This window comes from Armatimonadota bacterium (assembly GCA_018268395.1).
Classification (GTDB): Bacteria; Armatimonadota; Fimbriimonadia; order Fimbriimonadales; family Fimbriimonadaceae; genus JAEURO01.
Genome location: JAFDWQ010000004.1, coordinates 1 through 115,343, shown reverse-complemented (window position 1 = coordinate 115,343; position 115,343 = coordinate 1). Strand labels below are relative to the sequence as shown.

Below are 115,343 nucleotides of genomic sequence, written 5' to 3'. Positions count from 1 at the left end.
CGCGCAAGTCGAGCGCCATGAACGGCATGTTGAAGATGTGGCAGCCCATGTCGCCGAGCGCACCGGTCCCGAAATCCCACCAGCCGCGCCATGAAAACGGGTGATAGCCTTCGGCGAAGGGGCGGTCGGGCCGGGGACCGAGCCAGAGGTCGAAGTTCAAGGTCTTCGGGGCGGTGCCGGGCGCGGGGCGGTCGACGCCTTGTTTCCACCAGCCGGAGGCGCGGTCGGTCCAGAGGTAGACCTCTTTGACTTTGCCGAACGTGCCCTTGCGGATGAGGGCGGCCGTCTTGCGCATCGGGGTGCTCGCCGTGCTCTGGTTGCCCATTTGCGTCGCGACCTTTTTCTCGCGCGCGATCCTTTGCAGCTGTCTCGCTTCCCAGATCGTGCGGGTCAGCGGCTTTTCGCAATAGACGTGCATGCCCGCTTTCATCGCGAGGGCGGAAGCGGGGGCGTGGTGATGGTCGGGCGTGCTGACCACGACACAGTCGACCTTGCCTTTCATTGCCGCGATCATCTCGCGATAGTCTTCGAACGTGCTCGCGCGCGGGTGCGCCAAGAGCGCCTTGGAACGGTCGTTGACGTCGGTGTCGCAGAGCGCGACGATCTCGCCGAACTCGGCCGCTTGTTCCGTGCCGCTCCAACCCTTACCTCCACAACCGATGATGCCGACGCGGAGCTTCTCTCCCATCCGGCGCTGTCCTTCACCGCTTTCGGTGGGGCCGACGACCGAAGCCGATGCCGGCACCCTTCCGACCGCTAGGCCGACGGCGGCGACCGCCGTGCCCCTCAGAACGTCCCTTCGCGTCATGTCCTTTGCCATGTCTTGCCTGCGGACGCCAGTTTAACCTCGCGACGCTTGGCCGTGCGCGGGTCAAGAGAGCGCGTTGAACAGGATCTTATAAGCGCCGTCCGACTGCGCCCGGAAGTTGACCTCCGGCCCGATCAAGACGACCCGCCCCTTGCCGATCGGCAGGTCGATGACGGCATCGGCGTCCTTCAGCTTCTTCTGACCCCAGGCCCAACCGGACCTCAACGGCGTTTCGGTATCGAACCATGCGGCCCGTCCGGTGTCTCCCTTCAGCCGGAACGCGGGGCTTTCGTCGAACATGACGTCGAGCTGCTCCGGGAGCCCTTTGCACAAGGGGCTGGCCGGGTCGAGTCGGATCCTCAGCACGGAACCGGGAACGAAGAAGTCGGCGTCTCGGACGCCTTCCAACGCGTTTTCGACGGGAAGCCCAAGATGCTTCGCCAAAGGCAGTGCCGACGAGCCCATCGCGACGATGGTGCCCCCGTCTCTCGCGAACGACTTCAGGGCATCGAGCCCCTGCTGAGACATCGTCCCGATCAGGTTCTTCCATTCCTGCGGCACGGTCGGATCGTCGAGGAGCGGATTGGCCGTCGCTGTCCGCACGGTCGAAGGGACAGCGCCTGAGGGGAACACGACCGTGTCGAACTTCGCCGACAGCGAGCCGCCGTTGATCTCCGGTGCGAAGAGCAGTCGGAAGTCGAAGCGGAACTTCTCGAGCGTGTAGCGCAACCACCCGGAGTCCATGGATCCGCCGTAGGTGTCCCAAAGCCCGATGCGCTTCCTCTTATAAGGCGAGGTGTCTGCGACGGCGTCCGTCGGTTCGAACCGTCCCCAGTCCAATGTCGCGACGACCCGGCGCGCTTCCGCATTGTCCGGGACCGCGAACGCGCCGTTCACGGCTCGTGCGACCGGGACGTGCGCGGCGTCCATGGCGTTCGCAAAGGTGAACGCGTCGTTCTGCGACGCGGACGCGGTCAACCATCGCCCGGAGCCGGCTATAGGGACGCTGCCTTTGACGGTCGGCCCGACGGGCTCGGTCTTGAGTTCCACCGCATCGGTCAACCGTTCGAACCGGACGCCCATTTGAAAGGCGAGCGTGTAGCCCGCGTTGTCGTAAGGTCGGACGGGCGGACCCCCCGGATATTGGAGGTCGTTCGGATGGTCTTGTGGTTCGAACATGTCCAGGACGTGCGGCCGGAACGCCTGAGCTGTCCGGACGACGAACGACCCGACGGGAGCGCCCGGACGGGCTTCGGTCACGCGTTCCACTTTGATCCCCGTCATCAAGAGCCGTTCCACAAACTTCGTCGCTGTCGCGAAGTCCGGTTGGTCGCTCGGAACGACATACGCCCGGGCGTCCCGGAACTTCGGGTCGGACAGGGCCTTGGCACCTTCCGATGCGATGCGGGAGGGGTACCGCGTCCATGTGTCCTTCGACCCGCGTTCGATACTGTTCCGCCCGGCGCGGTAGATGTTCATCAAGAGCGTCTGGCGCTGGCGGCTCGCGTAGTCGAGGACGGCCAGGTTCGCGGTGATCTCGTACTCGAGCGACTGACGCGCGTGCCACAAGCCCGGCGTCACGGGAAGCGGGAGGTCGCTCGTCGGGACTTGACGCTCGGGCCGGAACGGCACCTGGGCGGGGTTCGGCGACCCCCAAAGCTCGGTGAGGATGCCGACCATGTTGTGGAAATACGTCGTCGTGCGAAGGCCCCCGTTCCACCACGCGCTGTAGTTCGCGCCGCTGCGCATCACGGAACCAGGTTTGCCCTCGGCGATCAGTCGCTGGTGGATGGCGGTCCCGACGAGGTCGGTGCTGATCTGGGTGAGCGCATCGACGTTGTGGTTGAACGGGCTGCGGAAGGGCGGGACGAACATCATCGTGCCGGCGGGCGCGCTCTGATGGTGGTTGTAGACGATCTGCGGGAACCACTCGCGATAAAGCACGCGGTTGATGTTCCGCGTCTCGGCGAGGTTGCTCGCGTAGAAGTCGCGGTTGTTGTCGTGGCCAGCGTACTTTTGATAGAGCCGCGGGACACCGATCAAGGACCGTTCTTCCGGTTTCGCCCGGCGCATGTACCACTTGCTGACCAAATCCATGCCGTCCGGGTTCGCATGGACGAGCAGCACGATACAGTCGCGCAGGATCCGCTTCGTCTCGTCGTCTTGAGCGCTCACGAGCCGATAGGCGGTCTCGATCAGGGACTGCGTCGAGATCGTCTCGGTGGCGTGGAGCCCGCCGTCGATCCAGACCACGGCTTTGGCCTTCTTCGCCACGGCTTCGGCTTCAGCGTCGGACTTGAACCCCTCGGCAAGGGCGAGCCGCGCGCTCGCCCTCCGGTGCGACTCGAGGTGGCGCGCGTTCATCGGGTCGGTGATGACCGCCATGAGCTGGTCGCGGCCTTCTTCCGTCTTGCCGATCGAAACGAGGCGGATGCGGTCGGACTCATTGGTCAACTGCTTCCAATACGCGCTGAGCTGACCATAGTCGGCGAGCATATAGTCCGCGCACACGTCGAATCCGAGAAAGGCCTTGGGGGACGTGACGTCGGCCCAGGCGGCCAACGACGAAAGAAGTGCGATCGAAGCCGCGAGAGGTCGGGCGAACACGCGGCATTCTGGCACGGGAGGGACGACGTTGGTCCTTCTAGAGTCGCCAAAGTCCACGGGACCGGAGTGTATGATCGGCCTCCGGCGTAAGGAATAGGAACATGTCGATCCGTCCGGTCCGATCCGTGTCACGAGCCGTCCCCACGATCGAGGGGGCCGGCGTCCACCTCCACCGAGCCTTCGGGTTCGGCGACACCGAGGCCTTCGACCCGTTCCTGTTGTTCGACGATTTCCGGAACGACCTTCCCGAAGAGTTCCTCGCCGGCTTCCCGTGGCACCCTCACCGAGGGATCGAAACGGTCACCTACGTGTTGGCAGGCACGGTCGACCATGGCGACAGCATGGGTAACCGTGGAACGATCTCGGCCGGAGACGTCCAGTGGATGACGGCCGGACGCGGGATCGTCCACCAGGAAATGCCTCAGGGTGACGAGCACGGGCGAATGCACGGCTTCCAGCTTTGGGCCAACCTGCCGTCGTCGCAGAAAATGTCGGCCCCCCACTACCAAGAGATCAAATCCGAAGAGATCCCCGAAGCGGTCGACGACGACGGTACGCGGATCCGGGTCGTGGCGGGAGAGTATTGGGGCAAGCGGGGCCCCGTCGACGGGATTGCGGCCGAGCCCGTTTACCTGGACGTCTCGGTCGCTCCCGGTCGGCGCAAAACCTTGCCGATCGATACCCGGCGACAAGCGTTCGCCTACGTTTTCGCAGGGGCGGCTTCGTTCCGCGACGCTTCCGAAGCCCAGCCTGTCCCTACGGACGATATCGGCGAGTTCGGTCTGACCGGTCACGCTTCGGTCTCCTCGGGCGGCCCTGACGCCGATAACAGGTCGCTCGTCCTGTTCGGGTCCGGTGACGAGGTGACCTTCGAGGCGGGCGACGAAGGCGTCCGGTTCCTCCTGGTCTCCGGTAGACCGTTGCGGGAACCGGTCGCTTGGCGCGGTCCGATCGTCATGAACACGCAGGCCGAACTGCAGCAGGCGTACAGGGAACTTCACGACGGCACGTTCCTGCGCAGCGGTGCGTGACCCGATGCAGGCGACGGACGTCTGGGACCTGCCCGTCGACGGGGCGCTTGCCGTTCGGACGTTGCGGGCGGTTTCGGCCGACGCTCCCGTCTTGCTCGTTTTCTTGCGGCACTTCGGGTGAATGTTCTGCCGCGAAACGGTCTCGGACCTGGCCAAGCTCCGTCCGAAGATCGATGCGGTCGGGACGCAGTTGGCGTTCGTCCATCAAGGGAGCGAGGCAGAGGCAGCGGCGTTTTTCCGCCCATTTGGATTGGGCGACGTGCTTCTGTTCTCGGATCCGGAGCGCGAGCTCTATGCCGCGTTCGGCTTGGGCACGTACCGCTTTCGGGACGTCTTGTCCTGGGAATCGGTGACGGGCGGTGTCCGGGCGGCGTGGAAGGGGCACCGTCAAGGCGTGGTCCAGGGTGACCCGCTCCAGTCGTCCGGAGCGTTCCTGATCGTGGCGGGCCGTGTCGTCCGCAGCGCCCGGTCACGCGGTCCGTCGTTCCGGCCCGGTTTTCTCGCTTTCGCCGTTCCTCCCGGCCATCCCTGAACATTCGCTGGGTCGGGTCGCCGGTCTTGGGTCTCCAGGCGTCGGCAGTTGGGCGTCATTGGTATGACCGACGCCAAAGTTCACAGAAAGCTCCGGGTGGGGGTTCCAGCCTCGTCGGACGCCGGTCATGCCGGAAACCGGCTGATAAGATCGGTCTAAGCATGACCCTCACGAGACGACCGGCGCTGAGCGTGCGCGAGCGACAACTCTTGAAGTGTGCCGCCGCAGGTTTGACCGACAGCGCCATTGCAGTCCGACTCGGCATCAGCGAAGCGACCGTCAAGACGTACTGGCGGCGGATCCGGGCGAAGCTCGGCCGGAACAGCCGCACGGAACTGGTCGCGACCGTCCTGAAACAGGAGATCGCGCACACCAACGGCGACCGGTCGCGGTTCGCGCCCTTGGCGGGCTCCCAAGAAGACCGCTTCTACCGCTTGCTCCTCGAGCAGGCTCCGGACGCCATCATGGTCGTCCGGTCCGACGGCATCATCCAGATGGTCAACGAATCGGCCGCGGACCTGTTCGGTTGGGAAGTCGACGATTTGACGGGCCGACCCGTGTCGGACCTCGTCCCGAACGCCTTCCGGTCGGCGCACGACTCTCACTTTAACAGCTATATGGAGAGTCCGAGCCGTAGGGCCATGGGAGACCATATCGCTACGATCGGCCTCCACCGGAGCGGGATCGAGATGCCGATCGCCGCCAACCTTTCTGCGATCGGCGACGGGGACGACGTGTCCGTGGTCTGCATCGTCCGAAGCCTGCACCTTCCGAAATAAGGGACATGAACGCCCTCGCCCCAAATCACCGAGACTTCCGGCTTACCGGATGTCGTCCTTTCGGAGGACAGCTTGCCGTTTTTCTCCTGTTTCACCTGAAAACAGGAGAACAGTTTCGCTATATTCCGAATGGCGGCCACCGAGCCTCGGGGGCATCAGGAAAGACCGCCAAGTCAGGGAGGAAAGGCCAGTGAAGTTTCAAGCGTTGCTCTTTGCGATAGGGGTCGCGATGCTGTCTTTCGGCTTCACCGGGACAGCCCAGCAGAAGGGTGCCTCGCAAGCCGAGAAGCTCTTCGCGCGCGCTACGCCGGACGACTATATGAACGAGGAGGCGTGCGCCGAATGCCACGGAAAGATCGTGGCGAACTTCCCGGCCTCGCCGCACTCGGCTCTCGTTTCCGACGATAGCCTGCCGCCGGACAAGCACGGTTGTCAGGGATGTCACGGTCCAGGACGCATCCATCAGGCCGAAGAGAACCCGGAAGTCATCTCGTACACGAAGATGACCCCCAAGGAGTCCTCGGCCGCTTGCATGCGCTGCCATGAAAAGACCATGTCGGCCAGCCATTGGAAGCGGACGGAACACGCGCGCGCCGACCTGTCGTGCGTGTCGTGCCACCAGATCCATACCGACACGGATTCAGGACTCGGCCACGGCGCCTTGAAGAAAGACCCGAGGGCGCCCGTCTTCGCCGCCAAAGTCGAGCCGAAGCTCATGCTGAAGGCGGACGAGGCCACGTTGTGCGGATCCTGCCACCCGTCGGCGAACGCGGAGTTCCGCGGCGCGAGCCACCATCCGGTCCCGGAAGGGAGGATGGCCTGTAGCGACTGCCACTCGCCGCACGCGAACAAGAACGCCAAAGTCAACCACGACGCCTACAAGGGGAAGTGCGTGACCTGTCACACCGAAAAGGCGGGACCGTTCCTCTACGAGCACGACCCGGTCGCCGGGTTCACCGGCGACGGTTGTCAGGAATGCCACAAACCGCACGGTACGAACAATCCGAAGATGTTGAACTCCGTGACGCGAGGCCTTTGCGCCCAGTGCCACACCGACAAAATGGCCGTCCACTACCCTGGCCAGAACTGCTGGAACGCCGGTTGCCACGTCGCATCGCACGGAAGCAACAGCGATCCACGATTCCTGAAACCCTGAAGGAGGAGAACCGATGAAACGACAATCATGGCTTTCGACGGCGACGCTAGCGGTCTTGGCACTGACAGCGATCGGGGCCAGGGCGCAGGACACGGCTCCGACCGAAGGGTCGGAAGCGCAAGAAACGGAAAAGGCGCCCGAACGTGAAAAGTTGAACGAGGTTTCGATCGGTTACACGGGTTTCCGGTCGAACACGGCCCTCAGCTACGGAGCCCGGGTCCCTGAGGGGTTGGCGCTGCACTATCTGCGGCTGGTCCATCCCGGCGACGCGTCGTTCCCTTACGCCCGGTTCGCGATGAGCGGTATGCCGAAGCAGGACAACACGCTCGGCGCCTTCATCGCCTTCAACAAAGGGCACACGGTCTTCCGTGGGCACCGCTCCGAGTTCGGCTATTACGTCGACGACTGGCGGACGTTCGAACCGAGCACGGACAACGAGTCCCAGTTCTCGCTCGAACACTCGTTCACGCCGGGCTTCGGCGCCTTCGTCACCTATAGGGCCGACAAGCGCAACGCCCAATATCCGGCTCCGAAAGAGAACGAGAACGTGTCCTCACGGCTCATTGCGGGCGGCGTCGGCGGCACGGTCTTCGGCGGCCACCTGGACGTGTCGGCCGCCGAACGGAAGACCACCGACGACAACGGCGTGCGGCCCGATTCCCTCCAACGGACGATCGGGGCCTCGTACGGCCGGGACTTCGGCGATACGTTCAGCCTGGACGGCCAACTCGCTTACTCCAGGATCATGCAGGCCGGCTTGGACGACAGCACGGTCAAGACGTACGCTTTGGGCGGCGCCTGGGACATGGGCCCGGACACCACCCTGCAGTTCCGCTTCGGCCGCCAAGACCTCGACCTTCCGAACGTCCGCAACGCGTTCGTCCAGAAGCGCCTGGTCTCAGGGGCGAAGCTGTTACACCGCTTCCCGGGCTGGTCCCTCCAAGTGGGCTTCCAGCACAAGGAATCGGAGCGGATGCGCACCGACCACACGTTCGTGGACGTTCCGAAGTCGAACCTCTACGACGCCCGGCTCTCCGGCCGCCTCGGCCCGGCCCGCGTCACGTTCCGTGGATCCTGGGAGGACTTCCGCGAAACGGCCGTGATGAACACGACCGACACGCGGCAGCTCCTTTGGGACGACAGGGCCATGTTCCAGGCCAAGGCGGACTGGGGCAATGAAACCGTTTCGGCCTACGGCGCTTACACGTACCGCATGAACAAGAATTCCCAGCGCGACGTCGAAGTCGGCTGGAACAACGTCGTGTTCGGTGGAAGCTACGTGGTCAACCCGGCCGTCAACCTTTACGCCGAGTTCTCGGCTGACGACTTCCGCGTCACGGGCGGCGATCCGGCCGGCGGCGACCTCGACTTCTATTTCCCGAACTCCCGCACGTACGCCGTCGGGCTGAACTGGTCGCAAGACCCGTCGCTCTCGGCTTCTGCGAACCTGGACCATTACGAATCCGGTGACGTCCGCGGCACCCGGTTGACGCTCAGCGTCCGCCGCCGCCTCTCGCCGGCCCACGACCTGGAACTGGTGGTCGCTCCTTGGCAAAAGGACGACCGCCTCTACGACCTGACGGGCTATCGGACGACCATCGTCTCGGCCCGCTTTTCGGTGCGGTTCTAGCCGCGCCCATGAGGAGAAAGAGATAACCACGTTTAGCGGAGGAACAAGATGAAGAACCGATGGTTCATGTCCTTATTCGCGTGCATTCCCATCGTGGCCGCGGCGCTGGCGCTCCAGAGCTGTGGCGGCGTGGGCGGATCGACCGCTGGGGGCGGCGGTGGCGGCGGAGGCGGTAACACGTCCGAACAGTTCCTGGCCTTGCTCAGCGACGAGCAGAAGGCCTCGAAGTCGATCGGCGCCGACGCATGCGCGGCCTGCCACGGCGGAAAGAGCCCGGACGACCCGATCTACCGTCATTGGAAAGACACCACGCACTTCACCAAAGGGGTCACCTGCGAAAGTTGCCACGGCCCGGGCGGAGCCCACAAGGCTAATCCGACCAAAGAGAACATCCTGACGTTCCCGAAGGCCGGATCGCCTGTCGTGTGCGCCCAGTGCCACGGCCCGATCGCCGACGAATTCAGCTTCTCGCAACACAGCAAGCTGCTGGCCGACCCGGTGGAAGAAGCCATCCAGGACCCGAACCGCTACGGTCGGACGTCCCGGTGCATCTCCTGCCACAGCGGGCTCGTCAGGGCCGTCTATAACGAAGGCGGCAAAGACCTGGCCGAGGCGACGGACGACGAGATCCGTGAGATCGCGGAAGCGACCTTGACCGTCGCGCCTCACTCGGCGGACTGTGTGACGTGCCATGACCCGCACGCCAACACGGAGAACCTGAGTGCCGACGGCAAACAGGTGCAGTTGCGCCGCAAGGTGTTCAACACCGACACGACCGACATCGGCGCCGGCAAGACGGCCGACGTCTTTACGAACTACGACCATATCTGTGCGCAGTGCCACAACGGCCGCGGCACGAACCCGAGCGACACTCGGTTGAACGCCAGCACCACCCGCCCGAGCATGCACGACAGCAACCAGATGCAGATGCTGATGGGCTTCGGCGGTGTCGAGGGCAACGGTGCGGTGGAACGGAACACGGCCCACGCGCAGGCTCCCGGCCAGTGCACGAAGTGCCACATGCCCGATTCGCGGCACACCTTCACGGTGAGCTTCGACAAGGGGTGCGCCCCGTGCCACACCGCGTCTGACGCGGCGGCCCGGTCCGACACGATCAAGACCGAGATCCTCGCGAGCCTCGTGGCCCTGAGGACGAGAATGGAGACTTGGGCCCAGTCCGAGTTCGGCAACTCCCTCTACTGGGAGTACACGAGCACGATCACGGGCGAAGGCGGAACCCCGCCCGACCAAGCGCTCGTTCCGATCGAGATCAAACGCGCTCGCTACAACTACTACTTCGTCATCCGGTCCGGCGATTACGGCGTCCACAACGCCCCGTACGCCAAGCACCTGTTGACGGTGGCCAACACCAACATGGACGGACTGAACGTCACGAAGCCTGGCAAGTCCAAGCTGACGCGTGACCAGCAGTACCAGTTGATCGAATCCGACCGGGCGCGTGCCGCCCGTGCGGAGATGGGCCTGAAGTGACCCTGACGGTCCGGGGCCGGTAACGGCCCCGGACTCCGATCCCGACTCCGACCTCCGAACATGAACGAACTGAACCTGACCGACCTCGTCCAACCCCCGTCATGGTCGTTGGCATTGGGCGCGGCCGGTCGGTTCTTCATCATTGGCGCGGCGGCGCTCTTCGCCCTGTCGGTCCTCGCTTGGATGCTCTCCAAGCGATTTCCGCGTTTGGCCAAAGCCGGTTCCATGGCGTTCGTGGCCGCTTGTGCGGCGGTCCTCGGATCCTTCGGGGCCCTCGCCGTTCTCTTCGCGGACAACCGCTTTGAATTCGCCTACGTCTATGGACACGCCGACACGAAGAACGCGCTCGGCTATAGGATCGCAGGGATCTGGTCCGGACAGGAGGGCAGTTTTCTCCTCTGGGCCGCGTGTTCGGCCCTTTTCGCATTGCTCACGGTCGGGAAGACAGGATCGTACAAACGCTGGTATACGACCGCGTTCGCGTTCTTTCTCGGCTGTATCTCAGCGATCCTCGCTTTCGAGTCGCCGTTCAAATTGAACGAAATCGCCGGCCGTCCGTTCGTCCCTGCCGAGGGACTGGGACTGGCGCCGTCGCTGCAGAACTACTGGGTGATCATCCATCCGCCGACGATCTTCCTTGGCTTCGGTTCGCTGACGGCCCTGTTCGCTCTGGCCTTCGCCGCGCTTTGCGAGCGCGACTTCGAAGGGTGGGTGCCGATCGTCCGGCCATGGGCGATCGTGTCCGCCACTCTCGTCGGTGTCGGGCTCTGTATGGGCGGGTTCTGGGCCTATGAGACGCTCGGTTGGGGCGGCTTCTGGATGTGGGACCCCGTCGAAAACGTGAGCTTCGTGCCCTGGTGCATGGCGCTCGCCCTGATCCACGGGATCATCGTCCAAGTCACGAAGCGCAAATGGCAGATGACGAACCTCCTCCTTGGGGGCCTGCCCTTCATCGTCTTCGTCTACGGCACCTTCTTGACGCGGTCGGGACTCTTGAGCGACGCCAGCGTCCACAGCTTCGCCGAGATGGACCGGTCGGCTTTGAAACTCCTCGTCACGGTCATGGGCGTCAGTACCGTCGGGTTCGTCGGTTTGTGGGGCTTCCGGGCGGTCCAGAACCGAAAGGCCGCCGTCGAAGAGGCACCGGTCAAGGGGGCCGCTCGCGAGCACTACTACATGCTCGGCGTCACGACCTTGATCGTCATGGGCGCCGCGACCTTGATCGGGATGAGCGTCCCGCTCGTCATGGCGCTGAAAGGGGAAAAGCCCAGGGTGGTCGAGGAAGCCATGTACCATCAGGTCCTCCCGTGGGTGTTCGTCCCCCTCATGGTGCTCATGGCGGTGACACCGTTCGTGTCCTGGAGGACCGGGCAGGGGAAGGACTTGCTCAACAAAGTGTATACGGTGGTCTGCGTCACCGTCGGGCTGGCCGGACTCGCACTCTTCGCGACGGTCGTCTCCCCGTTCAAACAGTCGATCAACCTCTCGCCCTCGATCCAAATGTTCGGCCGTGAGGCCGACCCCAAGGTCGCGCTGGCCTGGATGATGGTCCTTTTCGGGACTTGTGTCTTGGTTTTGGTCGCGAACCTGATCCGGGTCGTCCAAACCTTTAGGAGAAGCAAAATGGGCGTCGCATCGTTCATGTCCCACTTCGGGGTGGCGGTGCTCATGGCGGGGCTGATCGTGTCCCGCGGATTCGAGCAAAAGGGAAGGTCGGTCTTGATGTCCGACCATCCGGCGCGCATTCTGGACTACCAGGTCGTTTACAAGGGGATGACGTCGGACGAGCACGACCGGGACAACAAACTGAAGTTGGACGTCTACGGCTCGAAGGACAAGGCCAAGCCCTTGTTCACGGCCGAACCCGGGCTCTACAAAGTCATGATGGGGGACGGACAAGAGACCGCCATGGTCTGGCCGTACATCCACCGCGGCGTCCTGATGGACACGTACGTTTCGCTCGGACAGCCGCAGACCAACGTGAGCGAGGACGCCACCCTGGCCGTCGGTGAGAAGACCCGCTTTGGCGGCCTCACGTTCACCTATGAAAAGATGACCCGCGAAGGGGAGGCGGGCATGGACGGGACGACGTTCGGGGCCGTCATCAAGGTCGAAGGAGGCGGGCCGACCCAAACGGTGACGCCGAAGTTCGAGATCGGCGGCGGAGAGCCCAAGTTCCACCCGGCGCAGCTCGACGACAACATGGAGCTCGCTATGGTCGGCATGAACGCGGCCGACAAGTCCGTCACCTTAAGGGTCCAATTGAAGACCCCGATGTACCCCCTCGAGATCTATCACAAGCCGATGACCCTTTTGGTCTGGATCGGCACCGGCATCATGACGATCGCCGGGTTCTTCGCCGCTTTCTATAGGAGGCCTGTCCGGGTCGCCCGGGCCGAGGTGCAAGAAGCGCCCCGCCGGATCCCCCAGGCCGCCGACTTGATCACAACCGCACTCGGAGATACACGATGAAAAGACTACTGATCACCTGCACCGTCATGGGCTTTGCCGTTTTGGCCATGGCCCTCTCGTCCTACACCAAAGTCTTCAGCGACAAGTACGGCGTGAAGGACACGTCCGCCTTGGGCAAAGCCAAATGTGCCGTCTGCCACGCCGGCGCGAAGGGCGGCAAGCTCAACGCCTATGGCAAAGACCTTGACGCGGCGATGAAGGCCGCCGGTGCCAAGAAGCTCACCGGAGCGGTCCTTTCCAAGGTCGAAGGCCTGGACTCGGACAAAGACGGCAAGAAGAACATCGACGAGATCAAAGCCGACAAGAACCCCGGCGCGTAACCGTCGACGACCGCCCCTTGGACAGGGGCCACGACCACAACCAGGATAGCGGACGGAACAACGGATGGGAACAAGGACGAAAGCACCGAGAAAATGGACTGCAGCGTTGCGAAGGACACTTCCCCTCCTCCTGGCCCTTGTCCCGTTCGCCCTGGTCGGGGTCTTCGCACAACAGGCTCCGCCGACCGACGAACCTCCCGTTGAGACCAAAGTCAGCGAGGCCAACCAGGCCTGTCTTGACTGCCACGATCCGGCCGCAGAGAGCGGTCCGGCCGTCCATGTCGCCTCGCTTCAGAAGTCTCCTCACAAGGAGGCCGACTGTACCGACTGTCACTCGAGCTTCACTCCCGACGCGCCTCACACGAAGGCGATGCTCGAATCCAAAGTGTCCTGCGGCGATTGCCACAGCGAAGCCGTAGAAGCCCTTGCCGCCAGCGTCCATGGAGACGCGGCGAGGAACAAGGGCGACGTACCGACGTGCGTGACGTGTCACGCCGGTGCCGATCCTCACGCCGTCTCGAACCCGAAAGGAGGCGCCAGGAAAGACCTGGTGAAGGTCTGCTCCACGTGCCACGGCGACGAGGAGAAAATGGCCCGGAACCATGTGGACGTCGAAGCCGTGTCGTCCTATGAAGCCAGCTTCCACGGTAAGGCCCTGCTCCGATTCGACAAGCAGGACACGGCGGTCTGCATGGACTGCCATACCGCCCACGGAGTCAAGAAATCGAGCGATCCCGCCTCGACGGTCAATGTGGCCAACGTGGCCAAGACTTGCGGGCAAGCCGGGTGCCACGTCGGCGCCACCCAGAATTTCGCGAACTCTGGCTTCAGCCACCTTCACCTTGCGGTCAAGGAAGACCCGATCCTCGGGGCGACCGAACTCTTCTTCAAAGTCCTGACGTTCGGCGTCCTCGCCATCCTCTTGCTCGGGATCGCGTTCGATATGCGCGTCGCACTTTTCGGGCCCAAGAAGACCGAAGTGTCGCCGACCGTGGCGGTCTTCATCGCGCTCAGCTTCCTGTCGATCGTCGCTTCGATCACGCTCGCGGTCTTGAACAAGCCCGTCGGGTTGACGACGACCGTCGCAGCCGTCGTGTTCGCCGTGATCGGCGTCGGTGCGCATCTCGCGACAAAAGGGAAGAGGCCGAAGGCCGAAGCCGGGAAGCTGTACCCGAGGTTCACGGCGTCCCAGCGGATCCAGCACTTCACGATGATCATCAGCTTCACGGCGCTCGTCGTGACCGGCATGCCGATCCGCTATCCGAAGAACGACGTCTTGCGTGGCATCTACATGGCCATGGGCGGCATGGACACGATGCGCCTGGCCCACAGGATCGCTGCGGTCGTCCTGATCGTTCTCTGGATCTACCATACGATCGAACTGTTCGTTCGATGGAAACGTGCAGGTTTCTCCTTTGAATCATGGACAATGTGGCCGAGAAAGCGTGACTTGTCCGACGTTGCGTCGACGGTGAAGTACCACCTCGGGATGCAGAAGGAGCCACCGTCGTTCGACAGGTTCCAGTTCCGTGAGAAGTTCGACTACTTCGCGGTGTACTGGGGTATGCCGATCATGGTCTTCTCGGGCCTGATCCTTTGGTTCCCGGTGTACTTCGGGGCCTTCTTGCCGAAACTGGGCATCCCGTTGGCCTACATCGCCCATGCGGACGAAGCCGTCCTTGCGTTCTTGACGATCGTCACGTGGCACATCTATAACACCCACTTCAAACCGGGCAACTTCCCGATGAACCCCGTTTTCATCACGGGGACGTTGCCCGAGAGCGTGATGGAGGAGGAACACGGCGACGAGTTGGCAAGGCTCAAGGCTCAGGAAGCAGGGAGTGCGGATACGGGACCGGCCGAGACCGGTCCGGAACCGACGTCAGAGCCTCAGTCGTCCGAATCCGACGAACCGTCCGAGTCGGTCGAAACACCGACAGACGATAAGCCTCAAAGCGGAGGTGCGGACGATCCGAAGGAGACTCCTTAGCGCGTACAATCTGGACAGGACATTATGAAAATCGGAGCCATCGTCGCCGTCGGTCTGGCCGTCGCAGGTACGGCCGCCTTGACGGCGGCATTCGTCAACAACTCCTCGCCCTACGTGACGATCAAGGAGTCTCAAGACAGAGGCGCGACCGTCCACGTCGCCGGCCAGATCGTGCCGAAGACCCTGAAGCGGAACATCATGGCGCAAGAAGTCCGGTTCGACCTGAAGGACGAATCGGGATCGATGCCGGTCGTCTATACGGGTCCGCCCCAGTCGAACTTGGAGACGGCGACACAGGTCGTCGTCATCGGCACCCACAAAGACGGGGTTTTCCACGCCAAACAGATGCTGGTCAAGTGCCCGTCAAAATACGAAAGCGACGACAAGAAGAGCGCCTGACCGGCGGTGTCGCCAGAGGCGGCGGCTAGCCGGCTTGAACTTGTAAGATAAGACATGTTCACTGTTCTGGCGGCCGCCGTCGCACTTCCTCCTCCCCGTCCTAACATCGTTTACGTCATGGCCGACGATCTCGGCTATGGCGAACTCGGATGCTATGGGCAATCGAAGATCCCTACTCCCCACCTCGACGGACTGGCCCGAAGCGGCGTCAGGCTCACGCGATTCTATGCCGCCAGTACCGTCTGCGCTCCGACGCGGACGTCGTTGCTGACAGGCATGCACCAAGGCCACGCTGCAATCCGAGGGAACCGCGAACAGGGCGGATTCGGACCGAACGATCCCGAGGGCCAAGAGCCGCTGCCGGCTTCCGAAACGACCGTCGCGGAGGTGTTCAAGAAGGCGGGATATCGGACGGCGTTAGTCGGGAAATGGGGTCTAGGAGGAACGTCGGCGGGCCAGAGCCCGCTCGACCACGGCTTTGACCGCTTCTATGGTTTCCTGTGCCAGCGCCGGGCGCACAACCACTACCCGGCCTACCTATGGAGCGACCGGCAACCGGACCTGCTCGGAAACCCGGTTTTCGACGTACACCAAAGGATCTCGGTGCCCCTCGCTGACGAGGGCGAATACCGCCGGCGGTACACGGGTCCGGTCTTTGCGGGCGAGAAACTAGCGGCCGCTTGCCTGGACTTCATCGACACATCGGCCGGCCGTCCCTTCTTCCTGTACTACGCGCCGACCCTCCCCCATGCGGCCCTTCAGGCACCGGCGGAATGGGTCGACCGCTTTCCCAAGGAATGGGACACGGCGGCCTACTTGGGCGACCAGGGCTATGCCCCTTGTGCCCGGCCGCGTGCGACATATGCCGCGATGATCGCGTTCCTCGACGACACCGTCGGCCGGATCATTGACAAGCTGAAGGCGAAAGGTCTCGAACGCGAGACGCTCGTGATCTTCACTTCGGATAACGGTGCGACTTTCAACGGTGGCGTCGACCGGGAGTTCTTCCGCTCCAACGGGTCCTTGAGAAGCGGAAAGACGACGTTGTACGAAGGCGGGATCCGCGTACCGTTCCTCGCGAGTTGGCCGGGCCGGATCCCTTCCGGGCGGACCAGTGGACGCATCGCCGCTGCTTATGACAGTCTGGTCAGCCTCGCCGATGCGGCGGGCCTCAAAGCGCCAAGGTGCGACGGATCGAGCTATTGGCCCGACTTGACGGGGCGGGAATCGCGACCGCACCGTTCTCTGTACTTCGAATATCCGGAGTCGACTTCGATGCAAGCAGCCGTCTGGGGCCGGTTCAAAGCCGTCCGCCCAAACATCCGTTCGAAACCCCAGAGGATCGAGGTCTACGACCTCGAAGCCGACCCGGGCGAGAGCCACGACCTCGCTCAAGACCGGCCCGACCTCGTCGAAAGGGCCGTCGCCCTGTTCGCAAAGGAGCACCGTCCGAACGCCGTGTTCCCCTTGCCTGGAGTGGACGTCGTACCCGTAAAGGACCGCTGAACCGATGTTGACGACGATAGCCGCCGTGACCCTGGCCTGTGCGCAAGACGACCCTCCGTTGGTCTACACGGGCCGCAGCGGCCTGGCCAAAGGAAAAAGGATCGTCCTTCTCGCCGGCGACGAGGAATATCGCTCGGAAGAAGCGCTGCCCCAGTTGGCGAAGATCCTTGCGAACCGGTTCGGCGCGACCTGTACGGTCTTGTTCTCCATCGGCAAGGACGGCACGATCGATCCTGACCGTCACGGCCATCAGCCGGGACTTGAAGCCCTCGACCGCGCCGACGCTTGCGTGATGCTGCTCCGCTTCCGCGAATGGCCCGACGAGCAAATGAAACACTTCGTCGACTACTTGCGCCGCGGGAAGCCGATCGTCGCCTTACGGACGAGCACGCACGCCTTCGACTACGCCGACGGATCGACCAGCGCTTACAAGAGGTTCGGATGGAAGAGCAAGGAATGGCCCGGCGGGTTCGGCGGGCAGGTCCTCGGCGAGAACTGGGTCAGCCATTGGGGCGACCATGGCCGTCAAGCGACCCTCGGCCTACCCGAACCGGGAAAGTCGTCCCATCCTGTGCTCAAGGGGGTCACATCGGTGTTCGGAGACACGGACGTCTATGAAGCCCGACCTCCCTCCGACGCCGAGGTCTTGCTACGGGGCCAAGTCCTGTCCGGGATGGACCGCACGGATCCGCCCGCGAAGGGAAGGAAGAAAGACGCGAGCGGCCAAGAGCGCGACTTGAACTCGCCGATGATGCCGGTCGCATGGATCCGGAACGTCGCCAACGAATGGGGGACGTCGAACCGGGTCATCGTCACGACGATGGGAGCGGCTACGGACTTGCAGGACGAGGGATTTCGGAGGTTTTCGGTCAATGCCGTCTTCTGGGCGCTGGGTCTGGACCGGAAGTTGACGGGCAAAGAAGACGTCGGCACCGTCGGTGACTACCGTCCGAGCCGTTTTGGCTTCGGCGGGTACGTCAAGGGCATCCGTCCGAGAGACTTGAAGCCGTGACGTTCCTTAGAGAGCCCTTGGCGAAGAAGGGTGCCGTCGCGTGTCCTGGGCTGGCATAATGACAATGGCGGAAAGAGCCGGGCCCGAAAGGGCGTTCTTTTGGCCGGCCCAACCCTAAAGGCGCGACAATGAGCAGCGAGCAGAGCAAGCCTACGACCAGGCGACGTTTTCTTCAGACGACGGGAGGCCTGGCCGCGGCCAGCGTCCTGCCCGGATTCAAGTTCCCCAACGTCCATCCCGGAGGCAGCGACGAGATCCGGGTCGCGCTCGTCGGATGCGGCGGACGTGGCAGCGGGGCCGCTGTCAACGCGCTTTCGACGAAATCGGGCCCGATCAAGCTGGTCGCGATGGGCGACGCGTTCGGCGACCGCCTGAACGGCAGCTATGAAAACCTGAACAAGAGCGTCGGCGCCCTTATGGACGTTCCTCCGGACCGGCGGTTTGTCGGGTTCGACGCGTACCAGAAAGCCATGGACTGCCTGCGTCCGGGCGACGTGGTCATCCTGACGACCCCGCCGGCGTTCCGCTGGGTGCACTTCCGGTACGCCATCGACAAGAAGCTCAATGTTTTCATGGAGAAGCCGGTGACTGTCGATGGGCCGACGAGCGTGCGTATGCTGAAGCTGGCCGAAGAAGCCGGTGCAGCAGGCCTAAAGGTCGGCGTCGGCCTGATGTCGCGGCACGCCCCGTGGTTGATCGAACTGCGGGACCGCATCTTGAACGGAGAACTGGGCGAGATCATCATGATGCGCGGTTACCGGATGCACGGGCCTGCGGGTTACTTCGAGTCCACGCCCAAGCCCGAGGGCATCACCGACCTCGACTACCAGATCCGACGGTTCCACAGCTTCCTCTGGGCTAGCGGCGGATGCTACAGCGACTTCTACATCCACATCGTCGACCACCTGTCATGGATGAAGGGCGCGCTGCCCGTTAGCGCTCAAGCCGTGGGCGGGCGGCACTACAAGCAGTCGGTCGAAGGTCAACCGTTCGTCGATCAGAACCTGGACACGTACGCCGTCGAGTACACATATCCCGACGGGACGAAGATGTTCTTCGACGGTCGTTGCGTCGAAGGAGCGATGGGTCGGTACTCGAGCTTCATCCACGGCACGAAGGGGTCGGCGGTCGCATCCCGGGCTAACGACTGCGGCGGACCGTCCGCCATCTATAAGGGTCAGCTGGTTTCGGAGGACGCCGTCACGTGGCAGTCGACCGATCAGACCAACCCGTACCAGAACGAGTGGGACACGCTGATCGAGGCGATCCGGAACGATAAGCCTTACAACGAGGTCAGGTACGGGGTCGAGGCGAGCTTGATTTCGAGCATGGGGCGCATGGCTGCGCACACGGGTCAAGAGATCACGTACGACGCGATGCTGAACTGCGAGCACGAGTTCGCACCCGGACTCGACACCTTGACGGCAGACTCGCCCGCACCGCTCCAACCCGACGAGAAGGGCATGTATCCGATTCCTCGACCGGGCCTCAATCCGACCCGCGAGTATTAAGGCCGCCCTTCAAGACGCGCGCGTACCCTCTCGTCGAAGGGTACGCGCGCAAGACCTTCTTCCAGTCCTTTTCTTCAAGGATCGTCAGGAGTTTGGACAGCGGGTCCGACGTCAGCCCGTCGCGCGCTATGACCGTACCTTGGGCCCGGTTCGTCAAGGCCGTTCCCGTCCGAGGGTCGACGACGTGGGAGTATTGGACACCGTCGATGACCACGAACTGTTCTGTGTCTCCCGAAGAAGAAACGGCGACGTTCGCCAGAGTCATGTCGACCGGTCCGTGGTCGTCGCCTGCGTTCGGCACTCGGATCGTCCACCCTTTCTTTCCGGGTGGCGGGCCGCTGAGGACGATGTCGCCGCCCATTTCCACGAGGGCGCGTCCGATGCCGTTCGCTTTCAAGGTCTTTTGAGCCTCGTCCGCCGCGTAACCTTTCGCGATCCCGCCGAGATCAAGACGCATTCCCGGCGAGAGGAGTTTGACCTTACGGAGGCTCGGGAACAGCCGGACTTTTTGCCAGCCGACGAGCTTGCGGGCGGCCGCGATCGCGCCGGGGTCAGGTAGCTCCGAGGTCTTGCGCGCCTTGCGCCAAAGGGCGACCAACGGTCCGACCGTGACGTCGAAGGCACCGTGCGACCGGCGCGAAACTTCGGACGCCCGCGTCAGGACGACGAACAAGTCCCGTGAGACCTTGACGGGCGCCTGTCCGGCCCTGTCGCACAGCCTCATGAGTTCGCTGTCCTTGCGATAATCGCTCATGACCGAATCGAGTTCGGCGATCCGGGCGAACGCGGCGGTGCAGGCCTTGACGGCCTTGGCTTCGTCCGGGGCGTAGACCACGAGCCGGGCGTCGATCCCCATGTGGTATTCGGTAAAAGTAAACCGTGCGAGATCACCAGTCCCGGACCCTGAAAACGGGAAGGCGGCCCCGGACGTCAAAATGCAAGCGATCATGAAAGACCGGACCCGTGTTCGGGCGATCCGCGCCGCCGTCGCCGTATCCGCCGCAACCTTTGCCGTGACTCTCGTGGTCGATCCTGTGTCCATGGCCCATGCCCGGTCCCGCGGTGCCGAAAACACCCGGCAAGCGCTGGAACCCTATGTCGAGACCCTACCTAAGTCGGTCGTCAAGATCGACATGATCCCGGTCCCTGGAGGGACCGTCAAGATCGGGGACAAGGCGGTCGAGGTCAAGCCGTTCTTCATCGCCAAGACCGAAACGACCTGGGAAGCGTTCGACGTTTTCATCGCCAGTGGACCGGCGTCCAAGGCCTACGATCAGACCGCGTTCGCGCCGGACGCGATCGCACGGCCCAGCAAGAGCTACATCCTTCCGGATCTGGGATGGGGTCACAACGGCTATCCCGCGATCAATCTGAGTTCGACGACGGTCGAGATGTTCTGCCGCTGGCTTTCCGCCGAGACCAAGAAAAAGTACCGCCTGCCGACCGAAGCCGAATGGGAAGTGGCGTGCCGGGGCGGCGAAGGCACCGCATGGTCCGTCAGTGCCGACGACTTGCCGAAGACGGCCTGGTACCTTGGGAACAGCAAGCGCATGACGCACCCGGTCGGCAAAACGGTGCCGAACAAGCTCGGCTTGTACGACATGATCGGGAACACGGGCGAGTGGGCCGTCAGTGCTGACGGAACGGCCCTCGTTTGCGGAGGGACGTTCCTGGATCCGGCGGACAAGCAGTCGCCCCTGACACGAAGACGGTTCGACCCGTCGTGGCAGGAAACCGATCCTCAGATCCCGAAGAGCCGTTGGTGGCTGTCCGACGCTCCATTCGCAGGTTTCCGGATCGTCTGCGAACCCTGAGTCCTAACGGAACCGCTCCCGGGCGGCCCTGTCCAGCTCCTCTTGATGGTCCGGATGGGCGATCGCGATGAGGGCCTCGGCGCGTTGTCGCAAGTTCTTTCCGTAGAGGTCGGCGACTCCATATTCGGTCACCACGAAGTGCACGTGGGCGCGGGTCGTCACGACGCCGGCTCCAGGTTTCAGCATGCCGACGATGCGGGACTCTCCTTTGTTCGTCACGCTCGGCAGGGCGATGATCGGTTTGCCTCCTTCGGAGTACATCGCGCCTCGGATGAAATCCATCTGACCTCCGACCCCGGAATACATCCGGCAGCCGATCGAGTCCGCACAGACCTGACCGGTGACGTCGACTTCGATGGCGGAGTTGATCGCGGTGACCCTTCGGTTGCGACGGATGACGGCCGTGTCGTTGACGTATGCGGCGTCGAGCATGGCGACCAGCGGGTTATCGTCAAGGAAGTCGTAGACGCGCTGCGAGCCGAGGACGAACGTCGCCACGATCTTGCCGGGATGGACGCGTTTCTGCGATCCCGTGACGACGCCCTTCTCGACGAGGTCGACGAGCCCGTCCGAGAACATTTCGGTATGCACGCCAAGGTCCTTGTGGCCGGCCAACGAGGCGATGACCGCGTCGGGAATGGCTCCGATCCCCATTTGCAGCGTGGCCCCGTCTTCGATCAAGCCGGCACAGTGCCGCCCGATCGCGGCTTCGGTCTCACCGGCGGGTTTGCCGAGGACTTCGGGCAACGGCTGGTCGTGTTCCACGATCGATGTCAACGTGTCGACGTGGATCAGACCGTCTCCGTGACTTCGCGGCATGTGGCGGTTCACTTGTGCGATGACACGCTTTGCGGTCTGGACGGCTGCCCGGGTCGCCTCGATCGAGATTCCGAGCGAACAGAACCCGTGCTTGTCCGGAGGGGACACTTGGATCAATGCGGTGTCGATCGGCAAGATGCGGTTTCGGAAGAGCGCGGGCACCTCGCTCAGGAAGACCGGAATGTAGTCGGCCCGGCCCTCGTCGACGGCCTTGCGGGTGTTCGCCCCGACGAAGAGGGCGTTCACGCGGAAGCTCTCCTCCATACCGGGCTCGGCGTACGGAGCCGGGCCCTCGGTGTGCAACTGGACGATCTCGACGCCCCGGAGTTCCGGGGCCCGGTCGCTCATCGCCTTGACAAGTTGTTGGGGCGGCGCGGCCATCCCGTGGATGTAGATCCGTTCTCCGCTGGCGATCGCTTTGACGGCTTGGTCGGCTGAAACGGCTCTTGGGATCGGCACGAAGGAGTGTTACCTTGCGCGCGCCTGCGCGCGAGGGCGGTCTCCAGGACTCGGACGCAAACGACAGGTCTAAATAACCCCGTATTCTTGCGGGCAACTCCCTCAAAGGGCCAAGTGCTACACTGGAAACGGCTGGTTGCTGAAACGATTCAGCAATCCGGTCGAGCTCAAAGGCTGAGCCCAGATTCACTGGAGAATGACGGAGATGAGAACCCTCTTTATCGCCCTTGGAGTCCTGACGGCGGCCGTGTCCTCGGCACAGCTTTCCACGATCAATTCGACGCAGGCCGTCCCGCGCTTTTGGAACGACATTCCGGCCAGCAACCTGACGTTCACGAACGTTTGGCCCGGCGTCGTGATCGACGACCAGAACGTTTCCCGATCGGACGGCGGTTATGCCAACCGCCACGCTTGGTTCCTGTCCAACGACGGTGGGGCGAACCCGTACTTGTTCAACACCTCCTTCACCTACGGGTTCAAAGTGAAGCTCGAAGTCGTCGGCGGCGAGAACAAAGAAGCCGGCGTGATGCTTCTGAACGACCTGAACTACGACCACATCTTCCTGATCAAGACGGGGAACAACGGAGAGGTCGCCGCCTTCGCGGGCGGGTTCCCGTTCTATTCCTTCACGGCACAGTGGGGTGACCACTACGTCACGGGTTCGACCGTCGACATGAGCATCACGTACTTCCTGGATCCGGTCGACAACGTCAACAAAGTGATCTACCGGTTCAACAACCACTTCTCGGGCGCTCTTCCGTGGGCCAACAACGAGGGCTTCATGGGTCCGGACACCAAGGTGGGCGGCTACCTCCAAGTGGTCAACGATCCGAACAACCCGAACAACGCGGGCAAGAGCACTTTCAGCGACATCTACGTGTGCGACGCGAACAAGGTCTTGTCTTCGGCCGTCACCGTCAAACTCGGCAAGAACACCGCGGGTAACAACCGGAGCCTCTTCAAGACCGACGGCGACATGTTCCGCATGTGCCGCTTCGTCGTCCCGAACCAGAACGCGCACCCCGTCAACATCGAAGTCGAAGGCACCTGCAACTACTCGACGCTGTCGGCCCTCGCGTTCCACGTGAACTCGCGCATGGCGAACAGCGGACAGTTCGGTCAGACGCTGGACCTTTACGATTGGAGCATCAGCAACTTCAGCACCACGGACGTCCGCACCGACGCGATCAATACGACCTTGACCGTGCGGGACCTCGCAGCGACCGGCTCGCTGAGCCGCTATCTGAGCCCGGACCAGGTGCTCAAGGCCCGCATCCGCATCAAACCGACCGGCGTCGTTTCCACCCAGAACTGGTGCATGGAAGTCGACGAAGCCAACTTCACGGTCACACCGTGAAGCGACAAGGCTCCCCTAGGGCCTCCTAGGGGAGTCCCCACCGGAGACAGACTCCGATCATGACACTCGTCCCGCTCGCTCTCGCATCGATCACTCTCCCGGTGCAGGGCGAGCCCTTGCTCGACGAGCTCGCCCACAAAGCCTTCGACTATTTTTGGGAGCAGTCGCACCCTTCGACAGGCTTCACGAAAGACCGCGCCGCAAACTTCGTTTCGAGCGATTCGTACACGACGGCCAGCGTCGCGTCCACAGGCTTCGCCTTGTCCGCTTATGCCCTGGGCTCCGAGCGGGGATGGACCGACCGGGCTTCGGCGCTCGCCCGGACACAGGCGACCCTTTATGCGCTCAGGACCGTCTGGCAGAAGAGCCACGGGTGGTACTACCACTTCGTCGATTGGCGGACGGGACAACGCGTTTGGAGTTCGGAAGTGTCATCGATCGATACGGCGATCCTCCTCATGGGGGCCCTCACGGCCGAACGTTACTTCCAGGATCCGGCCGTGACGTCGCACGTCGACGCGATGCTCGCGGCCGTCGACTGGTCGTGGATGCTCACGGACGGAGGTTCGAAGCCCGCTTCCCAGACGTTCTGCATGGGTTGGAAACCCGAATCGGGCTTCTTGCCATATCGCTGGGACACGTACTCCGAACTGATGGGCCTCTACCTCTTGGCCCTTGGCCATTGGCCCTCCATGCCCGCCAATTGCTGGACGGCCTGGACGCGTCCTCAAGTGTCGTACGACGGCTACCACATGCTCGTCGGCGGACCCCTCTTCATGCACCAGATGTCGCACGTGTTCTTCAGCTTTCAGAACACGCGGGACGGCCTGGGTTACGACTATTGGGGAGAGGGTCGGCAAGCGACCTTGGCGAACCGGAAATACTGCATCAACAACCCGAAGCACTATGCGGGGTTCTCCGACGTGTTCTGGGGCTTGTCGGCGGGCGATACGCCTGACGGCTACATGGCGCTCGGGGCACCAGGCAACATCGTCGACAATGGGACGGTCGTCCCGACGAGCGCCGTCGCCAGCGTCATGTTCACTCCGCTCGAGAGCCAAGCCGCCGCGGCGCACTTCAAGTCGGCCTATCCATCGGCCTACGGAAAGTACGGCTTTGCGAACGGGATCAACCCCGGACGGAACTGGCGCAGTCCCGACGTGATCGGCATCGATCTCGGAATGATGATGCTCGGCATCGCCGACTTCCAAGACCACTTCGCGCACCGATGGTTCATGTCCCATCCCGTGCCGAGGACGGGGATGGCGAGGGTCGGGTTTAAGGCTTACAAGCCGCTCGGAAGTTCCGGCCCGAAGAGCGGTGGCTAGCCCAGGGAAGCCCCGTTCGTCGCGATGACTTCGGAGAACCATCGGGCCGAGTCTTTCACCGTCCGTTTTTGAGTCGCGTAGTCGACGTGGACGAGGCCGAACCGTTGCCGATATCCGTCCGCCCACTCGAAATTGTCGAGAAGCGACCAGTGGAGGTATCCGAGGACGTCGGAACCGTCGCCGATGGCCCGTCGGGCCTGGCGCAAGTACCGTCTCAAGAACTCGGTCCGTTGCGGATCGTGGACGGCACCGTCTTCGGACACCCAGTCCATGTTCGATAGCCCGTTTTCCGTGACCATCATCGGAAGCCCGTACCTCTCGGTGTGGAAGCGCAACGTCCAGTAGAGGCCTTCGGGGCGGACCGGCCAATCGAACAGCGTGCGAGGCATTCCGGGCGGGTCGGGCACCGTCTCGGGACGGCCGTCGGCGCCTGCACGGACCAGTTCGCCGGAATAGTAGTTCAACCCCAGATAGTCCAGGGGTCGGTGCATCGTGTCGAGGTCTTCGGCGGTGACGCCGACGGACCGATGGGAGAGCGCCGACTCGATGTCTTCTGGCCACTCTCCTTTCAGAACGGGGTCGAGGAGCAGTCTTTGCTGCCAAAACTTGCGACCGTTGTTCGAGTCTCCGAACGTATAGGACCTTGCGGCTTCGACGTCGGCCGGGTCTTCGGTCGCAGGAACGCCGACGACGCAGTGGGGCGCGTAGCTCACGCGACAGTCCGGTCCGCTGGCGGCCCGGACCGCTTGGACCCCTAAGCCATGAGCGAGCAACGCCTGTTTGAGGGCGAGGAAGAACTCGTACGCCGAGCCCCTTACTCCTGGCGCGTGCGAGCCCTCGACGTGCCCTAAGACAAGGAAGATGCCGGGTTCGTTCAGAGTGAACCAATCCTGGACACGGTCGGCCAGCCTTCGGGCGACGACCGACGCGTATTCTGCGAACCAGCGGGGCGAATCCGGGTTCCACCACCCTCCTTCCAGGAACAACGAATACGGATAGTCCCAATGGAACAGGGTCGCGTAGGGCCGGATGCCGGCCTCGAGCAGTTCGTCGACGAGCTTGTCGTAGAACTCCAGTCCTCGAACATTGACGGTTCCGCGGCCTTCGGGAACGACGCGGGGCCAGGATACGGAGAAGCGATAGCCTTGAAGTCCAAGGCCCCGCATCAAGGCGACGTCGTCACGGAAGCGGTGGACATGGTCGCACGCCTGATCGCCGGTGTGCCCTTGGAACACGGCGCCTGGTCGCCTGCAGAACTCGTCCCAGACGCTTGGGCCTTTCCCATCGGCGTCATGGGAGCCCTCGATCTGGTACGCCGCCGTCGCCGCTCCCCAGACGAAGTCGTTCGGAAACCCGCTCACTTCAAACCCGTCATCGCGATGCCTTTCACGAAATAGCGTTGTCCGACGAAGAAGATCAGCACCAGTGGGACGGTCACCAGCACGCTTCCCGCCATGATGAGGTGCCACGGCGACGTGGTCTGCATCGAGTTGTACGTGTTCAGCCCTAACTCCAACGTTTGCTTCTGGGGATCGTTAAGATAGATGAGCGGCCCCATGAAGTCGCGCCACGCGCCGATGAACGTGAAGATCCCGACCGTCGCGAGCGCCGGCCCGCACAGCGGCATCAGGACGCGGGAGTAGATCGTCCAATGCCCGGCTCCGTCCATCTTGGCCGCCTCGTCCAGTTCTTTCGGGACGCCCAACAGGTATTGGCGCAGCAGGAAGACGTTGAAGGCGCCGCCTCCCAGGAACGCAGGCACGGTGAGGGGCAAGAACGTGTCGACCCATCGCAGTTCCTTCAACATGACGTAGGTCGGGATCATCGTGACGACTCCCGGCAGCATCATCGTGCTCAGTAGCACCATAAAGAGGCGGTCACGGCCGACGAAGCGCAACCTGGCGAAAGCGTACGCCACAAGCGACGCACTGAAGACTGTCCCCACTGTGGCCACTGTCGCGATGAAAAGCGTGTTCCGGAACAGTGTGAAAAAACTGAGGTTCGGGTTGACGAGCACCGTCCGGAAATTGTCCAAAGTCGGAGCCGCCGGCGGAGCGAACGGTGGCGTCGTCGAGAGCTCGGCGGGTGTTTTCGCCGCCATGAAGACGGAGACAAGGAACGGCATCAGAAAGAGGGCGCTTCCGACCGCCAAGAGGACGGAGACGAGCACCTTGACGGCCCTTTCTGACATCACTTGTCACCCTCGTAGTACACGAACTTGTTGAGCCGCCATTGAAGCAGAGTGAACACGAGAATGACGGCGAAGAGGATCCAGGCCAGGGCCGAGGCGTAGCCCATTCTGAGGTTCTCAAAGGCCTGCGAGTACAGGTGCAGGATGTAAAAACGGGTCGCGTCTCCGGGACCGCCGCCCGTCATGACGAACGCCTGCGTGAACGTCTGGAAGCTGCCGATGACTCCCGTAATGAGGCAGAAAAAGAGGGACGGAGCCAACATCGGCACCGTGACGGCCAAGAAGCGTCGCCATGGTCCGGCACCATCGAGCGTCGCCGCCTCGTGATAGTGCTGTGGGATCCCTTGAAGCCCGGCCAGGAGGATCACCATGGCCCCACCGGCCGTCCACAACGACATGAGGATCAGCGAGGGCAAGGCGAGCGTCTCGTCTCCCAACCAGTTGGCCGGGCCAGGCTTGTGGGTCCAGGTCGTGAGCAGACTGCCGATCCCGAACAGGTCGCCTCGACCGTCCGGGCCATAGATCGCGGCGTTCAACAGTCCACCGTCGGCCTGAAAGACCTTCTTGTAGACGAGGCACGTCGCGACCGTGCTGGCCAAGGCCGGAAGGTAGAAACACGTCCGGAACAAGGGGACGCCCCGGACCTTGACGTTAAGTAAGAGCGCCATTGCGAGGGAGACGACGAGCCCGAGAGGGACGGACAAGGCCGTATACACGACGCTGACTTTGAGCGAGTTCCAAAACCGCGGGTCCTGAGTGAACGCTTCGGCGAAATTCCCGCCGCCCCGCCATTTCGCTGCCGTCACGATGTCCCAGTCGGTCGTACTCAGCAAGAGCGAGAACAGCATCGGGCCTGCACAGAACGCGACCATGCCGACGATCCACGGAGACACGAACGCATAGGCCGCACGGTTTTCCGCACGTTCGCTTCGCGTCCGCCGCCCGCGCGAAGAGGGCAGGTAGACCCACGCGACGAGCAAGCCCGCGACGATCAGGCCCGCCCCCAGTCCGGAACGCCAGTCGAAGAGCGGAAGCCGCTCCTGCTTCAGGATCTGTGACAAGCGCGAGTTCGCTTGCCCTTGTCCTTCGTCGATCGCGGCCTGAGCACTCTTCGAGCCGCTCATGATCGAGTCGACTTTGGACTCGACGAACGTGTTGATTTCGGCGTAGCACTCGGCCGTCGGGTCGACGACGACGTAAGGGACGGCCTGGTCCGTCACCTTGCGGCTCGGGGGATACCGCTGCTCTTCAGGCGTGTTCGGGCCCGGAACCCACGGCTCTTCCAAGGCCAACTTGCGGATCGCAGGCTGGGCGAGTCCGGCTTGGGCCATGAGGCGCATTGCGGGGGGTCCCGCCATCCACGTGGTGAGCAACCAGGCCTCCTTCGGGTGCCGGGTCGAAGCCATGACCGCATACCCGGAGCCGCCCGTGGGCGCAGCACGGACGACCCGGCCCGTCGCCTGGTCGATGTGGCCGGGGGCGAGCGTGACGTCCCACTCGAAAAACTCTTTCGTACCCGGTTTGAGGACTTGTCGGAATCCGGGCACCGACCACATTCCGCCTTGGAACATCGCCGCACGTTGTTGAAGGAACAACTGGTCCGAACTCGTTTGGAGGACCGACGTGATCTCGGTCGACGCCGGAATCCAATGCTTCTTCAATCCCAAGTCGGCGACCCATTGATAGGCGCGGACGACGCGCGGGTCGTCCCAGGTCCACCGGGTCGGGTCGACAGGGTCGTCGACATAGCGCGCTCCCTGGGAATACACGACCGTGTCCGCGAACGCACGCGTCCAGGCCGGAACGAAACCCCATTGGACGACTTTGCCTTTGGCGTCGAACTTGGTCAGCTTTTGCATGACCCATGTGAAGTCCTTGTCCCTAAGTTCAGGGCGAGGCTCCCAATCCCACGTCCACGTCCCGTCCGGATCGGGGATCCCGGCTTCTCGGAAAAGCCGCTTGTTGTAGAACACGATCCCGATCGGAGCGATGTCCCGGGGAAGGACGTACAGCCGGCCCTGGTAACGCATGGCGTCGACGATCGGCCTGTAATACTCCTCGATCTTGACGTCAGGCGTTTGCGCAAAGAAGGGATCGAGGGGGAGCAAGCCGCCTCGCTTGGCGAAGCGTTGGAAGCCCTTGGGCTCCATCATGGCGACGTCCGGCGCGGCGTTGGCGGCGTACCCCGCCAAGAGCTTCTGGGCGAACGCGCCATAGGGGACGTTTTCGAGCTTGACCTTGATGTCGGGATGCGCCCGTTCGAACCCCCTGACGGCTTCCCGGATGACGCCAAGCCCGGCGTCTCCGTCCCATACGGCGAAGCGCACGGTCACGGTCGCACGGGACGCCGCGCTCGCGAGGAGGGCGCTACCGAGGCACCACGCGAAGCGGACGCCTCGTCGCATCCCCCTCCTTTGTGGCGCGCAAACCGATCCTCGCGACCCCCTTCTTGACCAAGGGGTGGGACATGAACCACTTATGGACGATGTCGTCCTTCGCGTTCTGGACCGCCAGGAGCATTTGACCAAGGTCGATGCCGATAACGTCCGGCGATTGCCAATCTTTGGTCGGATTGAACGCGATCGTAAAGCCGTACCGTCCCAAAGTCCGAGGATAGGCCGCACGGATCGCAGACGCACCCTCGTAGGCTTGGTCTGGAGCGAACATCACGCACGCGACCGTGCTCGAAGGGGCCAGTGTCCCGTCGTCGTCGATCCAGCCGGGCGCTCCGTAGGCCCGATAACCCTCCGGGCCGTCGCTCGCCGAGAGGCCCCAGACTTTCGACGAGTAGCCCTTCATGCCCTTGGGGTTGTCCGAACAGTAGTCCCGGTTCGCTAGGACAGCGTTCCGGCTGGATACCCAATAGTCGAACCCTTCCGGATCGCGCAGACCTTTGAAATCGACGAAAACGTGCGACATCACGTGAAGGAAGATCGAGCCGCCCACGAAGAATTCGCGGTCGCGGTACGTCACGATCGGCTTCTTGATCTTGGCCCACGAGTCTTGCGGCATGTCCGGATAGCCGCCGTAGGCGAGGACATAGAGCAGGGGAAGTTCGCAGTATCCGGCCCAACGAGACTCGAGGAACCCGGTTTCGGGCTTCCATCCGTGTCCGATGAATCGTTCGGCCGGTCGCGCACCGCCGTCCGTGAGGGCCCACTTCCATTCGACGGCCTTAAGGATCTGCCCCGACCGCGCGGTGACCTCTTTGTCCCTGAGCGCCTGCTCCGCCACGATCATGCCGCACAGGAAGATGCCCGTGTCGATCGTCGACACTTCGCTCTGCCACTGCCTTTCACCCGTTTTCCAGTCCAGCCAGTGGTAGTACCAACCGTGTTCCTTCGGAGCCCGCTCTTGGACCGATCTGAGGGTCGTCCGCACCCTGGAAACGGCCTCTTTGCGGGTCATCCAACCCCGCTCGGCGGCAATGGCGTATGCCGACAGCGCGAACCCCGTCGAGGCGATGCTGGCGACGTTATAACCGCCGGACTCGCCGTTTTGGTTCCGCTCGCGGTCGAGCGTGAAGCCGGTCTGTGGACCGGACTGTTCGCAGAAATAACGGACCGCCTTCTTCGACAGGTCGTCGAAGAAGGCGGCGTCCAAAGCCCTCGCGTCAGGGCGGGCCGAGATCGCAGCGGCAGCGACGAGGAGCGACATGCCTTCTGTCCTCAGTACGGAAGGGTCTTACAGAACGTGTCGATCCAAGAGATGTCGGCCGTACCGTTGCCGATGCGGTAGTTCCGATAGTCGGCGCCACGATCGTAGCTCCACATGTTCAAGGAACCCGGCTGACCGCACGTCGAACGCATCGTCGTCATCTTGGCGTGCGAGTCGAGGAAGATCACGATCATCGCCTTGTCGTCACGCTTTCCGCCTCCCCAGTTGGGGACTTTCCACTTGTAGTTTCCACCCGGGCAACCGCTCGGTTGATGGGTCTCGTCGCACCAGGGCATCCACGGCCCATAGTCGCGGTACTTGTCCTTGTTCTCGCCGATCACCAGAGAGTTCGCCGGCTGCTCGTAGGCGCCGAAAGCCAGGTCGGACTGGTCTTGCCAGTTGTAGGTCAAGTGGAACGGCCTGTAGTAGAAGTAGCCGCGGGGAAAGACCGGCTTGACCGGGTTCGGCCCTTCGCCGTACTCGTCCGGGAACGCGGCGAACGGATTGACCGGATCCTTGAAAATGTCCTGGTTCTTGATGTACGGGACGAGCGCGTGCTTCCAGCTCTTCGCCCGGTCCTCCATGTACGCCGTCTTGAACATGATGTCGTCGTTATCGCTCAAGTACATATGGATGGCCGTGCCGATCTGCTTGGTGTTCGAGACACCGACGATGATCTTGGCCGACTCTTTGGCCTTGGCGAAGACAGGGAAGAGGATGGCTGCGAGAATGGCGATAATGGCGATCACCACCAGGAGCTCGATAAGTGTGAAGGCACGGTTGCGTTTCATGGTCGTTTCTCGATAGGCGCCGGGCCCGCGCGACGTCGGGCGGTTCATGTCAGGTCTCCCTTTGCACTTTCGGAAGGGGGAAGCGTCGAAGCGCGGACGTCGAGCGTCGGCGCGAAAAGGATCTGACGGCGACGGAGCGTCTGGTGCCGCACGATCCGGGACAACATTTCAGTGGCTTCGACCGCCATTTCAAGGACGGGCTGACGGACGCTCGTCAACGCCGGGTGGATCCTTTCACAGGCGTCCGACGAGTCGTATCCGACGACCGAGACGTCCCGGGGGACGCTCAGACCGGCTTCACCGAGCCAACGGACGACCGAGAACGCCACATCGTCCGACCAGACGAACAGGGCCGTCGGTCGACCAGGGCCGGACATCATCCGGTTCAGACCTTCGGGCGAGGCCTGGGGGTTCTCCATGCAGACGACGTGGTCGGGGTCGACCGTCAGGCCTGCGCCTTCGAGAGCGTCCCGATAGCCGTTGTAGCGGTCGTTCGAACTCACGGACTGCGCTGGGCCACGCACCATTCCGATCCGACGGTGACCGAGCTCGATGAGGTGTCGGGCACCGAGACGCCCGCCACTGTAGTTGTCGGCGTCCACATATGGCGTCTCGGGGTCCGAAGCGCGCGTGAAAAACAAGACGCACGGGAACCGCCGCGCCTGGATCTCGGCCAGCGTCGGGTCGTCGAGGTCACGAAGCATCAAGAGCCCGTCGACACGGCCGTCCGTCAGCATGTCGGCTTCATGGGCCCCGGGATCGGCGTGCCTAGTATGAAGAAGGACGTCCAGTTCGAGGTCGACGCACGCCGAAGTCACGCCGCGCATCACCTCGGAAATGAACGACGACGCCGCCGTGAAATATTCGGCATACTGGAACGCGATGGCGATCGTGTCCGTCCGCTGACTGAGCAGCATCCTGGCCAAAGCGTTCGGGCGGTACTGCAGGTCGCGGGCCGCTTCGATCACGCGAGAGGACGTCTCCTCGCTGATCCGGGCTGCGGACCCTCGTCCGTTCAAGACGTAGCTGACCGTGACCTTGCTGACACCGGCCTTCTTCGCGACGTCGTCGATCGTGATCCTTCGCACCATTGCTGAACCGATTCACCAACATTATGCCCACGATTCGTCCAAGGACGCAACTCGCCGGTGAAAATCTCGGGAAATTCCTTGCGGGCTCGGGTAAAGTCCGGTCTGGACCAGGTTGAAGAAACGGTTCAGCAACCAGCGAGGAACAGCGTGAAGAAGGAACTGCCCATGGCCGCCATCGTCGGGATCATCGTGGCCGCGATCGCCGTGGTCGGCGTGATCCTGTTCATGATGGTCAATCCGCCGGCGCCCAAGTCGCCCGAGGCCGCAGGGGGCGGCGGGCCCGTCCAATCCGGCCCCGGAGCCCAGGCACCGTACGGGGACAATCCGAGGAATCCTGGCGACCAGCCAAAGGACAAGTGAGACCCCTTAGCGGCGGGTGACGACGCGAAGGGACCGGGCCTGGCCCGAGGTCCGGACCTCGATCGGCGTACCTTCCCATGGCCCCCCGTCGAGCATGGCGCCCGGCTTGTCGCCTCTTTGGACTTCGACGACGACCGTCCCCCCACGGAACGGCCTGTGCATGCGGAAGCCTTGGAGCGTCGAGGGAAGGTCCGGATCGACGACCAGTCCGTCGTACGTCGGACGTACGCCGAACACCCAATGGGCCAAAACGCGCCGCATCCAAGCCGCCGAGCCCGTGTACCAGGTCCAACCGGCCCGGCTCGTATGCGGCGAATCCGGCCCGTCGGTGTTGCCCGGCATCACGTACGGTTCGGCCGCGTAAAGGTCGGCGTCCTCGTGCGCTCGAAGCGGTGGGCACATCCCTCGCCAAAGGGCATAGGCCTCGTCGGCCCGTCCCGCCATCGCCAAAGCTTGGACCGCCCACGTCGAAGCGTGGCTGTAGACCCCACCGTTCTCGCGGAGGCCAGGGGCGTACCTCGTGATGTATCCGATATACGGGTCGACGTCCTGGTAGGCCGGAGCCAGCAACAGCGCGCCGTAGGGTTTGACGAGTTCCGCCAGCGCAGTTTCCATGGCCTTTCGGGCGCGGTCTGGCGCGGCGATCCCGGAGATGACGCTCCACGTCTGCGGATTGAGGAAGAGGCTTCCTTCCCGGTTCTCTTTGCTGCCGAACGGGCGGCCCTCGTCGTTCGTCCCCGCGATGTAGCGGTCGCCTTCCCACGCGTGGCCCTCGACCGCCGTCCTTAGGTCTTCGGCTTCTTGCCGGTAGCGGACGGCGGTCGTGGACTCGCCCCTCCGATCGAGCGCCGTTGCCATGCGGCCAAGAATCTGGTACAGGAACATCGCGAGCCAGACGCTTTCGCCCTTTCCGTCAAGGCCGGCATGGCTGAGGCCGTCGTTCCAATCGCCGGCCAGGATCAACGGGAGCCCCCGCGGCGAGCGGAGTTCGAGCGATCGGTCGATCCCCCTCAGGCAGTGCTCAAGGACGGTCCCCTTGGAGCCGACCGCCTGCGTTGTCCGGTCGAGAAAACCTGCCTCGAGATCGAGGAGGGAAGGCTCGCCCGCCTCGTCCAAAGCGTCAAGGGTCGCGTGGGCGAGCCATAGACAGGTGTCGCTGTGCCGACTTTCGGCAAAGATCGGTGATCCCGGATGCCACCAGTGCCGGACGCCGCCGTCAGCGTACATCGCTTCGGCGTGGAGCAAGATCTGGTCGACCGCCCGCTTCGGCTCTTGGTCGAGGAAGGCGAGGCTGTCCTGCAACTGGTCCCTGAACCCATAAGCACCGCCTTGTTGGTAATACGCGCACCTCGCTCGGATCCTCCCGACGAGGGTCTGGAATGGGAGCCAGGCGTTCGCCATGAGCTCCACGACAGGGTCGTCGCATTCGATCTGCAAGGCTCCGCAGACCGAGTCGTGAAACGCAAGGGTTTCGGCGAACGAAGCAGAGGCGCGTCCTGGTTCGAACGTCTGCAACGCGGTTTCGGCCTTACCGGGGTCGGATTCTGTCCCCAAGACCATGACGATCTGTCTCCGCTCGCCAGGAGCCAAGCGAACGTCGGCCGTGAACGCGGCGACCGGGTCGTCCCACCGTCCGGTCGACGCCGGGACGGCGTCCTCCCTCATCGACAGCGGCGAGGCCGGGTCGGCCGACGGCCCGTACCAGGACGCCTTGTCCGTCGTCCACCGGACAGGGCCGGCTCCGAAGCACCCGAAGTAGACGGCGGGCTGTTGAGGGGCAGGCTCTCGCGTGTTCTCTTCCAACCGGGCGCGCTTCCATGCGACGGTCCCGTTCTCGACGATCTTCGTCGTGACGAACAAGCGATGGAACTCGCGGTGCCACTCTCCGTGAGACCCGATGTGCCAGTCCAGCGATGCACCGGTCCGCAGGCACCTAGTCGTTTCCGATAGGTTTTCGATCTCCAACATCCACACTTCGTGCGTCGTCCCTTCCGGTACGAAGACGGTGTGGACGGTCCGGACCCCGTGGACTTCTCGTGTGAAGACGGTATGGCCGAGACCGTGTCGCACCTCTTCGAAATCGGCTTCGACGTGGGTCGGGGCGTACGTCGTCGACCAGACTTCGCCGGACGAAAGGTCGGAGAGGTAAACGAACCTCCCGTAAGCATCGGTCGCGAGGTCTTGCTCCCAGCGCGTCAAGCGGAACAACTGGCAGTTGTCGAGCCAGGAAAACCCGCCGCCCGCTTGGCTCAAGATGAGGCCGTACCGACCGTTGGAAAGGACGTTGACCCACGGACGCGGCGTTTTCACGTCCCGGATCACGAAGTCGGTCCCGTCGAAGTAGCCGTACCGGTTCGCGAACGCCGGCACCGTCCCCGCCACGGTCGCGCTGACGGCTGCCGTCGATGATCCGCTCCTCAGTTCTACTTCCATGATCTTCGGCCGTTTGCGCCGGACCGGCCGCCGGACGTGGGCGATGGGTCGGGCCGACGCGGGGACTGCTGAATACTACCTCTCGATAGTCCGGTTCTGCTGAACGCTTTCAGCACTTTTGTCCCGACACCGACCGGTAACGTCCTCCGAGCGCTCGAAGAGTCGGCCCGTCGACCGGTGCGGCCATCGGCCGGAGGCCTCCGGCGGTACACTGACCGTCGCGTGGGGGCTTAGCTCAGCGGCGAGAGCACCTGCTTTGCAAGCAGGGGGTCAGGGGTTCGAATCCCCTAGCCTCCACCAGCCTCGCACTCGATCTTGGCTGGCGACGGCGTCGTGGACCTGCACCGGAACCTGTTCCTAACCCGCTCGTCGTGCCCGCAAACGCCTTGCGACGCCGGTTCCATCTCTGAACCGAGACCTGTCATGATGGTCCGACGACGCTATGCGCTTCTTCCTTGCCTTGACCCTGATCGCCGGTTCTCTGGCCGCACACGCCGACGAAGACCCTGGACATTCCAAGCACGGCTCGGCTTTCGACTCGGGCATGAGGACGCGGCCGTGGGCCATGAAAGGCATCGGGGAGGCACCGTTTCCGGTCACCTCGAAGAACCCCGAGGTTCAAATGTGGTTCGACCAAGGCAACGCCTTGCTCCACTCGTTCTGGTTCGAAGAAGCGGAGCGGTCTTTTCGGTGGTGTCTCAAGCTGGATCCGGATTGTGCCATGGCTTATTGGAGCCTGGCCCGATGCGGTTTCAATTGGTTCACGATCGGCGGTCCGGACTACGACGACAAGGAGTTCGGCCGCTACAAGACCTTCCTCCGAGAGGCCGTCCGCAGGAAAGACAAGGTCTCCGACCGAGAGCGCCGGTACATCGAAGCCTGGGAGAAGGCCGTCGCACCCGGAGTCAAAGAGGGCGACAAAGTCCTCGTCGGGCAGCTTCAAGACATCGTGATCAGGTACCCCGACGACGTCAAGGCCAAGGCGCTCTTGTCGCTGTTCAACATCGGAAAGGGTAGCGCGTTCGCGAACCAGATGTTGATCGATCAAGTCCTGTCCAAGAATCCGATGCATCCTGGCGCACACCATGCCGCGATCCATAACTGGGACGGGGTCGCTTCCGAGCAAGGGATCCGGAGTTGCGAGCAATACGGCAAAGCCGCACCAGGGATCGGTCATTCGCTCCACATGCCTGGACACATCTATTCGAAAATCGGCATGTGGCACGAGGGCGCGATCGCGATGGACTCGGCGACGCGCATCGAACTGAGCTACATGAACGACCGCCTCGCGCTGCCGTTCGAGACTTGGAACTATCCTCATAACCGGAACTACCTGTGCTACATCCAAGAGCAACTCGGGATGGCGGAGACCGCCCTTCAAGGGGCACGGGACATGATCGCCGCGCCCCGTGATCCCGAAGCGAACTCGGACGAGGCAGGCCGCGTCGCGATGGAAGGCCGCATCGCGCTCGTCCGCAACCTGATCAAGTTTGAAAAATGGGACCAGATCATGACCCCAGGGGTCATTGTCTGGAACGACCAGAACGACTTCGCGAAGTCCGAGCGCTTGTTCGTCGAGACGTTGGCCCTCAATGGCCTCGGCAAGGTTCAAGACGCCAAGGAGAGGCTGCAAGACTTCAAGGCACTGGAAGCCAAAACAGCGGCCGATCCGAAGGCGCCGAAAGACGAATTCTCGTTCAACTCATTGCTCCTGAACGTCTGCGAGGGAATCGTCGCCCTTTCCGAAGGGCGCGTCCTGGAAGGTCGTAAAGCCCTCCTCGACGCGGCAGCGATCGACGCCAAATTCTTAGGCGGCGACCCACCCTTCACAGCGTGGCGGGTCATCCGGTTACTGGGAGACGACTACCGGAAGCGAGGCGAAGTCAGGTCGGCCATCGAGTGCTACGAAAGGGCCCTCAAAGAGGAACCGAACGACGGTTTCACTCTGTCGGGACTTGCCTTGGCCCACCATGCAGCGGGCGACAAGGACCGTGCGGCGTACTATGCCGGACGCCTCGAATACGTGTGGTCGCAGGCGGACGCCGGCCTCAAATGGCTTGAGGACGTCAGAAAACTCGGGCTGGACGTGAAGCCGATCGCGGAGACTCCCAGGCCGGAACGTGTGTACCGACCGAGAGATTTGGACAAGATCGGTCCGATGAACTGGCAGCCCTTTGCGGCACCTGCCCTACAGGTCAGGGACGTGGAAGGGAAGCCGGTCCGGCTCGAAGACTTTGCCGGAAAGAACGTCTTGCTCGTCTTCTTCCTTGGCGACGCGTGCGTCCATTGTGTCGGCCAACTGAAATCCATCAACGACCGCATGTCCGACTTCGAGGGCCAAGACACGGTCGTGCTCGCCGTATGCAGCTCGACTTCAGAGGAACTCAAAGCGTCGACGACGCTGTCCAAGGTCAACATCAAGTTCCTTTCTGACAAGGCCCACGAGAATGCCCGGAGGTTCTCCTCCTTCGACGACTTTGAGGAGATGGAACTGCATTCGACGATCCTGATCGACCGGAAAGGACGGGTGCGATGGAAGCGCACCGGGGGCGATCCCTTCATGAACATGGACTTCCTTCTCACGGAACTGAAACGGATCAACGCCTCGAAAGAGGGCCGCTGATCGCAGAAGCCGCAGAAGTCGGTGCCGAAGGTGGACCATCGGTGCGCGCGGGGGCGGGAGACTCCCTGGGAAACGACCGGCTCCCAGCGCCCGTGCGGCATACTGTCGCACGACCATGAGCCGAATCTTTCCGTCTTCGGAATCCTTCCGCCGTCGGTCGGCGGGGCGTCTCTTGCACCTTGTGGCAGCGATGAGTGCCTTCGTCGGTCCGGCATACGCCACGAACGACCTTAAAGCGTTCGACGGCGAATGGATCTTCGTCGATGATCAGACCGAAGGCCGGAGCCTCGAGCAGTTCAATCCTCCGATGAGTTCGAAGTTCACCCTTCGGACCGAAGACGGGGCCGTCGTTTTGGTCGAGGGTCACGGCTCAGGGCACCAGGACGTGCGCATCGCTTTCGACGGAACGCCGACGGAAGTTCCAGGGTCAAAGGCCGGCGCTTTTTCACGGTACAAGGCCTCATGGAAGGACGGCGTCCTGTCCTACGACGTCGTCTTCGTCCGAGAGGCGGGCGGTTCTCCGGAAGGACTGATCCAGCGAGAGTTCAGGATGACGAAGGACGGTATGACCGTCCGCTCGAACCTGATGTTGACGGCCGGGATCTGGTCGGTCGGGCTCTACCGGCATCCGCTCGACGTACCCATGCCCGCTCCTGCTAAAGCGCAGATCGGAGACGTGGCATGGCTGGCGGGTGCCTGGGTCGGATCGAGAGGAACGAACGGCGCCGTTTCCATCGAAGAGCGGTGGAGCCCGGTCAAAGGCGGGGCCATGCTGGCGACGTCGAGAACGGTTTCGCGCGAGCGGATGTCGGCGTTCGAGTTCCTTCGGATCGTTGAGAGGGACGGAAGCCTCGTCTATATCGCTCAGCCCAACGGCGCACAGCCGACCGAATTCGTCTTGACCGAACTTGGTGCGACACGGGCCGTGTTCGAAAACCCACGTCACGATTATCCTAAGCGGATCGAGTACGACCTTGCGGCCGATGGCGTGTTACGCGTTGCGATCGGACACCTCAAAGGCGGTACGCCAAGGCGCTTCGAATTCAAACGTGAGTCCGGCCAGGGCTGACCGACCGTGCTCCGGACATCTGTTTCAAGTCCGGCCCGTCACTTCACAGGATCTTGACGGACCGCGACCGGGACGTATCCGACTTCCAGACCTTTCGGCGGCTGAACGAGGACGGCCGTGTCCAAGGCGGCCAAACGGCCCTGCTTCGGCGGCGCCATGTACGTCTTGTTCGTCGTCCATTCCCGGTGGATTTTCTCGACCAAGGCCTGGAGCCGATCCTTCTCGGCTACGCTCAGACCGCAGTTCTGAAGGGAGGGTTGATCGATGAAGCGGTACCAATAGTACGTGACGACGCTCTTGTCCGCCAACTTGGCCTTGAACGGCCCGGACCGAGGGCCAGGAGTTTTCCAAACGCCTTCGCCGTTTTCCGAGGGTACGTAGGACTGGGTCGTGTCGGGCGATGGGAAAGAGGCCGACTTCAGACCTGAGCCGATCGGGACGTCGGCTTCGGCCACGGCCTTGACCTTTCCTCCGTCGTGACGGAAATAGGACGGGAACCGGGCCGTCCCGAACCCCCGCCGACCTGGTGTCACTTTCGACTTGTCCCATTCGAGACCGAACGTGTACTCGTCCGGCGAAACCGTCTTCACCCAATCGCCGATCCCTTCGGCCTGTGTCTTGCCGCCCTGCTCGACAAGAAGCGGGTTGGCGGTCAGCTTTTGCCGGAAAGCCCCCTTCGGATCGAAACGGCCCGACGGCGCGGGGCCGCCTTGGGCCCAGTCCGCAACGTCGTTCCAAATCGCTTCCTTCGAATAGGCGGTCATGTCGCGGAACAGGACGGTCCGGCCCTCAGGGTCGACGGGGAACTGGAGTTCAGGGATCTTGTGGTACCGGACGCCGTTGTCGTCAGGCCCGACCCATTGGGGCACGCCTCCGATCTCGATGGCTCCGCTGCTGGCCAGGCCGGGAAGGGCGTCGAGCCCTCGTCCGACGGCCGGGGCAAAACCTTGGGACATCTTCGACCAGATCGACGGCAGATAAAAGGCGACGGGCCCGCGGAAATTCGCGGCATTGAGGAATGCCGTCCAGCACTGTCCGCCCGTTTTCACCGGTGTTTCCTTCGGAGCGATGAGCGGAAGCGCCATCCAGGCATAACCCAGGACCTGGCCGTTCGTACCGGCCGCCAACGTGATCCCGTCCGGAGGGACGAGAACGCGCGGGCTGAGTTGGGCGATCCCCATGTACTCGCCGGGCAAAGGTCGACCGTAAAAGTCCCATCCGGGCGAAGAGACCTCGTGGTTGTAACCGTCGATGCTGCCGTTCATCCTAAATTTGGCCGTCGGCGCGAAATAGCGGTTGCTCGTCCAGAACCCGAGTCCGCCCTCGATGGTCTGGAACACGGTCCAAAAACTTGGGCCGCGTTCGGGCATCGAGTCGCGGGCGACTGTTCCGTGCGGGACGAGCGGTTCTTTTACCGAACGGTTGTCAGGAAGGATCCAGGTCGACGCCAGGCCGATCTGGAAGCCCGCCACAGGCTTCTTCAGGAGAGGCCAAGCCGACGAGTAAAGGCTGACTCCGAAGCCGTAGCCCGAGGGTGGGTCTTGGACACGGGCGTTGATGTAACCGTGAAGACCGTCGGAACGAAGCTCGGGACCCGACTGCAGGGCCGCGGCAGAGAGCAAGAACGGGATCATGACCCATGATAGCCGGCTTGGGGCTCCCTGGTACCCTCGCGCCGTGGACGGCCTGGACCGACGGGAAGCGACGACGCTCCGGGTCTATTCGGCCGTCACCGTCCTGGCGACGGCCCTTTGGTGGGCAGGCTTGGCCGCGTCGGACACGGTCAGGCGCGTCACGATCGGCTCCGCCATCGGCCCGGACGGATTCGGCGTGTTGCTCTTGGCCGACGTGCTCTCGGCCGGCGTCTTGCCCGTCATGGTCCTCTTCGCCCGAAGCAAAGCGCTGCTGTCCTTCCTGTTGGCGGCGCACTTCGGCGGACAGGCCTATGCATGGCTCGTCAGCATTGGATGCGCGGTCCACGATCCGGCTGCTTATCCAGGCTTGGTCGCCATGACGCTTTCAGCCGGCGCTGCGTTCGCGTTCGCACTCCGGACCAGCGGCGTCTCTGTCCTTTGGGGGCCGTTCCGTTTCGGTACGGCTGCCTCGTCCGACCCAGGAACGAATTGGAGGCGGACGGTCGCCCAGACCGCCGGAATGTGGGCCGTGTTCCTCGTCGCCGTGCCAGGCGCGGTCGTCGTCCTCGAGTCCGTGTTCCGATGGCGCCAGCCTTGGAGCCCGGCTCCGGCCGTCGACGTCTTGGCAGGCCTCGCTTTCATCGCCGCCGGCGCGACCGGCCTTTGGGCAGGGAAGAGGTTTTGCGTTGACGGCGACGGGACGCCGTTGCCTTCGGACGGGACAAGGCGGCTGGTGGTCTCCGGGCCGTACCGCTATATCCGGAACCCGATGGCGCTCTTCGGAATCCTCCAAGGAGTCTGCATCGGCGTCGTATTGCGGTCGCCGCTCGTCGTCACCTATGCCGTCGTCGGAGGGGTCTGGTGGGACGTTCTGGCCCGACCCTTGGAGGAGCGGTACCTGGCCGACACGTTCGGAGACGATTACGGCGAATACCGCGACAGGGTCCGCTGTTGGATACCGCACCTGTCGGCCCTTCGCGCCCGAAGCCTTCGCGAAGGGCCGAAGTGCGGTCGCTAAGGGTTACCGGCCCTCGAGGGCGCGTTCGTACCCGCTCCGTCCCCCGACGATCGGCAGAGTGACCGACGTCGCCTGCAAGTCGACCGAAAGCCTCGTCCCCGCCTTGGGCCAAAGAGTGAAGTCATGGTCGCTCGACAGCACCATGAGGCCGATTCGCTTGCCCGCCGGGACGATCTGATCGTCCGGTTGCAGGTCGAACGTCAACGTGACGAACGAACCCGGTTTGAGCGGGACGCCACGTTCCTTCGAGTGATAGTCGCCACCCTTCTTGAGCGACGATGCGTTCTGCGGGTCGGCCCAGCCGCGCGTGATCAGGTTCGACGTGCCGATCGGTCCTTCCGTCCAAGGGAGTTGGACGAGGTAGACGGACAGGTTGGCGGCCGGGGCGCTCGAGGCGAGCCGGACGGTGACCGTCGCCGTTCCCGAAAGGTGCACGGGAGTTTTAAGTTCGGGCGTCACGTACAGCAACCGGTTCGGCGAATCGGCGGCTTTGGCCAAGGACGGGGCATCGAACGCGACGTCGTCGACGAGTTCCTCGACCGTGTTCGAATCCTGCTTCTTCAGCACGAGGGCGCCGGACGTGCGACCGCCTGCGGCGAGGTAAAACGGCACCGGCGCGGCGGCCGGGTTCGGATAGTCCGCATAGGTCGCTAGTTCGGCCGCCGTTCCGCGAGGGGAACCTGGTGCCCGTTCTCGGACGATGTACGCCTTCGGCCCGTCTTCGACCCCGTTCTTCACCCCGTAGAGGAACCGAGTGAACCACTTGTTGGTCAGCTCGAACGGCGGGTCTCCTCCGTGACCGCCCTGATGGAAGTACTGCACGAGCGGCACCTTGCCCTTGATGGCACGACTGATCCGTACACTGTGCTCCGGGACGACGTTCCAATCGTTGAACGCGTGCGCCATGAGAACCGCGCATTTGATGTTCTTCACATAGGGGAGCAGGTCTCGTTCGGCCCAGAAAGCGTTGTAGTCCCCCGTCGCACGGTCGCGGCCCTTGACGAACTCACCGTCCCGGTAGAGCGCGTTGCTACGGTCCCGGTTCTGGGGATCTCCGCTATTGATGAAGTCGTACAGCGAGTCGATGTCCTCGCCGAGCCAACCGCCAGGATGTCGGACGAGTCCGTTCGACCGGTAGTAGTGGTAGTACGAGGTGTTCGGAGCGACCGGAACGATCGCCTCCAGACCCTTGACGCCGGTCGTGGCGGCCGCGACCGGGATCGTTCCGTTGTACGACGTCCCGATCATGCCGACCTTCCCCGTGCACCAATCCGCTTTGATTTCCGATCCGCCTGTTCGGGCCGAATACCCCTTGGCCCGACCGTTCAACCAGTCGATGACCGCCTTCGGGGCGAGACGTTCGGGAGGCCCGCCCACGGTCGGACTGCCGTCGGAGAGTCCGGTACCTGGAGCTTCGGAGTGGACGACCGCGAACCCTCTCGGCACCCAGGTCGCGACGAGAGAGTTCGAGACGTTCTTCCGGTCCGGAGCGTACGGGATGTTCGGGTGCTTCGTCCTGGCGGGAGGCTCGGAGCCGAGTTCTTGCCTGACGTCCCAGAGGATCGAGCCTCCGTCCGCCGTACCCGCGAAGTACGGGGAGGACTCGTAAACGACGGGCACCTTTAGACCCTCGGTCTGCGTCTGCCGTTGGCGCGTCACGTCCACGTGGACGCGGTCCTTCTTCCCGTCCGCATCGGAATCGAACGGCGTCTCCACCCATAGGGTTTCACGGATCCAGTCTTTGGACTCGGAGAACTCCGGCACCTTTTGAGCCTGACCGTCCAGGAAAACGGGCTTCGTCCCCCCGGTCTGGGCGTGGACGGCAAGTCCGAAGAGGGTCGACGCGAGGATCCCGCAGATCCGAGAGACCCGTCGAGCACGGCGTTCCGACGTCATCGTCGCCGGATTATGAAGGATCGGCGGCCGTCAATGGATGGCCGCCATCTGTTCGTAAAGGGCCCAGCGCTTTCGGATCGCCTCTTCCGCCATCGCCATGAGCCTGTCGGCGTTCTCTGGATTGGTCTGCCTCAAAGCGCGATAACGGAGCTCGTTGTCCGCATACTCTGTGAACGGTTTTGAGGCCCGCGCCGAATCGAGCAAGAACGGAGCGTGACCTTGATCCCGGAGTACGGGGTTGTAGCGCATCAACGGCCAATAGCCGGACTGGACCGCCAAGTGCTGCTGTGACAGCCCCTGCTCCATGTCGATGCCGTGCGCGATGCAATGGCAGTACGCGATGACGAGCGACGTCCCTGGGTAGGCGTCCGCCTCTCGCAGAGCCTGGAGCGTCTGCTGCGGGTTCGCCCCCATCGCGATCCGGGCGACGTAAACGTTCCCGTAAGCGACGGCCTGCAAGGCGATGTCCTTCTTCGCCACGGGCTTGCCACTGTTCGCGAACTTCGCGACCGCCGCCAGAGGCGTCGCCTTTGAGGCCTGTCCGCCCGTGTTCGAATAGACCTCCGTGTCCATCACGAGGATGTTCACGTCGCGCCCCGACGCCAAGACGTGGTCGAGCCCCGCCGAGCCGATGTCGTAAGCCCATCCGTCCCCGCCGACGATCCAGACGCTCCGGCGTGTCAGGTGGTCGGCCACGGCCCTCAATCGTCTCGCAGACGGTGAGTCGGTCTGACCGAGCTTCTCATAGAGTTCGGTGACGCGCGACCGTTGCCGACGGATGTCGCTCTCGAGGACTTGCGGCTCCTCGATCAGGTCGCGGACCAGCGTTTCGCCCAACTGGTCCTTCAGTTCGACCAAGAGCGACCGGGCCTCCGCCAAGTGCCTGTCGGCCGCAAGGCGCATGCCCAATCCGAACTCTGCATTGTCTTCGAAGAGCGAGTTCGCCCATGCCGGCCCCCGACCGTCGTGGTCCGTGGCCCAAGGCGTCGTCGGCAGGTTGCCGCCGTAGATCGACGAGCATCCCGTCGCGTTCGCGACGATCATTCGGTCGCCGAACAACTGCGACAAGAGCTTCAGATACGGCGTCTCTCCGCACCCGGCGCACGCGCCGGAGAACTCAAAGGTCGGTTCAAGGAACTGGGCGCCCCGCACCGTCGAAAAGTCGACGGAGGCCCGGTCGTTCACGGGTAGGGTCTCGAAGAAGGGGACGAACGGGCGAGAGAGGTCGAGGCCTTCGTCGTGCGGGGCCATGTTGATCGCACGCCGGTCGCCGTCGCGCTTGACGGGACAGGTCTGGACGCACAAACCGCAGCCTGTGCAGTCCTCTCCGTAGACCTGAAGGACGTACCGGGTCTCTGGGAAACCACGGGCGTCGATCGGAGCCGAACGGAACCCCTCCGGCGCACCGTCCAGAAGGGACTCGTGCACGAGCCGGGCCCGGATCGCGGCATGGGGGCAAACAAAGCTGCACGACCCACACTGGACGCACGCCTCTGCGTCCCAGACCGGTATCGAGTCGGCGATGTTCCGTTTCTCCCAGCGCGACGTCGCGCTCGGATAGGCGCCGTCGACGGGCACGGCGCTGACGGGCAAGAGGTCGCCTTCCCCTGAAAGCAAGCGGGCGACGAACCGTTCCGCGAACGGCGTGGCGCCGGGTGCGACCGCCGGCCGCATCGGGATCTGGCTTGTCGCCACGTCAGGAACGAGGACTTCTTCCAGACGGTCCAACGTCGCGTCGACCGCCTCCCAGTTCTTGCGGACGACGTCCTCTCCCTTACGGGAGTACGTCTTGCGGATCGCCGACTTGATCTTCTCGATGGCACGGTCGCGCGGTAAGACCCCTGAAATGCCGAAGAAGCACGTCTGCATGATCGTGTTGGTCCGGCCCGCCATATCGGTCTCTCGGGCGACGCGGTTCGCGTCGATCACATAGAACTTGAGGCGCTTCGAGAGGATCTGCTCTTGGACGGTGCGCGGCAGCTTGTCCCAAACTTCGCCGGCGCCATACGGACTGTTCAACAGGAACGTCGCACCTGGCGCGGCAAGCTTCAGCACGTCGATCCGGTCGATGAATCCGAACTGGTGACACCCGACGAACCGGGCTTCCCGGATCAAGTACGGCGAGTCGATCGGTCGCGGCCCGAACCGGACGTGGGAGACGGTCGTCGATCCTGACTTCTTCGAGTCGTAGACGAAATAGCCTTGCGCGTAGACGCCCGGCTCTTCACCGATGATCTTGATCGTGTTCTTGTTCGCACCGACGGTCCCGTCCGAACCCAGACCGTAGAACACGGCCCGGAACACGTCGTCGGGTTCGGCGCCGAACGACTCGTCGACGTCGAGGCTTAGGCCCGTGACGTCGTCCGTGATCCCGACCGTGAACCGACGCATGGGGGAATCGGAAGCCAAGTGTCCGAAGACGGCCGCGGCCATGGCCGGCGTGAATTCTTTGGACGAAAGTCCGTACCGCCCTCCGAAGACCTTGATCGGAGCCCTGTCGGATTGGCTTAAGGCGAGCGCGACGTCTGAGAAGAGCGGTTCTCCCAGGCTGCCGGGTTCCTTGGTCCGGTCAAGGACGGCGACGGAGCGGACGGATTCAGGTAGGGCCTCGCAGAACCGTCGGGCGTCGAACGGACGGTAGAGGCGCACTTTGACGACTCCGACCCGATGGCCGGAACCGTTGAGCCGGTCGACGGCTTCGCGCACGGTCCCGGCGCCTGAACCCATGACAACGACGACCCTGTCGGCGTCGCGAGCGCCATGGTATTCGAACAACGAGTACCTTCGGCCCGTCGCCTCTCCGAACGCCTCAAGGGCGCCGGCGACCACGTCCGGGCACGCGTCGTAAAAGGGATTGCCCGCCTCTCGCGATTGGAAGTAGGTGTCCGGGTTGCTCGCCGTCCCTCGGACCGACGGGCGGTCCGGGTTCAGCCCCCTTCGCCGGTGCTCAAAGATGGTCTCGTCGTCGATGAGCGTTCGCAACTGCCCGTCCGAGAGCAATTCGAGCTTGTTGACCTCGTGGGACGTGCGGAACCCGTCAAAGAAGTGGAGGAACGGGACCCGGCTCGCCAAGGTCGACGCTTGGGCCACGACCGTCATGTCGTGAGCCTCCTGGACCGTGGAGGACGCGAGCAGGGCGAACCCCGTCTGTCGGACGGCCATCACGTCCTGATGATCGCCGAAGATCGAGAGGGTGTTCGTCGCGAGGGACCTGGCCGCGACATGGAAGACCGTCGGCGTGAGTTCACCCGCGATCTTGAACATGTTCGGGATCATGAGGAGAAGGCCCTGAGAAGCCGTGAACGTGGTCGTCAGCGCTCCGGCTTGGAGAGCCCCGTGAACCGCCCCTGCGGCACCGCCTTCGCTCTGCATCTCGATGACGTCCGGCACTTGACCCCAGAGGTTCGTGCGGCCCTCGCTCGCCCACTGGTCGGCCCACTCCGCCATGGCTGACGACGGCGTGATCGGATAGATCGCGCAGACTTCGTTCAATCGATAAGCGACGGTGGCGACGGCTTCGTTACCGTCCATCGTTGCGCTTTCAGGGAGGAGTCCGGCCGTTTCCGCGCCCGGCAGGAGCGTTCCGCTCGTCATGATGCTTGGGTTCCTTCTGGGATCAGGGAGATCGCATGGACGGGACACTGGTCGTAACAGGTCCCGCATCCGGTGCAACGGCTCAGGTCGACGTCATAGCGTCGACCTGAGCCGAGCTTGAGGATCGCGTCTTCGGGGCACGCCCCGTAGCAACCGTCACATTCGAAGCAGTTGCCGCAAGAGAAGCAGCGCCGGGCCTCGAACAGGGCGTCTTTCGCCGTCAGACCGTGGACCACTTCTTCGAAACTCGACGTCCGGTCGGCGAGCGGGGTCTGGCTTTGGATCCGGGCCGCCGCATCGGCGAAGAACCACAGCCTCAACCGCTCGAGTCGGGCGACGTCCTTCGACGCCGAAGAGGGCAGGGCCCGACCGGACAGGTAAGCGTCCATGCTACGGGCCGCCTTCTTCCCGTGCCCGACCGCGACGGTGACCGTACGTTCGGAAGGGGCCATGTCTCCGCCCGCGAACACCCCAGGGTGTCCCGTCATCATCGTCGCGTCCACGTCGACGACGCCGTCGGCCTGGAACCGGACGCCTTCGAGCGTCCTGAGGAACGACGTATCGGTCTCTTGTCCGAGCGCGAGGATCAGGTCGTCGGCCTCCAGGACTTCGACGACGCCTGTCGGCCGGGGCCGTCCGTCGGCGTCGAGCTCCATGACTTCGACTTCGATCCGACCGGACTCGACCGACTTGATCGTCCGAAGCCAGTGGATCGCGACGCCTTCTTCGAGGGCTTCCGCCGCCTCGAAGTCGTGGGCGGGCATGTGCTCCCGGTCGCGGCGGTAGATGATCAAAGGTTCCGCACCAAGACGCTTGGCGACCCTGGCCGCGTCCATCGCCGTGTTCCCACCGCCGTAGACCGCGACCCTCCGCCCCAACCGGGGCGGATCGCTCGACTCCACGTCGCGGAGGAAGGACACGGCGTCGAGGATCTTGCCGGCGTCGCGGGACGGGATGTCGGTCTTCTTACCGAGACCGGCCCCGACCGCAAGGAAGGCGGCGTCGAACCTCCCTCCGTCCAGTTCCGACTTGAGGTCGTCGACTTTCCGGTTCAACCGGAGCGTGACGCCCATGTCCAAGATCCGCTGGACTTCGGCGTCCAGGACGTTCCGGGGCAGCCGGTACGCCGGAATGCCGAAGTGCATCATGCCGCCCGCCATGGGGCCAGCCTCGTAGATCTCGACCGTATGCCCGGCCCGGGCCAGATGATAGGCGCACGACAGTCCGGCTGGACCCGCACCGACGACCAGGGCCCGTTTTCCTGTCGAGACGGTCGGTATGGGGAACGCCCAACCTTCGGCGATCGCGAGGTCCCCCAGATACCGCTCCACGGCGTGGATGCTGACGGGGCTCTCGAGCCGGCCCCGGTTGCACGCCGTTTCGCAAGGGTGATAGCAGACGCGTCCATGGACGGCGGGCAGCGGGTTGTTCTCGACGAGCGCCTCCCAAGCCCCGCGATCGTCGCCGTCGACCACCTTGGCGAGCCACGCTTGGATGTTCTCGCCGGCCGGGCAGGCTTCGTTGCACGGTGGCAACAGGTCGCGGTATTCGGGCCGTCGGACTCGGACGGGCCCCGCCGCCCGGTCTTGGGTCAGATCGGGCGGAACGGTCAGGTCTCGTGTTTTTGGCGTCATCGGCAACCTTGCCGCCACGCGACGTCGACGCCGGTCAGTCGCGCGGGCAGTCCGACTCGAACTCTCTTTCGAAGTACTCGATCCTGGTCCGGGCTTCCTTGTCGGTCAGCACCCGGAGATGGCTCACGGCCAGGACGTTGACCCAGAACACGGCGTCCGTCCTATGGCCGCCGTCTTGAGCGTCGTACACGAGCTCGAGACAGACCATGTCGGACTCGAGTCCGCGGACGGAATAGACGCAACGGTCGCAAGGCTTCTTCGCGAAGGCGTGGGACGGAGACCATTGGACTTCGACGAGACAGCCGACGAGATCGAGCTTCGGCCGCTCCAGAGAGAGGACGTCGGACTTCATGATCCGAGTATAAGCGTGGCTCGAGCCCACGGAGCCTCGAAGGGGACCGGGCGCGAGCCGTCCTTTTCGGGGACACGGAAAGGAGGCCCGACACCGTCGACGGGACCGTGCCATAATTCCTGCGCTCTCCGAAGACAGCCGGCGGCCCGAACAGGGCCTTAATGCGCACCGGCCGAGGGTGGCGTCGAGAACAGGTTTTCAGGCGGCCGGATTCCGGCCCGCCGGACGATCGGGCTCCCGCTTCCACGACATCGGACGGGGGCCCGATCCCGTTTCCTTAGGGCGACGGGACAGGAGGAACTATGCCGACAGCCCAAAAGGCTAACGTCATCGAGCAGACGAAGCAAAAGTACGACAAGGCCGCAGGGGTGCTCTTCGCCGAGTACCGCGGTCTTAAGGTGCACCAGCTTCAGGACCTTCGAAAACAGCTCAAGGCCAAGGGAGGCGAATTCAGCGTCGTGAAGAACACGCTGTTCAAGATCGCCGCCGGCGACGACGCCGGGAACATGCCCGAAGCCATGACCAGCGGACCCACCGGGATCGCCTTCATCTACGAGAACGAGGCCGAATGCGCCAAGGTCCTTGCGGACTTTGCAAAGACGAACAAGGCCCTCGTCATCAAGGGAGGCTACATCAGCGGTGCGGTGTACGACGACAAACAAGTCGACGCGCTGGCCAAGCTGCCGCCGAGGGAAGTGTTGATCGCCCAGGTCATCGGAGCCGTCGCGGCCCCGTTGTCCAGCCTGGTCGGGACGATCGAAGCCATCTATGCCCAGCCGATCCGCACGGTCTATGCCGTCGTGGACAAACTGGGAGACGGCTCCGCCGCCCCCGCCAAAGAAGAGGCGTCCGCACCTGCCGGTGAAGCCGAAACAACGGAAACCGAAACCGCCTCCGCAGCCCCAGAGGCTGCGGCCGAAGGATCTGAAACACCCGCCGAGGCTCCTGCCGAGGCCCCGACCATGGAGGCGGACGCTCCCAGCGAGCCCGCCGCCGAGGGCGAGGCTGAAGCCTAAGCCCGCCACAGTTAGGAGCAACACGAAATGGCTAACGCAACCATCGACAAGATCGTCGACCAGATCGCCGGTCTGACCGCCATCGAGCTCAGCGAGCTCAAGACGGCCCTCGAAGACAAGTTCGGCGTCACCGCCGCCGCCCCCATGATGGGCATGCCCATGATGATGGGCGGAGGTGGCGGAGAAGCCGCTGCCGCCGAAGAGAAGACCGAGTTCACGGTCGTCCTCGCCGCCGCAGGAGACAACAAGCTGGGCGTCATCAAGGTCGTCCGCGAAGTCACCGGCCTGGGCCTCAAGGAAGCCAAGGACCTCGTCGACGGCGCCCCGCAGCCCGTCAAAGAGAACATCGGCAAGGCCGAAGCCGACGACCTCAAGAAGAAGCTCGAGGAAGCCGGCGGAAAGGTCGAACTCAAGTAACGACCTCGCCGTCCGAACGTTCGCGGGCCACCCTGGACGGGGTGGCCCGCGTCGTTGTCGGCCGGTCTAGGAGAAAGCCGTCGGTACGGTCGTGACGCCTCGAACGGAGAGCGCTTTCAGATAGTCCTCTGCGTCGACCGCCTCCTCGCACGCTCTGCAACCCGGGCCGACGCGTCCCGACAACACGTCGTGGGCGACCACCGCGGTCGAAAAGCCCGTCGTCCGCTGCATCGCTGAAAAGCCCGTGACCGGATCGGCCCGGTCGACAAGGTCGAGTCCCGTCCGGGCGCCGTCTGGGCCATAGGCGACGACACGGGTGACGACCACGTCCCTGGCGACCGGGTCGACCATGTGTCGCTCCATGACGGCCAAGGACACGCGCCGGGGGACCGAGCCGTCGGACAAGGTTTCTTCGGACCACAGCCCCGCGTCCCTCATGAACCGCATCGCCTCCCAATGTCCGGGATACCGGAGCGTCTTGTACTCATATTCGCGCAGGCGCCCCCTCAGGCGGTAGGGGGCCGTCCCAGTCCCGCCTGAAGTCGTCGCCGCCTCCAGACGACCGAATCCGGGAAACTCCAGGAGCTCGACGTCCTCCAAAGGGTGGGAACGGACGATCTCGCCGCCCCTCAACGAGTCGACGTCGTCCACGTACTCGCCGAGAAGGCTGTCGACGCTGAACCCCACCTTGTGCCAGAAGGGAGCCGTGGCTGACTCTGGAAGACCGCCGCAGTACAGGCGGACCGTGTCCGAGGCGGGCGATCGGCCCAGAAGGGCCGAGGCCATGACGTTGACCGTTCCCGGAGCGATCCCGCAGTCGGTGACGATCCGGACGTTCTTGGCCCTGGCCTCGTCGTCGCGCTCGTGGATCAAGAGGGCGTCGTCGGTGTCCACCCCCATGTCGACCACGCTGCACGACACGTCGATCCCCGCATGGGCGACGACCGGGTTCAAGCGGTAGGGCGCGGCAGCGACGGCAAGGTCGAAACCGTACAGGAATTCCTTCATGCCTTCGTGGTCACTCGCGTCCGCTTCTGCGGCGACCACCGCCTTCCGGTCCAGCACCGCGTTGATCCGTGCCGCCGCGTCCTTGGCGACGTCCTTGTCGTAGTCGGCCAGGACGATCCGACCGTAATCGCCGTGAACGGCCAGGTCGTACGCCGCCGCCGGCCCCTGTCGGCCCGCGCCGATCACCGCGACTTTCATCGGGCCGAGTTTACGTCCATGACCGTTACGTCTCGGCCAGCGGCCCGGGCCGTACGAGGGCCCTCCCCAAGGTAAGTTGCCCCCATGACGTCAAGGAGGCGGTTCCTGGCCGGAACCGCAGGTGCCGCTCTTGGGGTCGCCGCTTGGCCCCGCAACCCTCTCCTTGAGCCGATCGTACGTCCTGACGACCTTCGGTTCCTCAAAGGCCTCGCCTTGGACACCGTCAGGTCAGCGACGACGGACCGCTCCCGGTCGGCCATGGGATTCGATGCCGTGACCCCGGGAGGCGACTATCCGTCCCTTTGGATCCGCGACTTTTCGATGGCGGCGGGAAGCGGCCTCATCCCTGCTGGCACGGTACGGGCGCACCTTGTCCAGATCGCCGGATCGCAAAACGGCACCCGCCGGCGAAACCTCCACGAAGGAGCCACCGTGCCTCCGTGGGCCGTCCCCGATCACGTGAACTTCGAGGGCGGGTCCGTCTTCTATCCCGGAACCTATTCGGCGGGTACAGACCAAGGCGGGGAGCCCTTCGGGGTCGTTCCACCCGTCGACGATCACTATGAGTTCGTCCATATCGCGTCCTGCACCGCCCGGTCCTCGAGAGACCTGCGGTTCCTGGACCGAACCATCAAAGGAGTCAGGCTCTACGATCGACTGTCACGGGCCTTGGAGACGCCCAGGTGCGACCCCAAGACCGGGTTGGTCGTCACCGATGCCGTGCGGCGGGCGGTCGGATTCGGTTTCTGCGACACGGTCTATCTGACCGGTAGCATGGCGTTCCCCTCCTTACTTCGGTACCGCGCCCTTGGTGAAATGTCCGAACTGGCCGAACAAACCGGCCAAGGCGCGGACGCCGTGCGGTGGTCGGCGGCAAGGGCCGAGCTGAAAGTCCACCTGGCTCCGGTGCTCCAAGAAGCTTCCGGTTGGCTGTTGGCCGCGACAGGCGTCGGCCGTCAACCCGATGTCTGGGCGACCGCCTTCGCCCTTGACCTTGGCGTCCTCAAGGGCGAGGCCCGCACGAAGGCCCTCCGTGTCCTCGCCGCAGCCTTCCACGAAGGCACGGTCACGTGCGAAGGTGCCGTCCGCCATGTCCCTACGGACCGCGACTTCTCAGAGACCAGCGCTTGGGAAAGGACGGCTGGTGTGCCCCTGGACCGCTACCAGAACGGAGCCTATTGGCACACTCCCTCTGGATGGTTCGCCTCGGCCCTCTCGCAGACCGACAGGTCCGCCGCCCGGCGGTTCATCGGTGATTACATGGCCCACATGCGGCGAGAGGACCATCGTCAAGGCAGGGGGCACGGCGGCCCTTGGGAGTGCGTCCACCCTCGAGGGCCGTACCGTCAGAACCCGGTCTATTTGGCGTCGGTGACCCTGCCGTACGAAGTCTTCCGGCGTCTGCGCTGACTTTAGGCGGCTTTGGCGAGCTGAGTGAACGTCTCTTTGTCGACGGCCCTCATCGCACATTCCTCATAGGACACGTAGCCCATCTTGAAGAGGTCGGCGAGGTGCTTGTCCAACGTTTGCATGCCGATCTGCTTGTTCGTCTCGATGACCGAATACATCTGGTGCGTCTTGGCCTCGCGGATGAGGTTCTTGATCGCAGGGATGCCGATCATGATCTCGAGTGCGGCGACGCGGCCGCCGCCGTGCTTCGGCAGCAGTTGCTGCGAAATGACGCCTTCGAGCGTGTTCGAGAGCAAGACGCGGATCTGTTCCTGCTGGTCGGCAGGGAAGACGTCGACCACACGGTCGATGGTGCTGGGCGCGTTACGGGTGTGCAACGTGCCGAAGACCAAGTGACCCGTTTCAGCCAGCGTCAATGCGGCTTCGATCGTCTCGAGGTCGCGGAGCTCACCGACGAGGATGATGTCCGGGTCTTCGCGCAAGACGGCGCGCAGCGCGTTGTGGAACGAGTACGTGTCGCTGTGCATCTCGCGCTGGTTGACCATGCACTTCTGGTGGTTGTGCAAGTACTCGATCGGGTCCTCGATGGTCAGGATGTGGGCCGATCGCGTCTTATTGATGTCGTCCAACATCGCCGCGATCGTGGTCGACTTACCGGAGCCGGTCGGACCCGTGACCAAAATGAGACCGCTCGACCTCTTCGCGATGTCGCGGATGATCGGAGGAAGGCGGAGGTCTTCGTAGGACGGGATCCGGTTCGGGATCATTCGGAGCGCGGCCGCGGTCGCATGCCGCTGGACATAGACGTTGACACGGAAGCGGGCCATGCCCTTCGCCGTATACGCCATGTCGAGCTCGTGCGTGCTTTCGAACTTCTGGATCTGCTCGTCGGTCATGATGTCCGTCACGAGGCGCCTGGTGTGCTCGGGATTAAGGATCTCGAAGTTCAAGGGGACGAGTTCGCCGTCGACACGGGCCATCGGGGGCAGACCGGCCGTAAAGTGGACGTCGCTCGCCTTACGGTCCAAGCCCTCCCGCAACACCTCGTCGATGTGTAGGTCCTTGATCGGACGGGCGTCTTCGGTCGCCTCGACGGCCTTGGGGGCTTGGAGGTTGGCACCGACGAAGAAGTTCGTGTTCTTTTCGAACTTCTCGGTCTCAGAGACGCTTTTAGGCGCGCTCTTGACCTCGTTCCTCGCCATCGCCTCCTCTTGCTCCTTGACATAGTCGGGCTTGTAGTCGGCGTCATAGGCCGGGTTCGTCTTGACCGGCTCGATAATGTCCTTGGGAAGCGGGGCCACGAGGTACGGATCGACGGTTTTCTCCGGCTCGACGAGGGGAGGCCCGCCGGAAACGGCTTCCAGGTGCGGGTATGTGGGGACCGTCGGGGCCGCAGGCGGCTCTTCGGCCGGCTCGTCCTTGATCGCGCTCAGGATTTCGTCCAGCTCGGCGGGCGACTCGGTCTTGTCCTGGCCGTCGCCGAGGACCTTGTCCCAACTGAAATCGTTCGACATGCTCGTTCCTTGGTCAAAGGGCGTGGCCGGGCGTGGAGTCCACGGCGGCGGCCCCGGTACAAATGACCGTCTTGACCATATTCTCGGAAAGTCCGAGCGAGTCCAATATCCATCCTGGGATCAATTCCATCCCAATATCTTCGGCAGGGTGCCCGGACCGGACGAACCGGACGATCCGGGTTCCCAAGGCCGTACAAGCCCTTAGGCTGTTCTGCGGGTTATGGTCGTGCGCGGGCGTGAAATAGTCGAGCCCGGCCACCAGCAGTTCGGGGAACCCCCATCGGGTCGCCGCACCGAGGGCGACGGCGATATGGTCGCACTGGAAGACGGCACGCTCTGCCAGGACGTCGGGTGCGCCTTGGTCGACCACTTTTTGGACCTTCGAGTACAGGGCAGGGTCGAAGCGGTCCAAAACCGTCTTACCGATCCAGTGGAGCAGGCCGCACGTATAGGCTTCCGCCTCGCCGACCATCGGGATCGATTCCGCCGCGGCACGGCAGAACACGGCCGTGTCGAGCGAATGCCGCCACCAAGCCCTCCGCCGGAGGGACTCTTCGTCCGTCTTGCCGACGAACATGTCGAAGACTCCAACGGTCATCGCGATCCGCCGGATTTCGTCAAGCCCGAGGAACAAGACCGCTTCCCGGATGGACGTGACCTTGTTCGGAAGTGAAAAGTAGGCCGAGTTCGCTTGGGCGATCAGTTTCGCCGAGAAGCCGGGATCGACCTGGATCGTCGACTCGAGCGTCTTGGCGCTCGTCTCGTTGTTGCTCGCCGCCTCGGTCACCTGGCAGACGACCTGGGGCAACACGCTGAGCTCGCCCGCCCGTGACAGGATCTTCTCGACGGGATCGACCGGTATGGCCGGGGCGCCCGCTTCGTTCGTGACGACGTCAAGGCGGGTCCTGTCCGGCAGGCGGCTGTTGGGCGACGGATCGGGCGTCATGAGTAGATCACCCGGACGACCTCTTCCGGGGTCGTCAGTCCCATGAGGATCTTGGCGGTGGCGTCGACCTGTAGGGTCCGCATGCCCGCTGCGACCGCGATGTTCCTGATAATGTGGGAGGGGTTCCGCTTCAAAATCTCGTCGCGGATGTCGTCGTTCATCACGAGGAGCTCGTGAATGCCGCTCCGACCCTTGTAGCCCGTCCCCTTACACGTGTCGCAGCCCCGACCCTTGGCCAGTTTCACGACCCCTCCGTCCGTGTCGGCCAGTCCTTCCGGTACCGGAAGTCCGAGTCGGACGAGCTCTTCGACCCGGCCCTCGTACTCCGTCTTACAGTTCGGACAGATCTGACGGACGAGCCGTTGGGCGAGGACGCCGACGATCGACGACGAGATGAGGAACGGCTCGACTTCCATGTCGATCAACCGTGTCGGGGCGGAAGGCGCGTCGTTGGTGTGGAGCGTGCTGAGGACGAGGTGCCCGGTCAGAGCGGCTTCCATCGCGATGGTCGCCGTCTCGTTGTCGCGCATTTCGCCGACCATGATGACGTCCGGGTCCTGGCGCAACATCGCGCGAAGGCCCGCAGAAAACGTCATACCGGCCCGGACGTTGACGCTGCACTGGTTGATGCCGTCAAGCTCGTACTCGACCGGGTCTTCGATCGTGATGATGTTCTTTTCGCCGTCGTTGGTCTCGTTCAAGAGCGAGTAGAGCGTCGTGGACTTACCCGAGCCGGTCGGCCCCGTGACGAGCACGATGCCAAAGCTCCTCGCCGCCATGTCCTTGAGAAGGCGCAGGTTCTCCGACAGGAAGCCGAGCTTCTCCAGTCCGATACTGATCCCGCCCTTGTCGAGGACGCGCATGACGATCTTCTCACCGTTGACGACGGGCAGGGTGCTAACCCGGAAGTCGAACTCACGGTTGTTGATCGTCGCCGAAATGCGGTTGTCCTGAGGGGCGCGCTTCTCGGCGATGTCCATGTTCGAGACGATCTTGAAGCGGCTGGTGAGCGGGGCGATGACCTTCTTCGGCAGCCGCATCACCTCGTTCATCACGCCGTCGATGCGGTACCGGACGACCATCTCCTCCTTTCGGGGTTCGATGTGGATGTCGCTGGCCTTGTCCATGACCGCTTGCGTGACGATCAGGTTGGCCAACCGGATGATCGGGGCGTCTTCGCTGGCCTCGATGGCCTCGCGGTCGTCTTCGGTCGTGTCTTCTTGACCGAAGTCCTTCATCACGCCCAGGAGCTCGTCATTGACCGCGCCGCCGCCGTAAAGGGCGGTGATCGCGTTCACGACGTCCTCTTCGACGGCGATCAGAGGCTCGATCTCTCGGCCCGTCAGCGTCCGCAGCTCGTCGATGACGAACACGTCCAGCGGGTTCGCCATGGCGACCAAGAGCCGGTTGCCTTGAGCGTCGAGGGGAAGGGATTTGAACTTGCGGGACGCAGCCGGCGTCAGCAGGTCCAGGATCTCGTCTTTGGGGCGGAAATCACGGACGTCGAAGAACGGGATGCTCCAGACCTTGCCCAGACACCGGACACGGTCGCGTTCCGTGATGAGGCCCATCTCGACAAGCACCTTGGCGATCGGGTCGCCACCGCCCTGTTCAAGTTGGCGCGTGACGGCCGATTGAAGCTGGTCGGCCGTGACCAAGCCTTCCTCGACGAAAATGTCGCCCGTCAGCATCCCACTTCATCGTTCCACGGGAGGGACGGGCGCGGGCCGGTCGGAATACGGGCTCGTTCAACCTTTGCCGAAGCGGCCCTTGAGCTGCTCGTCGAAAATCGTCCCCTTATAGTCGATTCTCGCGGACTTCCTCATGTTCGCCATCATCGACGCGACGTCGTTCCGGATCCGGCCCCGTTCGAGCATCAGCGTGCGGCGGACCTTGTCCTTCAAATCCGGGTCGAGCGGCACGACCTTCTGCTCCAGGACGTCTTCGACCAAGAACTTCACGGACAGGCTGTTGTTCGTCAGCCAGTCGGTGGTCGCCCCCTTCTTGGTCGCCTTGATCGCCGCTGCCGAAGCGTTGGCCAGGGAAGCCTCCGGCACTTCGCCCATCTGACCGTCGTTCGCCCGGCTGATGTCGATGCTCAAGTCGTGGGCGACTTTTCCGAACGCGGTGCCGGATCCGAGCGCTTGGTCCACCTTCTTCTTATCATCCTCGGAGCTGACTGCGATGACGCGCAGTTTGTACCGCTTTGGGAGCGTGTACATATACTGATTGTCCTTGTAATGCTTTTCGACCTGCTGATCCGTGATGTTGATTCCCATGACGGTCAGCTTGTATTCGGCGAGTTGTAGCCGAATGTCGTACTTGTAGTCGTCGGACGTGAACCCGATCTTTTCCAGCGACGGCATCAGGTCGGGGTTTTGGGCGCTCCGCTTCTTAAAGAGGTCTTCCACCTCCGCATCGGTCGGAGCTACGCCTTTGTCCTTCGCCAACTGGAGCAGCAGGATCTCGTCGATCAACTTGCTCAGCGCCAGGTATCCCGGAGCGGCGGGCTCGAATTTGTTGTCGATCATCGTGCCGACTTCGGGCAGGACCTCGAGACGCTTGAAATACGTCCTGCCTTCGATCGGTTGGCCGTTGACGACCACCAGGGTCTTGTCGACGGGCGTCTGGGCAAAGCACGCAGGGGCGAGGAGGGCCGTGGCCATGACGAGAAGCCTCATGCTGTCGATTCTGACGGGTCGGAGCTAGCGATGAGTCGCGCTCGCACCGGCGAACGGGACTTTCACGCTTTCAGCCGCGCGACGAGCCAGGCCATCGCCCGGTCGACTTCGGCCTTGATCTTCGCGACCGTCGCTTCGTCCTTGGCGCCGACCCCGTGCCCCATCCCTTCCACGATGACCTTCGTGTGCGGACGGCCCGCCGCTTTCATCGCCGTCTCCAATCGGTCCGCCTGTACGACAGGGACGACTTGATCGGCGGTGCCATGGACGGTGTAGACAGGAGCACTCTTCTGGTCGACATGGTTGACCGGGCTGAACGACTTGACGTCTTCAGGAGCCTCGCTCGCCTTCTTGCCCATGACCTGCAGTCCGACGAAATCAGCAAGTTGTTTATCGAAATCCTTAGAAAGATCGGTCGGTCCGAAGAAGTTCGCGACAGCCTGGACGCGAGTCGACGGGCCGGATCCAGGGCCCCAGCCGTCCGTAAACCCGAGCAAAAGCGCCAGGTGGGCGCCCGCACTGGCTCCGGCTGCCCCTATCCGAGCGGGATCGATGCCCAATTCGGATCCAGAGCCGTGCAGGTACCGGACCGCGTTCTGACAGTCGACGATCATGGCCGGCCACTTGGACTTCGGAGCGAGACGGTAGTCGACGTTGGCCACCGCGACGCCCTTTTCGGCCAAGACCATCGCGAACGGGGTCATGTCGCCCCTGCTGCCCGACATCCAGGTCCCGCCATGGATCATGACGACGACGGGGACCGGCTTCCGGACGGGCTTGTCCGGCATATAGAAGTCCATGAGCAGGGGCTTGCCGTCGGCCTGCCCGTATTCGAGTCCCATCTTGACGTCGGGGCCGAGTGCCATCAGGCTGAGAAGGGTCGCGATCATGTGTAACGATTCTGAACGGTCCGAAGGGCCGTCCGGTTCCGCTCAGGCCCAAACCGGAGGTTCCGGCGCGGCTTGCCGATGGGCTAGAATCGGTACGATGACGGTAGCCATGGAGCCGCCCCAGACCGCTGTCGAACAGGGCCGCATCGACGTCATCGATGTGGACTTCTTCTACGGCTCCTTCCAGGCACTTTCCAAAGTCCGTGTCATCGTCCCTCCCAAGCAGGTGACGGCCTTGATCGGCCCGAGCGGATGCGGCAAGTCGACCTTGTTGCGTTGCCTGAACCGGATGAACGACCTGATCGACGGCTCTCGGGTCGAGGGACGGATCCTGATCGACGGTAAGGACATCTACGCCCCCGACGTCGACCCGGTCGAACTGAGAAGGGTCGTCGGCATGGTCTTCCAGAAACCCAATCCGTTTCCGATGTCGGTCTACGACAACATCGCTTTCGGCCCACGGATCCACGGTGTCAAGAAGAAATCGGAGCTTAACGACATCGTCGAACGCGCGCTCGTCCGGGCCTACCTCTGGGACGAGGTGAAGGACGGCAAGCTTCACAAGAGCGGACTCAACCTCTCCGGCGGTCAGCAACAGCGGCTCTGCATCGCGCGGACCATTGCCGTGAACCCGGAGATCATCCTGATGGACGAGCCGTGTTCGGCGCTCGACCCCGTCGCGACGCAGCGCATCGAGGACCTGATGACCGAGCTGAAACAGCAGTACACGATCGTCATCGTCACCCACAACATGCAGCAGGCCCAGCGGTCGAGCGACAATACGGCGTTCTTTATGAAAGGTGAACTGATCGAGCACCGTCCGACCGTCGACCTCTTCTTGAACCCTCAGAACAAACTGACCGAGGACTACATCTCGGGACGGTTCGGATAGCCAGTATAATTACTGGAAATTGTGAGCGCCGGCGAGACAACCGGCAAGAATTTCCCATATTCTGCTTCCATCGGGACAGCACGACGACGCGAATCGCGTACCATTACGGCTTAGAACAGGATGCAAGACGGCACGAGCGTGTCCGAAGTCGGGCGCAGGCTGAGAAAGGCGGCTGGCGAAGCGGGGTTGACTCTTCGGGAACTGGGCGAACGCATGAACGTGAGCCGACCGACGATCTATGCGTACGCGTCCGGCGCCCTGAAGATGTCCGACGACCGATTGAAACAAGCGGCCGAGATCACGGGCAAGCCGCTCTCGTATTTCGATCCTCAGAACCTGGAGGACTTGGACGGAACGTCGAACGCCTACCATTCGATGAGGCTCGTCGACGCGTTCATGTCGCCAGCGAGTCCGGCCAGGGCGTCGGAAGCCGCCTTGGACGCGATCGGTACCGGGCAGTCGGGCGAGGCGCCCGCGATCCGCGCCGAACTGCTCCGGAAGGCGGGTAACGCGTTGGCCCTTACGGGCGACTACTTGTCCGCAGCACGGCACCTGGAGACCGCGAGCGAGTCGTTCAAAGCCATTGGAGCCTTGGACAAGGTCGGCGCCTGCGCCCAGACGCTCGGCTTCTGCTACATCAGCGTCGGCCACTTGGACAAGGCGAAGGAGTGCTTCGAGACGAGCCGAGAGGCCCTGCCCGAAGATCAGAAGTGGAAGGGCGACATTTCGCTCGCCGCCCTCTCCGAACGCATCGGGGACTTCGACGCCGCGCAAGACCGGTTGAACGGCCTCCTCGACGATCCGCGGCTGAGCGAACCCGCCATGGCCTACGTCCGGGCCAACTACGCGAGCATCGTGTGCGCCCGGGGACGCTGGAAGACGGGCCTGTCCCAAAGCGAGTCCGCGCTCGACGCGGCGTTCTCCGCCGGCCTCCCCGACCAGGCTGCCGAAATGATGGTCCAGTGCGCGATCGCGCTGACCTGTCTGGGCAAGCTCGATCAGGCCACGTTGATGGTCCTGCGCGCCAAAGACGTCACCTTCACGCTGCAAGACGAGGCCCGCTCGACGCTGACAGAGTTGGCCCGCGCGGGGCTGCTGGCTGCCTTCGGCGACGACGATCGCGCTCGGGGACTGCTCGCCGACGCGTATTCTCGGGCTGTTCGGGGCCAGTACCGCAGGAGCGAGTCCTTCGGGTTGCTCCTGGAAGCCGAGTTCGCCCTGAAGCGGGGCGACTTTGCCGCGGCACTGGAATGGGGAATGCTCGCGCGCTCCCACGGTTCCGCCCATCGCTATGTGGCCGCACAATTGACCGGAGGCGTCTTCGAGTCGATGGCGCTGACGGCTCTCGGACGGACTTCGGACTCCCGGACCGCACTCGCAAACGTCGAATCCTGGGTCGAAGTCCTCGGATCGGGTCGGCCGCACGTGCTCTACCTGGAAGCCCTTGGTAGACTTTCTCTCGTTACAGACCGTCGTGAGGAGGCCGACCAAGCCTTCCAAGCCGCTCTGTCCATGTCGGACCGTGAAGGGCTCTCGCCCGACGCGGAACGGCTCATGTCCTATCTTTCGGGCCTCTCCGGAGACCCCCTGACCGCACTTTCAAGCACTATTTCGACCTATGGTCAACCGACAGGGAGTCGGACTTCGTCGGCACATGCCGATGACAAGGACTGGAAACGGTTCCTGGTGTCCGACCTTGGCGGAGATTCTGCAAAAACGTCCCCTCGGAGGGAAAAATGACTCGTTTCCAAGCACTCAATCTGACATTCCTCGTCGCGGTCGCCGCACTTGCGGGCTGCGGCGGATCACAAGTCGCCGAATTCCAACACCTGCCTAAAGGCGAAGGCAACATCCCGATCGGAAAGGCCCAAGGCCTTGACGGTGGCGAGAGCAACGTCCTTGTCGAATATTCCGACGGGCACAAGTCCGAGATCGTCACCAACGACCAGACCGTTTTCTCCTCGCCCATGCCTGAAGGCAAGACCAAAGTGACCGTCTACCCGAGCGGTAAGGGTTACTCGAAAACGACGATCGAATTCGACGCCGGTTCGGAACAGAACTACCAGTTCAACATCCGGCCCTTGCCCGTCTCCGTATCGAGCCGGGACGTCTTGTTCATCTCGAGCATCAGGGACGGACAAGTCTTCAAAATCGGCCAGCAATACGATTTGAACATCAAGATCCTTGGCCCGAACACCCGCAACCTTCGACCCACGGTCTACTTGAGCGGCGGGTTCGGAAGGTTGAGCACGGACGACAAACTGACACCGACGAGGACCGGATCTGGCGACATCGTCGTCCAAGTCAAGGACGTCAAAAAGTCGTTCCACGTCTTCGTGGAGCCCTAGAGTTGGACGGGACGCTGCTCGGGCCGGAATCGTCGCCAGAAGCGTTCCTGGACCAAGACACGAAGGGTCGCTTCATCCTGAACCAACGGGGTGAGGCGATCCTTTTTGACCGGACGGCCCTGGCCCTTGTCGGTGGCGATCCGGAAAAGCTACTCGGCGAGCGGTTCGACCCCGCCGAGGCGGGCCCCCTGCTCCGTGAAGAAGGAAGGACGAGCGACGCCGTGCTGTACCGGGCACGCGACCCTCGCACCTACCGTTCCGCGGAATCTGGGATCCGGAACTTGGAGGACGAGGCGACCCGCCTGTCCCGGGCCGCATCGAAAGCCTCGGCCGCTTCGGAGCGGCTCCGGTCCCTCTTGCACGTCGCAGAAGCGTCCACCGATCAGCGGGCGTTCCTCGGCGCCGCCCATATTGTCGGCCGTGAGCTGTTCCCGCGCGGCGGACGTCTTGTCGCGAAAGCGGGAACCCTATCGTGGGGTTCGGAGTCTGCCCTTGGCGAAGAGACCAATGTCGCCGCAGGCACCACCCTTCGAGTGTCCGATCTGGACGCCTCGCTCGTCGAAGGCGTCCTCGGCGCCTATTGCGCGATCGTCGCGCTCGGCCTCGGGGCTTGAGCCGCCCGCCGGGGTTTCCGACGGGCGGCCACGTTCCCCTACGGGGTCACGGTCCAAAGAACCTGATTGTCCGATACGGTCAGGGCCGAAGGAAGCGGGCCGACCGCTTTGTAGTTCAACTTGACCCGCATCGTCCCCGTTGATGGATCGACGTACCGCGATCGGTCGCCAGACGTGCCGACCGACACGGTGACGTCACCGGTGTCGAGGTTCCGCGTATCAAGGGATTCATAGGCCTGGGTCTGGAAGTTGAACAGCGTGACTTCCTGCTGGACGTTTCCGCTGTTCGCCTTTGCGACCACTTTGACGCTCAGGTCGCTCGGAGCCTGGTTCGGCGACAGAGCCGTGACCGCGAGTTGGACTGGGGCTTCGGTCGCGTTCGCCGTGACGAACGTCCGGCCGACCAAGTAGTTCGCATCGACCGTGAACAGGTCGCTCAGTTGGCCGGAAACCTTCGTCCCCCGAACATACGTGAACGCGTTGGGCTGGACCTCTTGCGGCCCGTTCGGAATGCGCACGAAGTAGATGTCCTGCTCGCCGTTGAAGGTCGCCGGATAGACGATGTTCGCCCCGCCCAGGTCCGACGTCATCGCCATGTAGTCCCCGATCTTGTCCTGTTGAGGCCAACCGATCGTGGAGTTGAAGGCAGGGGACACCTGGACGTTGGGAGCGAACGTCGTTCCGCCGTCCGTCGACGAACAATAGTAGAGTTGGGACGTGGCGTTCGTGGGATCGTTGCGCGAGTCGAGCCAGCACACGTCGATCCGGCCGTTCGGTGCGACGGACAGAGTGCCGAACCAATGGTGCCGAGATTGGTTCTGGGGATCGTCGTTGATCCTCTTCGGCGTGCTCCAAGTGTTGCCACCGTCGGTGCTCCGGATGAACATCACGTCGCACGGGTTCGAGCCGTTTCGGACCACCGAGCACAGCATGTAGATGAAGCCGTTCGTCGCCCCGCCGCTCCGGTCCACGGCGATCCAGCACTGTCCCGATAGGCCGCCCGGATTGACGACCGAGCCGAAGATCATGTCGCCGCCGAGGCTGACGTTTTTGGTCAGGTTGAACGTCGGGGTCGCCGATCCGTTCTTCGCGTTCTGCGACCGGACGAACCAGAACGAGGGCGTCCCCTGGTCGACGCCGCACAGATAGAGGTCTCCGTTCGGCGCCACGTCCAACGTCCCCCAAATCGGCTGGTTCGGGATGTTGATCGGGTTCATCCACGTCGTTCCTCCGTCCGTGCTCCGGCTGAACTGCCGACCGCCATAGTTGTTTCCGGCCGTGCTCCAATACTGGTAGACGAACCCCTTCCCGGTGCTGTTGGTCTGGTCGATCGTCAACCACTGCTTGTCGCCGCCCGTGGCGGGACCCAGCTTCGTCCAATTGTCGCCAAAGTCGTTGGACCGGAACTCGGTCGTGAAGAAGGTCTCCAGGAGGCTGTTGTAGTGGAAGACACCTTCCGCCGTCGTGACCAGGACGGGATCGCTCCGGAAGACGTTGTTCTCGAGGAGCGGGTTCACCGTCCAGTGCGCGCCCCCGTCGACCGTGTACCCGTTACCGCCCTGCCTGAAGTTGCTCGAGATGCTGTTGAACTGCCGCCAGCCGACCGCCATTTTGTTCCGGTCGCTCGGATGCATCGTCATCGACGGTTCGTTCGCAGCGTCCCCCAGAACGTTGTTCCCGTTCCCGTCGACATTGATCTGGACCGAAGTAAAGCCGCCTTGGACGGCGACCATCTGTGGAGACGTGAACTGCAAGACCTTCGGCGCGGGCGGCATGTCCCCTTGTTCGAGCGGTTCGTCCGGTAAGTGCCGGATCTTCTGGGTCTGAGCGACGGCCGGAACCACAAGGGCCAGGGCTGCCAGGAGGTGAATGCTTTTCATCTGAATCGATCCTTAACGGGCGTCTAGCGCGCCCTGGCTCCAGTTTACGAAAAAGGAGCCCAAGGAACGGTGACTTGCCTCAGTTACAGGCAAGATTGCCGGCCCTAGTCGAGCCGGCTTGACCGATGAAGCAGGGCGTGGTCCGCCAAAACCAGCGCGACCATCGCTTCGACCATCGGTACGGCCCGTGGAAGGACGCAGGCGTCGTGTCGGCCCCGGCCCGTGATCGTCGTGTTCTCGTGAGCCACAGTCACCGTGTCCTGCTCGCGCATGATCGTCGCGACGGGCTTGAACGCGACCCGCAAGAGGATTGGCATGCCGTTGCTGATCCCCCCTTGCACGCCGCCGCTCCGGTTCGTCGGAGTCGACACTCGGCCGGCATCGTCCGCTCTGAACGCATCGTTATGTTCGGAGCCGCGAAGGGCCGTGCCTGCGAAGCCCGAACCGATTTCGAATCCCTTGCTCGCCGGAAGGGACAGGAGCGCTTTCGCCAGATCGGCTTCGAGCCTGTCGAAGACCGGAACGCCCCAGCCTGTCGGGACGTTGCGCACGACGCAGGCCACGACGCCACCGACCGAATCGCCTTCCTTCCGAACGGACTCGATCCTCTCCGTCATCTTTTCGGCCGCAACTTTGTCCGGACAGCGGACAGGGACGGCGTCGACGTCCGTCACGGAGACCGTTCCGGAGTCGACCTCGGAGCCGATGTCGGCAACGCGATCGACCCACGCCACGACTTCGACCTCGTTCAAGTGGACGAGGAGCTTCTTCGCAAACGTGCCGGCAGCGACCCTTCCGACGGTCTCCCGCGCCGAGGACCGGCCGCCGCCTTGCCACGCGCGGATTCCGTACTTCTGTTGATATGTATAATCTGCATGGCTAGGTCTGTACTTTTCAGACAGTTCGTCATAGTCGCGCGAACGGGCGTCTTCGTTCCGGACGAGCATGGCGATCGGCGTTCCTAACGTCTGTCCGTCGCACAGCCCGCTCAAGATTTCGACCCGGTCGCCTTCTTTCCGTTGGGTCGTCAGTTTCGACTGGCCAGGGCGTCTCCGGTCCAGGTCGCGTTGGACGTCGTCGACCGTGACCGACAGCCGGGAGGGGCACCCGTCGAGGACGCATCCGACGGCGGGCCCGTGGCTTTCCCCGAACGTCGTGACGCGGAACAGTCGGCCGAACGTGTTTCCCATCCGGATGGATTATGCCGTGATCCTGGAGACAGGGGCACCTAAGAAGTCGCCGCACACCTCCGACAGGCGATGCAACCTCACCTGGGATTCCGCGGCCCAACGACTGCCCCGGACGATGTTCGACAAGATGTTGTCCAACTGACAGCGGACGACCCTTCGACGGAACGCGACATCGGTCGAAACCAGGCGCTCATAGGACGCGACGGTCTCTTCCAGCCATTCAGTCGGTATGCGCGTAAACTCGGAGGCAGGGTCGCCCCACGCCGCATCGCCCCAGTCGATCAACGTCAGCGATCCGTGCGCCGTCCAGAGAAGGTTGTTCTCATGGACGTCGTTGTGAAGGAACACTTCGGAGCACGCCTGTGACGGTGCCGCAATATGTGGACGTACCGAGTCCAGGAATGCGCGTTCAGACGGGGTGAGGAGCAAGAGACTGACCGCTTGTTCGAACCGGTCTTCGAAATGCTCGTCCCCTGGTCCGTCAAGCCAGCCGTTCGGATCGGGGACGTGCCGAACGAGCGTATGGACCTGGGCTAACCGCTGTCCGAGGAGGTCGACGTCAGGACGCACGGGGTCGGACGGGTCGACAGGCGACCCGTGGGCGAGCTCGAGGATCAAGACCGGGACAGGGAAGTCTTCCCGCGACGCGTCGAACGCGATCAGTTTCGGCGTCGGCACTCCGGCGGCGACGACGGCGGGAACCGCGACGGCCTCCGTCAACGTGTCGCAGACCCATTCCGGGTGGTCTCGGGGGATCTTGACGACAGCGTCTCCGACCCTATAGACCGAGTGGACGATGCCCCGGGACGCGATCCTGTGCCACTCTCCGACGAGACCGTGCTTGTGCGAAAACGCTCGCGCCTGGTCCGGTCGGACCTCCGGGAAGGGGACGGTCTCGGCGTTCACACGAGACTGTCGACCAACCGGGCGAGTTCGACGTCGTAAGGCGTGAGACCGTCCGAGTCGTGGGTGACGGTCGAGACGGTGACCTTTCCATAGGAGACCGTCATGTCCGGGTGGTGGTTCAGACGGTCCGCCTCCCAACCGACGGCCGACGCGAAGACGACGCCCTCTTTGTAGTTGGAGAACGTGAACTCGCGCTGGAGCCGACCGTCGGAGACCGTCCATGAAGGGAGCGTTTCAAGAGCCGCGTGGAGCTCCTGTTCGGTCAGTTTGACGTAGCTTAACTTCATGGCACCGTAAGGTTACCGGATGGTCGGCCGGACTCGAAGACTGACCCACAGCGACGGATAAGTGATCGGTAAACTGGACCATCCCGAATCGCCTGAGGATTCAACGATGAGTACCGCAAGCGCCGAATTCGTCAACATCGACCCGTCGTCCGCAAAGGAGGTCTATAGGAACCTCTCCGTGCCCGAATTGATCGAGCACGCGGTCCGCAACGGCGAGGGGGTCCTCGCCTCGAACGGTGCCCTCGTCGCGCATACCGGCAAGTACACAGGCCGGACGCCGAAGGACAAACATACCGTCCGTGACGCCGAAACCGAGGACAAGGTCTGGTGGGACAACAATGCCGCGATGTCGGCGGAGACGTTTGCGATGCTGGCCGACAAAGCGGCCAAGGCGCTCCCGTCGAAGAGGCTCTACGTCGTCGATACGTTCGGCGGTGCCGACCCGGCCCATCGCATCTCCGTCCGGTTTATCGTCGAGAACGCCTACCATGCGCTGTTCGTCCGCTCGCTTCTGATCCGGCCGACCGAAGCCGAACTCCAGGCGTTCCAGCCGGAATGGACGGTCGTCGACTTGTGCCGGGAAACGTGGGAGCGGGACGGCCGGGACGCCGTCATCGCCTTGAGCTTCACCGACAAGACCGTCTTGATCTTCGGCACGCAGTACGCGGGCGAAATGAAGAAGAGCGTGTTCACGATCATGAACTACCTCCTGCCGCTCAAGGGCGTCATGAGCATGCACTGCAGCGCCAACATCGGCACGGACGGGGACACCGCCCTGTTCTTCGGACTGAGCGGTACGGGCAAGACGACGCTTTCGGCCGATCCGAACCGCCGTCTGATCGGCGACGACGAGCACGGCTGGACCGACTCGGGCGTGTTCAACGTCGAAGGCGGCTGCTACGCTAAGTGCATCAAGCTGACCCGGGAAGGCGAGCCGCAGATCTGGGACGCCATCCGGTATGGGAGCGTTTTGGAGAACGTGGTGCTCGACGCGGCGCGAACGCCCGATTACGACGACACGAGCCTGACCGAGAACACGCGTTGCGCCTATCCGGTCGACTACATCGAGGGTGCTGTGATTCCGAGCGTCGGCGGGCACCCGCAGAACATCTGCTTCCTGACCTGCGACGCATACGGCGTCTTGCCGCCCATCAGCCGCCTGACGAAGGAACAGGCCATGTACCACTTCCTGAACGGCTACACGGCCAAGGTCGCCGGGACCGAAGCCGGCGTGACGGAGCCACAGACCACGTTCAGCACCTGCTTCGGCGCGCCGTTCCTTCCGCTCCATCCGAGCGCTTATGCCAAGCTCCTCGGCGAAAAGATCGAGCGCCATGGCAGTCACGTCTGGCTCGTCAACACGGGATGGACCGGCGGCCCTTACGGGGTCGGCAACAGGATGAAGCTGGCCTATACGCGGGCCATGATCGAAGCCGCCTTCCAGGGCCGGCTCCTTGATTGGAAGACCGAGCCCGTCTTCGGCCTCGAGATCCCTGGGTCGTGCCCCGGAGTGCCGTCCGAAGTCCTCGATCCAAGGTCTACTTGGGCGGACAAGGACGCTTACGACGCCAAGGCGAACCAGTTGAAGGCGATGTTCGACGAGAACTTTAAGAAGTTCGCTTGACCCGTCAAGGTTTGTAGAGGTTCGGGTCGGCCCACCACCGGCCCTTCAGCCGGGGCGCGTCTTGTTGGACGGCCGCCCCGGCCGGAGTCAACGACACCAGCCCCTTTTCGACCGTGATCCCGAAGATCTCTTCGGGGTGACGGGTCGTCGACGAGCCCTCGCGATAGCCCGAGGCCGAGTTCCCGAACGCCAGCCGCGTCACGGACTTCGTAGACAAGTCGAAGTCGAGATTGCCGTTGTCCCAGCCGATCAGGAATCCGTCGGGGCGGTCCTTTGCGAACGGTTCCGGATCGTAGCTCCCGTTCGCGCCGCTTTCGGCCGTCTCCGCGACGAGCACGCTGGACCCGCTGTTCGGGATCCGATTGATCGGGACGCACGAAAGGCCACGGTACATCCCGTAGGTGCCAGGGAAGGTGCCGACCCCTTTTTGGAACGAAAAGTTGGGAGACCGTTCTTCGGGCTTGGCGCTCGGGCAGACGAAGTCCGCCCGGCTGTTCAAGTGCGGCTCGATCAAGGACATCCACGTGACGGGCGCGCCGGTTTCCGCCTGGATCACAGGGCCGCCGTCGCTGTCCATGTAGTAGGCGGGCGGCAACACGTCGCTCTCCTGAACGGAGTAGCTTAGCAGGGCGTCGGCGATGTGCTTCAGGTTGCGCCTGCAAATGGTCTTGTCGCGGTTCGGACCCTGGGCTTTGATCATCGAGGCTGCGACGACGACCGTGACGGTCACGACGACAAGGATCCAGAACAGGTCTTTCTTCGACGTGTAGCGGCCCCGTAGGCGCCGTTCTTCCCGGTCTTCTTCGGCGGACTGCGTCGCCAGGAAGATCATCGGACGGCGGTGACCCGGTCCGCCGGATCCGGCGTCATGTGCAGCTCTTCGAGCTTTTCGTCCAACTTGTCTTCGTCCAGTTCCAGCGCGCTTCTCCCCCTCCGTTCGATGACGGGGACCATGTCCATTTTGACGTTGTCCGCCCCCACTTTCCTAGCAAAAAGGGCGAGGGACGCGATCTCTCGGGGGAGCAGCGACCGACCCAGGAGTTCGTAGCTCTCGTCCATGATCTGAGGGGCGACCTGCCATTTCGCCAAGGCCCGGTCCTTCATCGCCATCATCAGGTCTTTCTGGCGGGCCTGACGCTGGAAGTCACTGTCGGAGTGACGGAACCGGACGAACCCGATGGCGTCCTCTCCGCTCAAAATCTGGCGTCCCTGCTTCAAATGGATGTGGAGGCCGCCCGCGAAGTCGTCGTAATCCATGTTCTTCGGGACGTACACTTCGACCCCGCCCAAAAGGTCGACCATCTTGGCGAACGCTCGGAAGTCCAGCACGACGACGCGGTCGATTTTGAGTCCGACAACGCCTTCGGTCGCCTTCTTGGCGTAGTCCTTGCCCATTTCGGGGCCGCCTTTCGTGTAGCCGATCGCGTGAAAACCGTTGATCTTCTGCTTCCGATAACCAGGAAGCTGCCACAACATGTCGCGAGGGATGGAGAGACCTGTGATCCGCTTGTTCGCAAAGTCCAGCTTCGTGACGAGCATCATGTCGCTGCGCGAAGCGTGCCGCGTGATGCCGCCCGGCGTGTCTCTGCGGCCGGCCACGCCTGCGTAATACCGGTCTTCGTCGCATCCGAGGACGAGCAGGGTCACCGAATCCCGCTTGAAGACCTCTTGCGGCGGGACGTTCTTGGCCGTCTGCTCGACCAACTCCTTTCCGACCTTGCTCTGGTTCACCAAGCCGACGACCGTGCCTCCTGCGAGGCAGACGAATGCGAAGGACACCCAAAGAACCCTTGCTATCAGCCTCTTCCACAAAGGCTTTTGTTCGTCGACGGCCATGAAAACGATCCTACAAAGTACCTTAACCACGACCGGTCCCCCTGCGTTCTGGCCCAGGGTTTTACGGGCCGTTCGGCCCTTGACGTCCAGAAGAGCCCAGGAACGAACCGGCCGCGTCCAGCGTATCATGGGGAAAGTGAACGGTCGGAGAGCCTTTACGTTGATCGAGTTGCTGGTCGTGATCGCGATCATCGCGATCTTGGCCGCCTTGATCTTCCCGGTCTTCGCAAGGGCAAAGGCCACGGCGAAGCAGGCCAACTGCGTGAGCAACCTCAAGCAGATCGGGGCGGGGATCGGACTTTACATGTCCGACCACGACGACGTCTTCCCGTACGCCGTCGACGCAGTGGACAAATACCGGCCGGAGATCTGGGCCCATGAACCGGAGTTCCAAGCCCAAATCCCGAACATGCCGCTCCTTTCCGAGGCCCTCCAGCCTTACATCAAGAGCAAGGAACTCTTCCGTTGCCCGTCCGACGACGGGACGGACGTGATCGACGACCAACCGAACATCGAGTTCAAGACTGTACCGACCCTTTACGGGACGTACGGATCAAGCTATTTCTTCCGGACAGAGATCGCTTTCCGGCTCTTTTCGGGCACAGGGTTCAACCTGCCGGCCGACATCAACGTCTTGTTCGACGCGGCCGGACATTGGCACGGCGACGGCGGACGGGTGACGCAGAACGACATCTTCTATCCGGGCAAGCTGCGAGGCTTCCGGTACGTGACCCTGTTCGGAGACCTTCACGTCAAGTCCGTCACCTTTGACCGTCTTCGCCAAGCCTGGGAAACGGAACTCAATTGAGCGTCCTTGACGAACTCTGGCAGATCGTCGCGACGATCCCGCCGGGATCCGTCGCGGCTTATGGCGACGTCGGCAGGGCCTTGTCCCGTCCCGTCAGCGGCGTCTTGGTCGGCAAGTGGATGACGAACTGTCCGCCCGACGTCCCTTGGTGGCGCGTCGTCGGTAAGAAAGGCGACCTGCTGATCGGCGGCCGGGGCCCGACTTTCGCCCTCGACCAGCGGCGGAAGCTCGAAGCGGAAGGCGTCTCGTTCGTCGACGACCGGGTCGCCACCGATCGCTTCATGGTCCCTTAGGCACGCGCGTAACGCGCACTCAGGGACTCCCAACCTCCCGTGGCCACCGCCTCGCGGACCTCTCCCATGAGCCGGGCATAGAAGGCCAGGTTGTGCAGCGTGGCCAAACGGGCGCCGAGCGCTTCTCCTGCGACGAACAGGTGCCGGAGGTACGCCGCCGAATAGCGTTCTGTCGGCGGGAAGACCGATTCCGGATCAAAGGGGCCGTTATGGTCGGCCCACTTTGCGTTGCGGACGTTGGCGCGGCCTTGAAGCGTGTACAGCGTGTGGTGCCGCGCCATGCGGGTCGGGAGGACGCAGTCGAACATGTCCACGCCCGCAGCGACGGCATGCAGGATGTCCTGCGGATGACCGACACCCATCAAGTACCGCGGTTTGTCCTCGGGCAAGAGCGGCGCGGTCATCGAGACGACGGGCCGCTGCATCTCGGTCGGCTCGCCGACGCTGACGCCACCGATCGCGTATCCGTCGAAGGGCAAGGCGGTCAGATTCTTTGCCGACTCCACACGGAGGTCGGCGTGGACCCCGCCTTGAACGATCCCGAAGACGGCCTGCCCTTCCGACCGGGCGTCCAGGTTGCGAGGCGCCCAAAGGTGGGTCCGGCGCATCGCCGCCTCCGCCTCCTGACGCGTGCACGGATAGGGCGGGCACTCGTCGAGCATCATGCTCACGTCGACGCCGAACCTAGCCTGTGTCTCGATGCACGTTTCGGGCGTCAGGAACAGTTCCGAACCGTCGATGTGCGACTGGAACCGGACCCCCTCGTCGGTCAGCTTCCGTCGGTGGGACAACGACATCACCTGGAAACCTCCTGAGTCCGTCAGGATCGCCCCCTTCCAGCTCATCAATCCGTGGAGTCCGCCGAGCTTCTCGATCAAGTCCGGTCCAGGCCTCAAGGACAGGTGGTACGTATTGCTCAAGACCAGGCCGAAGCCCAATGCTTCAAGGTCTTCCGAACCGACACCTTTGACCGTCGCCTGCGTGCCGACGGGCATGAAACAAGGGGTTTCGACGGTGCCGTGCGGCGTGTGCAACCGGCCCCGGCGCGCACGGGTGTGCGGGCACCGGGCGATGACTTCGAACGCGATCGACATGAGAAGAGGGCCGGTCGGCGGTCAGATCCGCCAGGAAAAGAGGTACTGGATGTTGTTCGAGCCCTGGTTGTTGCCGCTCGTCCCGCCGTTCGACATGTGGAAAAAGCGGACGGTGAAGTCGGCTCGCCCTCGACGGACCCCGATCCCGATGGCCGGAGTCGAATTGAGCCTGGAATCCAGGTCGCGCGTCGTGATGCTGTTGTAGACGAGGCCCCAGGAGAGGTCGAAGTGGACTGTCGTGCCCCGGACTTCCTTGACCCGGTATTGGGCCGTCGCCATGGCGCCGTACGAGTGCATGGTGTTGACCGGAATGTCCTCGAACCCGCCGCCCCGGTTGAAGAAATAGTAGCCCTCGATCAAGAGGTCGGCCGACGTGCCTCGAAAGGCCAGCCGCTTCTCCGGCCTCGAGAACCCGAGCGACCAGACGGTCCCCCGGCGCGTGTCTTCGGAGCCGATCGTCGTCTGACCGAACGAAGGCCCGATGCGAAAGTTCCAAGCGGGAGCATCGGACGATTGGCTCCAAGCGCAGACGGGAAGTAAGGTCGTCACAAGGAGCAGTCCGCGCATGAACCGACAATTTACACCCACGGAAAGGTGAGGGATGTGTCCTCTCGCAGGGGTGGGCGGGCTCTCCTAGGTACCCTGGGCCCCATGGCCTTCAGGACTCCCACCATCGTCATCGTCGGAAGGCCGAACGTAGGGAAGAGCACGCTGTTCAACCGGATCGCCGGGAAGCGCATCGCCGTCGTCGAGGACCAACCCGGTGTGACCCGCGACCGGCTGTACGCCGAATTCGACCACAACGGCCGAAGGATGAAGCTCGTCGATACGGGCGGCATCCTTTTCGGGGACGACGATCCGCTCATCGAGCAGATCCGGGTCCAAGCCGAGGTCGCGCTCGCCGAGGCCGACGTGATCCTCTTCATGGTCGACGCGGACGAGGGGCTCAACCCGTCGGACTTCGACCTCGCCTCCCGTCTTCGAGGGGTACGGCAGCCCGTCTACGTCGTCGCGACCAAGGCCGACAATCCCGACCGCGCCACAGGGGCCAACGAGTTCTACGCGCTGGGTTTCGACGAGGTCTTCGCCGTGAGCGGAGTCCATGGAAAGGGCGTGAACGACCTCCTCGACCGCATTTCCGAGGGTTTCCCGAAGAGCGGCGTCGAAGACCTTCCGATCGACGAACTCAAACTCGCGATCATCGGCAGGCCGAACGTAGGGAAGTCCTCCATGGTCAACGCCTTGACCGGAGAGCAACGGGTGATCGTCAGCGACATCCCCGGGACGACCCGTGACGCCGTCGACACGGTCATCGACTGGAAGGGTCAAAAAGTGCGGCTGATCGACACGGCAGGCATCCGTCGCCGAGGCAAGATCCAAGGATCCGTCGAGTACTACATGGTCCACCGGGCCGAGACCGCGATCCAACGCGCCGATTGCGCCGTCCTTATCGTCGACGGGCACGAAGGGCTGACCGACGGGGACAAACGGGTCGCCAAGACCAGTCACGACCTGGGCAAACCGCTCGTCATCGTCGTCAACAAGTGGGACCTTGTGGAACCCCCGCACGGCGATTTGGGCCGGAACACGCCTGTCAAGAAGGACTTCAAACGGGTCCTCCAGGACGAAGTCCCAGAGGTCGGATACGCCATCGTGATGTTCGCGTCCGCCAAGGAATCGGCAGGTATGGAGGGCGTCATGAAAGCGGTCAACAGGGCCGTCGAACACTGGTGCTTCCGTGTGTCGACGGGCCACCTCAACCGTGTCGTCCAAGACGCCGTGTTCGACAAGCCTCTCACTCGCAAAGGCCGACCTCTCAAAGTCTATTACTGCACACAGCCTCAGACAAAGCCCCCGACGTTCGTCCTGTTCTGCAACGACGCCGAACTCGTCCACTTTTCTTACGTCCGGTACATCGAAAACGTCCTGCGAAAGGAGTTCCCGCTCGAAGGGACGCCTGCCCGGGTCGTGCCCCGGTCGAGCAAAGGCAAGTACGACAAGTAGTGGGCCCCAGGAGCCGGCCGCTTGTGGGTCGGCGTTGTAGAATAGGGAACGACCCCACGTGACTTATGGACGGAACGACTGTGCCTGAAACCCAGGCTGAACCCTCTTCCGAGACTTCTGAGAAGGCGGCCGCCGACGCGTCCTCCATCGATCCTCGAGACCAAGCCCTTGCCGACTTGGCCGCGGAACGGGACCGGCTCAAGGATCAGCTTCTCCGCGCCATGGCGGAAGCCCAAAACGTGCAAAGGCGCCTTCGTCAGCAAGCCGAGGAAGACAGGAAGTTCGCGGCCCAACCGCTCGTCGAGCGGCTCTTACCCGTACTGGACAGTTTCGAGAGGTCTTTGGCGGCAGCCGAAAAGGGCTCTAGCTACGAAGCGCTCCTGGACGGCGTCAAGGCCGTCGACCGCATGCTGCGTCAAGTCCTCGAGTCCGGAGCGGTCAAGCGGATCCCCTCCGTCGGCATCCCGTACGATCCCGAGTTCCATGAAGCTCTCCTCACCCAACCGACCGACGAGCACCCGGAAGACACGGTGACGGACGAGATCGAGGCAGGCTACACTCTCCACGGAAGGGTCGTCCGACCCGCCAAAGTGAGGGTGGCTAAGAAACCGTGAGCAAGAGACTGTTCGGGACGGACGGCGTTCGTGGGACGGCGAACGTCAAGGTCGGGCCGGAACTGGCGTTCCGGATCGGAAGGGCGGCGGGGACCTGGCTCCGGGGCCAAGACCTGCCACAGCGGGTCGTTTTGGGCCGCGACACGCGACGGAGCGGCCCCATGCTGGGCGCGGCCTTGTCGAGCGGCTTTTGCTCGGTCGGAGTCGACGTCGTCACGATGGGCGTCGTCCCTACCGGATGCGTCTGCTGTACCGCGATGCTTGGCGAGTTCGGCCTCGGCGCGGTCATTTCGGCCAGTCACAATCCGGCTCCGGACAACGGCATCAAGCTCATCGGCCATGAGGGCCGCAAGGTCGACGAAGACGTCGAACGCTGGATCGAAGACAACCTTGACTTGGTCGTTGCAGAACCGCCGACGGGCGCCGCCGTCGGTACGCTCGAACCAGAGTCCGGATTGAAGAGCGCATACGTGGAATGGCTGGCGTCGCAGGTGCCGGAAGGCCTTGAGGGACTTTCAATCGCCATGGACTGCGGGCACGGTGCGGCTTACGAACTGGCGCCTAAGGTGTTCAAGCAGCTAGGTGCGTCGGTCACTGCCGTCGGAGTACGGCCCGACGGGATGAACATCAACGCCGAAGGTGGCGCGACCAAACCCGAGACCGTCCAAAGGTTGACCCAGGAAACGGGCTGTGACATCGGTGTCGCTTTCGATGGAGACGCCGACCGAGCGGTCTTTTCTGACGATCAGGGCCGCTTGATCAACGGCGACAGGACGATGGCCATTTGGTGCGCCCACTGGCGACACCACGGCGAGCTCGATCCATCGCTCGTCGTCGGGACGGTCATGACGAACGGCGGCTTCGAACGCCACATGCAGAGCGAAGGCATCGTGCTCGAGCGCGCCGACGTCGGAGACAAATATGTCAGCGCCGTACTCCGCGCCAAGGGAGGCAAGATCGGCGGAGAGCAGAGCGGCCACATCATCTTCCCCGACCTTCTTCCGACGGGCGACGGTCTGGTCACCGCCCTTCAAGTCTGCCGCGTCCTTCAACGCGAAGGACGGCGCGCCTCCGACTTCTTCGGCGACTACGAATCGTGGCCCCAAGTTCTCGTCAACGTCTCCGTCGCCGCGAGCGACGGCTGGGACGCCCGCCCGGCCGTCTCGGCCGCCTTGGACGAAGCGAAGAGCGCCCTTGAGGGGCGTGGACGCCTCAACGTTCGGCCAAGCGGAACGCAACCGATGATCCGGGTGATGGTCGAAGCCGACGATCGAGACCTGCGGGACGCCGTCGCTGAAAAGGTCGTCGGAGCGATGGTCTCGGACATGGGCGGAGAAATCTACAGCCGGGTGGACCTCACGCATGCTTTGGGCGATTGACGTCGGGAACACACAGACCGTCGTCGGACTTTGGGACGGCGAATGGAGAGCTGTCTGGCGGTTCTCGACGCGATCGGGCGACACAGAGGACCAGACAGCGGCCAGCCTTGCCCAACTCTGTGCGCTCAAGGGCCTGCCGTTCCAGGCCGACGGCGTCATCGTCGGATCGGTCGTGCCGTCCGTCAACGCCGATTGGCGACGCTTCGGCGAAGAATGGTTGCAGAGCACGCCACTCTTCCTGAAGAACGGCGCCGACGTCGGTCTCGACGTCCTCTACCGCCCTGCCGACGCCGTCGGCGCTGACCGCATCGCGAACGCCCTGGCTGCGATCGAACAGATCGGGACGCCCGTGATCGTGGTGGACTTCGGGACGGCCACGACCTTCGACGTCGTGGACGCCCAGGGCCGCTACGCCGGCGGAGCCATCATGCCCGGCGTTTCGGTCTCGCTCGAAGCGCTGGCGTCACGTGCGGCGAAGTTGCCTTCCGTTTCGTTGGACGCCCCGCGTGTCGCGGTCGGGACGGACACGGTGGACGCTTTACGGTCAGGGACGATGTACGGTTATGCCGGCGCCGTCGACAACGTCGTCCGTAAGATCCGGCTCGAGACAGGGGACGCGCGCGCTGTCGCGACCGGAGGCCTGTCGGACGCGTTCTTGGGCTTGAGCGAGGAGATCGGGTCGGTGTATCCGAACCTGACGATCGACGGCCTTCGCACGGCTTACGCCCGGCTCGCGTCCCGCTAGGCCTCGCCGGACGCCTTGAGGAGTTCGCGGAGCTCTCCTTCGAACTTGGCCGGGTTTTGAACGATCTTCTGACCGAAATAGGTCGTCCCCATGTTGAAGCCGATCCCGCTGACGCCGGCCCGGCGCGTGTACTTGGAGACCTTGCCCGCGACGATCCAATCGGCGGGATCGTCTAGGCCCGGCTCTGGTACGACGAACTTCACCATCAGGCGGAGCCATCGGTCGACGGGCTGGACGAAGATACGGTCCGCAGGCTCGATGTCGTCCTCGACGTCGTACAGCCAGACCATGTCGCGGACGAACGTCGACGCGCTCTTCGGCCCCACGCCTCGGATGTCGACGATCCTCATGTGCCGGTCTTCGAGACGACCGTCGTCCTCGACTCCGTCCACGATCCAGGTCGCGAGCGACAGCTCCGGATCCTGTCGATGGATCTCTTGGGCCAGTTCCAACATGCCCTGGATCGGGCCGCGGTTCTGTTGCTCGCCGCTCTTCTTGTGAGCGTCGGCGCAGACCTGCTCGAACGCGCTCCAGAGCGCCGTTCCGTCCGCTTGACCGAGTACTTCCTCGAAGGGGGTCGACGCGGCCAATCGGCGCAAGGCGTCGGAAGCGAGTTTGGACAAGTCGTCCCGGTCTTTCCCCCTCCTTGCGAACGCGTAGTGCGAATAAAAGACCAGCAGCGATTCGTAAGGCGATTCAAGGCAGTCGGCGGTCGCCTTCTTGTCTCCGGCCGCACTTCCGAGGGACTTCCGGACATGGCCCAGAAGGAACTCCTCGGCATAACGATCGGCGAAGTCGCCGGCCATCTTCTTCATGATGGCGACCGCCCGAGGATCGAGCGGCGGCGCATCGGGGCGCGTCCGCTTGGACTCCATTTCCTTTCCTATGACGACGGAATCAAAAAGAAGCGTTCAAAGGCATGTACTGGACGGCCGGAATCGACGGGACTTGGCCTGTGCCTGTTCCGCCTGCGGCTCCGAATCCGCCCTGCATCGCCTGGAAAACGCTCCAAGAAAACTCGGTGACGGGAATCTTGTTAGACCTGAATTCGGCGAGCGTGTCGACGAACGCCTTCGTGTAGAGGCCGATCGATTTGCCATCGATCGTGGTCGAAAGCACGTTGCCTCCGGGACTGGTGGCTTGCGTCCGTGCGAGCATGCCCGTCAAGCCAGAGTCCATGCCGAAGAACCGGCCGCTTTCGATCGGACGGTTCGCTTGGCAGAACAGGAACACGCGGGCCCCTTTCGACCGGAAGGGTTGGAGCAGGTCGTCTTGGGACACCATTTTGTTCGTGTCGGTCGACATCGCCGCGTCGATCCCGGCGAAATAGTCTTTTCCATCGACGTTCACGCCGATCCCGCTGAAATAGATCATGACGGTGGCGTCGTTCGGGATCCGGTCGGCAAGGGCCTTGGCCGCCGCGAGCATTTGGGACGCGGTGCCTTCCGAGACCATGTCGACGTTCTTCTCGTCGTAGCCGGCGTTGTTCGTAAGACCGTCACGGACAGCCAGTGCGTCCGAAGCCGCGAACGGGACGGAGCCCGACGACATCTGCGTCTGGGTGTTGCCGATAAGGAGGGCGAACTTCGTACTCAAGACCGGGACTTTGCCCGTCAAGGACGTGGTCGGGATACTGACCGTTCCGGTCTTGTCCGTCGGCTTGCTGAAGACGGTCACTTTCGGCCCCGACCCCTTGCTGATCTGGGTCCCGCCCCGTTTGTCGGGGTTCATGGGAGAGAGCGAACCGACCATGCCCGCGTCTTCCGGAGTCATGATCTCGGCGTCCACCGACCACGACATCGCGTTGCCTTGGACTTTCGCGTCGAGGGCGTTCTGCTTGTCGGAAAGTTTCAAGAGGGTGTAGACCTGACCGAGCCAGTACACGGTCGCGGGCGACACTTGACCCTTCTCGACCAAGGTCTCAAAGCCCGACTGGGCTTCCTGCAGGAGGGGAGCCCGATCGGCTTCTTTGAGGGCGACGGCCGCTTTGACGGTCGCATAGGCCGCCCCGAAATTGGGGGAATAGGGAGCTCCTCCGCGCCAGCGGTTCGGCTCCGTCACCGGACCGGGGAGGATCGTCGCTGCGGACTGGTCTTCCGGCCGGGCCGCGACGGCCGCCTTGAACGAGGCCCGTGCGGTTTCCCAGTCTCCGGCCTTGGCGGCCGCCAGACCTTTGTCGTACGCGTCTTTCCACGCCTGGGAAAACGCGAGCGGCGCACAAGCGCACACTGCGACCAGCAAGGCAATCCGGTTCAGTCTCATCCTTGATCCCTTCACTTACCAACCCTGTACGTGACCGACAAGCCCATGTCGTACGCGCCTCCTCCAGAGGGCAGGCCGAAGTTCAGGTCGACGGCCAGGTTGCTGCTTTCCGGACGATACCCGATGCCGAACGTGAAGGTGTTCCGTGCGATGAAGGCGTCGCCTCCCTTCGGCACGAAGGAATATCCGAGGCGTAGCGGGATCCGGGCGTTGTAACGATGAAGGTTGTATTCGACCCCTGCACCGCCCGAGAGGACGTCCTTGCGCTGGAGCGTGCCGTTCTTGTCCGCACCGAAGAACCAGTCGAGTTGGGCACCGTAGACGAGGAAGTCCTTACCGCCGCGCATCGGGTCCGTCCGCGTCGCGACCCCGATGGAAGCCCGCCCCGGCAGCTTGTTCAAGTACGGGTCGGTCTGGGTGTTCTTGCTCAAGCGGATCGGCGTGCGGACGCTGATGCCGACCTGGCTCTTACCGTCGTGACCCGGAGAGAACTGGACGCCGGCGATCGCGCCGATACCGGTCGTGTTCCCGCTGTTCGAAATCGTCACCGATCCGACGTTGTTGTTACCGTCGAACTGGTCGTACCGGCCCTGGTCCGAAATGTACTGGTTCGCGACCACGAGCCCCACGCCCCAGTTGAGGTCTTGCCTGCGGGCGCCGAACGAGAGCGAGAAGAAGTCCGTCTGGGCCTGAAGGACTTCTTGGTAGTTGCGGACCGTCAAGGCCCCGTCAGCGAGGTTGTCGCCCAGGCGGAAGTCCTTGAACGAGCCTCCGACCGTGTACGACAAGCCGACGACGCCGTTCTTGACCGGAAAGGCCGCACCGACGTGGGTCAGGCGGCGGGCGCCCATGCCCCGGCTCGTCGAATAGTCAGGATTGTTGAAATTGCCCGAAATCCGGTTATCGGACTCGGGCAGGTTGCGGACAGCGGCCGCGATGGTTGGAGCCGTGATGAAGGCAAGGCCCGCCGGGTTGTAGTAGCCCGACAGGGTGTTGCTGTCCGTTGCCTGGGTCGCACCGCCCACGCCCATCGCCCGACCGCCCGCATCGAGGGCGTTCAGCAGGTCGGGCACTTGTGCGGAGGCGCACGACGAAGCCAGTGCGGCCCCGACGACGACGAACGATCGCTTCCTTGCAGTCAACTCCAATATTCTCCTTTCAGGTTCTGCCTACTCTTGATGATAGACGACGGCCCGAAACCCCGTCAACGATTCCCGATCTTGACACGGACTTCTTGCTTCTGGCCGGGATTGCCCGCCTTGTCGATCAAGGTCACGACGATCTTGAATTCCTTGGGCAGCCAGCTCGTCCATCGGATCCGACCCGTCCAAACAAGGGTCGTACCGCTGTTGTTGGTCGATTTCCGCGAAACACGACCCAGGAACTGGTTCGAAAGGGTCACGTACTTCACGTCGACGCCGCTGACGGAGACCGAATCGGCGAACTGGTCGCGCACGTTCAAGACCACGCTGATGTCCGTGTTCGGCGGCAGGCTCGTGTTCGGGCGGGGCGTGACGACCTCGCCGCTCGGAGCCTTACGGTCGAGCGTCACCTTGACCTGCTTGGTCGCCGAGTTCTTCGCCCTGTCGTCGACCTTGATGTCGATCGTTTGCTGACCGTCTTTTTGGATCAGGTTCGTGTCGTACTGCACGTTCACGTTCTTCGTCGAACCGCTGTTGTTCGCGAAGTCGCCCGAGTTCATCTGGACCTTCCACTGGTCGACCAGCGTCTCTTGGATCCCCGCCGAGATCGTGATTTTGCCCTTCACGTACTGGTTGTTGATGGGGTTGACGTTGAGGAACTTCGGTGCGACGATGTCCACGAAGACCTGGATGGGCGGCACCGTGTTGTACTGGCCGCTCAGATCGTTCCCGCCGCCGTCCTTTTCGGTCGGCGTGACTTTGATCGACCACTTGTTCGTCCCCGAGGGGTCCGTGAAGTCGCCGAAGTTCAAGGCGACGCTGTCCGTGATCTTGTTGTCGGCCGCGGGCGTAAAGTCCTTCTCGACCGTAAAGGTCTGGGTCGGGTCGGCTTCGAGGGTCGCCTTGACCTTCAACGTGACCTTGAACTGGGCGCCCGTGATCGCGAACTTCAGGGAGTTCGTCTTACCCAGGTAGTCGTTCTTGACGGGAGATGTCACCGTGATCGTCCGCTGAGCCGAAGCGGCTACGGATGCGGCAAACAGGGAAAGTGCGAGAAAAATTCGGCTCCAGCGTGCCATACCAGCATTATAGACTGTTCGGGGCAGGAGAAGGGTTCGTACCGGCCGGAAACGGCCTGACGGCAAGTCCGGCCCGTACGTGAGGTTCGCGGCCTTTCCGACCGATCATGGACAGAGAGGGTTTTCGATGGAAGAGCTGCGAGCCGCCGATCAAGAGGCGCAACGAGAACTACAGACCGTCGTGTTCCGTCTGGGGGACGAATACTACGGCATCGACATTTTCCGGGTGAACGAGATCATCCGGATGCGCGACATCACGCCGGTCCCGAGGACCGAGCCGCACATCTTGGGCCTCGTGAACCTTCGGGGCAAGACCATCCCGGTCGTCGACATCCGGGTCCGGATGAACCTACCGGACACGGCCCAGGCCGAAAGCACGCGCATCATCGTCGTCGATTCTTCGCACGGCAACGTCGGCATCGTCGTCGACGCCGTGACCGAAGTCGTCAGCCTGGACAGGTCGACGATCGACGACGCGCCCACCCTTGCCCAAGACTCGCGCACTGAGTTCATCCTCGGCGTCGCCAAAAGGGAGGGCGAACTCATCATGCTCCTCGATCTGGACGAGACCCTCGCAGCCTGAAAACGATGAGCGCCGAACTCGACATGTCCCAGTATCTCGGGCTCTTCCTGCAAGAGGCCGAGGAACAGCTCGAGGTCCTCGAACAGGAGACCCTGAAACTCGAGGCCGATCCGACCGAGACGAGGCTTCAAGCCATCTTCCGCGCCGCGCACACCTTGAAGGGCAGCAGCCGCGCCATGGGCTTCTCCCGATTGGCGGAACTGACCCATGAGATGGAGAACCTGCTCGACAAGCTCCGCAACAAGGAGCTGTCCGTCGACCGGGCGATCGCCGACGCCCTGCTCGAATGTCAGGACGCGCTGAGGACCATTCTCGAGAACATCGCTGCCGGTAACGGTGACGAGTGCGACTGTAGCACTCTCGTCGCGACGCTCCAAGGGTTCGCCCCTGGCACGTCCGGCCAGTCCCCGCCGTCCGCGAACGCGAGCGGCGTCCCCGAGGCCGACTACGAGTCGATCGAAGAAGCCGCCAAACAACAGGCCGTCCACCATGCCCGGTTCCGACTGAAGCCCGAATGCGTGATGAAGTACGTCCGCGCGTTCATGGCCGTCAACTTGGTCCAAGAACAAGGCGAGGTCTTGGTCACCGTCCCCAACCACGAGAAGCTCGAGGAAGAGGACTTCGAACTCGATTTCGAACTAGTGTTCCAGTTCCACGGCGACGTCGACGAACTCTCGGGCAAGTTCGCCGAGATCTCGGAGATCGATTCGGTCTCCGTCGGTCCGTGGGCCAGGCCCGAACAGGCCGCGGCGGTCGTTCAGACGCCGGCCGAAGTCGCGGTCGAGTCCGTGGAGTCCCCGACGGCGGCGGCGCCCGTCCCGGGCAAAAAAGGCGAGGCCGGTCAGACCGTCCGCGTCGACGTGTCCCGGCTGGACGCCCTCATGAACCTTGTCGGCGAGCTCGTCATCGACCGGACGCGCATCGCCCAAGTCGCCCGCGAACTCCAGAACAACGGCCAGAACGAGAACGTGGAAGCGTTGGTCGAGGCCGTCAGCCACATCGCACGCATCACCGGCGATCTTCAAGACCAGATCATGAAGACCCGGATGCTTCCGATCGAAACGGTCTTCAACCGGTTCCCCAGGGTCGTCCGCGACCTGGCCAAGAAGCTCGGGAAAGACGTCCGTCTCGACCTCGTCGGCGGCGACACCGAACTCGACCGGAGCGTCATCGAAGCCATCGGAGACCCGCTGCTCCACATCATTCGGAACAGCATCGACCATGGGCTCGAAATGCCGGACGAACGCGTCGCGGCAGGCAAGTCCGCGACAGGCGTCGTCACCGTGAGCGCCCGGCACCAGGAAAACCACATCGTCATCGAGATCGAGGACGACGGTAAAGGCATCGACCTGGAGCGGGTCCGCGCCAAAGCGGTCGAGAACGGCCTGACCACGGTCGACGCCGCCTCGAGACTGAGCGACCGCGACTGCCTCCAGTTCATTTTTGCAAGCGGCGTCAGTACCGCCCAAGAAGTCAGCGAAGTCAGTGGGCGCGGTGTCGGTATGGACATCGTCCGGTCCAACGTCCAAAGGTTGGGCGGGGTCATCGAATTGGACACGGTGCCGGGCAAGGGCACGAAGTTCAGCCTAAGGCTGCCGTTGACGCTCGCCATCATCCGCGGCTTGTTGGTCGGGGACGGCGGAGTCGTCTACGTCCTACCGCTCGGATCGGTGGTCGAGACCATGCGCCTCGAGCCCAAAGAAGTCAAGAAAGTCTCCAAGGACGAAGCCATCGTGATCCGCGGATCGACGATGCCCTTGGTCCGTCTCGACCGCGCCTTAGCCTCGAAGAAAGGCCGTGGCCCGAAAGACGGTCAGTCCCTTCACGTCGTGATCGTCAGCCTCGCTGAAAAGAGGCTCGGGCTCGTCGTGGAAGAACTCATAGGAGACCAAGAAGTCGTGATCAAGTCGCTGAGCCGCTTTTGCGGCGACGTGCCTGGGATCAGCGGAGCGACGATTTTGGGCGACGGAAGCGTCGCTCTGATTCTGGACGTGAACGGACTCGTCCCCAAAGAACGGATGGAACCTGCATGGCACTGAGATCTGAGAACTTTCTGTTACAGCGCTATATCGAGAAGGCGATGGTCGACCTTCCGGCGTTGCCGACCGTCATCGTCCAAGTCCTTCAGGCGACGGACAAAGAGACCGTGACCACGACCGAGGTCGAAGGCTTGCTCTCGACCGACGCGGCCATCACGACGAAGCTGCTCAAGGTCGTCAACTCGGCCTACTTCGGCCTTCCGAGGCAGGTCAGCGGCATCGGTCAGGCGATCGCGATCCTGGGCATGCACCAGGTCCGGAACCTCGTCCTCAGCGTCGGCGTCCTCAACGCCCTGAGTTCGCCGAACCCGCGCGTCCTCGACGTCCAGAAGTCGTTCTGGGAACAGTCGTTCGCGGCCGGGACCTGTGCCCAGGTCTTGGCCAAGCGTAAAGGCCTGACAGGCCGAGACGTGGACCTCGCCTTCATCGGCGGTCTGCTCCACGACGTCGGACGGCTCTTCCTCTTCACCTTGTTCAACCAACCGTACCAGCAGGTCATGACGGAGTCCGCCCGTCTGAACGAGCCGCTCATCGAGACCGAAGAGCGGATCCTCGGGACGACCCACGCCGAGCTCGGAGGAGTCCTTTCCGAGAAGTGGAACTTCCCGATGGTGCTGTCCGACCTGATCCGTTGGCACGAGACTCCGGACTCCGTGACCGATGACGAAGCGAAGGCCAAAGTGTACGCCGTCCACATCGCGGACCGGTTGACGGCCGAAAGCGACGCCAACTGCCCGGCCCACGGAGAATGGTCCCCGGCCGCCATGGCTTGGCTCGACGCGACGCCCGAGCAGCTCGACGAGCTCCGCGGCGAGATCGTCGGCTACGTGACGAAGGCGAAGGAACTTCTCGGAATCTTGTGAGCCGAACCCGTCCGATAACCGGGACGGACCGGTGTCGGACGACCGAACCTTGAACAGAAGGCACTGAAAAGGACATTGGCATGAGTGTTAGCGGAATCTCGTTCACCGGGATCGGGTCGGGCATCGACTCGGCCACGATCATCAGCCAGTTGATGCAGATCGAGTCCATCCCGATCCAGCGGATGCAGTCCCAACAGGCTTCGTTCACGGGCAAACTGGACCTGTACGGACAGTTGGGCTCGAAGATCGCCGCGATCAGTGCCGCCGCCTCGGCGATGAACAACGCCGCGTCGATGAGCCCGCTGACCGCCTCGGTCAGCGATTCGTCGGTGGCCTCCGTCAGCATTGGAAGCGGGGCCGCGCAAGGGGCTTACCATTTGGTCGTCAACCAACTAGCGAAGGCGCACAAGGTCATTTCCGGGCCACAGTCCGCGTCCGATACGGCGCTCAACCTGTCCGGCGACATCGTCGTGAACGGCAAGGTCGTCACGATCGCCACCGACGACACTTTGAGTACGATCGCCGGCAAGATCAACGGGCTAGGCTCGGGCGTCACGGCGTCCGTCATCGGAGGTTCCGGATCGTCCTATCTCTCGCTGACCTCGGACAAGACCGGGACGGTGAATACGATCCAGGCGGCGGACGTCTCCGGCACCGTCTTGTCCTCGCTCGGACTGACGGGCACGAACAAGGCCTATCGCGAAGCCGTGACCGGTGGGTTCCGGACGTATCGCTTTTCGTCCGACACCTCGACCGTAGCTTCTTTGACCGGATCGAGCAGGGCCGGTAGCTTTTCGATCAACGGTCAGTCCGTATCGGTCGACTTCGCGTCCGACAGCCTTTCGACGATCGCGTCCAAGATCAACGCGGCCAATGCCAACGTCACCGCGACCGTGGTCTCGACGACGGTCGACGGTAAGACCGTCAAACAGCTCGAAGTGAAAGGCACCTTGTCCGCGATGCCGACCGACCCGGACGGTATCTTGGCGGCGCTGGGCGTCTTCCAGTCCACCTATTCCAGCCCGGTGACCGCGGCCCAGGACGCCGCTTATGAGATCGACGGGATCGCCAAAACAAGTTCGTCGAACACGGTTTCCGACGTCGTTGCCGGCCTTACGTTCACGCTGCTTAAGGACGGGGACGCCGAGACCGACATCGTCGTCGGGCGCGACCCGTCAAAAGTCAAGAGCTTGATGAAGTCGTACCAAGAGGCGTTCAACGGCCTCGTCGACTTCGTCAAGACGTACAGTTCGTTCGACTCCGACACGTACTCGTCAGGACCGCTCTTCGGCGATCTGATCGCCACCCGGTCCGTCTCGGCCGTTCAGGATTCTGTTTTCAAGGTCATCGGGTCCGGCGACGTGCAGAGCTTGGCCGACCTCGGCTTCGGTCTGGACACGGACGGCAAGCTCACGTTCGACGAGAGCCGTTTCGACACCGTCCTCTCGTCCGACCCCGAAGGGGTCACGAAGCTGATGGTCTCGTCGGGATCCACGGACACGGCCCAATTGGCGTTCGTTTCGAGCAGCTATCGGACGAAAGATCCGGGCGCGGCGGGCTTCAAAGTGGAGGTCACGCGCTTGGCGACGCTCTCGACGACCACGGCGTCCGTCGCGGGGACACAGGCCAACCGTGGCGGCGAAAAACTCACGTTCGCCGGCAAAGCGTTTTCGGCCCAGGTCGAGATCGATGTGGCGACCGGCGCCAGTCTCGCCGACGTCGCTTCGCAGATCAATTCGAACGCGTCCCTGAGCAACGTCATGAAGGCTACGGTCGACGGGAACGGAAAGCTCGTGCTGACCGCCTTGCGCTACGGCTCGGCGACAGACTTCACCGTGGCCAGCAATCTGGACGCGGCCGCGGACACGACAGGGATCGGGACAGAGGGCGGCGTCCGTCAAGAGGGATTCGACATCGAGGGCAAGATCAACGATGAAGCGGCCGTCGGCACGGGCCAGTACTTGATCGGAAAGGAGACGAACGCGACCTCGGCCGACCTGCAGGTCAAGTACACGGGCACGACGCTCGGCATCATCGGGACCGTCGATTATTCCCGCGGACTCTCCTCTTACATGATGGAGGCCGTCGGCACGGTCAACGACCCGGCCAACGGCATGCTGACGGCGACGACGAAGACCATCCAGTCGCAGATCGACGACCTCGACGACCGCATCGCCAGCTATCAAGCGACGCTGGACGTAAGGGAGCAGCGGTTGAAGCAGAAATTCCTGGCCATGGAGACCGCGATCGCGACGCTCCAACGCCAACAGGCCCAGCTCGCCGCGATGAACTCCTGACACACCGTCAGCTTTGGGCTTTCGCGATCGTCTCGTCGACCCAGCTCAATCCCGCCATCATGTTCGGGAAACCGATCGTGGTCGTCGCCTGAAGGACGGCGTGCCGGATCTCTTCGGCCGTGGCACCGGCTTCTAGCGCCTTCCGGACGTGGCTGTGGACGGCCCCTTCCATCCGGGCGCCAAGGGCGACGCCGATCTTCACCAGTTCGGCCGTCTTCTTGTCCAAGGGGCCCGCCGTAGCGACGGCGTCGCCTAGATCTTTGTAGGCGGAACCGACGGCAGGAAAGTCCTGGAAAAACTGCAAATATCGTTGCGGCAGTCGGGACATGGCGTTGGATAATAGGATATCGCTCTCTGGAACCGACAGACGGGCCGGAGACAGGCATGAAGATCGAAGCCGCGCTGATGACGGGCGGCCGCAGCAGCCGGATGGGTGCGGACAAGGCCGGGATGGACGTCAGGGGAGAACCTGCAGCCCACCGGACGGCCCGACTTTTGAACCCGTATGTGACCCGGGTCACCGTTTTGGGTTCGCACGACGTCCCGGGCTGCCTCAAACTCCAGGACGCGGAGCCTTTCCAAGGCCCGTTAGCCGCGCTCGCCTCGTTCCATCCCCGTGAAGACGCGGTGTTCGTGTGCTCTTGCGACATGCCCCGCTTCGATGCGACGATCCTCCCGCTACTGGCGGACAGGATCGAGCACCACGATTCGATCATGGCCGTCGTACCGTTCATCGAGGGGAACATGCAGCCGCTGTGCGCCCTCTATCGGACGAACGCGTTCGCCATGATCGCTACGGTCCGGGCCGAAGGCCAACGTCGGGTGCTGTCCTGGATCGACACGCTCTGGGCGGAAGTGTTGACCGAGGACGACCTCCGGATGGCCGATCTGGACCCTCGGGACTTCCTGAGCGCCGACACGACCGATGCGTGGGCCAGAGCCGTTACCGACCTTGCTTGACCGCCCGGCCCATCCAGAACCCGATCGCGCCGGATCTGACGGCAGCCGCGACGTTTTCAAGCCGGACCTCCGTTTCGTCACCCATGACAAGGGTGACCGATGGTCTTGACGGCCCTGACGACGTCTGGCGTGCTCGGGCCCGCTCCAGGAACGCAGCGGCATCGGGCGTCTCGTCTAGGACGTCCGTGACCTCGAATCCTGCCCGCTCTAGATCGTGGAGAAAGTCCGGTAGCCGACCCGTCTCGTTCTGGTCCGGCGACGTGGCCCAAGGCACAGGGAAGTCGATAGGCCCCGGGCTTGAACGGAACACTTCGTAGAACGATAGCGTCGCTCCGGCCCTCAGGACCCGTGCCGCTTCCATGGCCATCGCCGACCTGTCCGGTACGTTCATCGTGACGTGTTCCGACCACAAGCCGTCGAAGCAAGACGTCGCGAACGGTAAGCGGTGCGCGTCCCCCCTGACGAACGAGGTCGACGGTCCAAGTCCGGTCCATGAGGAGACCAACCGGGCGGCCCGGCAGAAGTCGGACGTCAGGTCAAGGCCGACGACCCGGCAACCGGCGGTCTCGGCGAGGTGCCGGGCCGGGCCACCGAGACCGCACCCTACGTCAAGGACGGTGCTTCCGGGTGCAAAACCGGATAAAGCGATCAGTTTCGCCGTCGCCCTTCGACCCCCGACGTGGTATTCGTCGAAGGCGGCGGTGTCTTCGGTCGAGAGCGTCCCCATTGTCTTGCCCGTGCCCTTAAGCGCCTGCAACACCCCTTCGTACAGCCCGGGACGCGCGTAGTGGCCTTCGACGCTAGGGGGCATGCCTCATGTTAGCCTCACGTCCCGACGCGCCGACGGTCGAGCGGCGACATTTGATATCCTGCAACCATGGGCGCATCCGTTGGCCCGTGGGAGCCGCTCGTCGACCGCTTCGGCCGTCGACACACGTACCTGCGCGTCTCCCTTACCGACCGCTGTAACTTCCGGTGCCGGTACTGCATGCCTGCGGAAGGTGTGGTCTGGAAACCAAGGGACGAGATTTTGACCCTGGAAGAGATCGTCCGCCTCGTCGGCGTCTTCGCAAGGATCGGTGTCGACAAGGTGCGATTGACGGGTGGAGAACCCACCGTCCGCAAGGGTCTGGAGGGACTGATCGCCTCACTGAGCGCCGTTCCCGGAATCAAGACCCTTCTCATGACGACGAACGGGACGAGCCTGGCCCAAAAGGCCTCGGCTTACCGCTCGGCTGGGCTGGACGGACTGAACGTCAGCATGGATTCCCTGCAGCCCGACAAGTTCTCAGAGATCACCCTCGGAGGTGATCTCGACCGCGTCCTCCAGGGTGTACGGGCCGCCCGTTCCTCCGGGTTCGAACCGCTCAAGGTCAACGTCGTCGCCATGAAGGGCGTGAACGATGACGAACTCGCCGATTTTGTCGCGTGGGGGATCGAAAGCGACGTCCACGTCCGGTTCATCGAATTCATGCCGTTCCTAGGTAACGAGTGGAAGAAAGGAGGGGTCTTGACGTACAAGGAAATGCTCGAAAGGATCCAGGGCCGGTTCGTCCTGAAGCCGCTCACCGTCGGGCCGTCGGCCGTTGCCAAGGAGTTCACGGTGGAAGGGACCCATGCGACGGTCGGGTTCGTCACCTCGGTCACCGACGATTTTTGCGGAGGATGCAACCGGATCAGGTTGACGGCCGAAGGACAGGTCAAGACATGCCTGTTCTTAAAGGCCGGTCCGAGTCTTCGAGACATGATGCGGGCAGGGGCCTCGGACGACGACCTCGCCTTGACCGTCCACGCGGCCTTGGCGACGAAGTGGGCCGGACACCCGCCGATGGAGCGGCTGGTCGGACTCGACGACAAGGCGATGGTGCAGATCGGCGGATGAGGGACGTCTCCGCAAAAATCCATACGCTCCGCACGGCCACGGCGAGGGCCGTCCTCAAGGCGTCTCCATCGAGCATCCGGGCGATCCTGGACGGCACCGTCCCCAAAGGTGACCCTCGACCTGTCGCCCGCATCGCGGCGATGCAAGCGGTCAAGGACACGCCGCGCCTGGTCCCGTACTGCCATACGGTCCCGATCGATTGGGTCGGTGTCGAATTCGCCATGACCGATACCGAGATCACCGCCGACGTCTCGGTGACGACGGTCTACAAGACCGGGGTCGAGATCGAAGCCATGGCGGGCGCCATGGTCGCCGCACTGAACCTGTACGACGTCCTGAAGATGATCGACGACGAGATGGAGGTCGTGTCGGTCGTCCTTCTCGACAAGAAGGGCGGCAAGTCGGGCTTTCAGCCCGAACCAGGGTGGAAGGCGGGCGTACTTGTGGTTTCGGACCGTGTCTCCGGCGGAAGCATGGAAGACCGCTCAGGGGCCACCTTGCGCGACAAGCTGACGGAAGCCGGAGGCGACGTCGTCGAGTTCGGAGTCGTCCCCGACGAGCCCGGACTCGTCCGTTCGACCGTCGAAAGGTGGTGCCAGACCGGCCTTGACGTCGTTTTCACGTCCGGCGGCACCGGCGTCGGTCCGCGGGACACGACGCCCGAAGCTGTCGACGGGCTGTTCGACCGGCGGCTTCCCGGCGTCGAGGAGGCTCTACGGTCGTACAGTCAGGCGCGGATGCCGTTCGCCATGCTGTCCCGGTCGTGTGCAGGGGTCGTCGGGCGGACGGTCGTCGTCTGCGTTCCCGGCTCCGTGAACGCGGCCCGAGACGCGGTCGACGCTCTGTTCCCGTACTTGCTGCACGCCGCCGGCATTCTGGCCGGCGAGGGCCACTGATGCTGTCCTATCTCGAGGCGCTGGACCGGATCATGGCGACCCGGCCCGAGCTTCCACCAGAGACCGTCTTCCTCGACCGCTTGATCGGAAGGACGCTCGCATCGGATGTTAAGTCTAAGTTTGATCTGCCATTCTTTACGAATTCGGCCGTTGACGGATATGCCATTGCGGCGACCGACCTGGATTCCAAAGCCCGGCTCAGGGTCGTCGGGACGATCGCAGCAGGCGACGTTCCTGCCTCATCGTTGACACCCGGTACGGCCTTACGGACCATGACGGGCGCACCGGTACCAGAGGGGGCAGCCGCCGTCGTCATGCAAGAAGACGTGATCGCGGACGAGGGCGACATTGTCCTTCAGACCGCGTTGCATCCTGGCAAGAACATCCGGGCCAAAGGCAAAGAGTTCAGAGCGGGAGACTTGGTCCTGGAACGAGGAACGGTGGTCACGCCGCCCGTCGTGTCGTCGCTCGCGGGTATGGGATACCAGGAAGCCGACGTCCTGGGATTACCGTCGGTAGCCGTCCTGGCGACCGGAGACGAACTCCTCAGTCCTGGTGGCGAAGCTCGTGACGGTCAAGTCTACGAGTCGAACACGTTCGCGCTCCAAGCGTCGTTGCGGTGCGCCGGGGTCTCGACGACCCTCGAACTCGTCGGAGACGACCGGTCGGCCGTCGTCCGTGCCCTTTCACGGCTGTACGAGCACCATGACATCGTCCTCACTTGCGGCGGCCTGTCGGTCGGACTCTTCGATCATGTCCGGGACGCTCTGACCGAATTAGGCTTCCAGTGGGAAGTCGAGCGCGTCGCGATCAAACCGGGCAAGCCCTTCAGCTACGCCGTCGGAGAGGGAGGGAAGCGGGCCTACTGCCTGCCCGGAAACCCGATGTCGGCCCTGGTGACGTTCGCGCTCTTCGTCTGGCCCGCCTTGATCCGTCCGCTCGCCCGTACGACGGCCGTCATGGCGAACGACGCTGTCAACCATGGAGACAGGACCGAATTCGTTCCGAGTGTGGTCTTGTCCGACGCTTCGGGGAGGCTGACCGTCGACCCGTCACCGACCCTGGGTTCGCACGCACTTGCGGGGCTCGTCGGATGTGGAGCCCTTCTTGAAGTGCCGCCCAAGAGCTGCCTCGGGAAGGGCGATCGGGCGTCGGCCCTCCTCTTACCGTGGAGACCGGGATGGTGAACGTCGTCGTCCGATACTTCGCCGTCCTACGCGAGCAGCGCGGCCTTGATTCCGAAAACGTGGCGACGGATTCGGCCACGCTCCGGGCGCTCTACAGCGACCTTGCCGACCGACACGGGTTCCGACTACCCGTCGGCGTCGTCCGATATGCGGTGAACGGAACATTCGTGGACCCGGACCGTCCCCTGACCGACGGAGACGAGGTCGTGTTCGTTCCGCCTGTGGCGGGAGGCTGATTTGTTCCATATCGTCACGGATCCGATCGATCAAGGAGCGGACGTCCACCCCGGCGCGGGAGGCTATGTCACGTTCATCGGGACAGTCCGCAACGAGCACGAGGGCCGCGAAGTCCTCCGTCTCGGATATGAAGCCCATCAGGGACTCGCCGAAGCGGAAGGGGCCAAAGTCCTTGGAGAGGCCATCGAACGTTTCGGACTGACGGACGCCAAGGCGGTCCATCGCGTCGGGCTCTTGGAGATCGGTGAGACGGCTGTCCGCATCGACGTCGCCGCACCCCATCGCGCCGAGGCGTTCGCCGCGTGCGAATGGATCATTTCCGAAATCAAACGGCGCGTACCGGTTTGGAAGAAAGAGCATTACGCTGACGGTGACTCCGGTTGGATCGGGACCGATCCCGTTGGACCAGCCCGGGACACGCCGGTCCGTCGCGCCCTTCTCATCGGTCCATGGACGTGCCCCGAGGTCGTTCTGGACTTGGTCGAATGCGGCGTCGGCTCGTTGCGCCTGGGCCGTCATGACCCAGACGTCCTCGTCCGGGGCGGCGCTCTCGATCAAGCCGCCGCAATGTTGAGGAAAGCCTTTCCGGGCCTTCGGACGGAGACGATCGACGGTCCGATCGACGCCATGACGGCGTCGGTCGCCATCGAAGGTTGCGACGTCGTCGTGGACGCGTCCGGCGACTTTGGGACGTCGTTGGTGCTCCAAAGAGTGGCCAGGAAGACGGGCGTGCCCGTCGTCCTTGGTCGCACGGTCGCGGGGGAGAGTCAGACGATGACGGTTTCGCCGGACGGCCCTTGTCTCGAATGCCTGTGGCCGTTCCAACACGAAAGCGGCTCGGACCCGGTCGGGCCGGCAGACTTGGAAAACCAGGTCTGGTCGGTCCGGGAGGCTGTCCGCAGTCTCGCTGGCACGCCACTTTGGGCCGGATCGTGCCGGGTCGTGGACAGGACGACCGGTGAATCGTTAACCGTGCGCCGACGCGTGAATCCTCGTTGTCCAGCGTGCGGCGCAGGTCCAGAGCCAAGCTTGACGTCCGAACCGTCCTGGGAAGTGGACTCCTTGGAGGCGGCCCGCCTGGCCCTAGGGCCCCTCCGGTTGATCGACGTGAGAGAACCCGAAGAGTCTCCAAGGCCGCTATCAGGATGGGAACACTCGTGGAGTTTCGTCCCCCTCAGCATCTTCGACCCTTCTTCGGTCGAAGGGCCCGAGCCGGTCGTCCTCGTGTGCCGTTCCGGCAGAAGGACCGGACACCTGACGGACCACTTGCGCGCCTTCGGCCGTACGGACGTCTACTCCTTAGGGGGAGGCGTCGTCCGTTACGGCCCCAAGGACGGCGACTAGTACTTGGCGACCGGATCGCTCGCCTCGAACGTCGATTCGAGGTCAGCGTCCAGCTTCCGGTCTTCCTTTTTCCATTCTTGATGTTTCTTGGACGCGTCGATCAGACGCGCCAGGGCCATCATCGCGAGTCCACCGAACACGGCGGTCAGGACCGAAGAGCCAGCGCACTTGATCGCGCTGGACCGCCAGGTCCTCAGGTGGCGGTTGTCCGTTCGAGCCCTTTTGTCGAAGGCGTCCTTGCCTGTGTCGAAGGCGTCGGCGAGGACGAGGGCCCTGTTGGCGATTGGTCCGATCAACGTTTTAGCGTTCATGGTTGCACCCGGTCTTCCAGGCGCCTCTGGACGCCGTGCAGGACGCAAGGAGCCGCCCGATTTCGGTAAGGAATGTGAAAAATCCATGGGCGTGCCCGTGCGTGAGGGCGCTCTTACTTCATTCTTACGATCAGCGGGGTAACAGTGGAGGGATTGAACGACCTTTTGTACAGGATCTGGTCGGGCCCGAAATGGCTCCATTACGCGCTTGCGGTCTTCGCGACTTTGCTCGCCGGATTGGTCAGGGTGCAGCTCAGTCCTGTCCTCGGTGGAAACGCCCGCTTCATCTTTTTCACCGTCCCGATCGCGCTGGCCGCCTTCGTCGGGGGACTCGTCCCGGGCTTGCTCGCGTCAGCGATCGCACTTTGGATCGGCTTTCTCTGGATCGGCCCATCGCGGTCCGTCGACCCCTTCGACACTTGGTTGCAGGTCGTGTCGATCTGCGTGACGTGGCTCTTTCTCTGCGTGGTCTGCGACCTTATGCGGATCGCGGCGGTCCGGTATCGCAAGGCCGAACGGGAACGCGATACGACGCGACAGCAGTTAGACGCCATCCTCGACGGGGTGTCCGACGGGTTCTTCGCCGTCGACAATCAGTGGCACATCGTCCACACGAACCGTGCGTTCCGCGAGATCGTCGGACGGGACAATGCGGAAGTCGGCGCTCCGATCTGGGAACTGACGTCCGGAGCACGCAGCCCCTTCTACCGCTCGATGTTCGAGACGGCCAAGAGGAACGGCGACAGTCTAGCGATCGACGTTCCAGAACCGGGAGGCAGCCGTTGGTTCCATTTGCGAGCGTTTCCTAACGCGGACGGCATGTTCGTCTATGTGCAGGACGTCACGACGCGCAAACAGCTCGAACTCGACCGCGAGAGGATCCTGGCCAACGAAAGGCGGGCCCGAAGCGAAGCAGAAGCCGCCAGCCGGATCAAAGACGAGTTCGTCGCGACGTTGTCCCACGAACTCCGCTCACCCTTGACGACGATCCTAGGATGGTCGGAACTCCTCCGCAAGCGGCAGGGGCTCGATTCGACGACGGTCGAGGGCCTCGGTGCGATCGAACGCAGCACCCGGCTCCAAGCCCAGCTGATCGACGACCTCCTCGATATGAGCCGCATTCAATCAGGAAAACTGCGTCTCGACCTCCAGATCGTCGACCTCGGAGAGATCGTCGCCGAAGCCGTCCGGTCGGCCAAGCTCGCCGCCGACAACAAGAGCATTTCGATCGAATTGCGGACCGAAGCGGGCGAAGTGTTCAGCCGTGGAGACCCGTCGCGTCTGACCCAGATCGTCATGAACCTCGTTTCGAATTCCGTCAAGTTCACTCCGCGTAACGGTCATATCGAGGTCCAATTGGACGTGGAAGGCTCGATGGCCGTCGTGCGGGTCACGGACGACGGGGAAGGCATCGATCCCAAGATGCTCCATGTGATCTTTGACCGTTTCCGCCAGGCCGATTCCTCGACGACGCGGAAGCACGGCGGGCTCGGCCTTGGCCTCTCGATCGTCAAGCAACTGACCGAACTTCACGGTGGGACCGTCGAGGCCATGAGCGACGGTGCCGGAAAGGGGACGACCATGACGGTCCGGCTGCCCGTGGCGGCGTACTACCGGCATGCGGACACGGGAATGGGCCGGAGCGACCGGGCGAGGCCCGACCTGTCAGGGGCCGAGATTCTGGTCGTCGACGACGACGAATCGACAAGGGGCCTCTTGGGCATCGTGCTGATGGAGTGCGGCGCAACGGTCCGCTCGGCCGCGTCGGCGCAAGAAGCGATCGAGCTACTCGGACAAGGGGCGCCCGACGTGCTCCTGAGCGACATCGGGATGCCCGATATGGACGGCCTACAGATGATCGCCCGCATCCGGGCCATGGACTCGGAACCTCAGAAGACCGTGCCCGCCATCGCGTTGACCGCCTTTGCACGGGAGAAGGACCGGGCGATGTCGAAGGAGGCCGGCTATGACACCCACCTGTCCAAGCCGGTCGACGCGGACGAACTGATCGACGCCATCGCCGAGTTGCTGGCGTCTCGAAAGTGGCGGGCGGACTGAGAGATCAGGCCTTGACGTCGATCGCGGAGAAGTTCCGCTCGAGCTCTCGGACGAGAGCGATGACACCGGCCCTGATATCGGCCGCGTCTTGCCCGGAGGACGCCTTGCAGCGGTCGATCCACTGATAGGCGCGCATAACGTCGGTTTGAAAGTCGCGCTTCCCGTCGTCCCACCAACCGGAGACCGAGGCGTTCTGACGGGCCAGCGCGGTGAAGCGGTCGTTCAGTCGTCCGAGCGTCTGTTCGGCCGCCCGAAGATCCGGGTTGGCGGCGGTCGAAGAGATGTTCGCGACAGAAGACACATTGCACATGACAGCACTTTTGACGGAGCGAAGGGGGTCAGGTGTTCACTCGGCCCCGCAAAAGGAGGGAGACGACGGCTAGGACCAGGAACGCGATGAAGAGGATCTGCGCGATTCCGGCCGAGGCGCCAGCGATGCCGCCGAAGCCAAAGAAGGCGGCGACGAGCGCGATGATGAAGAACACGGCGGTCCAGTAGAGCATGGTTTCTTGTCCTGTTCTGCCGACTTCGGTCGGCGGGTCGGGCCGCGGTCGTCCCGCGGAGAGCGTCGAGTGGCCATGGATCCCAAGAGGATCCGGCGACGGGTCGCGTCCTCTAGGGTCGGGCCAAGGAGGGCCGACCGCCCTTTCCCCAATGTTCCAAGGAAGGGCGGAGCCCGTCCGTGGGCCCGTCAAGCGAACGAGCTTTCGGCCGGACGTCGGAACGACGGGTCGACCGTCATCAAGTGGCGCTTGAGGCATCGATGGGCCCGGTGGAGCCGGGTCCGAAAGGTCGTGACCCCGCACCCGAACCGTTCGCTCAAGGCCGCATGGGTCTCGCCTTCCGTCAACGCGGCGATGACGATCGCGCGCTGTTCTTCGGTCAACGTCTGAAGGGCCTTGCGGACCTGGGGGCTAAAGGCGTCGTTGATCGCCAAGAGGTCGGTCTGCTCCTTCGGGTCGGCGGCGTCGAAATAGGGGTTGTCGTCCTGGATGGCTTCGAGCGACGTCGTGGTCGGTCGGCGGCGGCGGCGGCGCTTCATGTCGAGGAAGCAGCGGCGGACGATCTGTTTCATCCAAGCGTCGGGGACGGCCACGTGGCTGTCAGGGTCAAAGGCGCGGTACGCCCTCATCGAAGCTTCCTGGACCAGGTCCTCGGCGTCCTCCTTGTTACGGGCCAGATGCAGTGCATAGGCGAGGGCGCGGCCCTTGACCGAATCCATGAATCGTTCGAAGGTGGCTCTTTTTTCGATAACTTCCATCTTCTCGGCTCCTGTACCGTCGGTGCCAATGACCCGACAGGTACGCAGTCATTGTCCGATCCGAAGCGTAAAAAGGCCGTTCGAAACAGGAGGGAGGCCGGTAAGAGTTTTGTAGAAACGGCCGTTCAGACGACGAGACGGTAGCCGATCCGGGGTTCGTTGAGGAGCAGGACGGGCCGCTCGGGGTCGGCCTCGATCTTCTTGCGGAGATAACCCATATAGACGCGGAGGTACTGCGACTCCTCGGTGTACTCCTCGCCCCAAACCTCCGCCAATAACTGGCGGTGGGTCACGACTTTTCCTGCGTATTTGGCGAGCGTCAGGAGGAGCTTGAACTCGATCGGCGTCAAGTGGATCCGCTCCCCTCGAACCGTCACTTCGCGGGCGGCCCGGTCGATCGTGAGGTCGCCGGACGCGAAGACGGGCTCCTGCACCGCGTTCCCGGCCTGCATTTGGTGCCGGAGGGCGACCTTCATGCGCGCGAACAGCTCGGACACGCCGAACGGCTTCGTGACATAGTCGTCGGCCCCGCTTTCGAGGGCCTTGACTTTACGGTCCTCGTCGCCCTCGCCGCTGACGATGAGGATCGGGACTCCCGACCAGCTTCGGACGGTCTTGATGACGTCCATACCGTCCGAGTCCGGAAGGCCGATGTCCAGGAGCACGATGTCCGGACGGCGCTTGGCGATCAGGTCGATCCCGTCGGCCGCGTTCTCGGCCTCGAGGAGTCGGAACTCGGTGTTCTCGAACGACACCTTGAGCAGGCGTCGGATCGCGAGATCGTCCTCGATGGCCAAGACGGTCACAGGTACGGGGTTCGACATTCTCTTCCTTATACGGTCAGTCCGGTATCGCCGCTCCGTGTCAGCGCCCCTTTTGGCTCCCTTTGAGGATACCTCTGTCCAGATTGGTCTTACGGCATTCTTACGGAGGGGGCCTAGCGCTTGACCGCCCTCTCATCACGACGGGCGTCAGTGGGGGCAGCCCCCTCGCGGGGCAATAGGAGGACCGACTATGACACGCCACCTTATCGCCCTGGCCGGGGCCCTCGCCATCGGAACCTTGACGGGTTGCGACAATACGGCGGAAGGCATGAAGAAGGACGCCCAGATCAACGGCAAGAACGCCGAACAAGCCGCCGACGAAGCCCGCTCGAAGGCTGACGAGGCCGGCAAGGACATGGGCGCCGCCGTCAACTTGACCCCGATGATCAAGTCCGCCATCGTCGCCGACCCGTCCCTTAACGACCCCGCCAACCAGATCGACGTCGATTCGAGCGATGAGGCCGTGACCCTCTCTGGCCACGTCAAGTCGGCCGAATTGAAGAGCCTCGCCGGTGACATCGCCGAGCGGGCCGTCAAGGAGAAGGGAGGAAAGCAGAAGGTCGACAACCGACTGGAGGTCCGGCCCTCCTGACGGCCGGGACAACGATCATGAGAACCACACTTCACGCGACGTTCGACGCTCCTGAAACGGGGGCGCGCGCGGTCGGAGCCCTGATCGACCACGGTGTCGATCCCGGCGACGTCAGCGTTTTCGTCAAAGACATGCCTGTCGATTGGGAGCACCCGGGCGGTGCCGCGGACGACCTCCAGCGACAGGCCAAGGACGGAATCACCGTGACGACCGCTCAAGATGCCGTCGAAGGCGGCGCGAAAGGCGCCGGTATCGGTCTCGGTGTCGGCGCCCTGGCCGCCTTGGCCTCGGTGACGATCCCCGGCGCCGGGATCGTTATCGGCGGAGGCGCCCTATCGATGGCGCTCGGCGGAGCGGTCGCCGCGACAGCGGCAGGCGCCGTCGCAGGGGCGGCGGTCGGTTACTTGAAGGACCAGGGAGTCGACGAGCAGACCGCTCGACGCTTCTCCGACCACGTCTCCGGTGGCGGGGCCCTTGTCAGCGTCTCTGGCCCGAGCCACGACGTCCCGCTCGAGAAGATCCGTACGATTTTGGCCAAGTACACGGGCCATGACATCGTGGAAGCCGGCGCACCCGCGACCGTCCCGCCGCCCGTCCCGGCGTCGGAACTTCGCACCGGCTGAGACACGGCCGAGGCGGAAGATTGCGGCCCTGCGACTCGCGCAGGGCCGCATTCCCTTGTAAAAGGAGACCGGCCATGAGCCGTATTGCGGCCCTGTCCGGTTCAGGTCTTCAGGTCGCGGACGGGTCGGACCTCGATCGAACCGTACTTGGCGGGCGGGATGTCGCCCGCGATCCGGATCGCTTCGTTCAGGTCCTTGGCGTCCACGAGATAGAATCCGGCGAGCATCTCCTTCGTCTCCGCGAAGGGGCCGTCGGTCACCGTCAACCGGCCGTTCCGCATCCGGACGGTCGTCGCGGCCTCCACCGGGTGCAGAGGCTCGGCCGCCTTGAGGACGCCACGCTCGGCGAGGCTCTGCCCGTAGGCAGAACACACGTCGTCGGGGCAAGCGCTCCAATGTTCCTCGTCCAGGTAGACGAGGCACAGGTACTTCATGCTCCCTGAACCCGCGCTTCGACGAAGCGACCGAAGCTGTCGAGGATGGCTTGCCAACCGCCTCTCTGCATTTCGATCGAATTCTGATCTTCAGGGTCGAACGTGACGCGCACGGTGACGGCATCGGCGCCAGGGAGGAACTCGACCAGCGCGGCCCGCTCGCCGAAGGCGTACTCGATCCGCTCGTTGTCCACGATCTTGGTGTACGTGCCGGCGAAGTCGAAGCCCATGCTGCCGTCCTTCGCTTCCATGCGGGAACAGAATTCTCCGCCTTCGCGCAGGTCGACTGTCGCTTTGGTCGTGTGCCAATCGTCGCTCGGTGTGTTCCATCGGACGATGTCCTCGGGCGAGTTGTAAGCGTGCCAAACGTCGGCGATCGGAGCGGCGATGGTCGTGGCGACAGTGATCTTCTCGGTGGTCATGGTTGCCTCTGCGTTCATTGTGGATTCCTTCTTCGTGCTTCAGCGCGGTCCGGCTCTTGCCGTTTCCTGCCCTGTACACCGTGGTCGTTCGACCGACAGGCAAATCGACACGTCCTTTCGAATTTTTTCAAAACTCGCCGCCCCGGGTTCAAAGGGCGTCGAGTTTCCGCTGCAAGAGCCGTCGTTCCGCCTCGAGCGGTGCCAGACCGATGGCCCTGTGGAACGCCGCCGCAGCCTTCTCCCGTTGCCCTGATCTCGCATAGAGGTCGGCCGCGAAGGCGTGCGCAAAGTGGTACTCGGCGAGCCCGCCCGACTCGATCAAGCGTTCGACCGTGCCCAACGAGGCCTCTGGGCCCGTCCGCATGGCGACCGCGACGGCGCGGTTGAGTTCCACGATCGGAGAAGGCTCCATGTGCAGCAGCACGTCGTAGAGTCCCACGATTTCGTTCCAGTCCGTGTCCCCATATGTCGGCGCCTCGCTATGGACGACCGAGATCGCGGCTTGAACAGTGTACGCGGCATAACCTTGGGTCCGGATCGCTTCTTGGACAAGGTTCGAAGCTTCAGTGATAGCAGCCGTGTCCCAGAGCGAACGGTCCTGGTCTTCAAGAAGCACGATGTCTCCGTCAGGCGAAAGCCGCGCGGCGCGCCTGGCCCGGGCCGAGAGCATCAACGCGAGGAGCCCAAGGACCTCAGGCTCCGGCAACAAGTCGGCCAAGAGCCGCCCGAGCCGGACCGCTTCATCGACAAGGTCGTGCCGGATCAGGTCGTCGCCAGAACTCGCCGAATAGCCTTCGTTGAACACGAGGTAGACCGTCCGGAGGACGGCGTCCAAGCGTCCGGGAAGGTCGACCGGATCGGGGACCTCGAACGGGATCTTCGAGTCGCGGATCTTCGCTTTCGCCCGCACGATGCGTTGGGCAAGGGTCGGGGCGGGAACGAGGAACGCCTTCGCGATCTCCTCGGTCGTCAACTCACAGACCTCGCGCAGCGTCAACGCGATCTGGGCCTCCGTGCCAAGGGCCGGATGGCAACACGTGAAGACGAGCCTCAAGACCTCGTCGCCGACGGTACCGAGATCTGGCGTGTCCGAGGTCGGGTCGTTCGCGAGAAGGGCTTCGTCGGCGGGAGTGAGGGCGTCGGTCCTCGCTCGTCGCCGCAGGACGTCGAGCGCTTTGTGCCGTGCCGTCGAGACGAGCCACGCCAAGGGCCGGTCCGGGAGCCCGGTCTGCGGCCAAGACTCCAACGCGGCGCGAAAGGCGTCCTGAAGCGCGTCCTCGGCCAGATCGAAGTCGCCGAAATGCCGGACGAGGACGGCGAACGCGCGTCGCGATTCAAGCCGGAAGACCTCTTCGATCCGGATTCGCGTCTCCTCGTCCCGGGAGTTCATGCACGATTGTGGGCCTGTTCGGCCCCGGCGGTCCAGGGGCCGGGGCTAACCGCCGTTCGTAAAGACCTGCCCGAACGGGCCCGTCCACGAGGGGAAGCGTTTGAAGACGATCTCGAGCTTCGGACGCAGGGAGGGCGAGTTTTCCCGCGAGAAGATCCGGTAGGGAAGCGCGCCCTCCATGCCTGAAACGGGCATCTTGCTCGTCAAGGCGACGGCGATGCTCTTCGTCGTGCCGTTGACGGCGGCATTGAAATCGGTTTCGAACGCGGCGCCTTTGAGGTCGACCGGGATCACGAACGAGGTCGTGCCGCTGTAGTTCACCATCGACCCGTTGCCGTAGAGCACGCCCGAAGGGACGGGGTTGGCAGGGTCGGAGAAGTCCCAAGTCGCTTCCGTGAAGACGGCGGGAAGGGCGCGTGCCTCGAGCGGGTTCGTTTCGCCCGCCTGCCGCGTGAAGGTGCCGCTCGACGTCACGCGGTGGGTGACGGACAGCTTGGCCGAAACGATCTTGTAGCGTCCCGGCGCGATCCCGGCGAGCGGGAACCGCAGGTAGCCGTAGCTCCATTCGTCCCCTGCCGGCCATTCGGACTTGTAACTCGTCACCCCGTCGCCCCATACGCGGAGCAAGGGGTCGGTGCCCCCGTCGAGCGCATGGCCGTACGCCCAGATGTCGTCGCTCGGGCCGGTCGTGTAGCTTTGAGCGTGGGCCGTGGCGGTCAGGAGGACGGCGAGCGCGATCGCGGCGTGCTTCATCCACACAAGTTTGCAGTTACGCGAGTCCCGGCTTGGGCACCCAGTCCGGGGTCATTTTGGGGGACGCATGGCGCGGGGACGGTCGACGGGTCAGGCCCGAAACAGCAAGACCCATCAAGGCCGAAAGCCGCTCGGTCCACGATCAAGCCCCATGTGCCAAGCTGTTTGAGTGGACGTATCCAGGACCGCTTGTCTCCTTGGACTGGGTTTACTTGCGAACGGATGCGGAAATCGTGAAACGGTCGCGTACACGGTCGAAATCTCGAGGGAGTCTCCCCGGAAGGATTTTCGACTTCTCCTAGAGACCCATAGACCGAGTGAGCCTTTGGTGGGTGCCACGTGGCGGGTCGTCGTGGAACACGGAAAGGACCGCGTCATCGTCGGTTCCTTTGAAACGAGCGGAACCTCTCGCAAGCACGATTGGGCGTTCGAGTGGACAGCTGACCGAAGAGCCCAAATCACATTGCAGGGATATTCAGGAGATGTTTCTAGCCTCGCTCGCTTTAAGAATCCTGAAGCTTCCGAAGGTGTGGACGATGTCCTCATCGAGTGGCATGTCGTGCCTTGATCAAAGGCTTCTTCATCGACAGATCATGTGGAGAGTCAAACCTTTAGGTAGGGCTGCCCGCTCGACCACTGCAGAGACCTTCTTCGTGAGCTTGTTCATTACGGCGGGTGGGCGTGTCCCGGTCTGGTCGCCTGGAGGGTCCGTGAACTTGGATGCCGGATTGGATCGGCAAACCGGGCCACCAGCTGCCAATTGCGACGGTACGTCGCCCCGGAAAAGCTGGAAACAGGTGATATGTGGACTGGTTTCATCCACTACGTCCGCTTCCTAGGAAGGTAGTTTATAATCAGGTCGGAATGAACTCTAAAGGAAGGCGCCAGTCTCCAATCCGAAGGATACTGGCGACCCTCTTAAGACGGCACGGTTTCATTGTCGTCGATAAGGTGTGGCGTCGAAGGGCGGTTGACCATCTTGAGCTAGCAGCTATTGACGTTGGACCGCAGTCGGGCACGTTCTATCTTGAGATCGGTGTGATGGACGAGGAGTTCGGGGCCCCGGTCTCGCAAGCAGGTTGGGGGCAGTGGAGCCTTCACTGCCGAGCGGACGACTGGGTGCCCGACCGCCATGAATATGCGAAGTACGTGGCCATGGGCTCACCCCTGGAAGACGTAGAACTGGACGCGTACATTCGCCAGACCGTATGGCCGGCCGTGGAGGAGTTCTATCGAACTTATCCTGACGTGCCGACGATCCGCAAGGCAGTCCAAGGTACCGTCACGGCGCGCGCAGAATTCACTCGTTACTACGCTGACTGGGTTGACGGAATCGGGCCGAAATGGCCGGAAACGCCCATCGGACACTTGTTTGCGAAGCCCTGAGGGGTAGGTTCCCTATGACTGTTCCGTCAACCAGGTGGCCAGGCCAAAGGAGATGGCCCGCCTGTATAGTCGCCACTTAGGGGGGCATCCGCCGTCGTCGGCTCCTGCGACGATTGCAGACGCCTGCGACCCCAGGTCGAGACCGTTTGACGGCTGGGTGGCCCGACGATGGGTGGCCTTTCGACGGGTGGCACGATGACGGGCTCGCCTCTCCGGACCGGCTCTCGACAGCCGCCGCTGGCGAGCCCTTCGTCGTGACCGGCACGGACTCTCAATTCTTCGCACGACGACGGGTGGCAGGACGAGGCGCTGGGCATCCGGGGTGGCCTGCTCGTCGCACGCTCTGACACGGGTATTCGTTTCGATCGGCCGCGACAGGCAGGTCCGAAGGACAAAGCTGCTTCGAGCAGGGCCCTCTCAGGGTAGAACCATGCCCGTGGCCGCGAAAACCTTCCGCTCAGGTCAGGCGACGAAGGCAAGTTCCTTCGGATCCGGGCTGCAAACGGGCACGGACCATCCCCTTAGCCCGGCCACCCGTCGCGCTGTTGGGTTCTACTCTTGGGCCTGCGGAGCCATCGCTGGAGGACTCTTCTGTGCGGCCGTCGGCGGCATAGTGGGCAGCATGGCGGCCGAGGCCGCGTACGACGCTCGTGTCTCCGGAGGATCCCCCTAGTGCCCGGGCACGGCGAGTCTCTTGTCGGTCGGCTAGAAGCCGCGAGGATAGACACCATACAGTTTTTCATCAACGACTCGTTCGTGATGGAGCAATTGGTGTACGCCCTGACCTTTACCGATGGGACGCAGGTGGCGTTTCTGGAAGGTGCCGAGGACTTCCGGCAGTTCGAAGAGTGGCTCGAACGGCACTTTCCAGGGGTCTACGGCAATGTCTGGCAATGGTACAACGTCAATATTCTGCCGAACCTCGACAATGCAAGGACTCCAGAGACGACCGTCTATACGCGGGCGCGTGGAGTGGTTCCACTTGAAGAGATACGCGCGGGCACCTGATTGAATCGTCCGACCTAAGTGAGAGCTTAACGATAGAAGGACGGGTGTACCGGTCTGGCCGCCTGGAGGGTGCATGAACCTGGATGTCGGTTCGGAGGGCAGACCTGGCGTCACGGGTAGATTGACGCCTATGACGATGGTCATCGGCTTAGAGGCTCCTTTGGACTCTGGAAGAGGAGGTCGAGCACAGTGGATGAAACCATGGAGTCGGTGAGATGATCTCGCGACCTGTTTTGGCGACGATTCTCTTCATCTCCTCAATCGGAGCGCACGGGCAATCCAAGGAGCTTCGGACTCTTGCGACGCACGAAGAGCCGACGAAAGGACAGGTCGCCCTACTGACCGTCGATCCGGCCAAGTTGGATGAAGAGGCGGCGAAGGCGAATATCGAGGTCGTCCGCGACGGGGACGACGTTCTCCTCTTCGACGCCGACCTTTACAACGTGCGCCAAATGTCAGTCTGCCTGCACGGGTTCGACGTCCTCACCGGACTGTTGCGTGACGGTAGGCGCACGTTCGTCCTCGGCGATTTGCCCGAGTCCGACAGAAAGGCGGTGCGTGAGATCCTACTCGCCCAAGGAGTCGCCGACAGTGCCGGGCCTGCAGTCTTTGACGACAAGTCACCGATCAGTCTGGGCGTGAGGTGGAAGGTCGACGCCACACTCGACGGTCGCACCGTCAGTTTTGGAGGAGGTCAGCCATCGGGTGAACGGGACGCGGGCAAGCTGCAGAAATATGGCAAAGATGAAGTTGACAAGTTCATCAGGGACGACTTGCCGAAACGCCGTGTGAAGTGGCACCAAATCGACTCCCTCTCCATACGTCACTCTGACGGCTGGACCCTGGTCTCGACCCGTCGTACGGCTGCAGTGTCGAAGTTGATGAACCTGATGGAACAACGGATCGGTCAGCAGGCCAAGGAGTACGCGGAAAAGCAGAAGGCCATGAAGGCGGCTTTTGGATCCAAGGGTGCGCCGACGGAAGGACAGCCGGGTCTAGGGTTGCCGGAGTCGCTTAAGGCAGACATGACGCGCAACTGGAAGGCGCTAGGCTTCGCTAGCCAGGATGCCGCATCAAGGTTTCTGGATTCCGCAACGGTCAGATCACCTGAACCGACGGTCATGATCATGGTCCAATGGATGGGCGACAACGTGGGCCATGGTTCGATTGTCCAAGCGACTGTGACCCGAGGATCGGGCCGCTGATCATCGGCGGGTGTCTAGACGACCATTGACCGAACCAATAGTTTCGGAATTCGAGTGGCCAGCTTGTCGGACGTCCTGACTAGAGACGACTGCCGCCTGGGCGCGACAGGCAAGTCCGAAGGACGGCCCGACTTTGTAAAAGGCTTTAGATCCCTCGACTTCGCTCGGATGACGGATCAGAAGACCGACCGCCTGCGGGCCGAATCATGTCGTCCTGCTCAAGCGAGCGAAGAGGTTTGACGAAGCCGCTTCCCACACCCGGGGAGAATCGCTCGCCGTCGCTCGAGATGACGGAATTGAATTCCGATCGAATGGTGGACCGTGAAGGGCTCGAACCTTCGACCCGCTGATTAAGAGTTCGAGGGCAGGGTGTGCAGGCGTGTGCAGAGAAGTCCGCGTTTGTAGCCAAAAATAGGTTCAATCTGCCCCGTAAAGTCCACCGATGTCCGCCCTTGACAGTTGGCGTCACTGTCATCTAAACTGTCAAAACAAGGCAGTCAAACTGTCAAAGAGGCACCATGGCAAGGAACGGATCGAAGAGGGCGGGGAACAGCGGTTCCGTGTTCAAACGGAAGGACGGGCGATGGGTCGCCCAAGTGCTCCTCGGATACGACGGGACGACCGGCCGTCCAAAGTACAAGACCGTGTACGCCAAGTCGCAGGCCGAGGCGGTCAAGGAACTCAACAAGACCATGGCGGCCGTCACGACAGGGAAGACCGTCCCGACGGAGCGCACGACCTTGGGCCAGTTCCTCGACCGTTGGCTCGATGGAACGGTCCGTGGCCACAAGGAGCCCAAGACCGTGGACTACTACGTGATGATGGTCGATCGGCACATCAAGCCGGCGCTCGGCCGCATCGACTTGCGCAAGCTGACCGCCGAACAGATCCAACTTTTCCTCAACGAAAAGGGGAAGCCCCGTAAGGTCGGAGACAAGACCGTGACCCTCTCGCCTGCCTCCGTCGCGGGGATCCGCAGGGTGTTCCGCGCCGCGATGAACCAAGCCTGGAAGTGGGGCCTCGTCGCGGAGAACGTCGTCGTCAAGACCGTGCCTCCAAAGGTGAAGAAGAGCGATCCGGTCTACCTCCATCCGGATCAGGCCCTTAAGCTGGCCGAGGCCGCCAAAGGGCATCCGATCGAGAACCTTCTTCTGGTCGCGCTCGGAACCGGAATGCGGATTGGCGAGGCCACGGGTCTTCGGTGGCAGGACGTCGATACTGTCAATCCAAAACAAGCCACATTGCGTGTAGGGGTACAGCTCCAGCGTGTAGAAGGCAAGCTGGTTCACAAGTCCGTGAAGTCCGCCTCAAGCCGAAGGAGCCTCCCTTTGCTCGGCTATGCGCTCGAGGGAATCGAGGCAGAGAAGTTCAGGCAAGCAAGGCTACAGGCCGAACTGGGCGACTCGTTCCAGAACCCTCTCGGGCTCGTGTTCTTGAACTCCGAGGGCCGGCCGCTCGATCCCAAGTACGTTCATAACCACCTGAAGGCGCTGTGCCGCAAGGCGGGGATCCCTGAGGTCTCGTTCCACAAGCTCCGTCACACGGCGGCGACGCACATGGTCGCGGAGGGCGTGCCGCTCGCCCTCGTCAAGGACCAGCTCGGTCATTCATCGATCGCGCTGACGACCGGGACTTACGCGCACATGGTGCCTGTGGCGCAGCGCAAGGCGGCGGAGAAGCTCGACGCCGTGTTCAGGAAGGCGCAAGCGGAGCAGTGACTCGCGCACTGCAGGCCCCTGTCGACGGCAAGGTTCCGCGGCGCCGCCTGGATGGTCGGCCCCCGAGGGGAGCCCCCCAGCGGGAGGCGTAAGCACAGGATCCCTCCTCGACCCGTCTGGGCCCGCGCAATGCGCGGCGCTAGTCCGGCCAGCCGAGCGCAACCGCGGCCGAAGCGATGATCTCCGCGTCCAGCCCGTCGATCCGCGAGGCGAGCGCGGCCCTGGTGCCCTTTCGCAGCGACCCTCCGCCCTTCTCCAGCTTGGCGGCTAGCTTCTGCCTCTTGCGCAAGGTCCGGAAGAAGGGCGTTTCGGACTGGGATTCATAAACGAGCCCGTGGCACCTGCGGCATTTGAAGGTACCAAGGCCGTAGAGCACGCCGCAGCGGCCGTCGCAGGCCGGGCAGACGAACCAAGGGCGGAGGCCGCCGAAGTGGCAGGCCGTCCATGCGATCTCGATCTCATATCTGGCCTCCGGGACGCCATCATCGGACAGACGCAGACCGGACAGAAGCACGATCCGCTCCCTATCGCCAAAGAAGCTTAGGGACGCCTCCCGGGGCTGCCCTTCGTGCCAGTGCACGGTGCCCGCGGCCGGATTCCGGAAGCAGCCGGAACGCCACAGTTCGTTCACGTCGAGCCGCAGGGCCACGTCCGTCGCGAGGCGCCCCCCGCCCTGTCTACGGTTCGATCCACTTCTCCGACCCATCGAGTCCATTGAACCCAAAAACGCTCGGTAGCCTAATGATTTCGAAAGGTACTGTCGTTTAGGCTTGTCACTCCGAGAGATGGCGTTCCTGCCCAAACGGGGGGGGGACTAAAGCTTCGATGCGCGTGACGTCCCGGCGCGCTAGCGCTTCGATATGGCGCAGGTCGGTTCAAGCTTGACCTCCAATGGGTGAAGGGGATGGTACGTGCCCGTTTGCAGCCCGGTTCCGAAGGATCGTGCCTTCCTCGCCCGACCAGCGTGAAAGATCCTTGCGGCCATCGGCGTGGTACTACTTCGCTTGGTGCAGCGGCCGTCCTTTTCAGAGTGTTCCTTGCGGAACCAGGGCAAACGCGCACGAGCCATTGCCGTTGACATGGCCGCCGTCGCGAGAGGCCACTCTTAGTCCTGCCCCCGGAAGGGTCAGGTGGAGTTCGAGGTCGACCGGGCCTAGTGCTGACGACGGGTGAGGGTCCGCCCCGGACACGACGAAGGGCCCTCGCCAGGGCGCTTGCGGCAGGCTGTTCTGCACGTCGGGCCCGTCATCGTGCCAACCAGGTGGAGGTCACCCATGGTCAGGCCACCCAGCCGATTCGAAACGATGGCCCACGAAAGGACTCGCGACAAGCAGGCACCCCGGAACGTCACCCATGGTCGGGCCACCCGCCCGGAAGAAAAATGCGGGCCCGAAGGGCGTTGGTCACTTCCAGACTTGCTGCATCAAGTTCACGGAATCCTCGTCTAAGCGGCTCGCGTCGTAAGCAACTCGAAATCCGTTCCTGAAATCTCTTGCAGTGGCACCGGCGAAAGTGGATGGTAAGAACGGTGTATGCCGATTGAATCGCTTCGCGGTTACGGTAGAGCCAATGCGTCGGTCATGACTATTCAATCCCACATTCTTGACGTAAACCTCTGAAATGTTGGCTGTCCACAAACTTGCAGCTATCCGACGATCTTCAATCTTTGATGCATTGATGAAGTCAATGGGTACGGCTGGCGTCATAGTCCACTCACGGCAGTTCCCAAGACAGTCCATAACTCCAAACTGCGAGGCACCTCCAGGATATTCATCGACGTTAGTCAAATGGTCAATAATATCGGGGCCCGTACTAAAAGGCGAGTCGCTAAAATTGCACAATGTCGGGTCAAACTGTAGACCCCAAGGATAGCTATTATTTGCGTCTCCACGCGCAGCCCGATTCCACTCAGCCAATGTCGGAAGGCGACCTCCGAAGATCCACGCAAACCAAGAAGCTTCCTCGAATGAGACCGCAACTATGGGTGCTTGGTCATCATATTTGTGTTCGCGATCAAAGTGAGCCCAAAAGTCCATATCAATTTGGTGAGCGGCAGATTGGCTGGCGAGTCGACAATCGAGAACTACATGAAGAAACTCGCGGCGAGTAACCGGAAAGGTGTCCATAAAGAATGACTCAACGGCTACACTCAGCCCTGTCTGTCTATTGCTCTTCGTCCTAGGCGATGCCGAAGCGCGACCCAACTCTTCACTCTCGACCAGAGTCTGGCCCCCAGGAATGAACGTCTTTGACCTTGTTCCGTAGAACAGTGTTAGTGCGTCTTTCACCTTCGTCCCCAAGAACCGATTGTACGGATCGTGTCAGCGAAATCCTCGGGTTCCTGCTGGGCGTAGGCATCGACGCTTGTGTACGCGTAGGAAAGGAACACCATGCCGAGGATATCTCTGAACGCGTTTCGAAGGGCTCGCCACATACCAAATCCACCCTTATCCATGAGTCCCCTTAGAAAGGCGATCTTCGACTGATTCCCACTAGATAATACTTGTCGAATTGCTTCGACGACTCTTTCAGAAATCTTCAGCATGCATCCGTCCTTCTCCAAGCCATCCCCCCATCGATGAAAGATCTTGTTACCTTGCGGATCAAGAATCTCTAAGTCCCAGCCGTGGTTGCCGCTGCCAGAACCGTCGAGATTGAAGGTGAAGGGCCCGATTTGAACTGTCCTTCTTGTTCCTGTAGGGTCGCTACAGTTTGTTGGGTCATTGCCAGCATAAAGGTACCAATTCAATCCGTCGAACGCAGGATCCTCACTCACGAACCTGCCCGTCGCAGGCTCGTAGTACCTGGCCCGCATATAGACCAGCCCGTCGCCCGAACTGGATCCCGAAGCAGACTCGTCGTCCTGCCTGTGACCGAGGCTCGCGCAGTAGCGCTGATAGGGCGCTGGGCTGGAGCCGGTGACGGTCCCCCAGGCGTCGTAAGAGCGCTCGTTCAGGTTCGAGTCCCAAGTGTCGACAGAAGAGCCCTTCTTGAGGTTCGCGACGTTGTTGCCGTGGCAGTCGTAGAGCGGATAGGTCGTGGTGAACGAAATCGTCCCGACCGTCGTGCTTTCGAGTCCTCTGGGGCCCGGGACGTAGGACGTGTACTCGAAGCTCGTAGAGTTCCCGACCGGCTCCATGTGAATCTCGGAGACGGGCATCTGGCCGTCGTAGAAGTACCTGGTCGTCGGCTTGTTCGAGTCCCATGCGTCGTCGTAGCCAGAGACCTGTTGTTGGTCGTCCAGCCTGACCTGGAGGTGGATCCCTTGCACCTTCTGCGCCCGCATCCCGTCGGCGCGGTAGCGGTAAGTGGCTCCCTTGGTCTTTTGTTGCAGGGCGGTCATGCGGTCGAGGACGTCCCAAGTGTACTTGACGGCGGTCGTCTGGCTCCCCCAGTCTCGGAACGTGCGCCGACCGAGGAGGTCGTTGTCGTACGAGTGGCTACCGGCCGAGGCGGTCATCTTGTTCAAGCCGTCGTACGAATAGCCGCTGTTCGATCGGTTCCCCGCGTGGTCGTACGTCCATGAGTCGGACGTGTAACTCGTCGAGCATAACGGCCGGCAATCATCGAATCGTCGGTCAAATCGCAGCACCAAACCGAGACCGGTCACGATTCGATGACAAGTGTCGTATAATTCGCTGAACTTGAAGATCAACGTCAAGATCGGTGCTCGAGAGTTAGAACTCCTGCGGTACATCGCTACGAACGGACCCATGTCCGTCGGTGATGTTCACGCGGGGTACGGAGTCGGTCTCGGGTACGCGCGGGGAACCGTTCTGCAGATGATGGAGCGCCTTCGGAGGAAGGGGTTTCTGGCACGGGAGGACGTTGAAAAAATCTTTCGTTACTCGGTCGTGAGCTCCCCCGACGACGTCGAGGGAAGCCTGGTGGGCAGTTTTGTCGAGACGCACCTTGGAGGTTCCATCACACCGTTCCTCCATTACATCGAGCAGACCGGAAGCCTCTCCAAAGAGGATGTGACCGAACTCGAAGCCCTGGTTCGACGCCTTGCGGACAAGGATCCATGACCCTAGTTTGGGAGTCTGCCCGAACAGTCGTCGATCGGCTGTTTTGGGCCGGACTAGGTGCGACCCTCCCGTTAGCCGTGGCTCTCTTGATTTGCAGTCTGCTGCCCGGGACGACAGCCCGCACCAAGCTTTGGTGCGTCAGGATCGCGCTCGTTAAGTGTCTCTTGCTTCTGCTTGGTTTTCCTAAGCCTTTCTTCGAGCATGTCGTCTTCTTGCCTCTGCGACCGGGATCGTTCGGGATCGGAACGTTTGACGTGGGAGCGTGGCCGAGGTGGCTCGTCATGGGATGGCTCTTCGCCGTTTCGCTCTTGGCCGGAACGGTGGTCTTCAAATTGCTCCGACATCTGGCACAGGTCCGCCGGATCGCAATGACGTCCACGCCGAACCTCGACGGCGAACTGTTGACGAGGTATCACCTGGCGGCCGAGAGGGTCGGGGCCTGGACCGTGCCCATGTTGCGAAAGTCGGTGACCGCGCTTGGTCCAGTTATCGTAGGGTTCCGGAAACAAGCCGTCGTTATGCCTGAGCCTTTGATCGCGAAGCTGGAGGATGGCGACGTCGAACTCGTCATCGCGCACGAACTCCACCACTACCGGGTCAAGGACTCGGCATGGGCCTGCCTTCCATTCTCCGTCCTGTTCCTGATCCCTTGGAACCCGTTGGTCTGGTGGGCCGTGAGGCACCACATGGTCTTGACCGAACAGTCCTGCGACGAAGCCGTCGTGTCTAAGAAGGCAGAAGTACGCGAACGATATGCGCGGCTCCTACTGCGGATCGCCTCGAAGGACGGCCTTCCTGATCCGCGAGGACTCGTCGCTTATGGGACGGCCGCTTCCAAACGAGAGATCGAGACTCGAATCCGTGCACTGTTCGCAGCGTCCGCCCCGTCGGTCGGGCGCTTTTCTAACATCGTCGCGACGGTCTTGTCTCTATCCCTACTGGTACCGGTCAAATTGGTGCTGACCGCACCGCCGAGATTGGGGACCGATGCGCCCGTGCGGGCTTACGAACTTACGTATTCGGTCAGGGTGTTGCCAGTTCCCGTCGGCTTCACGTCAGGCTATGCGGCAGGGTTCGGACCGCCCGGCGAAGTAGTCGTGAACTTTGAGAAACCCCGGACGATCAGGCGCGCCGCTCGGATCGATACATCAGGGAACTACCAGTGGCTAGAAGGGGATTCCGAAACTCCCGATTCGTGCGGGTTCTTCGTTTCGAAGGCCGGCACGGTTTGCGGGATGGCGACCTACTCCTACTTTGGGGGCGCTCATGGGGCGGCCTGGCTACCGGGGCGTACCGAAGTCCAGAAAGTCCCTCATCCGATCGGGCAAGGCGGATGGTGCCGAGGGACGAACGACCTCGGCACGTTCGTCGGGACGTCCGATGTTCAGCGGGCGTGGATCAAGAGACCAGGGCAGAATCCGACCAACCTCAAACTGCCTGTTTACTGCGACTATTCGTCTGAAGCCCATGGAGTGAACTCCAAGGGCGAGGCCATCGCCATCGGCTCGCCTCAGGGAATGTTCCAGTTTCCACAGGCAGAGAGACGGTCGTTCCTGATCAGCCCTGATGAAACGTGCCACGACATTGGCTTTTTGGCGCGATCCGATCAGACCCTCGCTTTTGGGGTCAACGACAGTTCGAGCGCCGTGGGGTCGTCAGGCACGATCAATGGCCGTAAGCCGTTCTGTTGGACGAAGGCAACCGGCATACTTGAACTCCCGCTCCCAAGAGCATATCCCGAAGGAGTCGCCCGCCGGATCAATTCAGCGGGTTGGATTTTAGGGATCGCATTCGACAGGCGGACGGGTCAGAGCACTACGGTCCTGTGGACGCCGGACATGGCGGTCCACGACTTGGACCAACTGATAGGGCCCCACTCTGGCGTCGTGGGTGGTCTGCCAGTGGATCCGGACTGGACGGACGTACGTTTCGGGTTAGGAGAGGACGGAAGCGTCGCAGCCTGCATCACGACTGCAGGACGGACCGTTCCTGCCGTTCTCACGCTCCTCGCCTCCAAGTAAATTTCGCTGGTTCGTCCATGCCTCTTGCATTTGATGACAACTGTCGCTACAATAATGACGACAACTGTCATCGGATGTGTAGATTATGAACATGACCACCATCGTCGTCCGCGGATTGACCGCGCTTCTGGCTTCGGCTATTGCCGTTCACTCCCATGCTCGGCTCGAACTCATCAACCTGGGTGTGATGGAAGGAGGCGACTGGCTCGAGCCTTGGGCGGTCAGTTACCACGGTACGTACGTCGCCGGCCACTTCGATACTTCTTCAGGTGAACGTGCCTTTCTGTGGACGGCAGGGCAGCTCCAGGATATCGGAACATTGCCTGGAGGGACGTTCTCTTCGGCTTTCGGGGTAGACGCTCTGGGAAGAGTCGTGGTCGGAGTCAGCGGAACGCATTCTGGAAACAGAGCCTTCCATTGGACGGACCTTGGCATGCAGGATTTGGGGACCCTCCCTCCAGAGCAAGAGTCGAGCGCTAGCGCTGTCAGCGCCGATGGGACGATCGTCGTCGGTTCCAGACCTGAAGCCGGGGGAAAACTGGCGTTTCGATGGACGGCTCGGTAGTGGGTCAGTTTGAAA

At 63.0% G+C, this 115,343-nt stretch carries 101 protein-coding genes, 1 tRNA gene and 1 pseudogene (1 of these 103 running past the window's edge); 55 read left to right on the top strand and 48 right to left on the bottom strand.

Translation table 11 applies throughout. The features are described 5' to 3' along the window. A protein-coding gene (locus tag JST30_09640) for a Gfo/Idh/MocA family oxidoreductase (GenBank protein ID MBS1714584.1) crosses the window boundary here: on the bottom strand, positions 1 to 808 show its 5' portion. It extends 518 nt beyond the left edge of the window; only the first 808 of its 1,326 coding nucleotides appear in the window; the start codon lies at positions 806 to 808; its stop codon lies off the left edge, out of view. A 63-nt stretch (positions 809 to 871) separates the two neighbouring features. After that, positions 872 to 3,430, bottom strand: coding sequence for a peptidase (locus JST30_09635; protein ID MBS1714583.1), 2,559 nt, complete (start codon positions 3,428 to 3,430; stop codon positions 872 to 874). Positions 3,431 to 3,516: 86 nt separating this feature from the next. On the opposite strand from JST30_09635, the gene JST30_09630 reads away from it, so the two are divergent. The 13 genes from JST30_09630 (at position 3,517) to JST30_09570 (ending at position 19,244) form a co-directional block, all read left to right on the top strand. Next, complete coding sequence (locus JST30_09630; protein MBS1714582.1) at positions 3,517 to 4,446, top strand: pirin family protein; 930 nt, start codon at positions 3,517 to 3,519, stop codon at positions 4,444 to 4,446. A gap of 121 nt (positions 4,447 to 4,567) precedes the next feature. Continuing rightward, positions 4,568 to 4,978, top strand: coding sequence for a hypothetical protein (locus tag JST30_09625; protein ID MBS1714581.1), 411 nt, complete (start codon positions 4,568 to 4,570; stop codon positions 4,976 to 4,978). A 161-nt stretch (positions 4,979 to 5,139) separates the two neighbouring features. Further along, positions 5,140 to 5,757, top strand: coding sequence for a PAS domain S-box protein (locus JST30_09620; protein MBS1714580.1), 618 nt, complete (start codon positions 5,140 to 5,142; stop codon positions 5,755 to 5,757). A gap of 190 nt (positions 5,758 to 5,947) precedes the next feature. Next, a complete protein-coding gene (locus JST30_09615) occupies positions 5,948 to 6,913 on the top strand; it encodes a hypothetical protein (GenBank protein MBS1714579.1) in 966 nt (321 codons plus the stop codon). A 13-nt stretch (positions 6,914 to 6,926) separates the two neighbouring features. Beyond that, positions 6,927 to 8,543, top strand: a complete 1,617-nt coding sequence (locus tag JST30_09610; GenBank protein ID MBS1714578.1) for a hypothetical protein — start codon at positions 6,927 to 6,929, stop codon at positions 8,541 to 8,543. Between the two features lie 66 nt (positions 8,544 to 8,609). Next, on the top strand, positions 8,610 to 10,034 hold the full coding sequence (locus tag JST30_09605) for a cytochrome c3 family protein (protein ID MBS1714577.1): 1,425 nt from the start codon (positions 8,610 to 8,612) through the stop codon (positions 10,032 to 10,034). Between the two features lie 60 nt (positions 10,035 to 10,094). After that, positions 10,095 to 12,506 (top strand): cytochrome c biogenesis protein CcsA, encoded by a 2,412-nt coding sequence (gene ccsA, locus JST30_09600; GenBank protein MBS1714576.1) that lies wholly within the window; start codon positions 10,095 to 10,097, stop codon positions 12,504 to 12,506. Continuing rightward, the gene (locus tag JST30_09595; protein ID MBS1714575.1) at positions 12,503 to 12,826 is read left to right on the top strand and encodes a hypothetical protein; all 324 of its coding nucleotides are present in this window, start codon (positions 12,503 to 12,505) and stop codon (positions 12,824 to 12,826) included. Before ccsA ends, JST30_09595 begins: the two co-directional genes overlap by 4 nt. Before the next feature lie 106 nt (positions 12,827 to 12,932). Further along, positions 12,933 to 14,816 carry a cytochrome b/b6 domain-containing protein gene (locus JST30_09590; protein ID MBS1714574.1) on the top strand — a complete coding sequence of 628 codons (1,884 nt, stop codon included), beginning with the start codon at positions 12,933 to 12,935 and terminating at the stop codon, positions 14,814 to 14,816. Between the two features lie 24 nt (positions 14,817 to 14,840). Next, positions 14,841 to 15,215, top strand: coding sequence for a cytochrome c maturation protein CcmE (locus tag JST30_09585; GenBank protein ID MBS1714573.1), 375 nt, complete (start codon positions 14,841 to 14,843; stop codon positions 15,213 to 15,215). Positions 15,216 to 15,332: 117 nt separating this feature from the next. Further along, positions 15,333 to 16,721, top strand: coding sequence for an arylsulfatase (locus JST30_09580; GenBank protein ID MBS1714572.1), 1,389 nt, complete (start codon positions 15,333 to 15,335; stop codon positions 16,719 to 16,721). A 4-nt stretch (positions 16,722 to 16,725) separates the two neighbouring features. Beyond that, positions 16,726 to 17,733 (top strand): ThuA domain-containing protein, encoded by a 1,008-nt coding sequence (locus tag JST30_09575; GenBank protein ID MBS1714571.1) that lies wholly within the window; start codon positions 16,726 to 16,728, stop codon positions 17,731 to 17,733. Positions 17,734 to 17,861: 128 nt separating this feature from the next. After that, on the top strand, positions 17,862 to 19,244 hold the full coding sequence (locus tag JST30_09570; protein ID MBS1714570.1) for a Gfo/Idh/MocA family oxidoreductase: 1,383 nt from the start codon (positions 17,862 to 17,864) through the stop codon (positions 19,242 to 19,244). On the opposite strand, the gene JST30_09565 is transcribed toward JST30_09570, so the two are convergent. After that, positions 19,222 to 20,193: an FAD:protein FMN transferase gene (locus JST30_09565; protein MBS1714569.1), complete on the bottom strand. Its 972-nt coding sequence runs from the start codon at positions 20,191 to 20,193 to the stop codon at positions 19,222 to 19,224. The genes JST30_09570 and JST30_09565 overlap by 23 nt on opposite strands. Between JST30_09565 and JST30_09560 the strand changes: the two genes are divergently transcribed. Further along, positions 20,192 to 21,058 carry an SUMF1/EgtB/PvdO family nonheme iron enzyme gene (locus JST30_09560; protein MBS1714568.1) on the top strand — a complete coding sequence of 289 codons (867 nt, stop codon included), beginning with the start codon at positions 20,192 to 20,194 and terminating at the stop codon, positions 21,056 to 21,058. The genes JST30_09565 and JST30_09560 overlap by 2 nt on opposite strands. 3 nt (positions 21,059 to 21,061) lie before the next feature. Here the strand turns inward: JST30_09560 and JST30_09555 are convergent, their stop codons facing one another. After that, on the bottom strand, positions 21,062 to 22,330 hold the full coding sequence (locus JST30_09555; protein ID MBS1714567.1) for an acetyl-CoA hydrolase/transferase family protein: 1,269 nt from the start codon (positions 22,328 to 22,330) through the stop codon (positions 21,062 to 21,064). Between the two features lie 211 nt (positions 22,331 to 22,541). Between JST30_09555 and JST30_09550 the strand changes: the two genes are divergently transcribed. Together JST30_09550 and JST30_09545 are read left to right on the top strand one after the other, a co-directional pair. After that, on the top strand, positions 22,542 to 23,693 hold the full coding sequence (locus JST30_09550) for a hypothetical protein (GenBank protein ID MBS1714566.1): 1,152 nt from the start codon (positions 22,542 to 22,544) through the stop codon (positions 23,691 to 23,693). A 59-nt stretch (positions 23,694 to 23,752) separates the two neighbouring features. Next, the gene (locus JST30_09545) at positions 23,753 to 25,021 is read left to right on the top strand and encodes a hypothetical protein (protein ID MBS1714565.1); all 1,269 of its coding nucleotides are present in this window, start codon (positions 23,753 to 23,755) and stop codon (positions 25,019 to 25,021) included. Here JST30_09545 and JST30_09540 read toward each other — a convergent pair. From JST30_09540 to JST30_09515, 6 genes are read right to left on the bottom strand one after another with little or no spacing between them, the layout of a single operon-like run. Continuing rightward, positions 25,018 to 26,382 (bottom strand): beta-glucosidase, encoded by a 1,365-nt coding sequence (locus JST30_09540; protein ID MBS1714564.1) that lies wholly within the window; start codon positions 26,380 to 26,382, stop codon positions 25,018 to 25,020. The genes JST30_09545 and JST30_09540 overlap by 4 nt on opposite strands. Then, positions 26,379 to 27,212, bottom strand: a complete 834-nt coding sequence (locus tag JST30_09535; GenBank protein ID MBS1714563.1) for a carbohydrate ABC transporter permease — start codon at positions 27,210 to 27,212, stop codon at positions 26,379 to 26,381. The genes JST30_09540 and JST30_09535 overlap by 4 nt, the downstream gene beginning before the upstream one ends. Then, positions 27,212 to 29,617: an extracellular solute-binding protein gene (locus JST30_09530; protein MBS1714562.1), complete on the bottom strand. Its 2,406-nt coding sequence runs from the start codon at positions 29,615 to 29,617 to the stop codon at positions 27,212 to 27,214. Before JST30_09530 ends, JST30_09535 begins: the two co-directional genes overlap by 1 nt. Beyond that, complete coding sequence (locus JST30_09525; GenBank protein ID MBS1714561.1) at positions 29,580 to 30,869, bottom strand: hypothetical protein; 1,290 nt, start codon at positions 30,867 to 30,869, stop codon at positions 29,580 to 29,582. The genes JST30_09530 and JST30_09525 overlap by 38 nt, the downstream gene beginning before the upstream one ends. Before the next feature lie 11 nt (positions 30,870 to 30,880). Continuing rightward, positions 30,881 to 31,660, bottom strand: a complete 780-nt coding sequence (locus JST30_09520; GenBank protein ID MBS1714560.1) for a prepilin-type N-terminal cleavage/methylation domain-containing protein — start codon at positions 31,658 to 31,660, stop codon at positions 30,881 to 30,883. Between the two features lie 44 nt (positions 31,661 to 31,704). Continuing rightward, positions 31,705 to 32,751: a LacI family DNA-binding transcriptional regulator gene (locus tag JST30_09515; GenBank protein ID MBS1714559.1), complete on the bottom strand. Its 1,047-nt coding sequence runs from the start codon at positions 32,749 to 32,751 to the stop codon at positions 31,705 to 31,707. 147 nt (positions 32,752 to 32,898) lie between these two features. On the opposite strand from JST30_09515, the gene JST30_09510 reads away from it, so the two are divergent. Next, a complete protein-coding gene (locus JST30_09510) occupies positions 32,899 to 33,111 on the top strand; it encodes a hypothetical protein (protein MBS1714558.1) in 213 nt (70 codons plus the stop codon). A 6-nt stretch (positions 33,112 to 33,117) separates the two neighbouring features. Here the strand turns inward: JST30_09510 and JST30_09505 are convergent, their stop codons facing one another. Then, positions 33,118 to 35,544: a glycosyl transferase family 36 gene (locus JST30_09505; GenBank protein ID MBS1714557.1), complete on the bottom strand. Its 2,427-nt coding sequence runs from the start codon at positions 35,542 to 35,544 to the stop codon at positions 33,118 to 33,120. A gap of 224 nt (positions 35,545 to 35,768) precedes the next feature. On the opposite strand from JST30_09505, the gene JST30_09500 reads away from it, so the two are divergent. From JST30_09500 to JST30_09490, 3 genes are all read left to right on the top strand, one after another. Continuing rightward, positions 35,769 to 35,844 (top strand) — tRNA-Ala (locus JST30_09500). A 142-nt stretch (positions 35,845 to 35,986) separates the two neighbouring features. After that, on the top strand, positions 35,987 to 38,167 hold the full coding sequence (locus JST30_09495) for a redoxin domain-containing protein (GenBank protein ID MBS1714556.1): 2,181 nt from the start codon (positions 35,987 to 35,989) through the stop codon (positions 38,165 to 38,167). Positions 38,168 to 38,282: 115 nt separating this feature from the next. Then, on the top strand, positions 38,283 to 39,236 hold the full coding sequence (locus tag JST30_09490) for a hypothetical protein (GenBank protein MBS1714555.1): 954 nt from the start codon (positions 38,283 to 38,285) through the stop codon (positions 39,234 to 39,236). A gap of 38 nt (positions 39,237 to 39,274) precedes the next feature. On the opposite strand, the gene JST30_09485 is transcribed toward JST30_09490, so the two are convergent. Continuing rightward, positions 39,275 to 40,870, bottom strand: a complete 1,596-nt coding sequence (locus JST30_09485; protein MBS1714554.1) for a hypothetical protein — start codon at positions 40,868 to 40,870, stop codon at positions 39,275 to 39,277. 241 nt (positions 40,871 to 41,111) lie between these two features. Here JST30_09485 and JST30_09480 point away from each other — a divergent pair, with 241 nt between their 5' ends. Continuing rightward, positions 41,112 to 41,888: an isoprenylcysteine carboxylmethyltransferase family protein gene (locus JST30_09480; protein MBS1714553.1), complete on the top strand. Its 777-nt coding sequence runs from the start codon at positions 41,112 to 41,114 to the stop codon at positions 41,886 to 41,888. Between the two features lie 3 nt (positions 41,889 to 41,891). Here JST30_09480 and JST30_09475 read toward each other — a convergent pair whose 3' ends face one another. Genes JST30_09475 through JST30_09460 form a run of 4 tightly spaced genes read right to left on the bottom strand, consistent with a single transcriptional unit; the run spans position 41,892 to position 49,364 of the window. After that, a complete protein-coding gene (locus JST30_09475; protein MBS1714552.1) occupies positions 41,892 to 43,784 on the bottom strand; it encodes a Xaa-Pro dipeptidyl-peptidase in 1,893 nt (630 codons plus the stop codon). 30 nt (positions 43,785 to 43,814) lie between these two features. Beyond that, positions 43,815 to 47,315, bottom strand: coding sequence for a pyruvate:ferredoxin (flavodoxin) oxidoreductase (gene nifJ / locus JST30_09470; GenBank protein MBS1714551.1), 3,501 nt, complete (start codon positions 47,313 to 47,315; stop codon positions 43,815 to 43,817). A gap of 59 nt (positions 47,316 to 47,374) precedes the next feature. Beyond that, a complete protein-coding gene (locus JST30_09465; protein MBS1714550.1) occupies positions 47,375 to 49,012 on the bottom strand; it encodes an NAD(P)-binding protein in 1,638 nt (545 codons plus the stop codon). A gap of 34 nt (positions 49,013 to 49,046) precedes the next feature. Then, entirely contained in the window at positions 49,047 to 49,364 is a 318-nt protein-coding gene (locus tag JST30_09460) for a hypothetical protein (GenBank protein MBS1714549.1), read from the bottom strand. A 302-nt stretch (positions 49,365 to 49,666) separates the two neighbouring features. Here JST30_09460 and rplJ point away from each other — a divergent pair, with 302 nt between their 5' ends. Both rplJ and rplL read left to right on the top strand, forming a co-directional pair. Beyond that, positions 49,667 to 50,380 (top strand): 50S ribosomal protein L10, encoded by a 714-nt coding sequence (gene rplJ / locus JST30_09455; protein ID MBS1714548.1) that lies wholly within the window; start codon positions 49,667 to 49,669, stop codon positions 50,378 to 50,380. Positions 50,381 to 50,407: 27 nt separating this feature from the next. Next, a complete protein-coding gene (rplL, locus tag JST30_09450; protein MBS1714547.1) occupies positions 50,408 to 50,797 on the top strand; it encodes a 50S ribosomal protein L7/L12 in 390 nt (129 codons plus the stop codon). A gap of 66 nt (positions 50,798 to 50,863) precedes the next feature. Here rplL and JST30_09445 read toward each other — a convergent pair whose 3' ends face one another. Beyond that, complete coding sequence (locus JST30_09445) at positions 50,864 to 52,003, bottom strand: saccharopine dehydrogenase NADP-binding domain-containing protein (GenBank protein ID MBS1714546.1); 1,140 nt, start codon at positions 52,001 to 52,003, stop codon at positions 50,864 to 50,866. Between the two features lie 84 nt (positions 52,004 to 52,087). Between JST30_09445 and JST30_09440 the strand changes: the two genes are divergently transcribed. Further along, on the top strand, positions 52,088 to 53,413 hold the full coding sequence (locus JST30_09440; protein ID MBS1714545.1) for a hypothetical protein: 1,326 nt from the start codon (positions 52,088 to 52,090) through the stop codon (positions 53,411 to 53,413). 2 nt (positions 53,414 to 53,415) lie between these two features. Here JST30_09440 and JST30_09435 read toward each other — a convergent pair whose 3' ends face one another. From JST30_09435 to JST30_09415, 5 genes are all read right to left on the bottom strand, one after another. Further along, a complete protein-coding gene (locus JST30_09435) occupies positions 53,416 to 54,615 on the bottom strand; it encodes a type IV pilus twitching motility protein PilT (GenBank protein MBS1714544.1) in 1,200 nt (399 codons plus the stop codon). 325 nt (positions 54,616 to 54,940) lie between these two features. Continuing rightward, entirely contained in the window at positions 54,941 to 55,873 is a 933-nt protein-coding gene (locus tag JST30_09430; GenBank protein MBS1714543.1) for an HDOD domain-containing protein, read from the bottom strand. Next, positions 55,870 to 57,564, bottom strand: coding sequence for a type II/IV secretion system protein (locus JST30_09425; protein ID MBS1714542.1), 1,695 nt, complete (start codon positions 57,562 to 57,564; stop codon positions 55,870 to 55,872). Before JST30_09425 ends, JST30_09430 begins: the two co-directional genes overlap by 4 nt. A gap of 57 nt (positions 57,565 to 57,621) precedes the next feature. After that, the gene (locus tag JST30_09420) at positions 57,622 to 58,554 is read right to left on the bottom strand and encodes a peptidyl-prolyl cis-trans isomerase (GenBank protein ID MBS1714541.1); all 933 of its coding nucleotides are present in this window, start codon (positions 58,552 to 58,554) and stop codon (positions 57,622 to 57,624) included. 62 nt (positions 58,555 to 58,616) lie between these two features. Further along, positions 58,617 to 59,444 (bottom strand): alpha/beta hydrolase fold domain-containing protein, encoded by an 828-nt coding sequence (locus tag JST30_09415; GenBank protein MBS1714540.1) that lies wholly within the window; start codon positions 59,442 to 59,444, stop codon positions 58,617 to 58,619. Positions 59,445 to 59,553: 109 nt separating this feature from the next. Here JST30_09415 and JST30_09410 point away from each other — a divergent pair, with 109 nt between their 5' ends. From JST30_09410 to JST30_09395, 4 genes are all read left to right on the top strand, one after another. Next, a complete protein-coding gene (locus tag JST30_09410; protein ID MBS1714539.1) occupies positions 59,554 to 60,336 on the top strand; it encodes a phosphate ABC transporter ATP-binding protein in 783 nt (260 codons plus the stop codon). Positions 60,337 to 60,456: 120 nt separating this feature from the next. Next, positions 60,457 to 62,076 (top strand): helix-turn-helix domain-containing protein, encoded by a 1,620-nt coding sequence (locus JST30_09405; protein MBS1714538.1) that lies wholly within the window; start codon positions 60,457 to 60,459, stop codon positions 62,074 to 62,076. After that, on the top strand, positions 62,073 to 62,684 hold the full coding sequence (locus JST30_09400) for a hypothetical protein (GenBank protein ID MBS1714537.1): 612 nt from the start codon (positions 62,073 to 62,075) through the stop codon (positions 62,682 to 62,684). Before JST30_09405 ends, JST30_09400 begins: the two co-directional genes overlap by 4 nt. Before the next feature lie 2 nt (positions 62,685 to 62,686). Further along, on the top strand, positions 62,687 to 63,298 hold the full coding sequence (locus JST30_09395) for a hypothetical protein (protein ID MBS1714536.1): 612 nt from the start codon (positions 62,687 to 62,689) through the stop codon (positions 63,296 to 63,298). A 38-nt stretch (positions 63,299 to 63,336) separates the two neighbouring features. Here the strand turns inward: JST30_09395 and JST30_09390 are convergent, their stop codons facing one another. From JST30_09390 to JST30_09375, 4 genes are all read right to left on the bottom strand, one after another. Beyond that, on the bottom strand, positions 63,337 to 65,178 hold the full coding sequence (locus JST30_09390; GenBank protein ID MBS1714535.1) for an exo-alpha-sialidase: 1,842 nt from the start codon (positions 65,176 to 65,178) through the stop codon (positions 63,337 to 63,339). Positions 65,179 to 65,282: 104 nt separating this feature from the next. Next, positions 65,283 to 66,368 carry a chorismate synthase gene (gene aroC, locus JST30_09385; GenBank protein MBS1714534.1) on the bottom strand — a complete coding sequence of 362 codons (1,086 nt, stop codon included), beginning with the start codon at positions 66,366 to 66,368 and terminating at the stop codon, positions 65,283 to 65,285. Between the two features lie 9 nt (positions 66,369 to 66,377). Then, on the bottom strand, positions 66,378 to 67,274 hold the full coding sequence (locus JST30_09380; GenBank protein ID MBS1714533.1) for an aminoglycoside phosphotransferase family protein: 897 nt from the start codon (positions 67,272 to 67,274) through the stop codon (positions 66,378 to 66,380). Then, a complete protein-coding gene (locus JST30_09375) occupies positions 67,271 to 67,561 on the bottom strand; it encodes a 4a-hydroxytetrahydrobiopterin dehydratase (protein ID MBS1714532.1) in 291 nt (96 codons plus the stop codon). The genes JST30_09380 and JST30_09375 overlap by 4 nt, the downstream gene beginning before the upstream one ends. A gap of 106 nt (positions 67,562 to 67,667) precedes the next feature. Here JST30_09375 and pckA point away from each other — a divergent pair, with 106 nt between their 5' ends. Next, positions 67,668 to 69,185 carry a phosphoenolpyruvate carboxykinase (ATP) gene (pckA, locus tag JST30_09370; protein MBS1714531.1) on the top strand — a complete coding sequence of 506 codons (1,518 nt, stop codon included), beginning with the start codon at positions 67,668 to 67,670 and terminating at the stop codon, positions 69,183 to 69,185. Positions 69,186 to 69,189: 4 nt separating this feature from the next. On the opposite strand, the gene JST30_09365 is transcribed toward pckA, so the two are convergent. Both JST30_09365 and JST30_09360 read right to left on the bottom strand, forming a co-directional pair. Then, on the bottom strand, positions 69,190 to 70,017 hold the full coding sequence (locus tag JST30_09365; GenBank protein MBS1714530.1) for a hypothetical protein: 828 nt from the start codon (positions 70,015 to 70,017) through the stop codon (positions 69,190 to 69,192). Continuing rightward, on the bottom strand, positions 70,014 to 71,021 hold the full coding sequence (locus JST30_09360; GenBank protein MBS1714529.1) for an LCP family protein: 1,008 nt from the start codon (positions 71,019 to 71,021) through the stop codon (positions 70,014 to 70,016). The genes JST30_09365 and JST30_09360 overlap by 4 nt, the downstream gene beginning before the upstream one ends. Positions 71,022 to 71,148: 127 nt before the next feature. Here JST30_09360 and JST30_09355 point away from each other — a divergent pair, with 127 nt between their 5' ends. Further along, positions 71,149 to 71,829, top strand: coding sequence for a prepilin-type N-terminal cleavage/methylation domain-containing protein (locus JST30_09355; GenBank protein ID MBS1714528.1), 681 nt, complete (start codon positions 71,149 to 71,151; stop codon positions 71,827 to 71,829). After that, positions 71,826 to 72,122 carry an MGMT family protein gene (locus JST30_09350; GenBank protein MBS1714527.1) on the top strand — a complete coding sequence of 99 codons (297 nt, stop codon included), beginning with the start codon at positions 71,826 to 71,828 and terminating at the stop codon, positions 72,120 to 72,122. The genes JST30_09355 and JST30_09350 overlap by 4 nt, the downstream gene beginning before the upstream one ends. On the opposite strand, the gene tgt is transcribed toward JST30_09350, so the two are convergent. Both tgt and JST30_09340 read right to left on the bottom strand, forming a co-directional pair. After that, a complete protein-coding gene (gene tgt, locus JST30_09345) occupies positions 72,119 to 73,216 on the bottom strand; it encodes a tRNA guanosine(34) transglycosylase Tgt (GenBank protein ID MBS1714526.1) in 1,098 nt (365 codons plus the stop codon). The two genes, JST30_09350 and tgt, sit on opposite strands and share 4 nt — an antisense overlap. A 21-nt stretch (positions 73,217 to 73,237) precedes the next feature. Then, positions 73,238 to 73,783: an acyloxyacyl hydrolase gene (locus tag JST30_09340; GenBank protein ID MBS1714525.1), complete on the bottom strand. Its 546-nt coding sequence runs from the start codon at positions 73,781 to 73,783 to the stop codon at positions 73,238 to 73,240. An 84-nt stretch (positions 73,784 to 73,867) separates the two neighbouring features. On the opposite strand from JST30_09340, the gene der reads away from it, so the two are divergent. The 4 genes from der to JST30_09320 all read left to right on the top strand — a co-directional run bounded on the left by der (position 73,868) and on the right by JST30_09320 (position 77,958). After that, on the top strand, positions 73,868 to 75,220 hold the full coding sequence (gene der / locus JST30_09335; protein ID MBS1714524.1) for a ribosome biogenesis GTPase Der: 1,353 nt from the start codon (positions 73,868 to 73,870) through the stop codon (positions 75,218 to 75,220). A gap of 80 nt (positions 75,221 to 75,300) precedes the next feature. Then, positions 75,301 to 75,834: a nucleotide exchange factor GrpE gene (locus tag JST30_09330; GenBank protein ID MBS1714523.1), complete on the top strand. Its 534-nt coding sequence runs from the start codon at positions 75,301 to 75,303 to the stop codon at positions 75,832 to 75,834. Beyond that, positions 75,831 to 77,213 (top strand): phosphoglucosamine mutase, encoded by a 1,383-nt coding sequence (gene glmM, locus JST30_09325; GenBank protein MBS1714522.1) that lies wholly within the window; start codon positions 75,831 to 75,833, stop codon positions 77,211 to 77,213. Before JST30_09330 ends, glmM begins: the two co-directional genes overlap by 4 nt. Beyond that, positions 77,197 to 77,958 (top strand): type III pantothenate kinase, encoded by a 762-nt coding sequence (locus tag JST30_09320; protein MBS1714521.1) that lies wholly within the window; start codon positions 77,197 to 77,199, stop codon positions 77,956 to 77,958. Before glmM ends, JST30_09320 begins: the two co-directional genes overlap by 17 nt. On the opposite strand, the gene JST30_09315 is transcribed toward JST30_09320, so the two are convergent. The 4 genes from JST30_09315 to JST30_09300 all read right to left on the bottom strand — a co-directional run bounded on the left by JST30_09315 (position 77,955) and on the right by JST30_09300 (position 82,441). Next, entirely contained in the window at positions 77,955 to 78,833 is an 879-nt protein-coding gene (locus JST30_09315) for a hypothetical protein (GenBank protein MBS1714520.1), read from the bottom strand. The two genes, JST30_09320 and JST30_09315, sit on opposite strands and share 4 nt — an antisense overlap. Before the next feature lie 22 nt (positions 78,834 to 78,855). After that, on the bottom strand, positions 78,856 to 80,220 hold the full coding sequence (locus JST30_09310) for a caspase family protein (protein ID MBS1714519.1): 1,365 nt from the start codon (positions 80,218 to 80,220) through the stop codon (positions 78,856 to 78,858). 11 nt (positions 80,221 to 80,231) lie between these two features. Continuing rightward, entirely contained in the window at positions 80,232 to 81,362 is a 1,131-nt protein-coding gene (locus tag JST30_09305) for a hypothetical protein (protein MBS1714518.1), read from the bottom strand. 62 nt (positions 81,363 to 81,424) lie between these two features. After that, entirely contained in the window at positions 81,425 to 82,441 is a 1,017-nt protein-coding gene (locus tag JST30_09300) for a hypothetical protein (protein ID MBS1714517.1), read from the bottom strand. 127 nt (positions 82,442 to 82,568) lie between these two features. On the opposite strand from JST30_09300, the gene JST30_09295 reads away from it, so the two are divergent. The 4 genes from JST30_09295 to fliD all read left to right on the top strand — a co-directional run bounded on the left by JST30_09295 (position 82,569) and on the right by fliD (position 88,223). After that, positions 82,569 to 83,024, top strand: a complete 456-nt coding sequence (locus tag JST30_09295; GenBank protein ID MBS1714516.1) for a purine-binding chemotaxis protein CheW — start codon at positions 82,569 to 82,571, stop codon at positions 83,022 to 83,024. A gap of 5 nt (positions 83,025 to 83,029) precedes the next feature. Next, on the top strand, positions 83,030 to 85,063 hold the full coding sequence (locus JST30_09290; protein ID MBS1714515.1) for a chemotaxis protein CheA: 2,034 nt from the start codon (positions 83,030 to 83,032) through the stop codon (positions 85,061 to 85,063). After that, positions 85,054 to 85,926, top strand: a complete 873-nt coding sequence (locus JST30_09285; GenBank protein ID MBS1714514.1) for an HDOD domain-containing protein — start codon at positions 85,054 to 85,056, stop codon at positions 85,924 to 85,926. Before JST30_09290 ends, JST30_09285 begins: the two co-directional genes overlap by 10 nt. Before the next feature lie 80 nt (positions 85,927 to 86,006). After that, on the top strand, positions 86,007 to 88,223 hold the full coding sequence (gene fliD, locus JST30_09280; GenBank protein MBS1714513.1) for a flagellar filament capping protein FliD: 2,217 nt from the start codon (positions 86,007 to 86,009) through the stop codon (positions 88,221 to 88,223). A gap of 7 nt (positions 88,224 to 88,230) precedes the next feature. Here fliD and JST30_09275 read toward each other — a convergent pair whose 3' ends face one another. Further along, positions 88,231 to 88,551, bottom strand: a complete 321-nt coding sequence (locus JST30_09275) for a carboxymuconolactone decarboxylase family protein (protein MBS1714512.1) — start codon at positions 88,549 to 88,551, stop codon at positions 88,231 to 88,233. Between the two features lie 56 nt (positions 88,552 to 88,607). On the opposite strand from JST30_09275, the gene JST30_09270 reads away from it, so the two are divergent. Next, on the top strand, positions 88,608 to 89,183 hold the full coding sequence (locus JST30_09270) for a molybdenum cofactor guanylyltransferase (protein MBS1714511.1): 576 nt from the start codon (positions 88,608 to 88,610) through the stop codon (positions 89,181 to 89,183). On the opposite strand, the gene JST30_09265 is transcribed toward JST30_09270, so the two are convergent. Next, complete coding sequence (locus JST30_09265; GenBank protein ID MBS1714510.1) at positions 89,167 to 89,994, bottom strand: class I SAM-dependent methyltransferase; 828 nt, start codon at positions 89,992 to 89,994, stop codon at positions 89,167 to 89,169. The genes JST30_09270 and JST30_09265 overlap by 17 nt on opposite strands. Positions 89,995 to 90,060: 66 nt before the next feature. Here JST30_09265 and moaA point away from each other — a divergent pair, with 66 nt between their 5' ends. The 5 genes and pseudogenes from moaA (at position 90,061) to JST30_09240 (ending at position 93,772) form a co-directional block, all read left to right on the top strand. Next, entirely contained in the window at positions 90,061 to 91,065 is a 1,005-nt protein-coding gene (gene moaA, locus JST30_09260) for a GTP 3',8-cyclase MoaA (protein ID MBS1714509.1), read from the top strand. Beyond that, positions 91,062 to 91,961: a bifunctional molybdenum cofactor biosynthesis protein MoaC/MoaB gene (locus tag JST30_09255; GenBank protein MBS1714508.1), complete on the top strand. Its 900-nt coding sequence runs from the start codon at positions 91,062 to 91,064 to the stop codon at positions 91,959 to 91,961. Before moaA ends, JST30_09255 begins: the two co-directional genes overlap by 4 nt. Then, positions 91,961 to 93,148, top strand: a complete 1,188-nt coding sequence (locus JST30_09250) for a molybdopterin molybdotransferase MoeA (GenBank protein ID MBS1714507.1) — start codon at positions 91,961 to 91,963, stop codon at positions 93,146 to 93,148. The genes JST30_09255 and JST30_09250 overlap by 1 nt, the downstream gene beginning before the upstream one ends. Further along, the gene (locus JST30_09245; GenBank protein MBS1714506.1) at positions 93,142 to 93,384 is read left to right on the top strand and encodes a MoaD/ThiS family protein; all 243 of its coding nucleotides are present in this window, start codon (positions 93,142 to 93,144) and stop codon (positions 93,382 to 93,384) included. The genes JST30_09250 and JST30_09245 overlap by 7 nt, the downstream gene beginning before the upstream one ends. Beyond that, positions 93,368 to 93,772: pseudogene (locus JST30_09240) on the top strand (molybdenum cofactor biosynthesis protein MoaE). The gene JST30_09245 and the pseudogene JST30_09240 overlap by 17 nt, the downstream one beginning before the upstream one ends. 953 nt (positions 93,773 to 94,725) lie before the next feature. Here JST30_09240 and JST30_09235 read toward each other — a convergent pair. Continuing rightward, positions 94,726 to 95,040, bottom strand: a complete 315-nt coding sequence (locus tag JST30_09235) for a hypothetical protein (protein MBS1714505.1) — start codon at positions 95,038 to 95,040, stop codon at positions 94,726 to 94,728. A gap of 153 nt (positions 95,041 to 95,193) precedes the next feature. On the opposite strand from JST30_09235, the gene JST30_09230 reads away from it, so the two are divergent. Beyond that, a complete protein-coding gene (locus JST30_09230; protein ID MBS1714504.1) occupies positions 95,194 to 97,098 on the top strand; it encodes a response regulator in 1,905 nt (634 codons plus the stop codon). A 4-nt stretch (positions 97,099 to 97,102) separates the two neighbouring features. Here the strand turns inward: JST30_09230 and JST30_09225 are convergent, their stop codons facing one another. The 4 genes from JST30_09225 to JST30_09210 all read right to left on the bottom strand — a co-directional run bounded on the left by JST30_09225 (position 97,103) and on the right by JST30_09210 (position 99,183). After that, a complete protein-coding gene (locus JST30_09225) occupies positions 97,103 to 97,408 on the bottom strand; it encodes a hypothetical protein (protein MBS1714503.1) in 306 nt (101 codons plus the stop codon). A gap of 28 nt (positions 97,409 to 97,436) precedes the next feature. Then, positions 97,437 to 97,601, bottom strand: coding sequence for a DUF1328 domain-containing protein (locus JST30_09220; GenBank protein MBS1714502.1), 165 nt, complete (start codon positions 97,599 to 97,601; stop codon positions 97,437 to 97,439). Between the two features lie 188 nt (positions 97,602 to 97,789). Next, positions 97,790 to 98,359 (bottom strand): RNA polymerase sigma factor, encoded by a 570-nt coding sequence (locus tag JST30_09215; protein ID MBS1714501.1) that lies wholly within the window; start codon positions 98,357 to 98,359, stop codon positions 97,790 to 97,792. A gap of 125 nt (positions 98,360 to 98,484) precedes the next feature. Further along, positions 98,485 to 99,183, bottom strand: a complete 699-nt coding sequence (locus tag JST30_09210; protein MBS1714500.1) for a response regulator — start codon at positions 99,181 to 99,183, stop codon at positions 98,485 to 98,487. Positions 99,184 to 99,373: 190 nt separating this feature from the next. Here JST30_09210 and JST30_09205 point away from each other — a divergent pair, with 190 nt between their 5' ends. Together JST30_09205 and JST30_09200 are read left to right on the top strand one after the other, a co-directional pair. Continuing rightward, positions 99,374 to 99,775: a BON domain-containing protein gene (locus JST30_09205; GenBank protein ID MBS1714499.1), complete on the top strand. Its 402-nt coding sequence runs from the start codon at positions 99,374 to 99,376 to the stop codon at positions 99,773 to 99,775. A 17-nt stretch (positions 99,776 to 99,792) separates the two neighbouring features. Further along, entirely contained in the window at positions 99,793 to 100,398 is a 606-nt protein-coding gene (locus tag JST30_09200; GenBank protein MBS1714498.1) for a hypothetical protein, read from the top strand. Positions 100,399 to 100,499: 101 nt separating this feature from the next. On the opposite strand, the gene JST30_09195 is transcribed toward JST30_09200, so the two are convergent. The 4 genes from JST30_09195 to JST30_09180 form a co-directional block, all read right to left on the bottom strand. Continuing rightward, positions 100,500 to 100,832, bottom strand: a complete 333-nt coding sequence (locus tag JST30_09195) for a YciI family protein (protein MBS1714497.1) — start codon at positions 100,830 to 100,832, stop codon at positions 100,500 to 100,502. Then, a complete protein-coding gene (locus JST30_09190) occupies positions 100,829 to 101,254 on the bottom strand; it encodes an SRPBCC family protein (GenBank protein MBS1714496.1) in 426 nt (141 codons plus the stop codon). Before JST30_09190 ends, JST30_09195 begins: the two co-directional genes overlap by 4 nt. A 148-nt stretch (positions 101,255 to 101,402) precedes the next feature. After that, positions 101,403 to 102,644 (bottom strand): RNA polymerase sigma factor, encoded by a 1,242-nt coding sequence (locus JST30_09185; GenBank protein MBS1714495.1) that lies wholly within the window; start codon positions 102,642 to 102,644, stop codon positions 101,403 to 101,405. 45 nt (positions 102,645 to 102,689) lie between these two features. Further along, positions 102,690 to 103,397, bottom strand: a complete 708-nt coding sequence (locus tag JST30_09180; protein MBS1714494.1) for a hypothetical protein — start codon at positions 103,395 to 103,397, stop codon at positions 102,690 to 102,692. An 864-nt stretch (positions 103,398 to 104,261) separates the two neighbouring features. On the opposite strand from JST30_09180, the gene JST30_09175 reads away from it, so the two are divergent. The 4 genes from JST30_09175 to JST30_09160 all read left to right on the top strand — a co-directional run bounded on the left by JST30_09175 (position 104,262) and on the right by JST30_09160 (position 108,714). Continuing rightward, positions 104,262 to 104,783 (top strand): hypothetical protein, encoded by a 522-nt coding sequence (locus JST30_09175; protein ID MBS1714493.1) that lies wholly within the window; start codon positions 104,262 to 104,264, stop codon positions 104,781 to 104,783. A 672-nt stretch (positions 104,784 to 105,455) separates the two neighbouring features. Continuing rightward, positions 105,456 to 105,791 carry a PhzA/PhzB family protein gene (locus tag JST30_09170; protein MBS1714492.1) on the top strand — a complete coding sequence of 112 codons (336 nt, stop codon included), beginning with the start codon at positions 105,456 to 105,458 and terminating at the stop codon, positions 105,789 to 105,791. Between the two features lie 233 nt (positions 105,792 to 106,024). Beyond that, entirely contained in the window at positions 106,025 to 106,996 is a 972-nt protein-coding gene (locus JST30_09165; GenBank protein ID MBS1714491.1) for a hypothetical protein, read from the top strand. A 518-nt stretch (positions 106,997 to 107,514) separates the two neighbouring features. After that, the gene (locus JST30_09160) at positions 107,515 to 108,714 is read left to right on the top strand and encodes a site-specific integrase (GenBank protein ID MBS1714490.1); all 1,200 of its coding nucleotides are present in this window, start codon (positions 107,515 to 107,517) and stop codon (positions 108,712 to 108,714) included. Positions 108,715 to 108,853: 139 nt separating this feature from the next. On the opposite strand, the gene JST30_09155 is transcribed toward JST30_09160, so the two are convergent. The 3 genes from JST30_09155 to JST30_09145 form a co-directional block, all read right to left on the bottom strand. Further along, positions 108,854 to 109,420, bottom strand: coding sequence for a hypothetical protein (locus JST30_09155; protein MBS1714489.1), 567 nt, complete (start codon positions 109,418 to 109,420; stop codon positions 108,854 to 108,856). Between the two features lie 697 nt (positions 109,421 to 110,117). After that, positions 110,118 to 111,014 carry a formylglycine-generating enzyme family protein gene (locus JST30_09150; GenBank protein ID MBS1714488.1) on the bottom strand — a complete coding sequence of 299 codons (897 nt, stop codon included), beginning with the start codon at positions 111,012 to 111,014 and terminating at the stop codon, positions 110,118 to 110,120. After that, positions 110,999 to 112,174, bottom strand: coding sequence for an RHS repeat-associated core domain-containing protein (locus JST30_09145; GenBank protein MBS1714487.1), 1,176 nt, complete (start codon positions 112,172 to 112,174; stop codon positions 110,999 to 111,001). Before JST30_09145 ends, JST30_09150 begins: the two co-directional genes overlap by 16 nt. A gap of 190 nt (positions 112,175 to 112,364) precedes the next feature. Between JST30_09145 and JST30_09140 the strand changes: the two genes are divergently transcribed. From JST30_09140 to JST30_09130, 3 genes are all read left to right on the top strand, one after another. Beyond that, entirely contained in the window at positions 112,365 to 112,742 is a 378-nt protein-coding gene (locus tag JST30_09140) for a BlaI/MecI/CopY family transcriptional regulator (GenBank protein MBS1714486.1), read from the top strand. A 212-nt stretch (positions 112,743 to 112,954) separates the two neighbouring features. Next, a complete protein-coding gene (locus JST30_09135) occupies positions 112,955 to 114,763 on the top strand; it encodes a M56 family metallopeptidase (GenBank protein ID MBS1714485.1) in 1,809 nt (602 codons plus the stop codon). A gap of 91 nt (positions 114,764 to 114,854) precedes the next feature. Continuing rightward, on the top strand, positions 114,855 to 115,328 hold the full coding sequence (locus JST30_09130) for a hypothetical protein (GenBank protein MBS1714484.1): 474 nt from the start codon (positions 114,855 to 114,857) through the stop codon (positions 115,326 to 115,328). Positions 115,329 to 115,343 lie beyond the last annotated feature (15 nt).

Coding starts and splice junctions, on each gene's coding strand:
- rplJ (MBS1714548.1), top strand. CDS start 49,667: ATGCCGACAGCCCAAAAGGCTAACGTCATCGAGCAGACGAAGCAAAAG.
- JST30_09255 (MBS1714508.1), top strand. CDS start 91,062: ATGAGGGACGTCTCCGCAAAAATCCATACGCTCCGCACGGCCACGGCG.
- JST30_09460 (MBS1714549.1), bottom strand. CDS start 49,364: ATGAAGTCCGACGTCCTCTCTCTGGAGCGGCCGAAGCTCGATCTCGTC.
- JST30_09625 (MBS1714581.1), top strand. CDS start 4,568: ATGTTCTGCCGCGAAACGGTCTCGGACCTGGCCAAGCTCCGTCCGAAG.
- moaA (MBS1714509.1), top strand. CDS start 90,061: ATGGGCGCATCCGTTGGCCCGTGGGAGCCGCTCGTCGACCGCTTCGGC.
- JST30_09490 (MBS1714555.1), top strand. CDS start 38,283: ATGAGCCGAATCTTTCCGTCTTCGGAATCCTTCCGCCGTCGGTCGGCG.
- JST30_09565 (MBS1714569.1), bottom strand. CDS start 20,193: ATGATCGCTTGCATTTTGACGTCCGGGGCCGCCTTCCCGTTTTCAGGG.
- JST30_09570 (MBS1714570.1), top strand. CDS start 17,862: ATGAGCAGCGAGCAGAGCAAGCCTACGACCAGGCGACGTTTTCTTCAG.
- JST30_09535 (MBS1714563.1), bottom strand. CDS start 27,212: ATGTCAGAAAGGGCCGTCAAGGTGCTCGTCTCCGTCCTCTTGGCGGTC.
- JST30_09580 (MBS1714572.1), top strand. CDS start 15,333: ATGGCCGACGATCTCGGCTATGGCGAACTCGGATGCTATGGGCAATCG.
- JST30_09610 (MBS1714578.1), top strand. CDS start 6,927: ATGAAACGACAATCATGGCTTTCGACGGCGACGCTAGCGGTCTTGGCA.
- JST30_09355 (MBS1714528.1), top strand. CDS start 71,149: ATGGGGAAAGTGAACGGTCGGAGAGCCTTTACGTTGATCGAGTTGCTG.
- JST30_09620 (MBS1714580.1), top strand. CDS start 5,140: ATGACCCTCACGAGACGACCGGCGCTGAGCGTGCGCGAGCGACAACTC.
- JST30_09270 (MBS1714511.1), top strand. CDS start 88,608: ATGAAGATCGAAGCCGCGCTGATGACGGGCGGCCGCAGCAGCCGGATG.
- JST30_09295 (MBS1714516.1), top strand. CDS start 82,569: ATGGAAGAGCTGCGAGCCGCCGATCAAGAGGCGCAACGAGAACTACAG.
- JST30_09245 (MBS1714506.1), top strand. CDS start 93,142: ATGGTGAACGTCGTCGTCCGATACTTCGCCGTCCTACGCGAGCAGCGC.
- JST30_09405 (MBS1714538.1), top strand. CDS start 60,457: ATGCAAGACGGCACGAGCGTGTCCGAAGTCGGGCGCAGGCTGAGAAAG.
- JST30_09250 (MBS1714507.1), top strand. CDS start 91,961: ATGCTGTCCTATCTCGAGGCGCTGGACCGGATCATGGCGACCCGGCCC.
- nifJ (MBS1714551.1), bottom strand. CDS start 47,315: ATGGACGGTAACGAAGCCGTCGCCACCGTCGCTTATCGATTGAACGAA.
- JST30_09340 (MBS1714525.1), bottom strand. CDS start 73,783: ATGCGCGGACTGCTCCTTGTGACGACCTTACTTCCCGTCTGCGCTTGG.
- JST30_09210 (MBS1714500.1), bottom strand. CDS start 99,183: ATGTCGAACCCCGTACCTGTGACCGTCTTGGCCATCGAGGACGATCTC.
- JST30_09145 (MBS1714487.1), bottom strand. CDS start 112,174: ATGACCGCCTCGGCCGGTAGCCACTCGTACGACAACGACCTCCTCGGT.
- JST30_09425 (MBS1714542.1), bottom strand. CDS start 57,564: ATGCTGACGGGCGACATTTTCGTCGAGGAAGGCTTGGTCACGGCCGAC.
- JST30_09195 (MBS1714497.1), bottom strand. CDS start 100,832: ATGAAGTACCTGTGCCTCGTCTACCTGGACGAGGAACATTGGAGCGCT.
- JST30_09375 (MBS1714532.1), bottom strand. CDS start 67,561: ATGAAGTTAAGCTACGTCAAACTGACCGAACAGGAGCTCCACGCGGCT.
- fliD (MBS1714513.1), top strand. CDS start 86,007: ATGAGTGTTAGCGGAATCTCGTTCACCGGGATCGGGTCGGGCATCGAC.
- rplL (MBS1714547.1), top strand. CDS start 50,408: ATGGCTAACGCAACCATCGACAAGATCGTCGACCAGATCGCCGGTCTG.
- JST30_09400 (MBS1714537.1), top strand. CDS start 62,073: ATGACTCGTTTCCAAGCACTCAATCTGACATTCCTCGTCGCGGTCGCC.
- JST30_09175 (MBS1714493.1), top strand. CDS start 104,262: ATGAACTCTAAAGGAAGGCGCCAGTCTCCAATCCGAAGGATACTGGCG.
- JST30_09630 (MBS1714582.1), top strand. CDS start 3,517: ATGTCGATCCGTCCGGTCCGATCCGTGTCACGAGCCGTCCCCACGATC.
- JST30_09485 (MBS1714554.1), bottom strand. CDS start 40,870: ATGATCCCGTTCTTGCTCTCTGCCGCGGCCCTGCAGTCGGGTCCCGAG.
- JST30_09560 (MBS1714568.1), top strand. CDS start 20,192: ATGAAAGACCGGACCCGTGTTCGGGCGATCCGCGCCGCCGTCGCCGTA.
- JST30_09505 (MBS1714557.1), bottom strand. CDS start 35,544: ATGGAAGTAGAACTGAGGAGCGGATCATCGACGGCAGCCGTCAGCGCG.
- JST30_09415 (MBS1714540.1), bottom strand. CDS start 59,444: ATGATCGCGACCCTTCTCAGCCTGATGGCACTCGGCCCCGACGTCAAG.
- JST30_09235 (MBS1714505.1), bottom strand. CDS start 95,040: ATGAACGCTAAAACGTTGATCGGACCAATCGCCAACAGGGCCCTCGTC.
- JST30_09550 (MBS1714566.1), top strand. CDS start 22,542: ATGAGAACCCTCTTTATCGCCCTTGGAGTCCTGACGGCGGCCGTGTCC.
- JST30_09410 (MBS1714539.1), top strand. CDS start 59,554: ATGGAGCCGCCCCAGACCGCTGTCGAACAGGGCCGCATCGACGTCATC.
- JST30_09575 (MBS1714571.1), top strand. CDS start 16,726: ATGTTGACGACGATAGCCGCCGTGACCCTGGCCTGTGCGCAAGACGAC.
- JST30_09525 (MBS1714561.1), bottom strand. CDS start 30,869: ATGTCGCTCCTCGTCGCTGCCGCTGCGATCTCGGCCCGCCCTGACGCG.
- JST30_09310 (MBS1714519.1), bottom strand. CDS start 80,220: ATGAGACTGAACCGGATTGCCTTGCTGGTCGCAGTGTGCGCTTGTGCG.
- pckA (MBS1714531.1), top strand. CDS start 67,668: ATGAGTACCGCAAGCGCCGAATTCGTCAACATCGACCCGTCGTCCGCA.
- JST30_09520 (MBS1714560.1), bottom strand. CDS start 31,660: ATGAAACGCAACCGTGCCTTCACACTTATCGAGCTCCTGGTGGTGATC.
- JST30_09180 (MBS1714494.1), bottom strand. CDS start 103,397: ATGAAGCACGCCGCGATCGCGCTCGCCGTCCTCCTGACCGCCACGGCC.
- JST30_09320 (MBS1714521.1), top strand. CDS start 77,197: ATGCTTTGGGCGATTGACGTCGGGAACACACAGACCGTCGTCGGACTT.
- JST30_09160 (MBS1714490.1), top strand. CDS start 107,515: ATGGCAAGGAACGGATCGAAGAGGGCGGGGAACAGCGGTTCCGTGTTC.
- JST30_09265 (MBS1714510.1), bottom strand. CDS start 89,994: ATGCCCCCTAGCGTCGAAGGCCACTACGCGCGTCCCGGGCTGTACGAA.
- JST30_09530 (MBS1714562.1), bottom strand. CDS start 29,617: ATGCGACGAGGCGTCCGCTTCGCGTGGTGCCTCGGTAGCGCCCTCCTC.
- tgt (MBS1714526.1), bottom strand. CDS start 73,216: ATGTCGATCGCGTTCGAAGTCATCGCCCGGTGCCCGCACACCCGTGCG.
- JST30_09130 (MBS1714484.1), top strand. CDS start 114,855: ATGACCACCATCGTCGTCCGCGGATTGACCGCGCTTCTGGCTTCGGCT.
- JST30_09595 (MBS1714575.1), top strand. CDS start 12,503: ATGAAAAGACTACTGATCACCTGCACCGTCATGGGCTTTGCCGTTTTG.
- JST30_09275 (MBS1714512.1), bottom strand. CDS start 88,551: ATGTCCCGACTGCCGCAACGATATTTGCAGTTTTTCCAGGACTTTCCT.
- JST30_09430 (MBS1714543.1), bottom strand. CDS start 55,873: ATGACGCCCGATCCGTCGCCCAACAGCCGCCTGCCGGACAGGACCCGC.
- JST30_09300 (MBS1714517.1), bottom strand. CDS start 82,441: ATGGCACGCTGGAGCCGAATTTTTCTCGCACTTTCCCTGTTTGCCGCA.
- JST30_09480 (MBS1714553.1), top strand. CDS start 41,112: ATGGTCCTCTTCGCCCGAAGCAAAGCGCTGCTGTCCTTCCTGTTGGCG.
- JST30_09290 (MBS1714515.1), top strand. CDS start 83,030: ATGAGCGCCGAACTCGACATGTCCCAGTATCTCGGGCTCTTCCTGCAA.
- JST30_09440 (MBS1714545.1), top strand. CDS start 52,088: ATGACGTCAAGGAGGCGGTTCCTGGCCGGAACCGCAGGTGCCGCTCTT.
- JST30_09215 (MBS1714501.1), bottom strand. CDS start 98,359: ATGGAAGTTATCGAAAAAAGAGCCACCTTCGAACGATTCATGGATTCG.
- JST30_09445 (MBS1714546.1), bottom strand. CDS start 52,003: ATGAAAGTCGCGGTGATCGGCGCGGGCCGACAGGGGCCGGCGGCGGCG.
- aroC (MBS1714534.1), bottom strand. CDS start 66,368: ATGGGAAACACGTTCGGCCGACTGTTCCGCGTCACGACGTTCGGGGAA.
- JST30_09285 (MBS1714514.1), top strand. CDS start 85,054: ATGGCACTGAGATCTGAGAACTTTCTGTTACAGCGCTATATCGAGAAG.
- JST30_09225 (MBS1714503.1), bottom strand. CDS start 97,408: ATGTGCAATGTGTCTTCTGTCGCGAACATCTCTTCGACCGCCGCCAAC.
- JST30_09155 (MBS1714489.1), bottom strand. CDS start 109,420: ATGGGTCGGAGAAGTGGATCGAACCGTAGACAGGGCGGGGGGCGCCTC.
- JST30_09205 (MBS1714499.1), top strand. CDS start 99,374: ATGACACGCCACCTTATCGCCCTGGCCGGGGCCCTCGCCATCGGAACC.
- JST30_09220 (MBS1714502.1), bottom strand. CDS start 97,601: ATGCTCTACTGGACCGCCGTGTTCTTCATCATCGCGCTCGTCGCCGCC.
- JST30_09495 (MBS1714556.1), top strand. CDS start 35,987: ATGCGCTTCTTCCTTGCCTTGACCCTGATCGCCGGTTCTCTGGCCGCA.
- der (MBS1714524.1), top strand. CDS start 73,868: ATGGCCTTCAGGACTCCCACCATCGTCATCGTCGGAAGGCCGAACGTA.
- JST30_09585 (MBS1714573.1), top strand. CDS start 14,841: ATGAAAATCGGAGCCATCGTCGCCGTCGGTCTGGCCGTCGCAGGTACG.
- JST30_09605 (MBS1714577.1), top strand. CDS start 8,610: ATGTCCTTATTCGCGTGCATTCCCATCGTGGCCGCGGCGCTGGCGCTC.
- JST30_09190 (MBS1714496.1), bottom strand. CDS start 101,254: ATGACCACCGAGAAGATCACTGTCGCCACGACCATCGCCGCTCCGATC.
- JST30_09515 (MBS1714559.1), bottom strand. CDS start 32,751: ATGGTGCGAAGGATCACGATCGACGACGTCGCGAAGAAGGCCGGTGTC.
- JST30_09315 (MBS1714520.1), bottom strand. CDS start 78,833: ATGGAGTCCAAGCGGACGCGCCCCGATGCGCCGCCGCTCGATCCTCGG.
- JST30_09390 (MBS1714535.1), bottom strand. CDS start 65,178: ATGAAAAGCATTCACCTCCTGGCAGCCCTGGCCCTTGTGGTTCCGGCC.
- JST30_09360 (MBS1714529.1), bottom strand. CDS start 71,021: ATGGCCGTCGACGAACAAAAGCCTTTGTGGAAGAGGCTGATAGCAAGG.
- JST30_09465 (MBS1714550.1), bottom strand. CDS start 49,012: ATGACGCCAAAAACACGAGACCTGACCGTTCCGCCCGATCTGACCCAA.
- JST30_09200 (MBS1714498.1), top strand. CDS start 99,793: ATGAGAACCACACTTCACGCGACGTTCGACGCTCCTGAAACGGGGGCG.
- ccsA (MBS1714576.1), top strand. CDS start 10,095: ATGAACGAACTGAACCTGACCGACCTCGTCCAACCCCCGTCATGGTCG.
- JST30_09185 (MBS1714495.1), bottom strand. CDS start 102,644: ATGAACTCCCGGGACGAGGAGACGCGAATCCGGATCGAAGAGGTCTTC.
- JST30_09435 (MBS1714544.1), bottom strand. CDS start 54,615: ATGGCGAGGAACGAGGTCAAGAGCGCGCCTAAAAGCGTCTCTGAGACC.
- JST30_09545 (MBS1714565.1), top strand. CDS start 23,753: ATGACACTCGTCCCGCTCGCTCTCGCATCGATCACTCTCCCGGTGCAG.
- JST30_09475 (MBS1714552.1), bottom strand. CDS start 43,784: ATGACGTCGGAACGCCGTGCTCGACGGGTCTCTCGGATCTGCGGGATC.
- JST30_09365 (MBS1714530.1), bottom strand. CDS start 70,017: ATGATCTTCCTGGCGACGCAGTCCGCCGAAGAAGACCGGGAAGAACGG.
- JST30_09420 (MBS1714541.1), bottom strand. CDS start 58,554: ATGAGGCTTCTCGTCATGGCCACGGCCCTCCTCGCCCCTGCGTGCTTT.